At 63.9% G+C, this 115,343-nt stretch carries 95 protein-coding genes and 3 pseudogenes; 30 read left to right on the forward strand and 68 right to left on the reverse strand.

Features of this window, described 5'->3' with window-relative positions; all coding sequences use genetic code 11:
* Positions 1-109: 109 nt before the first annotated feature.
* The 3 genes and pseudogenes from HV744_RS37130 to HV744_RS36765 form a co-directional block, all read right to left on the reverse strand.
* Positions 110-1,102 (reverse strand): annotated as a pseudogene (locus HV744_RS37130) (methyl-accepting chemotaxis protein); the annotation flags it as partial.
* 102 nt (positions 1,103-1,204) lie between these two features.
* A pseudogene (locus tag HV744_RS38215) lies at positions 1,205-1,527 on the reverse strand (Tar ligand binding domain-containing protein); the annotation flags it as partial.
* Between the two features lie 138 nt (positions 1,528-1,665).
* Positions 1,666-1,851, reverse strand: a complete 186-nt coding sequence (locus tag HV744_RS36765; protein ID WP_217469096.1) for a hypothetical protein — start codon at positions 1,849-1,851, stop codon at positions 1,666-1,668.
* On the opposite strand from HV744_RS36765, the gene HV744_RS05335 reads away from it, so the two are divergent.
* Positions 1,850-2,950 (forward strand): MraY family glycosyltransferase, encoded by a 1,101-nt coding sequence (locus HV744_RS05335; protein ID WP_175148496.1) that lies wholly within the window; start codon positions 1,850-1,852, stop codon positions 2,948-2,950. The two genes, HV744_RS36765 and HV744_RS05335, sit on opposite strands and share 2 nt — an antisense overlap.
* 66 nt (positions 2,951-3,016) lie before the next feature.
* Here HV744_RS05335 and HV744_RS05340 read toward each other — a convergent pair whose 3' ends face one another.
* The 3 genes from HV744_RS05340 to HV744_RS05350 are packed head-to-tail and all read right to left on the reverse strand — an operon-like array spanning position 3,017 to position 6,970.
* Positions 3,017-4,897 carry a polysaccharide biosynthesis protein gene (locus tag HV744_RS05340; protein ID WP_175148497.1) on the reverse strand — a complete coding sequence of 627 codons (1,881 nt, stop codon included), beginning with the start codon at positions 4,895-4,897 and terminating at the stop codon, positions 3,017-3,019.
* Between the two features lie 11 nt (positions 4,898-4,908).
* Entirely contained in the window at positions 4,909-5,958 is a 1,050-nt protein-coding gene (locus HV744_RS05345; protein WP_175148498.1) for an MraY family glycosyltransferase, read from the reverse strand.
* Positions 5,959-6,010: 52 nt separating this feature from the next.
* Positions 6,011-6,970, reverse strand: a complete 960-nt coding sequence (locus HV744_RS05350; RefSeq protein ID WP_175148499.1) for a UDP-glucose 4-epimerase family protein — start codon at positions 6,968-6,970, stop codon at positions 6,011-6,013.
* A gap of 765 nt (positions 6,971-7,735) precedes the next feature.
* On the opposite strand from HV744_RS05350, the gene HV744_RS05355 reads away from it, so the two are divergent.
* The 4 genes from HV744_RS05355 to HV744_RS05370 are packed head-to-tail and all read left to right on the forward strand — an operon-like array spanning position 7,736 to position 15,378.
* Positions 7,736-8,707, forward strand: a complete 972-nt coding sequence (locus HV744_RS05355) for a glycosyltransferase (protein ID WP_175148500.1) — start codon at positions 7,736-7,738, stop codon at positions 8,705-8,707.
* Positions 8,704-10,872: a glycosyltransferase family 2 protein gene (locus HV744_RS05360; RefSeq protein ID WP_175148501.1), complete on the forward strand. Its 2,169-nt coding sequence runs from the start codon at positions 8,704-8,706 to the stop codon at positions 10,870-10,872. Before HV744_RS05355 ends, HV744_RS05360 begins: the two co-directional genes overlap by 4 nt.
* Complete coding sequence (locus HV744_RS05365; protein WP_246278949.1) at positions 10,865-14,266, forward strand: glycosyltransferase family 4 protein; 3,402 nt, start codon at positions 10,865-10,867, stop codon at positions 14,264-14,266. The genes HV744_RS05360 and HV744_RS05365 overlap by 8 nt, the downstream gene beginning before the upstream one ends.
* Positions 14,263-15,378: a glycosyltransferase gene (locus HV744_RS05370; RefSeq protein WP_175148502.1), complete on the forward strand. Its 1,116-nt coding sequence runs from the start codon at positions 14,263-14,265 to the stop codon at positions 15,376-15,378. Before HV744_RS05365 ends, HV744_RS05370 begins: the two co-directional genes overlap by 4 nt.
* A gap of 74 nt (positions 15,379-15,452) precedes the next feature.
* Here HV744_RS05370 and HV744_RS05375 read toward each other — a convergent pair whose 3' ends face one another.
* Genes HV744_RS05375 through HV744_RS05390 form a run of 4 tightly spaced genes read right to left on the reverse strand, consistent with a single transcriptional unit; the run spans position 15,453 to position 18,983 of the window.
* On the reverse strand, positions 15,453-16,343 hold the full coding sequence (locus tag HV744_RS05375; RefSeq protein WP_175148503.1) for a hypothetical protein: 891 nt from the start codon (positions 16,341-16,343) through the stop codon (positions 15,453-15,455).
* Positions 16,340-16,930: a histidine phosphatase family protein gene (locus HV744_RS05380; RefSeq protein WP_175148504.1), complete on the reverse strand. Its 591-nt coding sequence runs from the start codon at positions 16,928-16,930 to the stop codon at positions 16,340-16,342. The genes HV744_RS05375 and HV744_RS05380 overlap by 4 nt, the downstream gene beginning before the upstream one ends.
* Positions 16,931-16,936: 6 nt before the next feature.
* Entirely contained in the window at positions 16,937-17,944 is a 1,008-nt protein-coding gene (locus HV744_RS05385) for a glycosyltransferase (RefSeq protein WP_246278950.1), read from the reverse strand.
* A gap of 49 nt (positions 17,945-17,993) precedes the next feature.
* Positions 17,994-18,983, reverse strand: a complete 990-nt coding sequence (locus HV744_RS05390; RefSeq protein ID WP_175148506.1) for a glycosyltransferase — start codon at positions 18,981-18,983, stop codon at positions 17,994-17,996.
* Between the two features lie 537 nt (positions 18,984-19,520).
* On the opposite strand from HV744_RS05390, the gene HV744_RS05395 reads away from it, so the two are divergent.
* On the forward strand, positions 19,521-19,670 hold the full coding sequence (locus HV744_RS05395) for a hypothetical protein (RefSeq protein WP_175148507.1): 150 nt from the start codon (positions 19,521-19,523) through the stop codon (positions 19,668-19,670).
* Positions 19,671-19,747: 77 nt separating this feature from the next.
* Positions 19,748-20,956, forward strand: a complete 1,209-nt coding sequence (locus HV744_RS05400; RefSeq protein WP_175148508.1) for a methyltransferase domain-containing protein — start codon at positions 19,748-19,750, stop codon at positions 20,954-20,956.
* Here HV744_RS05400 and HV744_RS05405 read toward each other — a convergent pair.
* The 20 genes from HV744_RS05405 to HV744_RS05500 form a co-directional block, all read right to left on the reverse strand.
* Positions 20,916-24,101, reverse strand: a complete 3,186-nt coding sequence (locus tag HV744_RS05405) for a hypothetical protein (RefSeq protein WP_175148509.1) — start codon at positions 24,099-24,101, stop codon at positions 20,916-20,918. The genes HV744_RS05400 and HV744_RS05405 overlap by 41 nt on opposite strands.
* A 50-nt stretch (positions 24,102-24,151) precedes the next feature.
* Complete coding sequence (locus tag HV744_RS05410; protein ID WP_246278951.1) at positions 24,152-24,949, reverse strand: glycosyltransferase family 2 protein; 798 nt, start codon at positions 24,947-24,949, stop codon at positions 24,152-24,154.
* A 35-nt stretch (positions 24,950-24,984) separates the two neighbouring features.
* Positions 24,985-25,341 (reverse strand): DMT family transporter, encoded by a 357-nt coding sequence (locus HV744_RS05415; protein ID WP_175148511.1) that lies wholly within the window; start codon positions 25,339-25,341, stop codon positions 24,985-24,987.
* Positions 25,338-26,171 (reverse strand): sugar phosphate isomerase/epimerase family protein, encoded by an 834-nt coding sequence (locus tag HV744_RS05420; RefSeq protein ID WP_175148512.1) that lies wholly within the window; start codon positions 26,169-26,171, stop codon positions 25,338-25,340. The genes HV744_RS05415 and HV744_RS05420 overlap by 4 nt, the downstream gene beginning before the upstream one ends.
* Positions 26,168-26,962: an NAD(P)-dependent oxidoreductase gene (locus tag HV744_RS05425; RefSeq protein ID WP_175148513.1), complete on the reverse strand. Its 795-nt coding sequence runs from the start codon at positions 26,960-26,962 to the stop codon at positions 26,168-26,170. Before HV744_RS05425 ends, HV744_RS05420 begins: the two co-directional genes overlap by 4 nt.
* Complete coding sequence (locus tag HV744_RS05430; RefSeq protein WP_175148514.1) at positions 26,959-28,098, reverse strand: NAD(P)/FAD-dependent oxidoreductase; 1,140 nt, start codon at positions 28,096-28,098, stop codon at positions 26,959-26,961. Before HV744_RS05430 ends, HV744_RS05425 begins: the two co-directional genes overlap by 4 nt.
* Before the next feature lie 20 nt (positions 28,099-28,118).
* Positions 28,119-29,132 carry a glycosyltransferase gene (locus tag HV744_RS05435; protein ID WP_246278964.1) on the reverse strand — a complete coding sequence of 338 codons (1,014 nt, stop codon included), beginning with the start codon at positions 29,130-29,132 and terminating at the stop codon, positions 28,119-28,121.
* Positions 29,133-29,465: 333 nt separating this feature from the next.
* The gene (locus HV744_RS05440; RefSeq protein ID WP_175148516.1) at positions 29,466-30,596 is read right to left on the reverse strand and encodes a glycosyltransferase; all 1,131 of its coding nucleotides are present in this window, start codon (positions 30,594-30,596) and stop codon (positions 29,466-29,468) included.
* An 11-nt stretch (positions 30,597-30,607) separates the two neighbouring features.
* Positions 30,608-31,855 carry a glycosyltransferase gene (locus tag HV744_RS05445; protein WP_175148517.1) on the reverse strand — a complete coding sequence of 416 codons (1,248 nt, stop codon included), beginning with the start codon at positions 31,853-31,855 and terminating at the stop codon, positions 30,608-30,610.
* Positions 31,848-32,969, reverse strand: coding sequence for a non-hydrolyzing UDP-N-acetylglucosamine 2-epimerase (wecB, locus tag HV744_RS05450; protein ID WP_175148518.1), 1,122 nt, complete (start codon positions 32,967-32,969; stop codon positions 31,848-31,850). The genes HV744_RS05445 and wecB overlap by 8 nt, the downstream gene beginning before the upstream one ends.
* Positions 32,966-34,543 carry a polysaccharide deacetylase family protein gene (locus HV744_RS05455; protein ID WP_175148519.1) on the reverse strand — a complete coding sequence of 526 codons (1,578 nt, stop codon included), beginning with the start codon at positions 34,541-34,543 and terminating at the stop codon, positions 32,966-32,968. Before HV744_RS05455 ends, wecB begins: the two co-directional genes overlap by 4 nt.
* Positions 34,540-35,922, reverse strand: coding sequence for a phenylacetate--CoA ligase family protein (locus tag HV744_RS05460; RefSeq protein ID WP_175148520.1), 1,383 nt, complete (start codon positions 35,920-35,922; stop codon positions 34,540-34,542). Before HV744_RS05460 ends, HV744_RS05455 begins: the two co-directional genes overlap by 4 nt.
* A gap of 150 nt (positions 35,923-36,072) precedes the next feature.
* Complete coding sequence (locus HV744_RS05465; RefSeq protein WP_175148521.1) at positions 36,073-36,849, reverse strand: ABC transporter ATP-binding protein; 777 nt, start codon at positions 36,847-36,849, stop codon at positions 36,073-36,075.
* Positions 36,850-36,853: 4 nt separating this feature from the next.
* Entirely contained in the window at positions 36,854-37,672 is an 819-nt protein-coding gene (locus HV744_RS05470; RefSeq protein ID WP_175148522.1) for an ABC transporter permease, read from the reverse strand.
* 1 nt (position 37,673) lies between these two features.
* Positions 37,674-39,089, reverse strand: a complete 1,416-nt coding sequence (locus HV744_RS05475; protein ID WP_175148523.1) for a mannose-1-phosphate guanylyltransferase/mannose-6-phosphate isomerase — start codon at positions 39,087-39,089, stop codon at positions 37,674-37,676.
* A 276-nt stretch (positions 39,090-39,365) separates the two neighbouring features.
* Positions 39,366-40,292, reverse strand: coding sequence for a dTDP-4-dehydrorhamnose reductase (rfbD, locus tag HV744_RS05480; RefSeq protein WP_175148524.1), 927 nt, complete (start codon positions 40,290-40,292; stop codon positions 39,366-39,368).
* Positions 40,293-40,303: 11 nt separating this feature from the next.
* The gene (gene rfbC, locus HV744_RS05485; RefSeq protein WP_175148525.1) at positions 40,304-40,855 is read right to left on the reverse strand and encodes a dTDP-4-dehydrorhamnose 3,5-epimerase; all 552 of its coding nucleotides are present in this window, start codon (positions 40,853-40,855) and stop codon (positions 40,304-40,306) included.
* The gene (rfbA, locus tag HV744_RS05490; RefSeq protein ID WP_175148526.1) at positions 40,840-41,733 is read right to left on the reverse strand and encodes a glucose-1-phosphate thymidylyltransferase RfbA; all 894 of its coding nucleotides are present in this window, start codon (positions 41,731-41,733) and stop codon (positions 40,840-40,842) included. The genes rfbC and rfbA overlap by 16 nt, the downstream gene beginning before the upstream one ends.
* 10 nt (positions 41,734-41,743) lie before the next feature.
* Complete coding sequence (gene rfbB, locus HV744_RS05495; RefSeq protein WP_175148527.1) at positions 41,744-42,805, reverse strand: dTDP-glucose 4,6-dehydratase; 1,062 nt, start codon at positions 42,803-42,805, stop codon at positions 41,744-41,746.
* Positions 42,806-43,240: 435 nt separating this feature from the next.
* Positions 43,241-44,149, reverse strand: coding sequence for a GDP-mannose 4,6-dehydratase (locus HV744_RS05500; protein ID WP_175148528.1), 909 nt, complete (start codon positions 44,147-44,149; stop codon positions 43,241-43,243).
* A 202-nt stretch (positions 44,150-44,351) separates the two neighbouring features.
* Between HV744_RS05500 and HV744_RS05505 the strand changes: the two genes are divergently transcribed.
* On the forward strand, positions 44,352-45,224 hold the full coding sequence (locus HV744_RS05505; protein ID WP_175148529.1) for a symmetrical bis(5'-nucleosyl)-tetraphosphatase: 873 nt from the start codon (positions 44,352-44,354) through the stop codon (positions 45,222-45,224).
* A gap of 28 nt (positions 45,225-45,252) precedes the next feature.
* On the opposite strand, the gene HV744_RS05510 is transcribed toward HV744_RS05505, so the two are convergent.
* The 9 genes from HV744_RS05510 to HV744_RS05550 form a co-directional block, all read right to left on the reverse strand.
* Positions 45,253-46,086, reverse strand: a complete 834-nt coding sequence (locus HV744_RS05510; RefSeq protein ID WP_175148530.1) for a lysophospholipid acyltransferase family protein — start codon at positions 46,084-46,086, stop codon at positions 45,253-45,255.
* A gap of 60 nt (positions 46,087-46,146) precedes the next feature.
* On the reverse strand, positions 46,147-47,427 hold the full coding sequence (locus HV744_RS05515; protein WP_175148531.1) for a dihydroorotase: 1,281 nt from the start codon (positions 47,425-47,427) through the stop codon (positions 46,147-46,149).
* 159 nt (positions 47,428-47,586) lie between these two features.
* The gene (locus HV744_RS05520) at positions 47,587-48,612 is read right to left on the reverse strand and encodes an aspartate carbamoyltransferase catalytic subunit (RefSeq protein ID WP_175148532.1); all 1,026 of its coding nucleotides are present in this window, start codon (positions 48,610-48,612) and stop codon (positions 47,587-47,589) included.
* A gap of 12 nt (positions 48,613-48,624) precedes the next feature.
* Complete coding sequence (locus HV744_RS05525) at positions 48,625-48,804, reverse strand: hypothetical protein (RefSeq protein ID WP_175148533.1); 180 nt, start codon at positions 48,802-48,804, stop codon at positions 48,625-48,627.
* A gap of 2 nt (positions 48,805-48,806) precedes the next feature.
* Complete coding sequence (gene pyrR / locus HV744_RS05530; RefSeq protein WP_175148534.1) at positions 48,807-49,346, reverse strand: bifunctional pyr operon transcriptional regulator/uracil phosphoribosyltransferase PyrR; 540 nt, start codon at positions 49,344-49,346, stop codon at positions 48,807-48,809.
* Positions 49,333-49,773, reverse strand: a complete 441-nt coding sequence (gene ruvX, locus HV744_RS05535; RefSeq protein WP_175148535.1) for a Holliday junction resolvase RuvX — start codon at positions 49,771-49,773, stop codon at positions 49,333-49,335. Before ruvX ends, pyrR begins: the two co-directional genes overlap by 14 nt.
* A complete protein-coding gene (locus HV744_RS05540; RefSeq protein ID WP_175148536.1) occupies positions 49,770-50,348 on the reverse strand; it encodes a YqgE/AlgH family protein in 579 nt (192 codons plus the stop codon). The genes ruvX and HV744_RS05540 overlap by 4 nt, the downstream gene beginning before the upstream one ends.
* 308 nt (positions 50,349-50,656) lie before the next feature.
* Positions 50,657-52,078: a FimL-related protein gene (locus HV744_RS05545; protein ID WP_175148537.1), complete on the reverse strand. Its 1,422-nt coding sequence runs from the start codon at positions 52,076-52,078 to the stop codon at positions 50,657-50,659.
* A gap of 249 nt (positions 52,079-52,327) precedes the next feature.
* On the reverse strand, positions 52,328-52,498 hold the full coding sequence (locus tag HV744_RS05550) for a rubredoxin (RefSeq protein WP_006047743.1): 171 nt from the start codon (positions 52,496-52,498) through the stop codon (positions 52,328-52,330).
* A gap of 289 nt (positions 52,499-52,787) precedes the next feature.
* Between HV744_RS05550 and HV744_RS05555 the strand changes: the two genes are divergently transcribed.
* The 3 genes from HV744_RS05555 to cysC all read left to right on the forward strand — a co-directional run bounded on the left by HV744_RS05555 (position 52,788) and on the right by cysC (position 55,714).
* Entirely contained in the window at positions 52,788-53,648 is an 861-nt protein-coding gene (locus tag HV744_RS05555) for a hydroxymethylpyrimidine/phosphomethylpyrimidine kinase (protein ID WP_175148538.1), read from the forward strand.
* A gap of 203 nt (positions 53,649-53,851) precedes the next feature.
* Positions 53,852-55,063 (forward strand): chondroitin 4-O-sulfotransferase, encoded by a 1,212-nt coding sequence (locus HV744_RS05560; RefSeq protein ID WP_175148539.1) that lies wholly within the window; start codon positions 53,852-53,854, stop codon positions 55,061-55,063.
* 18 nt (positions 55,064-55,081) lie between these two features.
* Positions 55,082-55,714, forward strand: a complete 633-nt coding sequence (gene cysC, locus HV744_RS05565) for an adenylyl-sulfate kinase (protein WP_175148540.1) — start codon at positions 55,082-55,084, stop codon at positions 55,712-55,714.
* A gap of 155 nt (positions 55,715-55,869) precedes the next feature.
* Here the strand turns inward: cysC and groL are convergent, their stop codons facing one another.
* From groL to HV744_RS05585, 4 genes are all read right to left on the reverse strand, one after another.
* Entirely contained in the window at positions 55,870-57,510 is a 1,641-nt protein-coding gene (groL, locus tag HV744_RS05570; protein WP_175148541.1) for a chaperonin GroEL, read from the reverse strand.
* 53 nt (positions 57,511-57,563) lie between these two features.
* Positions 57,564-57,854 carry a co-chaperone GroES gene (gene groES / locus HV744_RS05575; protein WP_008923887.1) on the reverse strand — a complete coding sequence of 97 codons (291 nt, stop codon included), beginning with the start codon at positions 57,852-57,854 and terminating at the stop codon, positions 57,564-57,566.
* 383 nt (positions 57,855-58,237) lie between these two features.
* A complete protein-coding gene (locus HV744_RS05580) occupies positions 58,238-58,468 on the reverse strand; it encodes a hypothetical protein (RefSeq protein ID WP_175148542.1) in 231 nt (76 codons plus the stop codon).
* Between the two features lie 120 nt (positions 58,469-58,588).
* On the reverse strand, positions 58,589-58,981 hold the full coding sequence (locus tag HV744_RS05585; protein ID WP_175148543.1) for a hypothetical protein: 393 nt from the start codon (positions 58,979-58,981) through the stop codon (positions 58,589-58,591).
* Between the two features lie 135 nt (positions 58,982-59,116).
* Here HV744_RS05585 and HV744_RS37135 point away from each other — a divergent pair.
* The 4 genes and pseudogenes from HV744_RS37135 to HV744_RS05600 form a co-directional block, all read left to right on the forward strand.
* Positions 59,117-59,578, forward strand: a pseudogene (locus HV744_RS37135) (O-antigen ligase family protein); the annotation flags it as partial.
* Positions 59,579-59,833: 255 nt separating this feature from the next.
* Positions 59,834-60,979 (forward strand): glycosyltransferase family 9 protein, encoded by a 1,146-nt coding sequence (locus tag HV744_RS37140; RefSeq protein ID WP_246278965.1) that lies wholly within the window; start codon positions 59,834-59,836, stop codon positions 60,977-60,979.
* 587 nt (positions 60,980-61,566) lie between these two features.
* Entirely contained in the window at positions 61,567-62,139 is a 573-nt protein-coding gene (locus HV744_RS37145) for a hypothetical protein (RefSeq protein ID WP_246278952.1), read from the forward strand.
* A gap of 181 nt (positions 62,140-62,320) precedes the next feature.
* Positions 62,321-63,691, forward strand: a complete 1,371-nt coding sequence (locus tag HV744_RS05600) for a hypothetical protein (RefSeq protein ID WP_175148546.1) — start codon at positions 62,321-62,323, stop codon at positions 63,689-63,691.
* Between the two features lie 79 nt (positions 63,692-63,770).
* Here the strand turns inward: HV744_RS05600 and HV744_RS05605 are convergent, their stop codons facing one another.
* Positions 63,771-64,844 carry a glycosyltransferase family 4 protein gene (locus HV744_RS05605; RefSeq protein ID WP_175148725.1) on the reverse strand — a complete coding sequence of 358 codons (1,074 nt, stop codon included), beginning with the start codon at positions 64,842-64,844 and terminating at the stop codon, positions 63,771-63,773.
* Positions 64,844-66,097, reverse strand: coding sequence for an oligosaccharide flippase family protein (locus HV744_RS05610; RefSeq protein WP_175148547.1), 1,254 nt, complete (start codon positions 66,095-66,097; stop codon positions 64,844-64,846). Before HV744_RS05610 ends, HV744_RS05605 begins: the two co-directional genes overlap by 1 nt.
* A gap of 328 nt (positions 66,098-66,425) precedes the next feature.
* Between HV744_RS05610 and HV744_RS05615 the strand changes: the two genes are divergently transcribed.
* A complete protein-coding gene (locus HV744_RS05615; protein ID WP_175148548.1) occupies positions 66,426-67,628 on the forward strand; it encodes a glycosyltransferase in 1,203 nt (400 codons plus the stop codon).
* A 158-nt stretch (positions 67,629-67,786) separates the two neighbouring features.
* Here HV744_RS05615 and HV744_RS05620 read toward each other — a convergent pair whose 3' ends face one another.
* Complete coding sequence (locus HV744_RS05620; protein WP_175148549.1) at positions 67,787-68,938, reverse strand: acyltransferase family protein; 1,152 nt, start codon at positions 68,936-68,938, stop codon at positions 67,787-67,789.
* Between the two features lie 280 nt (positions 68,939-69,218).
* Here HV744_RS05620 and HV744_RS05625 point away from each other — a divergent pair, with 280 nt between their 5' ends.
* The gene (locus HV744_RS05625) at positions 69,219-70,712 is read left to right on the forward strand and encodes a hypothetical protein (protein WP_175148550.1); all 1,494 of its coding nucleotides are present in this window, start codon (positions 69,219-69,221) and stop codon (positions 70,710-70,712) included.
* Entirely contained in the window at positions 70,709-71,923 is a 1,215-nt protein-coding gene (locus tag HV744_RS05630; protein ID WP_175148551.1) for a glycosyltransferase, read from the forward strand. Before HV744_RS05625 ends, HV744_RS05630 begins: the two co-directional genes overlap by 4 nt.
* Before the next feature lie 111 nt (positions 71,924-72,034).
* Here the strand turns inward: HV744_RS05630 and HV744_RS05635 are convergent, their stop codons facing one another.
* Entirely contained in the window at positions 72,035-73,774 is a 1,740-nt protein-coding gene (locus HV744_RS05635; RefSeq protein WP_175148552.1) for an FAD-dependent oxidoreductase, read from the reverse strand.
* A 223-nt stretch (positions 73,775-73,997) separates the two neighbouring features.
* Positions 73,998-74,618, reverse strand: coding sequence for a DapH/DapD/GlmU-related protein (locus HV744_RS05640; RefSeq protein WP_175148553.1), 621 nt, complete (start codon positions 74,616-74,618; stop codon positions 73,998-74,000).
* A 185-nt stretch (positions 74,619-74,803) separates the two neighbouring features.
* On the opposite strand from HV744_RS05640, the gene HV744_RS05645 reads away from it, so the two are divergent.
* Complete coding sequence (locus HV744_RS05645) at positions 74,804-75,280, forward strand: hypothetical protein (protein WP_175148554.1); 477 nt, start codon at positions 74,804-74,806, stop codon at positions 75,278-75,280.
* A 31-nt stretch (positions 75,281-75,311) separates the two neighbouring features.
* Here HV744_RS05645 and HV744_RS05650 read toward each other — a convergent pair whose 3' ends face one another.
* The 9 genes from HV744_RS05650 to HV744_RS05690 form a co-directional block, all read right to left on the reverse strand.
* On the reverse strand, positions 75,312-76,643 hold the full coding sequence (locus HV744_RS05650; protein ID WP_175148555.1) for a glycosyltransferase WbuB: 1,332 nt from the start codon (positions 76,641-76,643) through the stop codon (positions 75,312-75,314).
* A gap of 53 nt (positions 76,644-76,696) precedes the next feature.
* Positions 76,697-77,839 (reverse strand): glycosyltransferase family 4 protein, encoded by a 1,143-nt coding sequence (locus tag HV744_RS05655; RefSeq protein WP_175148556.1) that lies wholly within the window; start codon positions 77,837-77,839, stop codon positions 76,697-76,699.
* Between the two features lie 114 nt (positions 77,840-77,953).
* Positions 77,954-78,907: a GDP-L-fucose synthase family protein gene (locus HV744_RS05660; protein ID WP_175148557.1), complete on the reverse strand. Its 954-nt coding sequence runs from the start codon at positions 78,905-78,907 to the stop codon at positions 77,954-77,956.
* A gap of 5 nt (positions 78,908-78,912) precedes the next feature.
* Entirely contained in the window at positions 78,913-80,031 is a 1,119-nt protein-coding gene (gene gmd / locus HV744_RS05665; RefSeq protein ID WP_175148558.1) for a GDP-mannose 4,6-dehydratase, read from the reverse strand.
* A gap of 94 nt (positions 80,032-80,125) precedes the next feature.
* Entirely contained in the window at positions 80,126-82,360 is a 2,235-nt protein-coding gene (locus HV744_RS05670; protein WP_175148559.1) for a polysaccharide biosynthesis tyrosine autokinase, read from the reverse strand.
* Between the two features lie 51 nt (positions 82,361-82,411).
* Positions 82,412-83,551 carry a polysaccharide biosynthesis/export family protein gene (locus HV744_RS05675; RefSeq protein ID WP_175148560.1) on the reverse strand — a complete coding sequence of 380 codons (1,140 nt, stop codon included), beginning with the start codon at positions 83,549-83,551 and terminating at the stop codon, positions 82,412-82,414.
* Between the two features lie 68 nt (positions 83,552-83,619).
* Complete coding sequence (locus HV744_RS05680) at positions 83,620-85,005, reverse strand: undecaprenyl-phosphate glucose phosphotransferase (protein ID WP_175148561.1); 1,386 nt, start codon at positions 85,003-85,005, stop codon at positions 83,620-83,622.
* A 54-nt stretch (positions 85,006-85,059) separates the two neighbouring features.
* A complete protein-coding gene (locus HV744_RS05685) occupies positions 85,060-86,658 on the reverse strand; it encodes a sugar phosphate nucleotidyltransferase (protein WP_175148562.1) in 1,599 nt (532 codons plus the stop codon).
* A gap of 89 nt (positions 86,659-86,747) precedes the next feature.
* Positions 86,748-87,731 (reverse strand): GlxA family transcriptional regulator, encoded by a 984-nt coding sequence (locus HV744_RS05690; protein WP_175148726.1) that lies wholly within the window; start codon positions 87,729-87,731, stop codon positions 86,748-86,750.
* A gap of 799 nt (positions 87,732-88,530) precedes the next feature.
* Here HV744_RS05690 and HV744_RS05695 point away from each other — a divergent pair.
* From HV744_RS05695 to HV744_RS05710, 4 genes are all read left to right on the forward strand, one after another.
* Positions 88,531-90,831, forward strand: a complete 2,301-nt coding sequence (locus HV744_RS05695) for a hypothetical protein (RefSeq protein ID WP_175148563.1) — start codon at positions 88,531-88,533, stop codon at positions 90,829-90,831.
* A 112-nt stretch (positions 90,832-90,943) separates the two neighbouring features.
* Complete coding sequence (locus HV744_RS05700) at positions 90,944-91,093, forward strand: hypothetical protein (protein WP_175148564.1); 150 nt, start codon at positions 90,944-90,946, stop codon at positions 91,091-91,093.
* A gap of 75 nt (positions 91,094-91,168) precedes the next feature.
* Entirely contained in the window at positions 91,169-91,621 is a 453-nt protein-coding gene (locus HV744_RS05705; protein ID WP_175148565.1) for a GDP-mannose mannosyl hydrolase, read from the forward strand.
* A gap of 131 nt (positions 91,622-91,752) precedes the next feature.
* Positions 91,753-94,140: a PIG-L family deacetylase gene (locus HV744_RS05710; RefSeq protein ID WP_175148566.1), complete on the forward strand. Its 2,388-nt coding sequence runs from the start codon at positions 91,753-91,755 to the stop codon at positions 94,138-94,140.
* 34 nt (positions 94,141-94,174) lie between these two features.
* On the opposite strand, the gene HV744_RS05715 is transcribed toward HV744_RS05710, so the two are convergent.
* Both HV744_RS05715 and HV744_RS37150 read right to left on the reverse strand, forming a co-directional pair.
* Entirely contained in the window at positions 94,175-95,260 is a 1,086-nt protein-coding gene (locus HV744_RS05715; RefSeq protein ID WP_175148567.1) for a glycosyltransferase family 4 protein, read from the reverse strand.
* Positions 95,261-96,094: 834 nt separating this feature from the next.
* Complete coding sequence (locus tag HV744_RS37150) at positions 96,095-96,478, reverse strand: hypothetical protein (protein WP_246278953.1); 384 nt, start codon at positions 96,476-96,478, stop codon at positions 96,095-96,097.
* Between HV744_RS37150 and HV744_RS05720 the strand changes: the two genes are divergently transcribed.
* Both HV744_RS05720 and HV744_RS05725 read left to right on the forward strand, forming a co-directional pair.
* On the forward strand, positions 96,462-98,063 hold the full coding sequence (locus HV744_RS05720) for a hypothetical protein (RefSeq protein ID WP_246278954.1): 1,602 nt from the start codon (positions 96,462-96,464) through the stop codon (positions 98,061-98,063). The two genes, HV744_RS37150 and HV744_RS05720, sit on opposite strands and share 17 nt — an antisense overlap.
* Before the next feature lie 148 nt (positions 98,064-98,211).
* Positions 98,212-98,352 carry a hypothetical protein gene (locus HV744_RS05725; RefSeq protein WP_175148569.1) on the forward strand — a complete coding sequence of 47 codons (141 nt, stop codon included), beginning with the start codon at positions 98,212-98,214 and terminating at the stop codon, positions 98,350-98,352.
* Between the two features lie 70 nt (positions 98,353-98,422).
* Here HV744_RS05725 and HV744_RS05730 read toward each other — a convergent pair whose 3' ends face one another.
* The 4 genes from HV744_RS05730 to HV744_RS05745 all read right to left on the reverse strand — a co-directional run bounded on the left by HV744_RS05730 (position 98,423) and on the right by HV744_RS05745 (position 103,370).
* The gene (locus HV744_RS05730; protein WP_175148570.1) at positions 98,423-99,907 is read right to left on the reverse strand and encodes an MFS transporter; all 1,485 of its coding nucleotides are present in this window, start codon (positions 99,905-99,907) and stop codon (positions 98,423-98,425) included.
* 128 nt (positions 99,908-100,035) lie between these two features.
* Positions 100,036-101,277, reverse strand: a complete 1,242-nt coding sequence (locus HV744_RS05735; protein ID WP_175148571.1) for a CaiB/BaiF CoA transferase family protein — start codon at positions 101,275-101,277, stop codon at positions 100,036-100,038.
* Positions 101,274-102,263, reverse strand: coding sequence for a hydroxymethylglutaryl-CoA lyase (locus HV744_RS05740; RefSeq protein WP_175148572.1), 990 nt, complete (start codon positions 102,261-102,263; stop codon positions 101,274-101,276). The genes HV744_RS05735 and HV744_RS05740 overlap by 4 nt, the downstream gene beginning before the upstream one ends.
* 213 nt (positions 102,264-102,476) lie before the next feature.
* Positions 102,477-103,370, reverse strand: a complete 894-nt coding sequence (locus HV744_RS05745) for a LysR family transcriptional regulator (RefSeq protein WP_175148573.1) — start codon at positions 103,368-103,370, stop codon at positions 102,477-102,479.
* Positions 103,371-103,757: 387 nt separating this feature from the next.
* On the opposite strand from HV744_RS05745, the gene HV744_RS05750 reads away from it, so the two are divergent.
* Positions 103,758-104,399: a LysE family translocator gene (locus HV744_RS05750; protein ID WP_175148727.1), complete on the forward strand. Its 642-nt coding sequence runs from the start codon at positions 103,758-103,760 to the stop codon at positions 104,397-104,399.
* A gap of 250 nt (positions 104,400-104,649) precedes the next feature.
* Positions 104,650-105,438, forward strand: a complete 789-nt coding sequence (locus tag HV744_RS05755) for a sulfite exporter TauE/SafE family protein (protein ID WP_175148574.1) — start codon at positions 104,650-104,652, stop codon at positions 105,436-105,438.
* A 66-nt stretch (positions 105,439-105,504) separates the two neighbouring features.
* On the opposite strand, the gene HV744_RS05760 is transcribed toward HV744_RS05755, so the two are convergent.
* Both HV744_RS05760 and HV744_RS05765 read right to left on the reverse strand, forming a co-directional pair.
* The gene (locus HV744_RS05760) at positions 105,505-105,753 is read right to left on the reverse strand and encodes a hypothetical protein (protein ID WP_175148575.1); all 249 of its coding nucleotides are present in this window, start codon (positions 105,751-105,753) and stop codon (positions 105,505-105,507) included.
* 319 nt (positions 105,754-106,072) lie between these two features.
* Positions 106,073-106,423 (reverse strand): BON domain-containing protein, encoded by a 351-nt coding sequence (locus HV744_RS05765; RefSeq protein ID WP_175148576.1) that lies wholly within the window; start codon positions 106,421-106,423, stop codon positions 106,073-106,075.
* 678 nt (positions 106,424-107,101) lie between these two features.
* Between HV744_RS05765 and HV744_RS05770 the strand changes: the two genes are divergently transcribed.
* From HV744_RS05770 to HV744_RS05780, 3 genes are all read left to right on the forward strand, one after another.
* Positions 107,102-108,628 carry a TAXI family TRAP transporter solute-binding subunit gene (locus tag HV744_RS05770; RefSeq protein ID WP_175148577.1) on the forward strand — a complete coding sequence of 509 codons (1,527 nt, stop codon included), beginning with the start codon at positions 107,102-107,104 and terminating at the stop codon, positions 108,626-108,628.
* A 93-nt stretch (positions 108,629-108,721) separates the two neighbouring features.
* Positions 108,722-109,372, forward strand: a complete 651-nt coding sequence (locus HV744_RS05775; RefSeq protein WP_175148578.1) for a 2-hydroxychromene-2-carboxylate isomerase — start codon at positions 108,722-108,724, stop codon at positions 109,370-109,372.
* A 267-nt stretch (positions 109,373-109,639) separates the two neighbouring features.
* A complete protein-coding gene (locus tag HV744_RS05780; protein ID WP_175148579.1) occupies positions 109,640-110,620 on the forward strand; it encodes a LysR substrate-binding domain-containing protein in 981 nt (326 codons plus the stop codon).
* Between the two features lie 101 nt (positions 110,621-110,721).
* On the opposite strand, the gene xdhC is transcribed toward HV744_RS05780, so the two are convergent.
* The 3 genes from xdhC to xdhA all read right to left on the reverse strand — a co-directional run bounded on the left by xdhC (position 110,722) and on the right by xdhA (position 115,329).
* Positions 110,722-111,288 (reverse strand): xanthine dehydrogenase accessory protein XdhC, encoded by a 567-nt coding sequence (gene xdhC / locus HV744_RS05785; protein WP_175148728.1) that lies wholly within the window; start codon positions 111,286-111,288, stop codon positions 110,722-110,724.
* Between the two features lie 106 nt (positions 111,289-111,394).
* A complete protein-coding gene (gene xdhB, locus HV744_RS05790) occupies positions 111,395-113,761 on the reverse strand; it encodes a xanthine dehydrogenase molybdopterin binding subunit (RefSeq protein WP_175148580.1) in 2,367 nt (788 codons plus the stop codon).
* A gap of 38 nt (positions 113,762-113,799) precedes the next feature.
* Complete coding sequence (gene xdhA / locus HV744_RS05795; protein ID WP_175148581.1) at positions 113,800-115,329, reverse strand: xanthine dehydrogenase small subunit; 1,530 nt, start codon at positions 115,327-115,329, stop codon at positions 113,800-113,802.
* Between the last annotated feature and the right edge of the window lie 14 nt (positions 115,330-115,343).

Genomic DNA, 115,343 nt, shown 5'->3' on the forward strand with positions numbered 1-115,343 from the left:
GAGGGCTGTGTCAGGCGCATCCATTTGCGTGCTCCTTCGGAGAAAACGAGTATGCAAGCCACGTTTTACTCCAGTCGGGCTTACTGCCGCTGCCCTCCCACATAGCATCTACGCCGGTCACGCGTTCGACCGCGCTCATCGCTTCGTGAATCGTCTTCTGCGCGTCGGACACGAGCGCTGCGCCCTCCTCGACCTTGGCCGCGGATTCGCCGATCAGCTCCTTGATCTCCTTGGCCGCCGCGCCCGAGCGCTGCGCGAGACTGCGCACCTCCGAGGCCACCACCGCGAAGCCGCGGCCCTGCTCGCCGGCCCGCGCCGCTTCCACCGCCGCGTTCAACGCGAGAATGTTGGTCTGAAACGCGATCCCTTCGCTCATGCCGATAATCTCCGTCACCTTGCGCGACGATGCGCTGATCCCGTCCATCGTTTCGGTGACGCGCGGCACCACCGTGCCGCCGCGCGTGACCGTATCGAGCGCGCCATGCGCGAGCCGGGTCGCCTGCTTCGCGTTGTCCGCGTTCTGCTTCACCGTCGCCGCCAACTGCTCCATGCTCGCGGCGGTCTGTTGCAGCGCGGCCGCCTGCTGCTCGGTGCGCGCGGACAGATCCGCATTGCCCGACGCGATTTCGTTCGCGCCCTGCGTGATCGCGGTCGTGTTGCCGCGCACCTTCGCGACCGTCTCGACGAGGCCGTCGCGCATCTTTGTCAGCGCGCCGAGCAACTGACCCATCTCATTGCGCGACTTGACCTTGATGACAACCGTCAGATCGCCGGCGGCGATGCGCTCGAAGTGCTTGACGGTTGCGTTGACCGGCTTGATCAGCGCCGCCGACAACGCGATGCGCGCCGCCACGGCGATCACGAGCGCGATCACGCCGACCGCGACGAACAGCAGCGTCGCCAGCTGGAAGCGCTGCGCGGCGGTGACGGCTTGCTGGTGCTGATTGGCGACCTGCGCGTTTTCGAACGCGTCGATGGCCTTCGAATAGGTCGCGTATAAACTGTTCGCGGTGTCGCCCTGGATGTTGCGGAAGGTATTGAAGTCGAAGTCGGTGAGCGCCTTGAACTCCGGCTCGAGCGCCTTGTCGACCAGCGCGGTGCGCGTCTGCGCGTCTGCGCGTCTGCGCGTCTGCGCGTCTGCGCGTCTGCGCGTCTGCGCGTCTGCGCGTCTGCGCGTCTGCGCGTCTGCGCGTCTGCGCGTCTGCGCGTCTGCTCGACGCTCTGCGCGAGCTTGCGCTCGTCGTCGCTCGCAAACGGGCCGGCCATGTAGTTGCGGAAGTCCTTGTTCGATTCGAGCAGCACCTTGTGCGCGGCCGGCAGCAGATCGTCGGTCTGCTTGCCGACGCTGAAGAGCGTCTGGTAGGTGCCCAACGCGAGCTGCACCTGCAACAGCTTCTCGGAGTCATCGAGGCTGCTGTTGGCGAGTTTGAGCGCGCCGTAGCCGACACCGATCACCGTCAGAAGGAAAACGACGAATACGCTGATCACCAGCGTCAGGCCGCCACGAATTGTGATGTTATTTAGCATTGGGTCTCCGGAACGTCTTGCCGATCTGCGGCGAACAGGTTGGCAGGCACACGCGCCGCCGGTTGCGGGTGGTTTGTTGCCGATGGCTTGTTGCGCGTGACTTACACTTCGCTGGGGCCGGCCCTCGCCGCATCCAGGTTAACGACCGCGCGCGCTGCCCGCTGGATAGGTGAAATCCATGACTGGCGCGCCTTTGCGCCCGCTTTGAACCTCACTATCCGGGATCTGCCGCGCATTGCGCGACAATGACGCAAGCGCGCCGCTTTGCGGGCGCCGTGCGTTTCGTTTGTATAATTCGGCGTCTTCGCTCAGGCCCACTTTCATGCTTAGTTTTGCGCTCGGCTTTCTCGTTTCACTGCTGATCACGCTGTTGATCGTGCGCTATGCGCATCTGCATGAAAAACTCTCCACCGATAACGATCTGGCCGGCGTGCAGAAATTCCATGTGCGTCCGGTGCCGCGCATCGGCGGGACCGGGATTCTGCTCGGCTTGATCGTGTCGGCCGTGCAGCTGCATCGTGCGTATCCTGCCGTATCGGGCGGCATCCTCGGGCTGATCGCGTGCGGCATGCCGGCCTTCGGCTCGGGCCTCGTCGAAGATCTGACCAAGCGCGTGTCGCCGCTCGCGCGCCTCATCTGCACGATGGCGGCCGCCGCGCTCGCGTTTTTCCTGCTCGATATCGCGGTCACACGCATCAGCGTGCCGCCGCTCGACTTTCTGCTCTCATACGCGGTGATCTCGTTCGCGGTCACGGTGCTGGCCGTCGCGGCGCTCGCCAACGCGATCAATATCATCGACGGCTTCAACGGCCTCGCGTCGATGGTCGCGTTCATGATGTTCGCGTCGCTCGCCTACGTGGCCTTCCAGGTGTCCGATCCGATCGTGCTGTCCGCGTCGTTCATGATGATGGGCGCGGTGCTGGGCTTCTTCATCTGGAATTTTCCGGCCGGGCTGATCTTTCTCGGCGACGGCGGCGCGTACTTCATCGGCTTCATGCTCGCCGAACTGTCGATCATGCTGGTGATGCGCAATCGCGACGTGTCGGCGTGGTATCCGGTGCTGCTGTTCATGTATCCGATCTTCGAGACCTGCTTCTCGATCTACCGGAAGAAGTTCGTGCGCGGCATGTCGCCGGGCATTCCCGACGGCGTGCATCTGCATATGCTGGTCTACAAGCGGCTGATGCGCTGGGCGGTCGGCGCGCGCACCGCACGCGAGCTGACGCGGCGCAATTCGCTGACCTCGCCGTACCTGTGGCTGCTGTGTCTGATCGCAGTCGTGCCGGCGACGTTGTTCTGGCGGCATACGCTGCATCTGTTCTGCTTCGTGGTGGTGTTCGCGGCGACGTATGTGTGGCTTTACATGAGCATCGTGCGGTTCAAGTCGCCGCGGTGGATGGTGGTGAGGAAGGCGAAGCGGTAATGAAAAAAGGCGCCAATGGCGCCTTTTTTCATTGACCAATGCCGAAGGTTACCGCCGTCGCACGACCTATGACGCCCGCGTCACCGGCGTCACGCTGCGCAGCGCGGTGGCGGTGGCCGGCTGGTATTCGGGCACCCAGCGGCGCAGGTCGCGGCGAACTTCGTCGTCGGACGGCACACGGTGCTGCATCAGCCACGGCAACAGATTATCGATCAGGCTGTCCGGCACTTCACGGGCGCGCGCGATGCGCAACTTCGGATGCGGCGTGCGGGTCGTCGTTTCATCATCCGCCAGCAGTTCTTCGTAGAGTTTTTCGCCAGGCCGCAGCCCGGTGAACACCACGCGAATCTGCTCTTCGGTAAAGCCGTACAGACGGATCAGATCATGCGCGAGATCGGCGATGCGCACCGGCTTGCCCATGTCGAGAATGAAGATCTCGCCGCCGCGTCCCATGCTCGACGCCTGCAACACCAGTTGCGACGCTTCCGGGATCGTCATGAAGAAACGGGTGATCTCCGGGTGCGTGACCGTGACCGGGCCGCCGCGCGCAATCTGCTCCTGGAACTTCGGAATCACGCTGCCGGCGCTGCCGAGCACGTTGCCGAACCGCACGGTTTCGAACTGCGTGCGCCGCGTGCCCTGCGCCTGCAACGCCGAGCAGGCCATCTCCGCGAGGCGCTTGCTCGCGCCCATCACGTTGGTCGGGTTGACGGCCTTGTCGGTGGAAATCAGCACGAAATGGGCGACGTCGTGACGGATCGCCGCGCGCCCCACGCGATACGTGCCGAGCACATTGTTGCGCACGGCCTGCCACGTGTTCACTTCTTCCATCAACGGCACGTGCTTGTAGGCCGCCGCATGAAACACGATATGCGGACAGTAACGCGCCATCACCTGGTCGAGCAGCAGCGAATCCTTCACGTCGCCGATGATCGGCACCACCGACACTTCCGGATACTTGTCGCGCAGCTCTTCGTTCAGGCGATAGATCGAGAACTCGGAGACATCGAACGCCACCAGTTGCACCGGCCCGAAGCGCAGAATCTGCCGGCACAGCTCCGAGCCGATCGAGCCGCCCGCGCCCGTCACCATCACGACGCGGTTCTTCAGCAGCGCTTCGACGTGATCGGTGTCGATCGTCACCGGGTCGCGGCCCAGCAAGTCTTCGAGGTCGATCTGACGCACTCGCGACAGAAACGCCTGGCCCTGGGTCAGCGGTGTGAGCGCCGGCAGCGTCATGGCCCGCACGCCCGCGCGCACGCACAGCGTGGCAATGCGCCGATGCGCTTCCACGGAAGCCGACGGCACCGCAATGATCACGTGCTCGACTTTCAGCTCGGCGGTGATCTTCTGCAGATCGCTGATCGCGCCGAGCACGCGATAGCCGTAGATTTCGCGGCCCTGCTTGACCGGATCGTCGTCGAGCAAGCCCGCGAGGCGCCATTCGCCCGAGCGCTTCAGTTCGCGCACGAGGTTCGCGCCCGCATTGCCCGCGCCCAGCACCAAGACCGGCTTGCCCTGCCCGACCAGACCGCCGTAGCGATAGAACTCCTTGGCCGCGCGATAGAGCGCGCGCGAGCCGCCCATCGAGAGGAACAGCAGCATCGGCGAGACGATCAGCACGGAGCGCGGCACCACCGGCGCCGGTTGCAGCAGCGCCGAGGCAATCACGACGACCAGCGCGCCGACGCCGATCGCCTTGGCGATGCGCACGAGGTCGGGCAGGCTGGCGAACACCCACATGCCTCGATAGAGCCCATAGCTGCGGAACATCACCGCGTAAATCAGCAGCACCCACACCAGCGCGTGCATGCCGCTCGACCAGAACGCACTGGGCACCGGACCGTTGAAACGGATCACGTATGCCAGCATCCAGGCGAGAGCCACCGCGCACAAGTCGAACGCAAACGCACTGAACGAAAGCCATCGGGCTTTAAATCTTTTCATTGCGCAGAACCTCAGGATTGCCCGGAACGGGACGCGTGACGCCGCCAGCGGCGATCAATGCACAGCCCGGCGACCGCCAGCACGGCAGCCCAAACGGCGACAACCAGCCATTGACTCAGGACGGCAAATTGTAATGCCCATATAGCAAGCATTATGCCCGCCACCATGAACAAATACCAAACCCATGCCGTCGATGCGTGTCCCAAACCGGACTGCACCAGTCTTTGATAGTAGTGTTCACGGTGCGCTTGCCAAAATTTTTCGCCGCGCAGCAGGCGTTTGAGGAGCGTCACCGACGCATCGCCGATGAACGGCGCGAAGCACAGCGCCGGAAACCACACCGGCCACACGCCTTCGCGCCAGCCCCAGTAGCCGAGCGCGCCGGCGAGGAAGCCGAGTGGGATCGAACCGGCGTCGCCGAGAAAAATCCGGGCCGGGTGGAAATTGAACAGAAGAAAGCCCGCCGCGGCGCCCGCCACGGTCACGCAAGCCAGCGCCAGCGCGGGGTCCGGATGGGCCGCTTGGGTCGCTTGGGCCGCTTGGGCCGGCAGCGACGCCGCGATCGCATAGCCGCCGAAGCCGAACAGCGCCATGCCCCCCGCGAGACCGTCGGAGCCGTCCATGAAATTGTACAAATTGACCAGCCAGACGAGTAATACCGCCAGCGCCGCCAGCGCCCACCACGGGACATCGGCCGGATAGACGGCGATCAGCGCCGCCACCGCCGCCGCGTGGCCGCCGAAGCGCACGCGCGCGGGCAAGCCGCGGCGGTCGTCGATTTGCGACAACGCGGCCAGCAACGCCGCCAGCAACGCAGGCAGCCAGAGCGCCGGCGCGACGAGCCAGATCAGCACCACGGCCACCGGCACGATGCCCCAGCCGCCGACGCGCGGCGTCGGCCGCGTGTGCAGGGAGCGGTCGTTGGGGATGTCGGTGGCGAGACGCCACGCGAGACCGCTCCTGAGCAGCGCCCACAGAATCGCCGCGCACGCGCCCAGCGCGAGCCCGCCGCACACGAGCAGATGGACAACCGGGTAGGCAGAGAGTGAAGCAGTCGACATCGAGAGTAGGTTCAACAATGCGGGTTAGTGCGTTTCGGCGCGTTCAGTGGGTTCAATGCGTGGAGCGATACCAGGCGGCTGTCTCCAGCAAGCCGTGCTCGACGGTATACGGCGGATACCAGCCAAGACGTTCGCAGATGTGCGAACTGTCGAGACGCAGTTCGCCGATCAGCCGGTCGACCTGCGCCGAGCGGCCGGTCAAACGGCCCGCAAGCCGCAGCACGCCGACCGGCACCGGCACGAGGCGCAACGGCGCGTGCAGCTGCGTCGCCAGCGCTCGCGCCAGTTCCGCCACGCTCAGATCATGGCCGTCGGTGACATGAAAGGTGTGGCCGGCAGCACGCGGATCGGTGGCGCAATGCACTAGCGCGTCCGCGAGGTTGTCGACGAATACCATGCTGCGGCGCGCGGCAATCGCGCCGAGCGGTAGCGGCACACCCTTGGCGATCGCGCCCATCAGTTGCAGGAAGTTCGCGCGCACGCCCGGACCGTAGACCAGCGGCGGTCGAACGATCACGATCTCGAGCCCCGACTCGCGGCCGTAGTCGAGCAACGCGCGCTCGGCTTCGAGCTTCGAGATGCCATATGGATCGGACGGCGCGGGCTCGTCCGTTTCCTTGATGGGCCGGCCAACGCTGCGTTCCGCCACCGCCTTGATGCTGCTGACGAAAACGAACCGGCGCGCGCCCGCGCGACGGGCCGCGGCGGCGACGCGCAATGCGCCGTCGACGTTGGTCGCACGATAGGCGGGCAGCGGATCGGCCACCGTCTCGTGCATCACGTGGACGCGCGCGGCGAGATGGATGACCGCATCGCAATGCAGCGCCACCGGCCAGCGTGGTTCGATGCCCTGGAAGTCGTCCGTATCGAGCAGCCATTCGCGCACGCCGTCCGCGGCCGTGTGTGCACGGCGCACCGCACCGACGACGCTGTCTCCGCGCTGCAGCAACGCTCTCGACACTGCCTTGCCGACGAATCCGTTGGCGCCCGTGATCAACACACACTGTGTCATCGGCAAGCTCCGGCTAACCCGCTCGCGCGGCTCACCGACGCGTCTGCACGGTCACAGGCCGCTTTGCCGCGTCGAACCCGTGCGCCCGCCTGATCCGCGTGACCGGAGGTTGCCCGCGCTCGCGCGGCGGGCCGCCCCGCCCGGGAGCGCGAACGCAGGCCGGCAAGGCCGGCCCGATCCGGATATGACAGGAAAGGCTGATAAGACACGATACAATCTGGCATCGGCGATGCTTGTCAGGAAGTCTGGCTGGGAACGTATTGTATGCGGGCGGCTTCCGCTGCGGCCCGCTCCTCGTAATGGTTAGGCGCTAAAATGTGGCGGCGGCTAACAGATTGAAAGCACGGCGAAGCCCTGGCCGTGATGATAAAACGGACGGGCGACCCTGACGCGCAGTCCGCACACTTCGTAACATCTCAAACATATTCGCGCATGTGGAATTCGTGGTTTCGATCCGACGTGCTCGACGACAGCACAATCAAACTCGCCCCAGAGCGGCGTGAGCGGCCAGCGGCCCGCGCCCCGGTGAGCCAGCGCCTGAGTGCCGCGACAGCGCGCGGCATGCTCCCGTGAGGAGGTCCCGAAACATGCCGGCAGGGGCGCACTCGCGTCTCTCGCGTCTCTCGCGTCTCTCGCGTCTCTCGCCGATTGCCGTTGCACACCGTTCAGGCTCGTCATGTCCGATGCCCTCAACGCGATCGGCACGCGCCGCATGTCGCGCCGATCTGACGAATAGAAAACGTTCGAGCAAATAGAGTCCCACCTATGAAAGTGCTGTTCGCCACTTACCCAATGGCTTTCCACACCCCCGGAGGCGGAGAAATCCAGTTGCTTGCGTATCACAAGCACCTGCCCTCGCATGGCGTGGACGTCACGTTGTTCGATCCATGGAAGCCGCGCTTCCTCAAACACGACGTGGTTCATTTCTTTTCATGCGTCGGCGGCTCGGTCCACTTCTGTAACTTTGTTAAACAGTTGGGCTTGCCGCTGGTGGTTTCGTCTAGTCTCTGGGTGACGGAGGAAACGAAGCACCTCTATCCGATCGGCGAGATTCATCATCAGTTCTCGCTGGCAGACCGGGTGGTGGCGAATTCGGAGATCGAGTGCGACACGCTCGCGCGAATCTTCGACCTGCCCCGGGCAAAATTCATCAGCGTGCTCAATGGCGTCGAACCGGGCTTTTACGAGCCAGTCGCGCCGGAACTGTTCCGCGGCGAATTCAAGATTCAGGATCGCTTCGTCCTCAACGTGGGCAACATCGAGCCGCGCAAGAACCAGTTGGCGCTGATCAAGGCGATGAAGTCGTTTCCCGAGCTCAAGCTCGTGCTGATCGGCCATCAACGCGATCCCGAATACGCGCGAGCATGCTTCGCGCAAGGCGCGGACCAGGTGATCTACGCGGGCACGCTCGCTCACGACTCGCCGGTGCTGCGCTCAGCGTATGCCGCCTGCGAAGCGTTCGTCCTGCCCAGCACGCTGGAAACACCGGGACTCGCCGCGCTCGAAGCGCATGCCGCGGGTGCCCGCATCGCGGTGACGAAAGTTGGCTCTACCGAAGAATACTTCGCGCAGCACGTCGCCTACCTGGATCCGTCCGACGTCGACAGCATCGCCCAGTCGATTCGCGACACGCTCGCACAACCGCGCACCGGCACGGTGGACGCCGCGCGCGACCTGACGTGGCAGGCCGTCCTGTCACCCCTGAAAGACCTCTACGATTCCCTGCTGACAAAATGAACTTCGAACTTCGTCCCCTGAATAACGTCGAGACCTCCTCGAACCCCGAGTTCGCGTGGCTGGCGACCAATGGCGACCCACAGTTCGAACTGACGGGCTGGGAAGCGTTGTCCGGATGTGCGGCGCGTATCTCGTTCGAACTCGCGAAAGAAGACATGCCGGCTTCCCCGTGCATGCTCTACGTCGACGCGGGCGCCGGCATGTCCGAACACACCGCGATCGGTCTCGCGGTCGGCGCTGACGGGACGGTGGATCAGGTCGTGGCGTTTCCGCCGCTGGTCGGGCCGTTGCGCCTCGACCCGATTGCGCGCTCGGGACTGTTCTCGGTGAAGAACTTCAAGCTCGAGCTGCTTTCGGACGCGCAATGTCCGCAGGAACTGCGCGAACGGGCACGCCGGATGGCGTCGTGGCGAGGCGGCGCGCAACCCGCCGCGGCCCCGGCCGTGGGCCACACCTATCAGGAGTGGATCGACGTGCACGAACCGCCCGCGTCGCTCTACCCCGCATTGCGCGCCCGCTCGAAAACGTGGCAACTGCAACCGCTCGTCAGCATTGTCATGCCGACGTACAACACGCCGGAAAAATGGCTGCGCATGGCGATCGATTCGGTCGTCAATCAGGTCTACGAAAACTGGGAATTCTGTATCGCGGACGACTGCTCCAGCAAGCCTGAAGTGAAGGCGGTGCTGGACAGCTACGCCGCCAAAGACCCGCGCATCAAGGTCGCGTACCGCTCCACCAACGGCCATATCAGCGCGTCGAGCAACACCGCGCTGGAACTGGCGGTGGGCGACTTCGTGGGCCTGCTCGACCACGACGACGAACTGCATCCGCTCGCGCTCTACTGCGTCGTCGAACTGATCAACGCGCATCCTGACGCAGCGGTGATCTATAGCGACGAAGACAAGATCTCGATCGATGGCGTGCGCTCGGACCCGTACTTCAAATGCGACTTCAACTACGATCTGTTCCTGAGCCAGAACATGATCTCGCATTTCGGCGTGTACAAGACCTCGATCATGAAAGAGGTCGGCGGCTTCAGAACCGGCTTTGAAGGATCGCAGGACTACGACCTCGCGTTGCGCGTGCTCGATCGCGCCGGTCATCACACGGTGTATCACGTGCCTCGCGCGCTCTACCACTGGCGCATGATTCCCGAAAGCACGGCGGCCGGCCATGAAGCCAAGCCGTATGCGCACATCGCCGCGATGCGCGCGCTCGACGAACACCTCGCGCGCAACCAGATCAACGCGCATACCGTCCACGCGCCCGGCACGGACGCTTTCAACAAGGTCGTGTACGACTTGCCCGAAGTGCTGCCGTCCGTCGAAATCATCATCCCGACGCGCGACTCCGCGGAGCTCGTCGAACAATGCGTGGAATCGGTGCGCCAGAAGTCGAGCTATCCGAACTTCCGCATCACCATCATCGACAACGGCTCGGTCAAACAGGCAACGCATGACCTGTTCGCGCGCCTGCAACAGGACGAGCGGATCAAGGTCGTGCGCGACGACTCGCCGTTCAACTACTCGGCGCTGAACAATCGCGTCGCGCTGGCGAGCACGGCCGACTTTGTCTGTCTGATGAACAACGACATCGAAGTGATCAACGCCGACTGGCTCGAAGAGATGGTGTCGGTGGCGCTGCAGGCGAACGTGGGCGCGGTGGGCGCAAAACTGCTGTACCCGGACGACACCATCCAGCACGGCGGCGTGGTGCTCGGCGTCGGCGGGATTGCGAGCCATGCGCACAAGCACTTCCCGAACACGGTGCCGGGCTATTTCGCGCGGGCGCGCCTGCGCAATGCGATGAGCGCCGTGACCGCGGCGTGCCTGCTGATCCGCCACTCGATCTACAAGGAAGTCGGCGGGCTCGACGAGCAGTTGCACGTCGCCTATAACGACATCGACTTTTGCCTGCGGGTGCGTGAAGCGGGCTATCGCAATGTGTGGACGCCCTACGCCGAGCTCTATCATCACGAGTCGGCTACGCGCGGCGCCGAAGACACGCCGGAAAAAATCAGCCGCTTCAACCAGGAATCCGAGTTGGTCAGGCAGCGCTGGGGCGCTCTGTTGCTGAACGATCCCTCCTACTCGCCCAATCTGACGCTGACCGCCGACGACTTTTCCTTCGCATGGCCTTCAAGGATTGCAAATCTTGGCTAATCTGGGACCGAAAAAGAACAAGACGGGGTGGCTGGCAGAGTACCGGCACCCGTCGCCGACAGAGCTTTTCTGCCTGCCGAGCGCGATCTACTTTCTGATGAAGTTCAGAGCCGATCTCGCGCCCTTCAATTCCAAGGCGCTCGACGATCGGATCACGCTGTACTTCTGGTGGGAAATGACGGCGCGTGAGACGTATCCGGACTTCGACTGGGTACTTCGAGAGGAAGATCTGGAATATCTGCGTCAGCTCGACAACGACACGCTGATCGAGCGGCATCCGGGCGCGCTCACGTACTGGCTGGGCACGACTTTGCCGAGCGTACTCGACACGAAGCAACTCGACGAGACACTGCTCGAACCGCAAACCGTATTCGAAGAAGCCGGCCTGCAATTGCCGAAGCTGATCACCATGATCGTGGCCAACCGCGGCGATCTTTCGCAGGCGTTCAAGCTGGACACGCTGAGCGGCTATCTGAATTGCCTCGACTGGTGGGAAGCGCATGGTCAGGATGCGAGCCCGAGAGTGACGTGGCGCCCGCCCGTTTCGTGGCCCGCACTGCTGGAGCCGATCGACGACCCCAGGTCCGGCACCATGCCCTTTCCGCGCTTTCTCGCGCTCATTACGACCGAGCGGCACGATCTGCGCAGCGCGTTTGACCTGAATACCTTGATTGGCCGGCTCGAATGTCTGAGCTGGTGGGCAGATCACGGCCATCGCGAGTATTTGCGGATCAAATGGTCGCAACCGCCGATCGGCGGCGCCATGGTCGAGCCGGAGCAGCCCCCCGTCGACGATGGCCCGCATGTGCCGCGCTTCCTCTCGCAGATCGTCGACGAACGGCCGGACCTGCAAGCCGCGTTCGGTCCGCTGCAGTCTTTTACCGGACGGCTGAATTGCCTGTCGTGGTGGCTCGAACACGGCCAATTCCAGTATCGGGCGATCAAGTGGGTGCCGCCCACCGTACCCGCGCCGCTGTTCGAGATGGAATGGGGCGAACATCCGGACTGGCTGCCGGTGCCCCGATTCCTGCGCTTGATCCGCGAGGAGTGGCCGGATTTGCAGGCGCTCTGCCCGCTGGACAGTTTCATCGGCCGCCTCAAATGCCTGTCGTGGTGGGTCGAACACGGGGAGCGGCAATTCCCGGTGATTCACTGGGTCGCCCCCGCGTTGGGTGAAGACCTGTTCAGGATGGAAGCCGGCGAGCAATGCGCTCTGCCGCTGCTGCCCCGCTTTCTGACTCTGATCCGCAATGAGCGGCCCGACCTTCAGGCGGACTTCGATCTGGACAGTTTCAGTCAACGCCTGGGTCTCCTTTCGTGGTGGGACAAAGACGGGCACAACGAGTATCACGCGATCAAATGGTCGGCCGCCGGCTTGCCCGGATTGTTGGAGCCGATCGACGACCCCCAGTCCGGCGCCATGCCCTTGCCGCGCTTTCTCGCGCTCATTACGGCCGAGCGGGCCGATCTGCGCGGCGCCTACGATCTGAATACGCTTACCGGCAGGCTCGCGTGCCTCACCTGGTGGGAAGAACATGGCCACCGCGAGTATTCGCTGATCAAGTGGGCGCCGGCGCCGATCGGCAGCGCCATGCTCGAACCCGAGCAGCCCGCCGTCAACGACGGCCCCGACGTACCGCGCTTCATCGCCCAGATCGTCAGGGAGCGGCCGGATTTGCGGACGTTCTGTGCGCAGAACAGTTTTATCGGACGTGTCAACGCCCTGTCGTGGTGGGTCGACCATGGGCAGTTTCAATATCCGGCCATTCACTGGGTCCCGCCGGCGTTGAGCGAAGACCTGCTCAGGATGGAACCCGGCCAGCAATGCACTCTGCCGCTGCTGCCCCGGTTTCTGTTGTTGATCTGGAAGGCGCGGCCCGACCTTCAGGAATCGTTCAATCTGGACAGCTTCAGCCACCGCCTGGGCCTCATTTCGTGGTGGGACAGAGACGGACAGCGCGAGTACCACGCGATCAAATGGTCGGCGACCCGCTTGTCCGAAGTATTGGCCAGCATCGACGACGAGCAGCCGGCCGACGACTCTTTGCTGCCACGCTTTCTCGTTCTGATCGCGAGCGACCGCGCCGATCTGCGCAGCGTGTACGACATCAACACCGAAGCGGGCCGCGACCAGCTCGCGGCGTGGTGGAACGAATGGGGCGAAGCCGAATACCCGTTGCTGGGATCGCTCAAGGTGCGGTGGGTCGACAGCACCGGCGACAGCGATGATGACGAGCGCGAGCCCGCGCGCTATCACGCCCGAGTCGAAGGTGTCGGATACGAACACGGCGTGAACGTGATCGGCTTCCCGCAAGGCGTGCTCGGCCTCGGCGAAGATGCGCGCATGGCCGCGCGCGTGTTCCAGTTGACGTCCACGCCGGTCGCGCTGATCAATGCGCCGATGTCGGGGCCGGCGAAGCTGGACCACTCGGTCGACCACCTGATCCGCGACGAGCTCAAATACCGCATCAGCCTGATCTGCCTGCCGGCGCCGGAGATGGTGCGCCTTGCGCTGGAGGGCGGCCGTAAATTGATCGATGCGCCGACTCACAAGATCGGCGCGTGGCCCTGGGAACTGCCCCACTGGCCGAGCGCGTTCGGCAAGGTGCATCAGATGGTCGACGAGATCTGGGCGCAGAGCCGCTTCGTCCAGAGCGTCTACAGCCGCCTTGGCGACACGCCCGTCTATCACATGCCGATGGCGGTCGAAGTGCCCGCTCCAGTGGACCCGAAACGTGAACGGTTTGGGCTGCCGTCGAACGAGTTTTTGTTCTACCTGATGTTCGACGGCAACTCGTGGCTGAGCCGCAAGAACCCGCTCGCCGGCGTGCAAGCGTTCAAGCAGGCGTTCGGCAAGCACTCGCCGGGCGTCGGGCTCGTCATCAAGGCGATGAACGTGCGTGACGACGACCCTGTCTGGCGTGCCGTCCTCGAACTGGCCGCGGGAGATAGCCGGATTCACATCGTGTCCGAGCGTCTGAGCCGTCAGGACTCGACCGACTTCATGGCCTGCTGCGACGCCTACATTTCACTGCATCGCAGCGAGGGCTTCGGCCGCGTGATCGCCGAAGCGATGGCGTTGGGGCAGCCCGTCGTGGCCACCAACTTCTCCGGCAATGTCGACTTCTGCGAACCCGACACCGCGTTCCTCGTGGATGGCGAGCTCATCCCGCTGCGCCCCGGCGACTATCTGTTCTCCGAAGGCCAGTATTGGTGCGATCCGGACGTCTCGATCGCGGCTGAACAGCTCAAGCGCATGATCGACGATGTGCCGCTGCGCGAGCGCATCGCGCAGGCGGGCAAGGCACGCGTCGAGCGTGACTACTCAGTTGAAGCGGTCGCCCGCGCCTATGCGCGACGGTTGGCCGCCATTGCGGAGGCAAAGGCAAAATGACGCTGCGGGTGTGTGCTCCGGATATCTTCTCGGGCGATGCGGTGGGCAACCACTGCATCGGCTTCGTTCGAATGGCTGAGCGTCTAGGCCTCCAGGCCGAACTCTACGCACAGGGCTTCGATCCAGGAACATCCGGAGTCCAGCCGCTTGAAACGTTGTTCGCCAGCGTAGCTCAGGAAGACATCGTCCTTCTGAGTTACTCGATCTTCGATCCGTATCTCGAACAGATCCTCGCGCTGGACTGCAAGAAGATCTGCTATTTCCACGGGGTGACCGACCCTCAACTGCTGCGTGCGCTCGAACCGCGCACTGCGCAGTTGTGCGAGAAGGCGCTGATGCAACTGCCGTTGCTCGCGGGTTTCGATCTCGTCGTCGCGAATTCTCAAAGCACCGCGGAAAGCCTTTCCGGCATTCTCGATGCGAGCGCGGTGAAAGTCGTCCCGCCGATCTTCGCGGACATGCCGGTCTTCAGGCGCGAGCCGCCACGCAGTGGACGCAAATGGCGCGAGCCGAATCTGCTGATGGTCGGCCGCGTGGTGCCGCACAAGCGTATTGAAGACGGCATCGACATTCTGTCGCTGCTGAAACAGCGTGAACTCGCCGCGACACTGACTATCGTCGGTAGCGCGCCGAACTACGATTATGAGAAGTTCCTGATCAATCACGCGCGACGCCTGGGCGTGCTGGAACAGGTCGATTTCAAGGGCATGCTCGACGACGCCGATCTGTTCGAGTGTTACGAGTCCACCAGTGCGCTACTCGCGATGAGCCGGCATGAAGGGTTCTGCGTGCCGGTGCTCGAGGCCATGCATTTCGGCAAGCCGGTGTTCGTTCGCGGCGGCACGGCCGCCCAGGAGATTTGCCCGCCAGACTGCGTGTTCGACGCCGATACCGCTCTCGCTGCATGGGTGCCGGCCGTGATGGCGCGCTTCAGCCAATCCGCCGGTCGAATTCCGACCGATGCGGCTTATGTGAAACACGCGGACGGCGTGCTGCAACGTGCAAGCGACGGCGTCTGGCGGGACATACTTGCTGGTGTTGGCGTTGGCGCAGCGAAAGCGGCCGCGCGAGCGCGCGCGAGTTCCACAGCCGCGCCTGTCGGCAAGCAATAGCCAGCGAGGCGCGCGCTAGACTGATCGGGGCGCGTAGCCCGAGTCACGCGCCAACACTCATCCGCTGCATGCGGCTACTTGCCCTTCCTTTCGAAATCGATCGGCGCCCCGGTATGCGGGTGCGGATTGAACGAAAAGTGCGCATGCACGTACTTCTGCGACAGCGTGCACAGCAAATCCATCAACGCGATCTGCCCGGACGGAAAGACCTCCTCCCGATCCGCGGCGTCGATCGGCTTTTGCATATACCGCACGATATCTTTTTCGAAATCGCTGACGCAATAGTCGAGAACCTTGTCGCCTTCAATGGGATAGGCGGCCACCTTCACCTCTCGATGCAGCGAAAGATAGGTACTGAACAGACGCTCGGCGACGAACGGAAGAAACGGCGCGTCGTCCGAGTGGATGGTGGGTTCCAGTACCGCACGCGCCGCTTCGCTGTCGCCGCGGGTTTCAAGAAAGGTGGCGATCGGCACCAGCACCTTGCCGACATAGCGCTCCCAGAAAGACTGCGAGCCGACCCAGAAATTGCAATAACACAGGGTGTCCGCTGACTGCCGAGGCGCCTCGCGCAAGTTCCACGGAATCTCGCACGCGTCGAGCAGCAACTGGCTGCGTTCCACCAGCCCAGGGTGGGCATGCTCACCCTGCATCCACGCGTTGAACGAGAAATACACCAGTTGCGGAAAAGGATTGATCAGACAGACATCGGCATCGAGGTTGGCCTGCACGAACTCCAGAAACCGGCTGCCGTCGATCTGCGCCTTCAGCGCAAATTTCGGCGAAAAGAGGCCGGTGAATTCCTGCTGCAAGTGCATGCCCTTCCGGTACATGTCGACCAGAATATAAAATTCGCGCCACGCAGCATGAGCGTTGTCTCGAAGCACGAGCGGATGGAAGGCCTTTTCAGAGAGAACCTGTCCCGGCGCGTAAATCGGCTCATAGATCTTGATGGATGCGCTCATGACAGCCCTGCGATCTGAAGATAGAAATTACCGGTGTGCACGTTGCGCCGGAAGATCGTGATCGATGCGTTCGGCACCAGCACGTTAGGAAATCTGGACAACGGAATGTTCAGCAGGTACTGCGAAATCACCGAAATCGGTCCGGCATGACAGACGGCGGCCATCAAGCCTGGCGTATCGGCCTGCCGCAGAAATTCCTCTTCGACCCAGTTCACGGAACGCGCGGCCAACTCGAGGTGCGACTCGCCCCCTTCATAGCGGTCCGACAGATGTTTGCCCCACTCGGGGAAGGTCTGACGAAAGTCTTCGGCTTTCCACGTCGCGAACCGTCCGGCATTGGTTTCGCCGAGACGCTTGTCGACGGTCCAGTCGCGCTTGTCCTTGAACAGCACTTCGGTGGTTTGCAGCGCACGCAGCCACGGACTGGAAAAGACGCGGTCCGGCACGAGGCCGTGGTTTTCCATCAGCGTGCGTAGCTTCGCGGCCTGCTGCATGCCGTGCTCCGTCAACCCGTCCTGTTCGGTCGAGTTGAGCAGGCCGGCAACGTTGCCGAACGATTGGCCATGGCGAATTAAAAGAAGATCCATAGTGGGCTAGCGGCGTAAAGACGTGGGATCGGGCAAGGCCTTCAGGAACATCGTCGAAATGTGCCGGACGCTGAAACGGTCGAATACGTCGGCATAGGCATTCATGCGAATCGATTGCCGAAGCCCGGCGTCATCAAGCATCTCTTCCAGCGCCTGCGTCCAGCTCTGCGCATTGTTCGACGCGATATACCCCGTCACACGATGCTTCACGTTCTCACGATAAGTTGGGCAGTCGGAATAGATGCTCGGAATGCCGAGGCTTCCATAATCCGCATATTTGATCGGCGACTTGCACGAATTGAAGAACAACGTATCGGGATCTTCTTCCGCACCGAGCGGAACGATCGCGAAGGTATAGCCTTCGTCGCGAATGGCCTGCTTGTATTCGAGGTTGCCCCGGCTGCCACGATGCGTCATGCGGGGAATCGAATTCAGTTCCGGGAACGGGTCACCCCAGAAGTCGATCGACAGGTTCTCGTGGCGCGTGATGAAGCTGCGCAAGGTGGCGAAGAAATCTTTTCTGAAATTGACCAGCTTGATGCCGTCGAGATTGGAGAAGATTATTTTCGGCGGCTGCTTTTCCGTCCAGAGTTCGGGCGAGAGATCGAAAGCCTGATGATCGAATCCGTTGGGAATGATCAGCACGTCCGAGCGCCGCACTTTGCGCATACGCTCCTGCAGCAACTGGTTCGACGCGGTGGCCGCGCTCGCCTCGCGAATCATCGCGAGCACGTTGTAAAGCACGTCCTCGTTCATTTCGAGGACGCTCCACGAAGGCAGATCGAGCAGCCAGTCGTCCAGATCGTAGATCGTATGGAGACCGAGTTCGTTCGCCATCCGCATGATCTTCAGCGAGAGGTTCGATACATGCTTGTTGAACAGCACCACGTCGAAGCGATGCAGGTGACTGACCCCGACTTCCTCCTCCGAAATCTGCTCCCATTCGATAAGCTGACGCCGCTGCATGTAGGTAAGCAAAGGCGCAAACCGCGCGCCGATCGTGCGAGACTTCATTCGCCCATCGGTCATGGATCGCCGCTGAACGACAAGCAGGCGAGGAATCTTAGTAATTTGTGAGGCCGGCATCGATCAGGTGTTTGATTAAGTCAGCTGCTACCGTGCTCGACGAGTGTCGTGCATAAACGCGCTCGTAATTGCTTTCGATCTTTTCGTCCCGGCCCTTGTCGGCGAGAGCGGCCTGAATGGCGGGGGCGATGTCCGATGCGCTGGTGGAGGCGGCGTACCAAACATTGTCGTCAAAGTGTTCGCGTTGCCAATCCCCATCTACCACGACGAGCGGCTTCTTGACGAACGCACCTTCAAGGCACGAGCGCCCCGGCGGATCGAAGCTCGGCTCCGCGACTACCAGCGCGTTGGCCAGCGCGGACCTCAACAGCGCGCTGCATGGCTGGATGAACGGCAGGAAGTGAATGCCGCGATGCGCCTCGCGCATGCACTGCCGGTTGTATTCGTCATCCCTGAACCCGCCCACCATCAGGCCGTTGATTTCAAGCTGGTTGAGCGCCCTGATCAGTTCAAGCTGGTTCTTGACCGGCTCGATCAAGCCGAGACACAGGACGTAATCCGACACGTCGCAGACCGTAGGCAGTAAATCTTTATCGGCGGGCGCAAGGAATCGGTCAGATATGCCGGAACCGACCACGACACACTTGCCGGGATCGGCGGTAATGTACGTATTGAAATGATCCAGCTCGGTCGACGACTTGAACAGCAGCCGGTCGGCACGCCGCGCAATGGCCTCGATCCGGCCGATTTCCGCCGCATCCGGCGGGCTCAGCCACCAGACATTGGGCCAGACAAAAAGCTTCTTGCCGTGGTTCACCGTCTCGCGGATGATCGCCTCGCCGTCCGCATGAACGGAGAAATGCATCACCGCGTCGTAAAAGCGCAGCGGCCGGCTGCGGATGCCGTAGATGTCGGCCTGTACGTCCGAATCGTTGAGGAGTTCGGCGACCTGCACGAGCTCCGACTCACCGCCGCCGCTCGTCATGAACGCGGTGCTGTGAGTGGTCAGGAGAATCTTGAAATGCATATTGCGGGCTCCGTCCCGAATCGTCCAGTGTCGTGGGCGCTGATGCCATGCGCATGGACAGCGCGGCGATAAGTCCGCGTCTGCCAGCGAAACCGGTCCAGGCCGTTTGTCCGTTTGTCGGCAGGGGCTTGATTTTACGCTAAATCGCCGCGCAGACGACTTGCGCGGCGACGCCCCAGACGGCGGGCTCGTGTCTTCGCGGAGCATTCCGCGCCTTACGATACCGAACGCCGCAGCGGCCGCAACCCCGCGCGAGCAGGTGCTGCCGCGTATCGCAGCCCGACGCGGCCCAGGCGGAAGTGCACCTTACCGGGCGCGGCTCCCGTTATGCCACGGTTGACGACAAATATTTTGTAAGCAGGCGTAAATTCTAGCTATCTCAGGCACTCTCAATAATGATACGAGACGATACTTTCGTGCGTCGGCCAGAGTAAGTTAGATTGGGTCGGTCCAGAATAATTGGGACGCGAAGATATTGGTTTTCGGTTCCATCTGCAAGATTCGCCTCGACGATATCCATCAAGCCGGAGACGCAAGATGTCGGCATCGACCGAACTTCTCAATACCCTTGCAGCACAGCATCCTGATATTGCAGACCTCATTTTGAGCCTGCACGACATTCAGGAAGCCTCCCGGCTGGCTTGCGACAAAAGTTCGGAGTCCATCAAGGTTCAGGTTCGTACGTAGCGGAATATCAGGCTCAGCGCAATACTGCGGACAAACGTGAAATCTGAAAGCTGTGCCGTCCATGACGAGGAGGCAACATGGCGAATGAAGAGAATGTCAGCATTGCGGAAATTCGTGACAAGCGGCGCCGTCGTCTATTGAACGGGCTGAACATCCCGGAAATGGTCGGCGTTGAAATAGGCCCGCTTTGTTGGCCACTCGTGCGACGCAGCGACGGCGGCGAAATCATCTACGTCGATCACACGGATACGCCTCACCTTCGTCAGAAATATCAGGACGATCTCCATCTCGACATCAATGAAATTGTCGATGTCGACGCGGTCTGGGGGCTCAACACCCTCCATGAAGCGATCAAAGGCCGTTATGTCGACTATGTCGTGGCCTCTCATGTCGTCGAGCATGTTCCCGATCTGGTGACATGGCTAACGGAACTGGCCGCCGTCCTCAAACCTACCGGTGAAGTGCGTCTCGCCGTTCCCGACAGACGTTTCACCTTCGACTATTTCCGCCCGGAAAGCCGCTTGCCGGAGGTTCTGGCGAGCTATATCGCCCGAGCCCGGGTACCTCAACCCTATTCGATACTGGATTACTGCCTCTTCGCCGCCGACGTCTCCGCCGTGGAAGCATGGCAGAACCGGATCAACCCTGATTCGGCCAAGCGGCATCGCACCTGGCAAGGCGCGCTGCATCTCGCGCGCGACGCATTCGAGAACGGCAACTACCACGACGTCCATTGCTGGGTTTTCACGCCCCGGTCGTTCGCGAGACTCATCGCCGATCTTTGCAAAATGGAATTGCTCGACTTCGCATGCGAAGGTTTCTGCGACACGCTTCACAACGAATTCGAATTTTCTGTCGTGATGAGACGCTCACGCGAGCACAGCTATATCGCCGACAGCTGGCGGCGAATGGAGCAGGCGGCCAGCAATGTGACGCCAGAGATCCCCTTCTGGCGCGCGCGCCGCAAGCTCGAGGAGCTGCGCTCCGGGCAAGATTGCCGCCAGATCACGCCGCGCGTATGCGGACAGCGCAGCGAACTGGATGCCGACGAACCGCTCGCACCGCCGCCCGGCTTCGACCCGCGCGAATATCTCGTTGCCAATCCGGACGTGGCCGAGGCTGGCGTGGATCCCGTCGCTCACTATCAGCACTTCGGGTGGCGCGAAGGGCGTGCGCTGCGCCTGCCGGCTGCGGCTGCGGTTGCAGTTGCAGTTGGAGCAAACGGACAGCCGCACGAGCTGACTTCTACCGGAAGATGTTCCGCTGATACAGCGCTACATTCCTGATGCCGAACGCGCCGCAGGCATTCGGGTCAGCAACGGTTATTTGCAGGCCTCGGATCCGTTCGAGCGTGAGCCATCGAGGATAGGCATCCAGCGGGACAATCAACACGCCGTCGTCAGCAGTAAAGCTCAAATGCGCTGCGTCGGCCGGAACTGACTGCTGGTCGCCCCACCATGCCAGCTTGAATCTCGGCGTAGCGCGACGGTCCACGCAGGAAAACTCGAAGCGGAGCAGGCCCGCGGCATGGCCTGACACGCCGAGCGTGGACAGGTCGAAGCTCAATTGCGGATTGCCGCCCGTCGCCTTGTAGACGCCCGACTGCGGGCTCAGATCGTGCACTGTCGGGGTCAACGCGTCGAACGCCGCGACCCGGGTCATCTTCTTCGACAGCGAGCGGTCCGAACGTCCCCAAGCCACCGGAATCTCGCCCAATTCCGGCGTCGCAAACGCCGCGTCCTGTAGCGCCAACCGGTACTCCGCCTGCAAAGCCGCTTCGAGCGTCACGTCGATGACGTTGGCATAACCGGCCAGCGCAGGATCGAGCGGCCCGCCGTCGAGCCAGATCACATGCTGTTCGGCGGACAACTTCACGACCTTGCGCGTCTCGCCGTTGCGCAAACGAATTTGCGTGCCGGGCGCAAACGCGGACATCGGCGTGCTCGCGTCCAGCGACAACGCGGCTTCGCTGCGGCTTACGCCCCTGTCCCATTTGTCATCCGTCAGGTTTCTGATCCCGACCGTGAGATGTTGCCCCTGCCCGGCGACCATCGCCGACGTGCTCAATCCGAGAATGGTGCCGTCCGCCCATACTGGCGTGTAGTGAGCCATCACGAATCGGTACAGCACCGGATCTCTCAACGCGAGGCCGCCGCCGTCATACGTGATGTTGTCTGCCGCCAGCAACGCGACACTGGGCAAATCGCGCGATAGTCTTTCGACCGCTCGCTGCTGCTGTCGAACCGGCGCCATGTTGTACGCCGCCGTCACCGCCATCGTGACCGGCCGGCCGAAATAGAAAGTCTGCGCGTTGTGCGACGTCAGATCGAGGTAGCCCACGCCCGGTGCCAGCTTGCTATTGAGCAACGTGTTGAGCTTGATGAGCCGTGCCCATTGCTCTTCCTGCACCATCAGCCGCCCGACGTTCGGCATCCCCACATCCACGCCGCTTTTCAGCGGCGCGACCGGCGATGATGAAGCTACCGCAGACACCACGGTGGAAAAGGCGAGCGTCGTGTAATTCAAGGTTGCGCTCATCCCCGCGACGAGCACGACCAACGCGACGCGGTTGAACCTGAGCGTCGAGTGCCACGCAACGATGGGAATCAGTACGGACCAGCCGAAAATTGCCGCGAGGCCCGCGCGCGACATATCGCCTGGATCGATGCGTCCCATCGAGTAAGGCGTCAGCAACAGCGCGAACAGCATCACGACCACCGCCGGCAGGAACGCCGCATTGCTGGTCGCGCGATTCTTGATGCCTGAATAGACCATCATCAAACAGAATGCCGGTGCACCGAGCCACAACATCCTTATCGATTCGTAAACGAGGCCGGATTTCGGACTACCCGGATTCCAGCTGATCGCCCACGGAATGCCGTACGCGACCTGATTGATCGGACCGTTTTCGAGTACGTAGCGGATCGCACCGATCAACATCGCGGCCAATGGCGTCACCAGCGCGAGCACCAGAGATGCCACGCAGACCACGGCGAGCGTTTTCCAACCTTCGCGCTCACCACGTCGCCACATGCGCCACACCGCTTCGAGCGCCAATATGCCGGAGGCGGCGGCGAGCAACAGACCCGACGGCGGCACTCCCAGCACCACGATCGACGCCGTCACGAGCCACACCGCGAGCCAGCGTGCCGGCTTCGCCCGCAGCGCGCCGCTGAACCACAAGCACATGAACGGCGTAAAAAACAGAAAAGCGGTTCTGCCGCCGATGAAGAACGTCGAAACCAGCGCGAGACCCAGGCTTGCGGAATATTCAAAGAGCGCCAAAAAAGCGACGAGTGCCAGCAGCGTCGAAGTCAGCCGGTTTGCATCGAAAACGCTGGCCGCCGTGCCATCATAGAACACGACCGACAGTAGTCCGGGTAAATCGTCCTCCACGAAACCGTGAGGAGAGATATAGCCGACATAGGGCACCACACCGTGGAGGTACGACCACCAGCCGAGCAGGTTCTGCCCGAACTCATAGTCATTCGGCGACATTGACGGGCCGATCGTGTTGCCAAACTTGAAAGCGATCAGCAGCCCGAACAAGGCGAGCGGCGAGAAGAGCACTTTGTAGCTCTGCTGCTCCTCGCGGCAATACCTGACATAGCGTCGAACGACATCGACTACGCCGGCGACGACCAGTGCAACCACCAGCGCCTTCAACGCCCACGTCGTCGAATATTTGGTCAGCGATCCATCAGGAAGCGCGAGCCGTGCCGGATAAAGCGTCAGGAAAAACAGCGGCAGTCCCAACTGGCCGATGGCGATACTCTTTGGCAAGACTCGCAACACCAGCCTGGGCGCGAAGGCCGAAGCCAGCACCACCAGAAACAGCACGCCGATGAGCAGATGCGATATCCTGGCGTAACGCGCAACATCGATGGAACCGGCCAGACCCACCGGTGCGCGGCCCATCACAAGTGCAATTTCGAGCGGCACGAGCGCCAGCAGAAATGCCGCCAACAGACTCAGCCCGGTCACCCACGGCGACACACGCTCTGGCTTATCCGCTTGCCACCACACCGACAGCCCAAGAATCAGCAAGCCTGCCGCGGAGACAAGCTGGATGGTTCTGTCGATCGACGAGCCGGTAATCAATCCCGCGACCATCACCACCGACGGCACCGACCACCACAGCAACTGCTCCGCAAAATCTTGCGCGTACGAAGCCTGCGTAGCGTGGTTCTTCAGGTTCCTGATCTGCGCCGACAGACATGCCAGGCCAACGAGCAACACACCGATAAAAAGCAGCGGCGCGGCGAGATCCTGAAACTTCGTATTGGCGCCCCAGGTGATGCTGCCGACAATGAAATCCGCATACGTCGGCGCCAGCGTCATGCGAAGACCCAGCGCGAGTGCCGCAGCGGCCAGAGAGGCAGACGCCACCACCACGCCCGTTTTTTCTGTGTTTGTTAGTTGGTTTGGCATTGAACATCTCTTTCGTCGCAGATCACGCGCGTGCGAATCGCGCTGTCACATCACGACGGGTTATAAGCGCCGAAGCACGCCTTGAACAGCACCTGCAGCACCGACAGATTGCCTCTCACACTGCTGATCTTCGTGGGCACTTCGCCCTTCGGATAGCGTCGCGTCGTCGCGACTTCGAGACAGCGATAGCCGAGCTTCGGTGCGCGATACGACAGATAGGCCAGCAACTCGTACGTATCGAACACGTCCCTGAACGGAGCGACCCGCGGGTCGAGCAGCATCTTGCGGCTATAGGCCCGAAACCCCTGCGTCGTATCGGTCCAGTGAAAACCGGAAAAGAGACTGAGCATCGGCGCATGAATCAGCCGGATGGCCAGATCGCGTGACTTGGGCGTATTTTCCGCAATGCCGCCGGACAGGTAGCGCGACGCCTGAACAAAATCCACGCCGCCCTGCAACTCTTCAATGAAGCGCGGAATCGCGTCGGGATCGTCCTTGTCGTTGCCGTCGATCGTGACGATGCCCTCGTACCCCTGGTCCAGCGCGAACGCATAAGCGCAGCGCAACTGCGCACTCAACTTGCCGGGCCCGGTCTTGAGCACCAGCGTGTGAACGCCTTTGCTCTTCAGGAACTCGAGATCGAGCGAACCGTCGGTGCTGCCACCGTCGACGATGATCACATCCGCCGTGCCGGGAATGCCCAGCGCCGCGATCCGCTCGAGCAGATTGCGGATGCGGGCGCCTTCGTTGATCACCGGAATCACCACGCACCACGGACTGCGCGGCTCCGAAGTGAGCTGAATCTTGTAAGCGGGAACCTGCCAGGCGGCACGGGCTTCTTGGGGCATGTCGAGTTTCATTGAAGTCTGTGATCTTTTTTATTTCACCCTACGCGGGCCGTGATGAGTGCAACGCCTGCGATGATGAACAGGATCCCCGCACCGACGGTCCAGGGAAAAGGCTCACGAAATATCACCACCGACAGGATCGCGACAGTCGCAATCGCGCCGGCGGTCAGCACCGGTTGAGCAACGTTGAGCGGCAGCCTGCCGAGCGCCGCCGCGTACAGCAGAAAGGCCGCGCCGTACAGCGTGAGGCCGAGCCAGAACGGTCCGTTCTTCAGCGCGCCGACTGGATCGCTGAGACTCGGAAACTGCCGTGGCGGCATCATTGCGATTTTGACCAGTACGCTTGCGGAAGCATTCGATGCGATGCCCAACACCAGAATCAGCCATTTCATGCGGACGCTCCACCGTCCGCCCGATAGCATCGAACGGCCTCGCCGACGGCGCGGCGGACCGCGTCCACGGCCGAGCCTGACTTCGGCGCGAGCATTTCGATCGACACCACCTGCTCGGGCAGCAACTCGGTCAGCACCTCGGCCACCGCGAGGTGATTCGTCCCGCCCTCGCCGAGCGTGACGAGATTCGGTTCACTCGCATGCACGTGGCCGATCAGGTGTGCGTATCGGGTGACGACGTCGCGCGCATTTTCTTCGTTGATCGTGACCGCTCCCGTGTCCAGCTGCATGCGGATCGCCGGATGCGCGACTGCGGACACGACCGTCGCGGTATCGCGGCTGTTGGTCATGAAATTGGCGCCGTAGCACGGCGGATTGGGTTCGAGACAAACGAACACCCCATGCTCGGCGGCGATGTCGCCCACGCGGCGGAAGAACGTCACCGCGATATCGTGTGCGGCGTCGTCGGCGAGGCCGGTGCGGTCACGATTGCGGGGCGAGCCGAAGACGAGCCGTGGCGCGCCCAGACCCGCGCCGATCCGGCACACCGCGCGCAAATGCTCCAGCAGCGCTTGCTGCGACTCGGCCGCGCCGAACACATTCAGCCCGGTGGTCCCGAACAGCAGCGACTGCATCCCCGTGATGGCGATTCCGCGCCCGGACCACCATGCGCGAACGCGCGCGATGTCCGTCGGCTCGGCTGCCTTCGGGTCCGGAAAATACTTGCCGGGGGCCACGTCGATTGCGTCGACGCGATGCTGCTGCAAGATGTCCGCGACCTGTTGATCGTCGGCGACTTCCCACGCAATGTTCGAAATGGCGATTCTCATGCGCGCCCCGCCGCTTCGCCAGCGGCCTTCAGCGGCTCGGACTGCGCATACGACCGGACCGCCTGAATGGTTTCGCGCTTGCTGTACTGATACGAGCCCGTCGCGCCGAACAGCCCGGCATGCACGGTGCGGAAATCGTAACTCGCGGGGTGCGCCGCCGTCGCCTGATCGAATGGTTTGCCGAAGCCCGCTTCTGAAACTTCAGCCACCGTGATCGGCTCGGCAGTCAAATGCAAAAGCTTCAGACCGGCGGCAAGCGCGGTCTGGATGTCGTGCCAGAGGTTCACCATCGGATAGAACTGGAACGAGCCGCGGCTATCGATCGCGTGAAGATTGTTGTCGTTCAGGAAATCGAAAATGACGTTCTTACGCAGTCCCGGTCCGACGAGCCCAGGCAGACGAACGATCAGATGGCTGGGAAAATGCGTCTCGACGAATTTCTCCAGCAGGCGCCGATGCAAGCCATAAGCATGCAGGCCTTCCTCATCCACCGGCGTGTTCTCGTCGACGCCGACGGGATTCCTGAACACGTCGACCGTACTGATCAGCACGAACGTGTCGCACTGAACCGTCGACAGGTGATCGATCAGCCCTTCGATCTTCTCGCGGTCCGCCTCGGGTTGCGCATTGGCGATCCACTTCTGCGCCGGCGCGCCCGCGCCGACCACGAGACCGAACGACGACCCGCGGATCTGCTCGATGTTGGTCGAGCGGAATTGCGCATCGAAATGTTTTTGCTTCAGCAGGGTCGATCCCACAAACCCCGTATATCCAATCAGTGCATCGTTCATTTGCCTGTTCCCAATACCGTTTGTGTTTGCGAAGTGGCAACGAAAGTCTCCGCGTCCAGCTTCTCAAGCACGTCGTAGATGTTGTCGATCTTGCCGCCCAGGATCGAATAGAGACCATTCGATCCTGGGCATTGCTCGAACAATATCGGACGACCGTCGTCTCCTTCGTTTTTCACGAGAACCGTTTTGACCTCGAAGAGCGACTCGACGTAACGCGCATCATAAACCGCAGGAAAGTAGCGCCCCACATCCCGCACCATGCGATCCACGCGGCTGGCGCGTTCGTATTCGTTCAATCGTTTGTACGGATCCTCGCCGGGCGCATCCATCCAGCTCGAATGCGGCGTATAGCGCACATGCGACAGCGTATGAAGGCCGCGGGCCGGAAACGGCATCATCGAGAAAAACGGGCCGTCCATCACGGTCACGCCAAGTCCGCGCAATTCCGGCACGGTCTCGACCAGCGCCATCTCGGTGATCTCGTGCTTCAGTTTCGTTTGCGTGCCGCGAAAGTCGCCGTCGAACTGATTCAGGCCGCTATACGTGCAGTTGAAGACATACCTGGCATGCAGGGCCGAGCGGTTCGCATCGTCGCACTCCAGCACGAAACCTTCGCCTTGCCGATGAATATGCTCGACTCGCGTGTTCAGCCTGACGTCGATATCGAGTTCGGTCAGCTCGCGCCTCGCCCAGTCCGCCAGTTTCGTGGAATCGAACGCATACTCCTCCACCAGAAACACCTGTTCGATCAGGCGCGGTTCGAACAGATCGCGAATCTGTTGCGGAGCCGGTTCGAGACTCGCGCCGATCTCGCGGCAAAAGCGCTCGAACTGCCGCGCCGTCACTTTGGAATTGCGCCGCGCGATCGCGTAAACCTTGGTGAAGTCGCGCTTCACGACCTCAGGGAAATCGCGGACGAAGCGAGGCAGATTGATGCGGCTGCGAAAGGCGGTCGTGAAGCTGCGCGGATAGTGATAGCCATTGTGGACGCGCGCCTGGTTGCTGTATGAAGCGCGCGCGAGCAAGGCCGGCTCGCGCTCGATCAACGTCACCGTTTTCAGGCCTCGTTGCTTCTTGAGGTAGATCGCGATCGCCGTTCCGTAGAAGCCGCCTCCGATGACTACAGCATCTTGCATGAGCAGATCCTCCCGTTCAGTCACGAGGGATGCATCGAGTCGTTGACATCCGCGCGATGTTGCTCAGGCAATCTGACGTCTTCGATATTCAGTTTCTGACGGCGCGTCATCACGCTGCTCGTGAATTCCTGCGCAACATGGTACAGAGGACCTTCGTTGCTGAGCCGCGCCATTTGCAGGATGTACTCGCCGAGCACCAGCAGCACGAGCGAGAGCAGAAAGAACATGCCGGACTGCTGCAGCGACAGCGTCACCCAGCCCGGCGCCACGTTCGACTTCAGCAGACCGACCGCGATCACGTAGATCGAGTAGATCAGGTTCGACACCGCGCCGAACAGCGAAAGCGCGGTCACGAGCCGCATCGGCGCCTTGGTCGTCGATACCAGCAGGCGGATACCGCGATCGATGCTGTGCGACAGACGCTTCGCTTGCGCGGCCTTGGGCGGCGCGCTGTAGGTCAGGTTCGCTCGCGCAAAACCGCCGGTAGCCGGCAAATACCGGTAGGTCATCGCGGGCATCGGATGCTGCAGCATGAAATTGATCACGCGTTTGCTGAGCAGCCGGTACTGGGGTGCATCCTTGGCGAGGTGCACGCCATTGGACCATTTGTACAACGCGTTGAACGCACTCAGGCAGAAACGGTAGGCCCGGCTTTGCACCGGCTTCTGTTCGTTCTCGGCGAACACGACGTCCGCGCCGCTCGCCGCTTGGTCCAGCATGGCCGGCAGGAAGCGGATATCGTCGATCAAGGGGTCGACGACCGCGACGAAATCACCGAGTGCATTTTCCAGCCCCACCCACGAGGCCGTGTCCGAATCGACTTCTTTGGTCAACGCGTACACCTGCAGATTCGGCAAGCCGCGTTCGCCCGCAAGCTGCTTGAGTACGGAGACACTGTCGTCCTCGGACGCGTTGTCCACCACGATCAGCTCATAGTCGCTGACGAGCGTGCCCATGACCGCGGCAGCATCCTTCAGGATTGCTTCGAGATCCCGCGTCTGATTGCGAACGACAAATACAACGGACAAAAACACCGGGAAAAACACTACCTGCCCCCTTGGCAATAACTCGGCCTGCGCGAAACCGCCCTGTGAATCTCGAATGATAAGCGCGCGCAGAACATTGAACCGGCAAGGATCGACTTCTGTACGTGTGTTGCTGAAGAGTGCAAACCCACTATAAGCGGGACTTGCGTCGGCGTCGGCCACGTTGCCCGCCACGCACGATTTCGCGCAAACAGAGCTGAAACATTGCGTCCGGAACCTTGCCAGGCCGGAAAAATGAGCCCAACTATGCCGTCACTTACTGTTTATCGCAAGTTGTTTCAGAGTGTAAGCGTTGCGCGCGAAGCTGCGCCCGCAGGCCCGTTACAGCCCCAATACCTCTTCATAGAGCCCGCGATACGCATTACCCAGCGCCGGCCCGGAAAACAGCCGCTCATACCGTTCACGCGCCGCCGCTCCCATCTTCAACGCAAGCGCCTCATCCCGGACAAGCTGATTCACCGCCGCCGCAAACTCCACCGGCGACTCGGGCGGCACGACGAAACCCGTCACACCGTGCTCGTTCACATACGAAGTGCCGGAGCCCATCTCGCAGCAGACCATCGGCTTGCCGAACATTTCCGCTTCGACGAGGACCATCCCGAACGCCTCCGAGCGCAAGTGCGACGGCATCACCAGCGCACGGCAGCCGTTCAGCAACGCGACCTTCTCTTCGTGCGACACCTGCCCCGCGAACACGACGTTCGACGCGCCCACCTGCTTGGCCAGCTCGCTCAGGCGTTCCATTTCCGGCCCGGAGCCGGCGATGACGATGGTCGAAGCGATCGACGGCGCCGCCTCGATCAACGTGTGCAGCCCCTTGTAGTACCGCAGCACGCCGAGCGCCAGCACGTACGGCGCGTTGCCGAGCTTGAGACGCTCGATGCATTGCGGCGCGAAACGCCCCTGTTGCGGATCGTCGCGGTAATCGATGATGCCCAGCGGAATCGCCTTCAGACGTTGCCTGTCGACGACGCTGGTCAGCACGGCGCTGCTTTGCGCATAGACGGCCGAGGTGGCCACCACCGCCGACATCGAGCGCAGCGTCGAGCGCATCAGCGGTCCGTACACATAGCCGAGCGCGCGCTGGCGCACCACGTCGGAGTGATAGGTCATCACCGCCGGCTTCTTCACGCGCCCCAGCAGATGCAGCACGTCCGCGAACGGCCACGGAAAGTGGAAATGCAGCACGTCCGCCCAGTCGGCCTGGGCACGGTACTGCCGCAGCGACTCGAAGCCGCCGAGGTCGCAGGAAGCCGGCGCGGCCCACGAGCGCGCGCGCGTCACGACGCCCTCGGGAAACTGGATATCGCGCGGCACCGGATTGGGCGACAGTGTGAAAATGCGCGGATCGACACCGCATGCCCGCGTGGACAAGCTGATCTGACGGATCGCTTCCTGGAGCCCGCCGGGCGGATCGGGGAAATACGTGCGATAGATGTGGAGAACTTTCATGCTTGCGCCACTCACGCAACCGCGTCCAGCGAAGCCGGACTGCCGTTGCCCGCAATATGGCCGCGGAACGTGATGCCCAGCATCTTGTCGAGCCGCGCCTCCCACGTATTCTCGCCCACGGCCGCGCGTGCTTCGTCCGCGCTCAGCTTGCCGCGAGCCAGCTGTTTTTCGATCGCCGCGATGAACGCGTCGGGATCGCCGCCCACTTCGAGACCCGCGCGCGGCTCGTTCGCGAAGTCGAGCGGGGTCGACACGACCGGCAAGCCGGCCGCGAGGTATTCGTAGAACTTCATCGGGAACATCGAGCGGGTGTAGTCGTTCAGCAGCGTCGGCAGCACGCCGACCTGCATGCCGCGCAAATACTGCGGCAAGACCTGATAAGGGCGATAGCCGAGCAGATGCACGTTCGGCAGGCGCGCCAGTTGCGCGAGCAGTTCGCTGCGCTGTCCTTCACGCTCCTCGCCGATGATGATCCACTGCCAGTGCGGCCGCGCCTGCGCCGTCTGCAGCAGCAGCGGGAAGTCGACCTTGAAGTCCGACAGCACGCCGTGATAGACGAGCCGCGGCTCGGGGATCGCGGCAAGCTCGGCCGGCACCGGCCCTGCGGCGCGCGCTTCGCCGAAATGCGCGTCGTCCACCACGTTGCCGAAGAAATGCGTGTTGCGGTTGAACGGCAAGCACGTTTCCTTCAACGACGTCGCGGTCGTAAACACCGCCTCGCAGCGGCCGAGCAGCGCCTGCTGCGCGCTGCGGAACGCCTCGACGTCGACGCCCGGAATCTCCGCGATATCGTCGACGCAGTGGTACACGAGCGGCCCGCGCGGCAGCGTCGCAATCGCATCGAGCATGTACGGGTGATAAGTCCAGACGACCGGCTTCCTGAAGCGCCGCGACTTCGCGAAGCGGGTCACGGAAAAGCGCAGCAACGCCTGGTTCAGCGCGCGCACAAACGGCAGGTGGTGGCCGGCCGGCACCATCAGCGGCGACAGCACCCAGACGTTCTGCGCGCGCCGCGGCGGCCCGAGCACGAGCGACTGCACGCCGCGCCACAAACGGCGCCACAGGCGCTGCCAGTCGCGGCCGCTGCCGACCTTCGGCGAGCGGAAGCCGACGCTCTCCACGTACAGAATCCGCCAGCCGCGCGCGGCCAGAATGCTCGCTGTGTGCTGCTTGTTAGTCCAATACGGTTCGTCCCAATCGGCGGTCGAAAACAGCACGCAGTCCTGTGCGGCCAATGCGGTGTCCTTGCCCTCAACCAATGAACACCTCAACCGGCCGGCCCTGCAGACTCTCGACGATGCGCTGCGAAGCCAGCCCGTCACCATACGGATTCGCGCGATTGCGCAGCGCGGCGCGGCGCGCCGGATCGTCGAGCCAGCCGCACACCGCGCTTTCGATATTCGCCGCGGCCTGGCCGGCCAGCGTCGCGAAGCCGGTGTCGACGCCCTCGCGGCGTTCGGTGTGATTGCGCATCACGACCACCGGCACGCCGAAGGTCGGCGCTTCTTCCTGAATGCCGCCGGAGTCGCTGACGACCACCGCGCTGCCGCTGATCAGATACAGGCTGGTCGGATAATCGACCGGCTCGATCAACGCGAGGTTCGCGATGCCGTCCAGTTCGCGATGCACGGGAGCGCGCACGGATGGATTCAGATGCACCGGAAACACCCAGCGGTAATCGCTGTAACGCTGACACAGATCGCGCAGCACGCGGCAGATATCCTGCAATACGTCGCCGAAATTTTCGCGCCGATGGCAGGTGACGAGAATGTGCTGCTTCTGCGCGCCGTGCCATTCGGGCAGCGGACTCTGCGGCGGCGTCGCGCTCCAGCTTTCGCGTACTGCGGCGATCGCATCCACCACCGTATTGCCGGTCACGACGATCTGGTCGGCGGCAACGCCTTCGCTCAACAGATTCCTGCGCGCCAGTTCAGTCGGCGCGAAATGCAGCGTGGCGATGCGGCTCAGCAGACTGCGGTTCGCCTCTTCGGGGAACGGGCTCGTGAGATCGCCGGTGCGCAGTCCCGCTTCGACGTGGCCCACGCGGATGCCGCGATGAAACGCCGCGAACCCGGCGCAGAAGGCCGTCGTGGTATCGCCCTGCACGATCACCCAGTCGGGCCGCACTTCGTCGAGCGCGCGATCGAGCGCGGCGATCAGGCGCGACGACAGCGCGTTCAGCGACTGCCCCGCGCTCATCGTATCGAGCGTGATGTCCGGCTCGATGCCGAAGAACTTGAGCGCCTGCGCGGCCATGTCCTTGTGCTGCCCGCTCGCGCAAACGATCGTGTCGAATTCGCCGCGCAACGCGCGCACGACCGGCGCCAGCTTGATCACCTCGGGCCGCGTGCCCATCACCACCATGACTTTCATTGCAGTGCTTTCCCCGCCTCGACCTGCATGAGTGCGCCCCGGAACTCGACGCCGAGCGTCAAGGGCGTCGTTTGACTGGACGGTGTGACGACGCGGAACGCGCCGTCCACTTCGACGATCTGCGTGAGCGATCTGTACTTGAGAAAGTCGAGCGCGGCTTCTTCGTGCAGGAAGAGCGGCTTGTGCGTCTTGCTTCTGATGTACGCGATGAACAGTTCGTGCGCATCGATCCGCGACGCTTCGTCCTTCCAGCCATACGCATAGCGTTCGGAGAACGGGTGGTCGAGATAGCCGAACAGCGTGTTGGTCGCATACGCGTAGTCGAAGGCCTGCTTGAAAATGGCGAGCCGGTCGCCCTCGTTGAGCATGCATTCGCCATGCAGCATGCACTGCTGGCTGTGTCCGACGAAGCCTGCCGGCAAGCCGGCCAGCGCGCCGCCGCGAGCCGTCAGGAACTCCGGATCGTTGCGGATGATCCCGCCGATGCAGCCGTCGTAGCCCCCGTCGGCAAGGCCTTGCATCGCGTACGGTGGCGACTGGTGAAATGGCGACACCGCGTAACGCACCGGGACGCCCGTCACTGCTTCGAGCAACTCCGCCGATTGACGCCCTTCCGCGAACGCGTTGTCATAGCTGCCACCCCAGTTCGGCGCATGGGTGGCCGTGTGCGACAGCACCGCGCCCTGTTGCCGGTCGGCCAGCAGTTCACGAAGAATGCCGTGATGCTCCGCGCGACTCAGGTATTGCGTGTGAACCGCCAGCGTGAACGGCACGCCCATGCGCTGATAGGCTTGCCACAGCGGCCGCGCCGACTCGACGTCTTCGTCGCAATCGAGCCGCGACGTGATCGCCGCGTCGTAGCCCCATGGCAGTTCGCTCAATACCGGCTGACACGGCAGCGTGTCCGACCGGTAGCCCGACACGAATTGCTCGACCATGCGCCATTCGAACGAATCGCACGGGCCGACCGCGCGGTTGAACCACAACACGCTCGACGCGCCGGCGTCCCACAGTGCGGCGTACGAGAACTGCCGCTCGCCGGCCACGACGACCGCCGCGAGTTCCGCTTCGGCGGGCACCTGAACCGCTTCCCTGACCGACCAGATCGAGCCGTCGCAGCGGATCGCGCCGTAGCCGAGGTTGTTCCACTCGTCGGTGAAGTCGAAACGCTCGAACGGACGACGCCATTGCGCGCCGCCCAGCGCTTGCGCCAACGCGCCATAACGCACCACCGCCGCGCTCTCGCGCGCTTCGCCCGACGGCGCCGGCGCGCTGCGGCTCGCGGCCGCGAGGCCAGCCGGCAAGTCCGCCGCCTGATAGCGCAGATAGTCCGCCAGCGCGACCGGCATGTGGCCGAACACCACCAGCTTGCGGGGCCGCGCGCGCAACCATGCGATGAGATCCGCGCTCCAGCCATCGGGGGTGTCGACGGCGACGAGCAGGTCCGGCGAAGTCTCGCGCACCATGCTGCGCGCGATCGATTGCGCCTGGGTCGCGCTGACCGAGCGCCGCAGCGCCGCCAGCACGTACTGGCCGGCTTCGGCGGAGGCGTTTGGAAACAGAACGCCGATCATGCGGTCACCACGTGACGGAATTTGGCCCGGCTGCCGACCCGCACGAAGTCGTCGTGGCCGACATAGGCGATCGTGAACGCGTCCTGCCAGAAGTGGCGCAGCTTGGCGGTCGTCTCGTCCGCGTTGGCCGACGGTTCGAGCACGATCCGCAAAGTCGGCGGCGTGGTGCGCAGATCGATCTGGAACTCCTGAATCCCGCCGACGCGATGGTCCAGCATGTCCTGGATGTGGTGCGTCGGGTGCGCGACGCCGTTGATCGGCACGACGTCGTGAATCCGGCCGACCACGCCGGTCAGGAAGAAACCTTTTGCCGTTTCCTGCACGCGCGCGAGGTCACCCGTCGCGTAGCGGATCAGCGGCATCAGCTTGTTGCGGAAACCGGTGAAGACGAGTTCATGCGCGCCGTCGGGATTGTCCGCCGCCACGCGGCTTTCCGGCCAGCCTTCGGATTCGAGAATCTGGAAGCCGCCTTCATGGCCGTCGAGTTCGTAGGCCATCACGCCGAGTTCGGCGAGGCCATAGCGATCGATCACCCGGCAACGCAACGCCGACGCGATCATCTCGCGCGCGTGCGGCTCGAGCAATTCGCCGCTCGACTCGAACACCTGGAATGCCTTGCCGCCGCCGTACTTGCGCTGCACGTAGCAGGCGAGCGCGTACATGGTCGACGGATGCGAGTGCGCGAGATACGGCTTGCGGCGCTTGAGCGTGCGCCACATTTCTTCGAGGCCCTGATCGTCGATGCGGTCGAAGAAAATGTTGCTGCGATTCATCGCGAAACATTTGAAGTCTTCGCGCGACGGCCACTCGGGCATCACCTGGTCCGGGAAGCGGCACGCAAAGTGCAGCTCCGAGCGATGGCGCAATTTGCCGATCCGCTCGCGGCAGTAGTTGGTGACCGCCGACGAGTAATCGGCGCCTGCCTGGTCGTAGTAGATCGTGGTGGACAGCCCGGTCGAGCCGCCGGTCTTGCACGCGTGATGCCGGCCTGCTTCGAGCGGCCCCGACAACAGCCGCGGACCCTGCTCGCGGATGATGTCCTTGGTCAGATACGGCAGCTCTTCCAGATAACGCGGGTCCTGCTTGACCTTGGCCGGATCGAACTGCAACGCCTGGAACAGGTCACGGTAATAAGGCACCTGTGCACCGGCGAATTCGAGCATGCCGGCCAGCCGTTCGAGCGCGATGCGGCGGCGCTGCGGCATCGACAGCGAGTAGTGCTCGCGCAGCTCCTGGATTTTCGGGCGCACGGCGCGTTTTTCGCGGTTCTCGGCAATCGGGTACGCGATATAGCCGCCCGCGAAACCCTTCAACGTGCGAAACGGCTGACGCACCAGCAGGGATTCGGAGTAGCGCAGAAATGGGTGGTTAGCTCGCATGAAATTCGAACCTTGTTGCGCCTGTGGCGCGCCTAATGTTGCGCCTCGGGATCGAGCCTCTGAGTTGCGCTTCTGGGTTACGCCTGTCCGGCTATCGCCGAGCGCGTCGCGACGGACTCGCGAGCGCCTTCGGCTGGCCGGCTTGCGCTATCAGTGCGGCAAGTGCGCGGCCTGGCTGACGATCGGCTCGTCGCTCTTTTCCGGCGGGCTCACGGGTTCGTCCGAGATCATCCGGCCGTGCTCCATCGAGATCTTGCGGGTGCACACGCGCGACACCAGCTTCGGATCGTGCGACGCCACCACCAGCAACGCAGCCTTGCCGACCAGGCCCTCGAGACGCTCGGCCGCCTTGATGCTGAACTCGGCGTCGCCCACGCTCAGCCACTCGTCCATGATCAGGATGTCGGCTTCGACGCTGGTCGAGATCGCGAACGCGAGACGCAGCATCATCCCGCTCGAATAGGTGCGCACCGGCAGATTCAGGTAGTCGCCCAATTCGCTGAAGTCGGCGATCTCGTCGATCTTGCTGCGGATGCGCGCCGGCTTCAGGCCGTCGAGAATGCCGCGCAGATAGATGTTCTCGAAGCCGGTGGCGTCGGGGTCGAGGCCCATCGACACGTCCAGTAGCGACGCGATCTTGCCTTGCACCCTCAGCTCGCCGCGCACCGGCGCGTACACGCCCGACAGCGTGCGCAGCAGCGTCGTCTTGCCGGAGCCGTTGTGGCCGATCAGACCCACGCGCTCACCTTCGGTGAAGCTGAAGCTGAGGTCGTCGATCGCTTTGACGATCGCATGGCGGCCTGCATCCTGGCCGATCCGGCCACCCGTCGTGAGATTGAGCACCGCCTTTTTCAACGAGCGGTGGGAGTTCTCGTAAATCGGAAATTCGACGGAGATGTTACGAGCGACAATCGATGAAGAACTCACAATATCAAAGCCAGTAAGGAACGCGATTACGGAAACGTTTCATCAGGAATTGCGAGAACACAAATCCGACGATCAACAAGCCGACCGACCAGGCCCACGATTCCCAATGGGTCGGACGGCCGGTGAGCGGCGCGCGCACCGTTTCGATCAGGTGATACAGCGGGTTGTATTCGGCGACCCACGAGCGGTCCTTCAGAATTTCCGGGGACCACATGACCGGCGTGAAGAAGAACACGACCTGGATCAGATTGGTGACGATCGGCGGAATGTCGCGAAAGCGCGCGCACAGCACGCCGAGCGTCACGCCGAGCCACACGCCGTGCAGCAACAGGATCAGCAGCGCGAACGGCACCAGCACGACCTCCCAGCCGGGCCAGTGGCCGAAGATCAGCAGCAGCACCACGATCACCGGCAGGCTGTGCAGCAGGATCACGAAATTGCGCCACGCGATCCGGCACACATGAACGGTGAGCGGCAGACGGATCTGCTTGATCAGATAAGCGGAACCGATAAAGGCCATACAGCCTTCATTGGCGACCGACGCCAGATAGGCCCACACGACCAGACCCACCGCGAGATACGGCAGATAGTCGGAGATCTCCTGATGCAGCAGCGTGGAGTACAGCGCGCCGAGCACGAAGACCATGATGATCGTGCTCAACGTGAACCAGAACGGCCCGAGCACCGAGCGGCGATAGCGCTGACGGATGTCGTGCCAGCCGAGCGTGCCCCAGACCCGCACCGCTTTCATGCCGACCATCAGGTCGTCGTTCTCGGTGTGACGCGTCAGATCTTCCGAGTTGTTGGTAAAGCTGATATCCATCTCAAGTACGTCCGTAAATGTCTTCAAAGCGAACGATGTCGTCTTCGCCCAGATATTCGCCGCTCTGCACTTCGATCATCACGAGCTCGACTACGCCCGGATTCTCGAGGCGATGTTTGTGACCCGCCGGGATATAGGTCGACTCGTTGGTCGACACGAAGAACTCCCGTTCGCCGTTGACGACCTTGGCCATGCCGCTCACCACCACCCAATGCTCGTTGCGGTGATGATGCATCTGCAAGCTGAGGCTCGCGCCCGGCTTGACCTCGATGCGTTTGATCTTGAAGCGCGGACCCTCTTCAAGTACCGAATACGTACCCCACGGCCGATGCACCGTGCGATGCACCTTGTAGGTTTCATGGCCGCGCGCCTTCAGCTCGGCGAAAATCTGCTTCACGTCCTGGGCGCGGTCCTTGTCCGCGACCAGCAGCGCGTCGGGCGTGTCGATCACGATCAGGTTCTCGACACCCACCGCGCCGATCAGGCGGGCGTCGCCGCGCAGGTAGCAGTTCTTCACGTCGAGCAGCAGCGCTTCGCCTTCCACGCGATTGCCGCTCGCGTCCGCCGGCGAGAGATCGCTCAGCGCGGTCCACGAGCCGACGTCGGTCCAGCCGATATCGCAGCGCACTACCGCCGCGTGTTCGCACTTCTCCATCACCGCGTAGTCGAACGAGACTTCCGGCACCTCGCCGAAGCTGCCCGGCTCGAGCCGCACCTGCGCGCCGTCCTTGCCGGCGGCGGAGGGCGACTTCTCCATGCACTCGGAAGCCGCGCCGAGAATCTCCGGGCAGTGCTGCTGCATCTCCTTCAGGATCGTGCCCGCGGTGAAGCAGAACATACCCGAGTTCCACACGAACTTGCCCGACGCGAGATACTCGCGGGCCTTCTCGAGCGACGGCTTCTCGACGAAACGCACCACCTTCTCGCCGTCCGCCTCGATGTAGCCATAGCCGGTTTCAGGCGTCTCCGGATGCACGCCGAAGGTCACCACCTTGCCCGCTTGCGCGAGCGTCTGCGCTTGTGCCACCGCCGCTGCGAAGGCAGCCTGGTCGGCGATCAGATGATCGGCGGCGAGCACCAGCATGACGGTCTGCTCGCCATGCAGCTTCGCCGTATGCAGCGCCGCCGTGGCGACCGCCGCGGCCGTATTGCGGCCGAACGGTTCGAGAATGAACGAGGTGGCGTAGCCTTTCGCGTTCACCTCGCGGAAATCGTCTTCGGTCTTGAAGAACAGATCGCGATTGGTTACCGTCAGCACTTCCTTCACACCGGGCAACGCCACCGCGCGCAAGAAGGCTTTTTGCAGCAGGCTCTCGCCATCCGCCAGACGGATGAACGGCTTCGGGTGCGATTCGCGCGAGACAGGCCACAGTCTCGACCCGGCCCCGCCACATAGAATGATCGGTAACAAACTCACAGAGTCCTCTCAGTACCGTATTTATTACGCAGCCGCAGCGCCGATGAATAGTCAGCACAACCCATGAAAACAGCGGGTCGTACGGCCATGCGCGCGCCGTGATGGTTCACGCGCCGCAGCCGGTTGACAGACCGGCTCGGGTCTCCTCGTCGAACGACATTCTACCCCGGCACCCTTTCACTTTCGTCAGACAGCTCGAGTGCAGCGCGGTGTTGAGGCGAGCGGCGCGCCGCATCGTAAAGGCCCGCGCCAAAAAACCCGCTGTCAATCCTCGCGTCAGGGGCGGGCGGCGGGCGACTTCGGGAAACCGTCCGTCAGACACAGCTTCAAGGCGTCGCGCCAATGCGGCGCAGCCAGCCCGAACACCCGCGCCAGCTTCTCGTTCGACATCCTTGAATTGGCGGGGCGCCTGGCCGGCGTCGGATAGTCGGCGGCAGGAATCGGCAGCGTGTTCGGCTTGCCCGGCAAGTCCGCGAGTTCGAAGATCGCCGACGCGAAGCCGTGCCACGAAGTCGCGTCGCCGGCGCACAGGTGATAGACGCCCGAGCGCTCGCTCCACCAGTTCGCGCTGTCTTCGGCGGCAAACGCCTGCGCGCTCAGGTGCGCGGTCAACGTGGCGATCGTGTTGCACCAGGTGGGCGCGCCGAACTGATCGGCGACGACCTTCAACTCGGGCCGCTCGGCGCCGAGCCGCAGCATGGTCAGCAAAAAATTCTTGCCGCGTGTGCCGTACACCCAGCTCGTGCGCAGCACCAGATGATTCACGCCGGTCGCCGCGATCGCCTGCTCGCCGGCGAGCTTGGTGCGTCCGTACGCGTTTTGCGGATCGGTCGGATCGTCTTCGACGTACGCGCCTTCCTTGTCGCCGTTGAACACGTAGTCGGTCGAATAGTGAATCAGCGCCGCACCCAGCTTTTTCGCTTCTTCAGCGAGCACGCCCGGCGCTTCGCCGTTGATGCGCATCGCGAGATCGAACTCCTGTTCCGCCTTGTCGACCGCGGTGTAGGCCGCGGGATTGACGATCAGCGCGGGCCGGACGTCCCGAACCACCGCACGGATCTGATCGAGGTTCGACAGATCCAGCGTGGAGCGGTCCACCGCGACCACGGTGCCGAGCCCTTGCAGCGTACGCGCGAGCTCGTAGCCCACCTGACCGTTCACACCGGTGATGAGAATCGTCCGCCTGGCATCATGTGCGCTCATGCGGCAGCCCCTTATGCGTAGACTTCGGCATCGGCAAGACGCTTGCCTGCCGCGTCTTTCGCCGCCAGCAGCGGTTCGAAGTCGATCGGCCACTCGATGCCGACCGCCGGATCGTTCCAGACGATGCTGCGTTCGTGCTCGGGAAACCAGTAGTCGGTGGTCTTGTAGAGGAATTGCGCCGACTCGGACAGCACCACGAAGCCGTGCGCAAAACCGGGCGGCACCCACAGTTGCCGATGGTTCTCGACCGACAGATGCACGCCGACCCACTTACCGAAATTCGGCGAGCTCTTGCGGATGTCGACGGCCACGTCGAACACTTCACCTTCGACCACGCGCACCAGCTTGCCCTGCGCATTCTGGATCTGATAGTGCAGACCGCGCAGCACGCCCTTCGCGGAGCGCGAGTGGTTGTCCTGCACGAACTCGACGCCCGCCTCGACCTTCTCGGCAAACTCGAGCGCATTGAAGCTCTCGAAGAAAAAACCACGCGAGTCGCCGAATACCTTCGGCTCGATGAGCTTGACTTCGGGCAGCGCGGTAGCGGTTACTTGGATGGCCATGCCACTTGGTCCGTAAGAATGTTTTGCAGATACTGCCCGTAGGCATTCTTGGCGAGCGGCCTGGCGAGCGCCAGCAGCTGCTCGTCGCCGATCCAGTTGCGCCGGTACGCGATCTCTTCCGGACACGCGACCACCAGGCCCTGGCGCTTTTGCAGCGTCGCGATGAACGTGGCCGCTTCGATCAGCGAATCGTGCGTGCCCGTGTCGAGCCACGCATAGCCGCGGCCCATGATCTCGACATTGAGCGCGGCATTGGCGAGGTAGCGCGAGTTGACGTCGGTGATTTCAAGCTCGCCGCGCGGCGACGGCTTGATGTCCGCCGCGATATCGCAGACCTGCTTGTCATAGAAGTACAAACCGGTGACCGCGTAATTCGAACGCGGCTTGGCCGGCTTCTCTTCAATCGACAACGCGCGGAACTGCTTGTCGAATTCGACCACGCCGTAGCGCTCCGGATCGTGCACGTGATAGGCGAACACGGTGGCGCCTTCGTCCTGATGATTGGCGTGTTCGAGCTGCTTCGCGAGATCGTGGCCGTAGAAAATGTTGTCGCCGAGAATCAGCGCCGACGGATCGTTGGCCACGAAGTCGCGGCCGATGATGAACGCTTGCGCGAGACCATCCGGCGAAGGCTGAACCGCGTACTGGATGTTCATCCCCCACTGGCTGCCGTCGCCGAGCATCGCCTCGAAGCGCGGCGTGTCTTGCGGCGTGGAGATGATCAACACGTCGCGAATGCCTGCCACCATCAGCGTGGACAGCGGGTAGTAGATCATCGGTTTGTCGTAGACCGGCAGCAGTTGCTTGGATACGACGTGCGTGATCGGATACAGACGGGTGCCCGATCCGCCCGCGAGAATAATGCCTTTGCGCGCCATTGCCGTGCCTTTACGCGCGCTGCGCGTAGTTGGTCTCCACCCACTTCCGATATTCGCCCGAAGCGACTTCGTCGGACCATGCCTGATTGTCCAGATACCACTGAACCGTCTTGGCGAGACCTGTCTCGAACGTCTCCGCCGGCTTCCAGCCGAGTTCGCGTTCGAGCTTGCGGGCGTCGATCGCATAACGGCGGTCGTGACCCGGACGATCCTTCACATACGTGATCTGATCGCGATACGACGCGCCCGCCTTCGGACGCAGTTGATCGAGCAGGTCGCACAGCGTGTGCACCACGTCGAGGTTCTTCTTCTCGTTCCAGCCACCGATGTTGTACGTCTCGCCCGGCGTGCCGCGCGCGAGCACTTCGCGAATCGCGCTGCAATGGTCGCCGACATACAGCCAGTCGCGCACGTTCTGACCGTCGCCATACACCGGCAGCGGCTTGCCGCCGAGCGCGTTGGCGATCATCAGCGGAATCAGCTTTTCGGGGAACTGGCACGGGCCGTAGTTGTTCGAGCAGTTCGTCGTCAACACCGGCAGGCCGTACGTGTGATGGTAGGCGCGCACCAGATGGTCAGAACCCGCCTTGGTCGCCGAGTAAGGACTGTTCGGCGCGTACGGCGTGGTTTCGGAGAATTGCGGATCGGTAGCGGACAGCGAGCCGAACACTTCGTCGGTCGACACGTGCAGGAAACGGAACGCGGCCTTGTCGGCTTCGCCGAGCGTGTTCCAGTAGCTGCGGGTGGCTTCGAGCAACGTGAAGGTGCCGACCACGTTGGTTTGCACGAAGTCGGCCGGGCCGTGAATCGAACGATCCACGTGGCTCTCGGCGGCGAAGTGCAAGACGGCGCGCGGCTTGTGCCCGGCAAACAGCGCGTCGAGCGCGCCGCGATCGCAGATATCCGCGCGCACGAAGACGTGCTTCGGATTGCCCTGTTGCGACTTGAGCGTGCCCAAATTGCCGGCGTAGGTCAGCTTGTCTACGTTGAGCACCGGTTCGTCGGAGGCATTGAGCCAGTCGAGCACGAAATTGGCGCCGATAAAACCGGCACCGCCCGTTACCAGGATCATGAAATTCCCTTCTAGATGTTAGTGGCAGGTCGGAATCGGTTCGCCGACGTGCTCACCCCGCGTGGTGATTTTCCGATTCTGCAGGCGCCAATAGCCCCCACTTACAGCAAGCAGACACTCAGACGCCAATTTTATAATGCCCAGATTATAAAGCCGCCCGGAACAAAAACTAGAACCCTAACAACTTGAAACAGCTTGACAAGTTTGGTTGCCATTGAGCTGGCCAGCGATCTTTTGGCGCGAACGTTGAGACGGGCCGCGTAGAGGCGGCGCACGGAGACATCCCGGTCATCGGGAATGGTGACGAGTCGCGCCGACACGGCCGAGCGACCCGGCGGGGACAGACCGCCGCGCACGCACACATGCCGGATACGACAGGCTGGCAGCGGGCAGCGGCCAGCGCAATTAGCGATAGATAAGCGCAGCTGCCGCGCGTTATGCGACAAGCATCCAGCGCAGCGTGTCGATGAACGGAATCGACTCGACCGTCGGCGCGAGCGAGCGCAGCTTGGCCGGCGAGCCGGCCAGCATCTTCACGTCGGTTTGCCGGACGAAGGCGGGATTGACCTGGATTTCGAGTTCATGCCCCGTCAGATCGCTTGCCGCCGTGAGAATCTCGCGCAATGTGTACGGCGTGCCGGTGCAGACGTTGACCGTCTCGGCGGCGGCGTCGGACTCGAGCAGCGCTTCATACGCGCTCGCGACGTAGCGCACGTCCGAGAAGTCGCGCGCAACGTCGATGTTGCCGAGTTCGATCGACGGCTCGCGGCGCGCGAAATGCTCGACGATCTTCGGCACGAGGAAGTTCGACGCCTGCCCGCGGCCGGTGTAGTTGAACGGCCGCACGATCAGGATCGGCAACCGGTCGAACCAGGTGCGCACCATGGTTTCCATCGCCGCCTTGCTGGCCGCGTAGTGATTAACCGGCGTGAGCGGATAGCTCTCGTCGATCGCGTCGCTGGTCACATTGCCGTAGACGTTCGCGCTGCTCGCAATCAACAGCTTGCGCGGCGTATGGCCGACGGCGGCGCAAGCCTCCAGCAGATTCAGTGTGCCGATCACGTTGACGCGGTAGAAGTCGAGCGGATCGTTATGGCCGACGAAGCTGATCGCGGCCAGATGCACAATGTAATCGGGCCGCGCGAGTTCGATCACGCGCCGGCACGCATCCGGCGACGTGATGTCGAGCCTGAGCCGCGTCGGCGTTTCAGGCTCGTTGCGGCCAACCGTTTCGATCACGGTATGGCCGCGACCGAGCAGGTTTTCGACCAGATAGCGGCCGGTAAAACCGCTCGCACCCGTGACGAGCGTGCGGATAGGTTGCTTCGCATGAAAAGACGACATGCTTTCTCCGTTCGCGAGGGTCATCCTGTTGTGTCGCAATATCGCACATGGCGCACGCGTGGCCGCTGGCTAGCGGCACCCGACGCCGCACGGCGCGATATCAGGACTTCAAACGGGCTATTATGTCACGCTAGCATGCTGCACTGCTCAACGCGGCACGCCTCGTGCGTCACCGCGAGTATCGAACCGCACCGACTCCTTGATGACACCCTCCACCATTTCCAACACCTCCTCACCCTTGGCTCCTCTTGCTTTCGGCGATCTGCAGGGCTGCCGCGAGCCGTTCCAGCAACTGCTCGCCAAGGCCGCGCCGCCGGCCGGCACGCCATTGTGGTTCGCGGGCGACCTGATCAACCGGGGCTCCGAATCGCTCGCCACGCTGCGCGACGTGATCGCGCTCGGTGAGCTTGCAGTGCCGGTGCTGGGCAATCACGATCTGCATCTGCTGTCGGTGTCGGCGGGGATTCGCAAGTCGAAGAAAGGCGACACGATCGACGACATCCTCGCCGCGCCCGACGCCGCCGACCTGCTCGAATGGATCCGTCACCGCCCGCTCGCGCACTTCGACAACGGCATGCTGATGGTGCATGCGGGCATCCTGCCGCAATGGGACGTGAACCTGACGCTCGAACTCGCCGACGAGTTGCAGCGCGCGTTGCGCGCGCCGAACTGGAAGGAAACGCTCGCCGGTTTGTACGGCAATGAGCCCAATCGCTGGAAGCCGGGCCTGAAGGGCATCGACCGCTTGCGTGTGACGTGCAGCGCGTTGACGCGCCTGCGTTTCTGCAATGCCGAGGGCGCGATGGATTTCAGCAGCAGCGGCAGCCTGAACTCCGCGCCGCCCGGCTGCATGCCATGGTTCGATGTGCCGTCGCGCAAGACCGCGGACGTGACCGTGGTATTCGGTCATTGGGCTGCGCTCGGTTTGACCTTGCGCGACAACCTGATCGGACTCGATTCTGGTTGCGTGTGGGGAGAGAAACTGTCCGCTGTGCGGCTTGCGCAAAATCCCGCGGAACGCACGCTGACTCAAGTCGATTGCGAATCCTGCGCCGTGCCTAACGGCGGCAACTAGGGCGAGCCTCAAGTAGTAGCGAGCGCGCTCAAGCCGAACGGCCCGGCCGGTCGACCGGCTCGATCAGCGTTGCCGTCGCGGCGGACGACTCAGCTTCTTCCGCCACCAGCGCACCGGCTTTCGCGGTGCCGCCCTGCATCTCGCGCAATGCGGCGGCAATCGCCTGTTCCGCTTGCGCCGCCAGCGCACGCCGGTCAACGCCCGGCACGAGCGGCGCGCCGACGTACACATGCGCGGTCAGCGGGCCGCCGCGCAGCAGCAGGTTCAGCGAATCGGCGAGCGACAGATCGTCGATATAGGCGGGCGCGGTGGATTGCCGGCCGTGCGCGTCTTCATACATGATGCACAGCGGCTGCACCGGCGCCGCCGCCGACACGGCCGCCTGGAACATATTCGCGTGAAACGGCAGCAGCGCGAGTCCGTTGGACGTGGTGCCTTCAGGAAACACGCACATCAGCTCGCCCGCGCTCAGGCGAGCGGACAGTTCGTGCATGATCCGCTTCGCGTCGCTGCGCTTTTCGCGCTGGATGAACACCGTATCCAGTTGCTGCGCGAGCCAGCCGACCAGCGGCCATTGCCGGATCTCCGCCTTCGACACGAACGGCGTCGGCCGCCACGCGTTGATCACGTAGATATCGATCCACGAGATGTGATTGGCGACCACCAGCGCGCCACGCTCGAGCCGCGCGCTGTCGTTATGCACGACGAGCCGCATGCCGCACAGGCGCAGCATTTTCAACGACCACGCGCGATTGAGCGCGTGACGCCGTTCAGCGCCGGCGCGGGGAAAGCGCGTCGCCACGATCCACATGCCGTGCAGCAGATGCGCGATCAGACGGGCCTTGCGTAACGCGAGCTTCATGGTCAGGGCTTTCCGTAACTTGGCAATGAGTTGGCGATCAGCTTGGCGCTGCCGCGGCGCTTAACGCTGCTCGAACGCGACTTGACCGGACACGATGGTCGCCCGCACGCGCGCCGGCAGTTCGTAACCGAGGAACGGCGTATTGTGCCCCTGGCTCTTCAACGCGCGCGGCTCGACACGCCAATGCGCGTGACGGTCGAACACGCAGAGGTCGGCCACCTTACCCACTGCGAGACGGCCGGCCGCTTCGAGCTTGAGCACGTCGGCCGGCGCCGCCGTGATGCGGTTCAGCGCCTTCGCAAGCGGCACACCGGCTTCGTCGGCCCATTTCACCGTCAGCGACAGGAACAGCTCCAGCCCGGTTGCGCCCGGCGTGGCTTCGGCAAACGGCAGCAGCTTTTCATCGTCGTCGACCGGCGTGTGGTCGGAGCAGATCGCGTCGATCGTGCCATCGGCGAGGCCCGCGCGGATCGCTTCGCGATCGCGCTGCTGACGCAGCGGCGGATCGAGCCGGAACTGCGCGTCGAAGTAGCCGATGTCGAGATCGATCAGATGCACGTGATTCACGGTGACGTCGCACGACACCGGCAAACCCTCGGCCTTCGCCGCGCGCATCAGCGCAATGCCCGCCGCCGACGACACATGCGACAGATGCACCCGCGCGCCGGTCACGCGCACGAGTTCGAAGATGGTGTGCAGCGCGATCGTTTCCGCCGACACCGGCACGCCCGACAGCCCAAGCCTTGACGCCAGCGCGCCGCTCGCGGCCACGCCGCCCTTGCCGAGATAAGCGTCCACGGGACGCAGCCATACGGTGTAGCCGTAGGTCTTCGCGTATTGCAGTGCGCGCATCAGCACCTGGGTGTCGACCACCGGCACGTCGGCCTGCGAAAAGCCGATGCAGCCCGCTTCGGTCAACTCGACCATCTCGGTGATGACCTGCCCGTTGAGGCCGACCGTCAACGCGCCGAGCGGATACACGTGCGCCTGGTTCAGGTTGCGCGCGCGGAACTTGAGCATCTCGACGAGGCCCGGTTCATCGAGCGTCGGGTCGGTGTCCGGCGGACACACGAGGCTCGTCACGCCGCCCGCGAGCGCCGCGGCCATTTCGGATTCGAGCGTCGCCTTGTGTTCGTAGCCCGGCTCGCGCAAGCGCGCGGACAGGTCGACGAGACCCGGCGCGATATGCAGCCCCTTGGCGTCGATCGTCTTCGCCGCGTGGAAGTCGGCCGGCGCGTTGCCGATGGCGACGACCTTGCCCGCCGCGATAAAAATGTCCTGCTGCTGTTCGGTGCCCGCTGCCGGATCGATCAGCGTGCCGCCTTGAATATGAATCTTCATGCGCTGCCTTATGTTCAGCCTGGTGTTCAGCCAGGTTCCGCGTTGCTTGACGCGTGTTCTTCGTACTGTGCTTGTATGCCTCGGTGCCTGGACGGCGCCGTGGCTCGATGGCGCCACGCTGCTTGCGGCGTGGCGCCCGAACCGGTGAACCCGGCAAGGTCAATCGTGATTGCCCGCGACGATGCCCATCACCGCCATGCGCACCGCGATACCGAAAGTCACCTGGTTCAGGATCACCGATTGCGGACCGTCGGCCACCTGCGAATCGATTTCGACGCCGCGATTCATCGGACCCGGGTGCATCACGATCGCATCGGGCGCGGCGAGCGCGAGACGCTCCGGCGTCAAGCCCCAGCTCTTGAAGTATTCCTGCGCCGACGGCAGCAACGCGCCGCTCATCCGCTCGTTCTGCAAGCGCAGCATGATGATCACGTCGACGTCCTTCAGGCCTTCGTCGAGGTTGTGAAACACCCGCACCCCCATCTGTTCGAGACCGCCCGGCAGCAGCGTGCGCGGACCGATCGCGCGCACTTCCGGCACGCCGAGCGTGGTCAGCGCATGGATGTCCGAGCGCGCGACCCGCGAATGCAGAATGTCGCCGACGATCGCCACGCGCAGCTTCGTGAAGTCCTTCTTGTAGTGGCGGATCGTGTACATGTCGAGCAGACCCTGGGTCGGGTGTGCATGACGGCCGTCGCCGGCGTTGATCACGTGCACGTGCGGCGCGCAATGCTGGGCGATCAGGTACGGCGCGCCGCTCGACGCATGGCGCACGACGAACATGTCGGCGTGCATCGCCGACAGATTGTTGATCGTGTCGAGCAGCGATTCGCCCTTGCTGGTCGACGACGCGTTGATGTTCAGATTCAGCACGTCCGCCGACAAACGCGTCGCGGCGATTTCGAAGGTGGTGCGGGTGCGCGTCGAGTTCTCGAAGAACAGGTTGAACACCGACTTGCCGCGCAACAGCGGCACCTTCTTCACTTCACGATCGGTCACGCTGACGAACTGGTCGGCGGTGTCGAGAATGTGATTGACGATCGCCTTCGGCAAGCCTTCGATCGACAACAGATGTTTGAGCTCGCCGTTTTTCGTGAGCTGCGGGTTGCCCTTCAGGAAGCCATAACGGAAGCGCTCGGTGGCGCTATCGGTGCGATCCTGGGGAGCCTGGGTGGCGGTGTTCATGGTGTACCTGCTTCAAATACGGGCTTCAACGTGATCGATGTCGATGCTGACTGCGTGTGACGATTCCAAAAACCGGCCTTCGCGCGCAATGCCGCGAAGATCGGCTTCAAATTCTTTTCTGCGTGGTTGCCCGAATGCGGTGAGCGCAAACGCAAGCTGCCCGATGCGGTCCGGCGCACAGCGTCGCGCCATGTTCAATCGACGCGCGCTTCGGTGTGAAACGTGAAACGCGGGTGGCCTTCGCCAGCTTGTTCGCGGGCCAGCACGAGCGTCGCCTCGGCGGGCACGTTCACCACGCCGCCGACAAAGCGCGCCGCCACCGGCAATTCGCGCCCGCCGCGATCGGCGAGCACCGCCAGTTCGACCGATGCCGGGCGGCCATAGTCGTACAGTTCGTTGAGCGCCGCGCGAATCGTGCGGCCGGTGTACAGCACGTCGTCGACCAGCACGATGCGGGCGCCGTCGACCGAAAACGGCAGCGAGGTCGGGCTCGCCTGCGAGTGCAGGCCTTTTTTCGCGTAGTCGTCGCGATGCAGCGCGACGTTCACCACGCCGAAGCTCGGCAGGTCCAGGTCGCGCGCGAGCCGTTCGGCGAGCCACGCGCCGCCGCTATGAATGCCGGCCAGCACGGCGCCTTCGGCACCCTGCTGCCCTGCGCCAGGCTGGTCGCCATACAGCGCGCGAATCTGGTCGAGCAACGCGCGATAAAGCGCTTCGGCGTCAATGGAACTCATGATCGTCGGAAAGTCCGTCTAGATATTGCTGGAGGATGATGCTGGCGGCTTCGGCGTCGAGCATATCGGCGCGGCCTTTGCCCGCGCGGATTTCCGCTTTCGCCTCGACCGACGAATAGCGCTCGTCGATCCACGTCACCGGCAGATTGAAGCGGCCGTTCAGCTGATTGCCGAAGCGCTTCGCGAGTTGCGTCATTTCGTGCGGCGCGCCGTCCGGGTGCATCGGCAAGCCGACCACCAACGCGTCCGGCTTCCACTCGGCGATCAGCTTGCCGACCGCCTCGAAGCGGTACTCGCGGCTGCGGTTCTGCACGATGACGAGCGGCCGCGCGCGCTTCGTCAGCGAATTGCCGACCGCCACGCCGATGCGCTTTTCACCGTAGTCGAACGCAAGCAGCGTCGCCTCACGTCCGGCCGGCAGGCTCATGCGTGACCCGCCTCGCCCGACAGCATCGACAGCGAAATGCCGAGCAGCGCGAGCGCGGCTTCGAGACGCTCTTCGGCGGGCACGTCGAAGACGATTTTGGGGTCGGCTTCGACCGTCAGCCAGCCGTTCTTCGAGATCTCTTCTTCGAGCTGACCCGCGCCCCAGCCGGCGTGACCGAGCGTGAGCAGGAAACGTTCCGGACCGGTGCCGCTGGCGACGGCTTCGAGCACGTCTTTCGAGGTGGTCATTTCCAGACCGCCCGGTACCGACATCGACGACGTGTACGTGTTGCCGTCTTTCGGATCGTGCAGCACGAAGCCGCGCTCGGTTTGCACCGGGCCGCCGAAATACACGGGCACATGGAGAAGGGGTTCGATCTCGAGCTTGAGGTCGATGCGATTGAAGAGCGCTTCCAGGTCGATGTCGGTCGGCCGGTTGATCACGAGGCCGAGCGCGCCGCGCTCACTGTGATCGCAAAGGTAGACCACCGTTCCTGAAAACGTCGGATCGGCCATGTTCGGCATGGCGATCAGGAACTGGTTGGTCAGATTGATGCGATCGGTACTCTTGGACATAGTTCGGATTTTAGCAAAGACGATGCAGGATGGCGGGCTTTGAGCGTGGAACCGCGATGCGTGCCCTGGTGCATGCCGCGAGCCATCGGCGACGATTCAAGTTGCACTCTATCACGCACGCGGGCCGTGGCCACGGTGCAGATGAACGGTGTGCGGCGGCACGCGGGCTGCGTGGCGCCGGGTTTTGCAATGGCGACTCGTTGCGGCAGGTTCACGCCGCTTGCCGCGGTGTGCTATGGGTTTGCTTCCGGTTGCCGCCGACACGGCAAGCATGCCGGACCTGCCTCGGCGGCGATGGTGGCGATGGCTCACGCGCCGCCCTGCTCGATCGCGCGCGTGAGCGTGGCGAGGGTCGCCTGCGTGACCCCGCCGCCGGGTGGCGCGACGCCCGCAGCGACCTTGTGCAGCGTCGCACGGAGTGCTTCGGCGGCTTGCTCGAGCGTGCTCGCCGCCGGCGCACCGACGATCACATGCGCGCGCACCGCCGGCGTCGACACGCCCGCGTGCGCGCGACGGCGCCACGCGAGCCCCAGCGCGTCGGCCAGCAGCGCCACGTGGCCGAGGCCCAGCGCGCACGCGGCAGAGCCGAGCCGGTAGGCGGCGTCGCCCGCTTGCAGCGCTTCGCTGGGATCGGCTTTCTCAGGCTGGTCGGCCGCGCGGGCGTGCTCGGTCAAGGCGGAGATCGACGCGTCCGCCGTCTGCAGGAAGTCTTCGTAGGCGTTCGCGTTGACGGTCAGCAGGCCTAGATCGCGGGTCAGTGAGCCGCGGGTCGCGCTGATCGACTGCGCCTCGAGCGCGCCCGCTTCCCACAGCATTTCGGACGACTGGGTGCCGGCGACGTGCCAATCGACGGTCAGGCCGTAATCGTGCAGCACCTCGACCTGTTCGGCGTCTTCCGCCGCCGCGCCGAACAACGCGTAGTCGCGCCACAACAGCGCCAGCGTCGCGCGCACCAGCGAGCGCGGCGCGCGCTGGATACCGCGCGCGTGATCGGCCAGCGCCAGATTGCAGCGCGCGTAGAAGCGCCGCGCATCGGTTTCGCTGGTGGCGTGGCCGCCGAGTCGCAAGGCCTTCGCGCAAGCCTTGGCGAGACGCCAGAAGTCATAGGGGTCCGGGCCGGCGAGTTCGGCGAAAACGGCGTCCAGTTCGTCGAGTGCCGCGTTGGTGACGGCCAGCGCGGCCGCGCTGCCGGTCTTGGCCTGCGAGCGCAGCACCGGCAGCAGCGCGCGCTCGTAGCGCATCCGCAAATGAGCGAGCTGATCGGCGGGTTGCGCGTGCAGCGACGCCGGCGGCACCGGGCGCGCGGTCAGCGCGAGATCTTCGAAAGCGACGGTGGAACCGGGCGTGTGCTCGGACAGGTGGGCACAGAGCGTCCGGTAATGATTGAACAGCGTGGGCGAGCAGCACAGCTCGCGCAGATTGTGACGTTCGAGCGCCGCGCGGAACTCGCGCAACGCCGCGCCGAACACCGGCCGGGCGCTGTCGGCGTCAGGCGGATCGCCCGCTGCGAGCGGCGAGAGCCGCACCAGCGCGTCCGCGAAGCGCTGTGCGCTCAGCCAGCCGGCCGCGCGCAACGCGTGCGATGCACGCAGCAGCGCCGAGGTGCTCTCGTGGTTCTGTTCGAATGCCAACAGCGCCTCTGCCAGCGCCAGTTCCGCGGGACGGACAGCGCCCCCGCGCGGATTCGGCAAGGCGTCGAAGGAAACGGGTCCAGCGGATCGATGGGTCATGGGCAGGCGACACGAAGCTGACGGGCCGTCGCTTCGCGCCGCGCGCAGACTGATTGGCTAACGCGCGAACCGGCGACAGGACAATGACAGACTACCGTTGCGACACGGCACAGTCGACGATGTTCCGCGCCGACGCGGTGAGGCAGGATTCCGAGCGCGGGCGGCGCATCGGGCACGTTGGCGGATGCCGCCCGCGTGCAATACGGGCCCCCGGGCTCCAGCCGGCTAATGCCGGCTGCCCAGCGGACTTCAGATCTGGACCATCTCGAAGTCTTCCTTGCGCGCTCCGCACTCCGGGCAGGTCCAGTTAATAGGAACGTCCTCCCAGCGTGTGCCCGGCGCAATGCCTTCGTCCGGCAAACCGGCTTCTTCGTCGTAAATCCAGCCGCAAATCAGGCACATCCAGCTTTGATATTCCATTCTTGTGTCGCGTCGTAGAGTCCGTGGAAACGGGAGCCATGATGGTACCGTGTTGCCGCCCCAATGCCTAGCAATCAGAAACGCGCTATCGTAGCGTACGGCGGTCCCGGACAGGGCCGTTTGCGCCAGCTCGACCGGCCGTCGCGGCGTCATGCCGCTCACGGGCCGCCGCCCGCCTGCGGCAACGAGCCAAAGTGTGCGAAAAAACGCCCCCTCAACGGTTTAGGCCGCATAATTGAGCCGATTGCGCACTCTCTGCGCCAAAATCCAGCTCTTTTTGTCAATCTTCATGCCCAGCGACACGCCTCCGATCGTCCTCACCTTCGGCCTTTCCGACCCCACCGGCGGCTCCGGCCTGCAAGCCGATTTGATGACCCTTGCCAGCATGGGCTGCCATGGCGTTTCCGTGCTCACGGGCTACACCGTGCGCGACTCGGCCAGTTGCGACGAAGTCACCGGGCTCGACCCTGATGTCGTCGCGACCCAGGCGCGGATGCTGCTCGAAGACATGCCGATCGCCGCGTTCAAGGTCGGCGCATGCACGCGCGCGGAAGTGGTGAGCGCGATCGCCGAAGTGGTCGCCGATTACGACGACATTCCGCTGATTCTCGCCCCCGACTTCACGCTCGACGACGAGCACGTGCTCGCCGCCGACGAACTGCGTGAAGCGATCGCCGATCTGCTGGCGCCGCAAACCACCCTGCTGGTCGCCGATTCGGCTACGCTCCTCGCGCTCGCCCAGCCGGACGGCGACGCTGAAGCGCCGAGCCTGGACGCGGCGATCTCGCACCTGCTGTCCCAAGGCTGCGAATACATTCTGTCGACGGAAACCGGTACGCACCGGCTGGTCAATACGCTGTTCAGCGAAGACGGCCAGTTGCGCCAGGACATGTGGGACCGCGGCAGCCATCGGATCATGGGCTTGACGGATACGCTCGGGTCCGCAATCGCGGCGTTGCTGGCCAATGGCCAGGAACCCGCGGAGGCGGTACGCGAGGCGCAGGAGTACCTGTATCAGGCGGTGCGCAACGCGTTTCGGCCGGGCATGGGCGCGTATATGCCGGATCGGTTCTTCTGGGCGCGCAGCAGCGACGACGAGACGCCGCCGACCACTGGCAAGGACGCCGCGCCGGGCGAAGCTCGGCACTGAGCCTCGGCAGCCCAGGCGCCGCACGCATGAAAAAAGCCCGCATTTATGCGGGTTTTTTCATTTGCGAACACGCTTTGCATTGACCTAGCATAAATTCTGCTTCTTTTCCGTTACCAATCGCTCCACGCGTAATTAAACGTTACAGCGTGTGCGTTGCCACCACGCTAGACTTTACGAGTCATGAACTTGTCATATGCCCCCATATGCCTTTTCCGATCTTTTTCATCCATCCTCCGAAAAGCGGTGGATCCACCGTTATTTCGTTTTTTGAGTTGAATAAAGGCAACGACCAGTTCGCCAATTTCGAATGGGATCGGAGCGGCTGGGAAAGCTGCCGCGCCAAACTGCTGACCACCAGCATTGGGGGCGGCCATCACCCCTACGGCATTCATCGAATTCTCAAGCGCCCCGTCAATTACTGCACCATTCTGCGCGATCCCCTTGCACGCCAGATATCGCATTACCGGTATGCGGCAAACGGCAAGAACGGAGACGTTGTGCGTGGCACCAGCGTGTCGATAACCGAGGCTCTCGTGCAGCGCGGCACCCTCTCGCTCGACGAATGGGTTGCTGAATCCCTGGGCGGAAAAAATCTGTTTGTCCAGATGCTAAGCGGTCATTCCGTGCTCAATGAAAGCAGCCTCGATATCGCGCAAACCCATCTTCGTCAACATATCGGCACGGTCGGCGTATGTGAGAACATGAGCGATTTTTTACTCGGGCTCTGCGGCATGAGCGGACTGAAATTGCCGTTTTATTTCGAGACGAACAGGACGCGGGGATCATCGAAAAACAAAGGCCATTTAAGCGAAGCGGCCCGACAAAAGTTTCTCGAAGACAATTGTCTCGACTACGAAATATTTCGCGATGCCAACCGGATGATCGAAAGATATGCGGATGAATCAGGGCGCATCTTTTCGAATGCGCTGGACTTGGTTCGGATCATTCAGGCGGAAATAAATCAGCTTGAAAATCCACACGTCCACAGCTCGATAGTTTTCGGCTTCGACGAAGCGTTCCTCTCAAAAGTGCTTAGCGTAATCCGTCGATTCGACCTCGCACCCATCGACGAATACCTGGAGTTCGCGCAAAGCCGTCAACCCGTTCTCGCCGACCTGTTCGAGGGCTTTGTCGACACGATTCGCGACGGCGTGGTGTCGGGCTGGGCCGTCAATCTCAGCCGGCCGGACCAGAGAGTGCCCATCGAAGTCCGCGTAGACAGGGAAGTCGTCGCGAGTGGTTGGAGCGGCGAGCCTCGACCCGATGTGGCTAACGCGGGATACCCGAGTTCTCACGCTGGATTTTCAATTCCGCTGCCTGCCGGTATTTCGGACGGCTTTCACGTCGCAATCTCAAATTCGCCCGAAAGCCTGCACAATGCAGGAATCTGGCGACAAGGCTGGCACTGCGCCTGAGCGCCGAGGGAACCCACAATGAAGCAGCCTCACGCTTTCCTGCACCGTTGCCACGGCGCGATCAGCACTGAGGACCGGATGCGGATCTTCCGTCAAAAGCCGGTCACGATCTGGCTGACCGGTCTATCCGGAGCGGGCAAGTCGACAGTCGCATTCGAACTCGAAGAGCAACTTGTCGACTTAGGCCATGCGTGCTACGTGCTCGATGGGGACAACATCCGCCACGGCCTGGCTTGCGATCTTGGCTTCGACAGGAACGATCGGCGCGAAAATATACGCCGCGTAGCGCACGTCGCCCAATTGATGAATGACGCGGGCCTCATCGTCATCACAGCGCTGATCTCGCCGATGCGCGAAGACCGGGCGATGGCGCGCGAGATTATCGGGCGAGGCAAATTTATCGAGACCTATCTCTCCGCGCCAGTCGACACATGTGCGCGGCGCGATCCGAAAGGCCTCTATGCGAAAGCCCGGTCCGGCGAAATTGTTTCGTTTACCGGCGTGTCGGCACCCTATGAAGCGCCGCCCGATCCCGAACTTCACATTGATACGGACACACTGACGGCGGAAGAAAGCGTGGCGCGCATCTTCGCCCACTTGCGCGAGAACTCGCTGGCGACGACCGGTCAGGGTCAGGAAGCCAGCGCGTAATCCCGGTTCAGCGCCCTCTTCCACGGTCTGCCCCAAAAGAAAAGGGCCCGCATTTCTGCGGGCTTTTTCTTTTGGGAAGCACGCGTTGCGGCGTACTCCCCATGTGTTCCCAGCTGGGCCTCGTAACGAGGCCCAAGCCGGGACCGGACACGGAATTACATGTCCATGCCCATGCCGCCCATGCCGCCGGGCATGCCGCCAGGCATCGGTGCATCTTCCTTCGGCAGTTCGCAAACAGCTGCGTCGGTCGTCAGCAGGAGACCTGCAACCGATGCTGCGTTTTGCAGCGCCGTACGCGTCACCTTCGTCGGATCCACGACACCTGCGTCAACCAGGTCGACATACTCGCCCGTTGCTGCGTTGTAGCCGAAGTTGCCTTGGCCAGCAGCGACAGCTGCCACCACGACGCTGGCTTCTTCGCCACCGTTCGTGACGATCTGGCGCAGCGGCTCTTCCATCGCGCGCAGCACGATCTTGATACCTGCGTCCTGATCGGCGTTAGCGCCCTTCAGGCCGGCGATTGCCGTACGTGCACGGATCAGCGCGACGCCGCCGCCAGCAACGATGCCTTCTTCCACAGCTGCGCGCGTTGCGTGCAATGCGTCTTCGACACGCGCCTTCTTTTCCTTCATTTCGACTTCGGTCGCGGCGCCGACCTTGATCACTGCAACGCCGCCTGCCAGCTTGGCAACGCGCTCTTGCAGCTTTTCACGGTCGTAGTCCGACGTTGCTTCTTCGATTTGCGTGCGAACCTGCTTCACACGTGCTTCGATGTTTGCAGCTTCGCCAGCGCCATCGATGATCGTCGTGTTTTCCTTGCCCACTTCGATGCGCTTCGCCTGGCCCAGTTCAGCCAGCGTTGCCTTTTCGAGCGTCAGGCCGGTTTCTTCCGCGATGACTTGACCGCCGGTCAGGATCGCGATGTCTTCCAGCATGGCCTTACGACGATCGCCGAAGCCCGGAGCCTTCACAGCAACGGTCTTCAGGATGCCGCGGATGTTGTTCACCACCAGCGTAGCCAGCGCTTCGCCTTCGACGTCTTCTGCGATGATCAGCAGCGGACGGCCAGCCTTCGCGACCTGTTCCAGGACCGGCAGCAGATCACGGATGTTCGACACCTTCTTGTCGTGCAGCAGCACGAACGGGTTATCGAGCACGGCAACTTGCTTGTCCGGGTTGTTGATGAAGTACGGCGACAGGTAGCCGCGGTCGAACTGCATACCTTCGACAACGTCCAGCTCGTCTTGCAGCGACTTGCCGTCTTCGACGGTGATGACGCCTTCCTTGCCGACCTTGTCCATCGCTTCAGCGATACGGTCGCCGATCGACGAATCGCTGTTCGCCGAGATCGCGCCGACTTGAGCGATTTCCTTGTTGGTCGTGCACGGCTTGCTGATCTTGCGCAGTTCTTCGATCGCAGCAGCCACTGCCTTGTCGATACCGCGCTTCAGGTCCATCGGGTTCATGCCCGAGGCAACGTACTTCATGCCTTCGCGGACGATCGATTGTGCGAGCACCGTTGCGGTCGTCGTACCGTCGCCTGCGTTGTCGCTGGTCTTGGAAGCCACTTCCTTGACCATTTGGGCGCCCATGTTCTGGAGCTTGTCTTTCAGTTCGATCTCTTTCGCGACCGACACACCGTCCTTGGTGACCGTCGGGCCGCCGAAGCTGCGTTCCAGCACAACGTTGCGGCCCTTCGGACCCAGCGTGACCTTCACAGCGTTCGCGAGAATGTTCACGCCTTCGACCATCTTGGCACGAGCGGAATCACCGAATACGACGTCTTTAGCTGCCATCTTCTAACTCCTTGAATTCTTTGGATATGACCGGGAAAGTAGCGGCTTTGCGCTTACTTCTGCACCACGGCCATGATGTCTTCTTCGCGCATCACGAGCAGTTCGTTGCCGTCGACCTTGACGGTCTGGCCTGCGTACTTGCCGAACAGGACGCGGTCACCAACCTTCACGTCGAGCGCGATTGCTGCGCCCTTGTCGTCACGCTTGCCCGGGCCGACTGCGAGGATTTCGCCTTGATCCGGCTTTTCCGCTGCGGCTTCGGGGATCACGATGCCCGACGCGGTCTTGGTTTCTTGATCCAGACGTTTGACGATCACGCGATCATGCAAAGGACGAAGGTTCATACATACTCCTCTCTTGATTGAGACTGAAGAACGCTGAGAAAACCCGGCTGGCAGAGCCAACCGGCGAAGTTGTTAGCACTCTCGTGCAGCGAGTGCTAATTATATGGACGGGTGGTGACAAATTCAAGAAGGGGATGGCGCGCAATTGTCGAGATTCACTTAAGTTGGAACTTTGTTCACTTAGGTTTGAATTCCCGACCTGCGTCTGGACACCGCGGGAGGCGCTCACCATCTTTAAAAAACAATGACTTAGAGTTGAAACCGCTAAACGACAGGGTCGCGCGCGCCCCTACGTCCGTTGGCCGTTTCTGGCGACATTGCCTCACAAGACTGGGTGATCGACATGCGGACAAGGGTAAACCCCGGGGAGTCGACCATGCTTCTCAGTCCCGCTCTGGGAGGTCGAAAAACATGATACGGCCCGCAGCTGCGACCGTATCGCTCTCCACCTGCATCCGCTCCGGATTCAATTGCTCGATCAATTCATCACCGGGCAATGCGATAACGACAGCGTAAACGTAGTCGCCGTACAAGCCCGCGACCTCCACCACTTCTTTCATAACGGCTTCGAACAAGTCGCCTGCTGCAACGAGTGCGGCCCACAGATTCAACATGAATTCGGGCCGTGATTGCCGGCGGACCTAGGGCGTTGTAACGTGTGCATGGCACAATCTGCATGGGCTGCTGCTCCCCGCTAGACTTTAGGTTCCGACGTGATGCGTACCAACCAACTATCAGCCTGTGTCGCTACCTTGGCTGTCGTCTTGTCGCCGGCTGTAATGCTGTCGATAAGAGGAGGCACCGGCTACTGCTTTTTCGTTATTTTCGCGCTCGCTCTGGCCTACCTTGTCAAAGCCGAGCATCGGCGTCGAGCGGCGGCGCTGTTTCGCGAGCACCGGCTCTTCGTGCTGGGTCTGATCGCCATGCCGGCGGCCATACTGTTCCAGATAGCCGTTTTTCGAAGCAGCACGTTCCCGGCGCTCGATCCATTCCTGCGGCTGGCTCTCGTTGTCCCGAGTTTTTTCTATCTGGGGTCGCTGGCGTGCCGGCAACTCCGCCTCGTGCAATGGGGATTTGTGGCGGGCGCGCTGGGCGCCGGCACATGGGCCATCTACGCGCACTTTCATCCAGCCGTCTGGGTCGATCCCAATCGCCTCGGCAATTCATTTATCAACCCGATTCCCTTCGGCGACACAGCATTGCTGCTCGGTTTCCTGTCGATTGTGTCGATTACGCGAGGCAAGCCCGCACGCATACTGGAGGTGGCGATCAAGATCGCGGCGTTTCTGCTCGGCGGGTATGCGTCGTATTTGTCGGGCTCGCGCGGGGGCTGGATTGCGGTGCCGCTGCTCGTATGGACAACCGTCGGCGGCCGGCACTGGCTGGCCGGCAGGCGGGCACGCATTACATTGGGCTGTGCGATCGTGGTGTTTTTGGTAGCACTCGGATCCACCAGCATTGTCCGCGAGCGGGTCGACGCGGTCGTGTCCGACGTCACGGAACTGCAGCAAGGCAACATCGACACTTCGGTTGGCCTGCGCCTTGAATTGTGGCGCGCTTCGGCGCTCCTGTACTTGCGCCAACCGGCATTCGGCGTGGGGCGCGGCCGACTGGATGAGGCGCTGAACGAGCTTGCCCAACGCGCCGAGGCGCCGCGGTCGATCGTCAACTCAGGCGCACATAGCGATTTCTTTTCGACGCTTTCCCAAATGGGAACGGTCGGCGTGGCCGCACTGCTGCTTTTGTACGTCGGGACCTTCACGCCGTTCTGGCGGAACAGGCTCAGCGCGGACGGCGAAATCGCTACCGCATCGTATCTGGGACTCGCCGTGGTTGGCAGTACGATCATTTTCGGATTGACGATCGACGCGCTGACGCTTGTGATGAGCGCAGCCTTTTTTGCGCTGAATGTAGCGACGCTGCTGGCGTGGATCGAGGCGCGAAAGCGGGAAATCGGCGCGGTGGACAACTCAAATACGCTGAAGCTGGAACGGCCTCCGCGAACGATTCTCGTTGCCTGCCCACGTCGCATAGGCGATGTGTTGCTGGTGACGCCGCTTGTCCGGTCGATGAAGACGCAATGGCCCGAGGCCATGATCGATATGATCGTGTTTCGAGGCACAGAGGGGGCACTCGAGCACAACCCGGACCTGCGCCGCGTCATTTCTGTCGCTCAGCACGTCCCGCTGCGTGAGCGAATCGCCGACGCGGCGCGGATCTGGAGGCGTTACGATCTTGCCTGCGCAGCCACCGACTCCGATCGCGCACTGATTTACACGTGGCTTGCCGGCCGCAAGCGGATCGGGCTCGTCAATGCCGATCGTGTGAAGTGGTTTGCCCGCGTCATGCTTCACCGTATCGCGCTCGATCGGCAACTACAGGCACACGTGGTGTCGAACACCCTCGAACTGGCGCGGCTAGTGGGTGTGACGCCGCGCGGGGAGGTGGTCGCACCGGGCATCGGTCCCGATCCCGAGCGCAGAGTTCAGTTCGAGGCACGGTTCAATGCGCCGCCCGCCGTGCTGCCGGGGCAGCCCATGGCCGTGCTGCACCTGCGCCCCATGCACAAATATAAACAATGGACCGTCGATGACTGGGCCGCAACGATCCGCTGGCTGCGCGCACACGGCTTTGCCGTCGCGCTGTGCGGAGGACCGGTGCAGGCCGAGCGCGCGTATGCCGGGCAGGTGGTCGTGACGGCTGGCGAGCCGGTCCTGAATCTTGTCGGTGAGCTGACGCTCGGCGAAACGGCGGAAATGATCCGGCGCGCGAAGATCTTCATTGGTCCCGATACGGGTACCACGCACGTTGCTGCCGCATGCGGCACGTTGACGATCGCACTGTTCGGCCCAACGGACCCAGTTCGCTGGGGGCCGTGGCCATGCAACTGGCCGGTGGGTGAGCAACCATGGGCTCGACGCGGCTCAGGCCTGCACGGCAACGTCTACCTGTTGCAGGGGGAGAGCAACTGCGTTCCGTGCCGGCAGGAAGGGTGCGGCCGGCATACGGAAAGCACCAGCGATTGTCTGACCGGCCTGCCGGCAAGCCGCGTGATTGCCGTCGCTGCGCTACTGCTTGGTATTCAGGCGCCGACCCAGGCTAAGATTGTCGACATCAGCCGATAGAGACGCCAGGTGGGCGTTGGCTGAATGGCCCCGCAAATCGCGGCGGCTTCAGCCTTTCCACGGGAAACCCTTAACCTGTTCCGCATGGCGCCTGAGGTCTCATGCGAAAGGCAACCAAACCGAAGTGGCATTTGCCCGCCTCACTTTTGCGCCGGTGTCCGCAGCGAATTATCCGTCATCCACGTGAGCCGTTCGCAATTCACTTTGACCCGCGCCGCGAATTCCGTGGGGTCGCGATCGTGTAACGCGCTCATCTGGCTATTATCTAACGACAAGCACTCTATAGCAGTACTGCTCGTTTTTCATCTTCGCCTCCTGACGGTCCACCAGAGTGCCCAGGGATTCCCCCAAGCTTTTGCGCCGTTCTCCGCGGTCCTGCATTAAAGTGTCTTGATTAGACAGCAGGATGGCGTTTTCGCGCGCTATCCGAGTCCTTGCTTCGACAATACGCGGTGTTACGCTCGGGAAAGCAGCCTTCGCGGCAGTGAGCCGCCGCCGTTCAGCGGCAGAATCAACAGCCAACAGAACATGTCGCGATGCGCAATGGCCAGTGAAAAAGGCGAAACATCGCTGCGGGAGCGACCGCGATGGAATTTAAAAAATATACCGTACTGACGCTATTGGTGTGCAGCAGCGCTGCCCTCGCATGGCAGCCGCTCACCTATCCAATCCGAAGTCAAAGCCCTTACGAGCGCAGCGTCGACACCGCCATGTGCTACGCGGCGGCGAACAAGACAGGGGTTAGCATCACCCGCGAAGCGCAGATTCCGCCGCGCAAACCACCTCCCACCAAAGCCTCGTCGACCGGCGTACCGTCGCGACCGCCATTGCCGCCCAGCACCTTCTCGGCTGTGCCGATGAGCGCGAGCATGCCGGCCGCCGCGACCGAGCCCGGCGCAAGCGCGCCGGTGGCGACCGCGGCCACGGCCACGGGTGCTTCGGCGGCGAAACCGGCGAGCGCGGCCACGGCCGCCACCGCGGCATCGGTGACCAGCGCGGAGCTCGGCGCATCGGGTGCGGAAGTGGCCAACTCGTCACAGACGAGCGCGGCGTCCGGCGTGAAGCTGCCACCGCTGCCGGCGCCCGAGCCGCCGATGACACGGTATTGGGCCGCGTATGGCGCGTGCATGCAGGCGCGGGGTTACGTCGTCGTACAGTAACCCCCGCGCTTGCAAGCCTCATTGCCGTGCCTTGTTCTTTTGATTGTGGCGTCGGCACTCGACGCCCGTTAGCGACCTGGCCATGCTTAGCGACACGACTTCCGATCAGCAAGATTCCCGACGATGCGAACACTGCGGTGCGCCGCTAGCCGGCCGCTTCTCGCCTTGTCCTTCGTGCCGTATGTTCCCAGCCGATACGTTCGGCGCGCGCCCCGCGCCGTCGCGGGGTCTGCCGGTCCCACTGAACAATCTCCAGTCGATGCTGCCCGCCAGACTGCCGGCGCGCAGGATCTGGAGCCCGTCGTCGCGCGCGCTGGTCAATCGCTACGATGTGATCGAAGAGCCCGTGGCCGCGACGAGCGTCTATCAGCGGCTGCGCCGACCCATCGCGCTGGGGGCGTCGGTGCTGGTGGTGGCATCCGTCGTCTATCTCGGCTTCATCCATCGCAACGATTTGCGCGTCGGCACACCTATCGCGGTATCCGGCAAGGTGCAGACGCAGAACGGCAAGCCGTCCATTGCCGTGGTCCAGAAGCCCGCCACGGTCGTCGCACAGCGACCGTCGAGTGTTGTCGTCCAGCGGCCGTCGAACGTCGTTGCGCAGCGGCCGTCGAACGTCGTTGCGCAACAGCCGTCGAACGCCGTCGCCCAGCGGCCGTCGAACATCGTTGCCCAGTTGCCGTCGAGCTTCGTCGCGCAACAGCCGTCGAACGTCGTCGCCCAGCAGCCGTCGAGCGCCGCCGCCCAGCGACCGTCGAACGTCGCCGCGCAGAGACCGTCGAACATCGTTGCCCAGATGCCGTCGAGCTTCGTCGCCCAGCAGCCGTCGAGCGCCGCCGTCCAGCGACCGTCGAACGTCGCCGCACAGCAACCGTCGAACGTCGTCGCGCAGAGACCGTCGAACATCGTTGCCCAGCTGCCGTCGAGCGTCGTCGCCCAGCAACCGTCGAGCGTCGTCGTCCAGAGACCATCGAGCGTCGTCGCCCAGCGACCATCGAACGTCGTCGCCCAGCAGCCGTCGAACGTCCCTGCCCAGCGCCCCACGCCCGTGCGTTCCCCGGCAGTTGCACCGCCGGCCGCAGCGCCACCCGCGCAGGGCCGCGTCGCGCAGGCGGCGCCCGATGCCAGGCGCGCCGCCAGCAGCCGACCAGCCAACCCGGCGGACAAACTGCGCGCGGATGTGTCGAGGCATCTGCGCGCCGCGCGCGCCAACCTGCAAGAGAACAATCTGGCAGCGACGAAAACGCGCCTCGCCGCGGCCATCGCCGTACAGCCGGATAACCGCGACGCACTGCGTATGCGTTCCACGGTGAGCACTCGCGAACAGCAGCGCGACGCGCTACTCAGCCTCGCGCGCGGCTGCGGATATATCGGGCGTTGGACATGCGTGTCGCGCAACGCCAGCACCGCGCTGGAGATCGATGCGAGCAGCAAGGAGGCACAGCGTCTCGTGACACTTGCGACGCGCGAATCCGAACTGCAGATCGCACCGCCGCTAGAGACTCCGTCCGAACCAGTGCCCGACCCGCGCGATGTGATCACGCATCATTGATGGCCCGTCGACCAGTATCGACCATCCGCGCGCGCAACACGCGGCCACACGCTTCGCCGCTCAACGCCCGCCAGATCTGCTATCGCGCCGCGATGGCGAGACTCACCTGATGCGCGATCGCCCGGTAACGGGCAGCGGTGTCCCTGAGCGTGAGACCGGCGAGCGAGCGTTGCGCCCGTGCCTGCCCCAACGCGGCGACCACGGCATCCGCATAGCACTGCACGTTGTCGGTATCGACCAGTTGGACGCCTGGAAATCCGTTCGCGAAAGCAAACGCCGGAATCTTGCTCGCCACGATCGGCACGCCGGAGGCCAGCGCCTCGAGAAACGCCACGCTGTGCGCCTCGGAACGCGACGGCATGACGAACACGTTCGACTCCGACAGCACCGTCGCGACATCGGTGCGCGGGCCGGCCACCTCGACGCGCTCCGCGATTCCCAACTCTTGCGCCAGCGCAATGACCTCGCGCTGATAGTCGGGATCTTCGACCACCCCATACAGCACGAGGCGCGCATCGGTCACCTCCTTGAGCACCTCGCGAAATGCGCGCACCGTCAGCAGCTGATTCTTCACCGCCGCATACCTGCCGATCTGCGCGACCTGCGGAGCGGCGCCGCTGCGCCCGGCGCCGTCGGTAAACGCAAAGCGCGCAAGGTCGACGCCGTTGGGCACGACGGTCATCGAAGGATGCGGGCCGATGGCCTGCACATAGTCCGTCACGCCTTGCTCCGACACGCTGATCACGACCCGCGCGCGGCCCGAGAGGATATGCTCGACGCGCCTGAACAGCGGACGCTCGAAATCGTTGGTCGCCGAATGCATGACGTACACGACCGGCACGTGCAGCGGCAACGCACGCGCATAAAACGACGGAATGGTTGCATGCGCGAAGATCACATCCGGACGGAAGCGCCGCACCACGACGAACAGATTCCACAGCTTGATAGCCGCGCGATGCCGCCGCCGCGGAAACCAGCACTGCACGCCATGGCTTTCCAGCTCGGCTTGCAAGGACATGAAGTCGGCATGCGCGGGCAGCAGCGACGCCACCCCCACCGCCATGCCCTCGGCGCATTGATCGAGCGCGAGGTCCTTCGCGAGAACTTCCGCTCCCGACAAACGCGGCGCGAGGACAAGATGAAAAACGCGCATCATTGCGTCCTTGCAGTGAGCGTCCTGAACAGCATCCACACCGCCGCGCAGCCAAGGCCAAGCGTCATCGACCAGGCAATGCCCGTCACGCCCCACCAGTGCACCGCGGGTGGTGCGCTGGCGAGCAGCACGACGACCTGAATCGCCGACGCATGCACGGTCGCCTTCGCATCGCCCACCGCGCGCAGATAGGCCACGAGTACCGCAATCAGCGCGCCGATCGCCATGTTGATCACGAGGATTCTGAATAGCGGCACCGCGGGCAGCCATGCCGCGCCGAGAATCAACGAGAACAGCGGCTCGGCGATCAGCCTCAGCATCGCGACGAAGACCGTCAGCCCGATCGCGATCAGCAACAGATAGAGCTTGATGATCCGCGACGCCGCCTGCGGACTTCTACGGTGATGCGCGGCGAAAGTGGGGAACAGATATTGCGACATCGCGATCGCGGCGTCGGCGAGCAACATCTGCGCAAGCCGCGACGACATCTGATAGCTGCCCAGTTGCACCGGTCCAAGCAGTTTGCCGACCACCACCTTGTCGAACTGATTCAGCAGCAGGTTGATCACACTGCTCGCCCAGATCCAGCGGCTGAAGCCGACATAGTGACCAATTCCCGACCAGACGGCGCGCATCGGCGGGCGCGGTTTCATGGTCGCCCAGGTCAGCGTGCTCTTCAGGCTCTCGCCGGCCACGAGGCCGATCAGCACCGAGGCCGCGCCAGCGCCGAAATACGCCAGCCCGATCCCGATCGAACAATCGACGAAAGCCGCCGCGACCTCGACCCCGGCAATATGCTGGAAGCGCCGCTCGCGCTGCACCACGTAGTAAGTGGGCGACGCCAGGCCGCGCAACAGCGGCAGCAGCGCGGCGAGCTGGATCAGCACCAGCGAACCGTTCAGGTGGAACTGGCTGCTCAGCAACGGCGCGAGCGCGACCAGCAGCAGCGAAATGAGCACGCCGCGCGCGGTCAGCGTCGTCCACACCGCGCCGAGCTGCGAGCGCGACGGCGGATGTTCGCCCTGAATGACAGCTTGCGCGAGACCGGTGTCGGACAGCGCCTCGGCAATCGCTACCGCGAGCAGCGCTACGCTTACGCTGCCGATCGCCGCCGGTCCCAGCATCCGGCCAATCGCAAGAAACTTGATCGCCACAAGTCCACGCACGGCGAACTGTTGCAGGAGCACCCACGTCGCGGCACTCGCGCCGAAGCTGCCCGCTATCGTGAACGCCGGAAGCCTGATCGCCCGCAAGCTGAATCTCCGTCGAGTCGCCACGCTGCCGGATCGGCTATGCCACAGCGATTTAAAAGGTCGCTGCAAACGCCGCCGGCGCATAATTAGTCAGGTTGCACCAGCAAGCTGGCGAGTTTTTTCATTGCACTGCATGCACGACCTTACCGCGAGAGAATCGGCAACAACCGCCATCAGCTAGGCCAGTTCAGCCGGGGCCATGGCGCACCAGTACGTTGCCCCACAAAGCGGGGCAAATTGGCGATTCCATGCACCTCGGCGATGCTAACGTTGGTTCAGCTAGCGCCGCGGGACGGTCGTCGCCGAGGTCCTTTTCTGCATAACGCACATGGCTGCCGACGCGATGGAACAAGACTACGTCCTGATTGTGGAACCGAATCTCACCGGCCATCGCTGGCGCTATGTCGAGTGGACCATGCAGGCCTGCGCGGAGGCCGGCTATCCATGCATGCTCGTGACTGAGTGCGCCAACGAAGACCACCGGCTGGCCCGGCAAATCAACGCTGCAAACCAGCCCGATCAGCAGATCGCCTTTGTCGATCCTGAAGAGCAGCCCCGCCACCGGCTCGGCTCCAACCAGTACGCAAGCTTTCACCGCTATTTCAAGCGCGTGCATACGATCATCAGCCGCATGCAGTCGATCCGACTCGTGGTCGTGCCGTACGCCGATTATTTCTTCTACGCGCTGCCGTTCCTCGGTTCTCCGTTCGGCACGACGCCATGGATCGGCATCACGATGCGCTCGACGTTCCACCATAACAAGGTCGGCATCAAGGCGCCCGATCGCCCGCTCGTCAATGCGGTCAAGGCGCTGCTGTTCAAGCGCGCGATCCGCACGACCGGACTGCGCACGCTGCTGACGATCGATCCCACCTTGCCGGAATGGTCGGCGCGCCATGCGTCGAAGCACAGCGCGGCCGTCGCCTATGTGGCCGACCCGTTTCCCGACGAGCGTGCCGAAAACCCCGTGCAGGCGCGCGAGCGTCTCGGCCTCGACCCAGAGCAGCGCTATCTGCTGGTGTACGGCTCGATCACGGAACGCAAAGGGATTTACGAACTGGTCCACGCGCTGACGCGCCTCGAACATGCGCCCGCGCTGATCGTCGCCGGCGAGCAGGATACGGGCACGCGCCATTTCATGCGTAATCATGTGCGCAGCCTCAAGCCCGCGCCGCTGGTGCTCGACGCGTTCATTTCCAACGACATCGAACGCGATCTGTTCTCCGCCTGCGACGCGGTCTGGCTGGGCTACAAGGGGCACTACGGGATGAGCGGCGTGCTCGTGCAGGCCTACCGGTTCGGCAAGCCGGTGATTGCGACGGAAGACGGTTTGATCGGCTGGTTCAGCCGGCGCTGCGAACTGGGACCGATTCTGAGCGACCTGAGCTCCGCGTCGATCGGCAAGGCCATCACCGAAACCATGACCTCGTGGCCGCACGCGCCCGAGGCTGTTCCGTCCGCGCGCGAAGACCTGTTGTCACGGCATACGCTCGGACAGTTCAAGCAGACCCTGTTGCAGCAGATGGCCTGAGCCGGTATCGGGTCTTTTGCTTTCGGGAACACACGGCGACGTCCATCGCTCAGCGACCGACGCCGCAGTCGTTGGCGCGGCGGGCGTCGCGCAGGACGGTGGTGCGGCCGGCCGCCCTCGTCGGCAACCGGTCAACGCATGTCGCCCACGTATGTTGTTCAGGACAACTGGCCGCCGGCGGGCACTTCTTTGCGCACCGAACTGCCGCGCTTTTCCGGGAACAGCGCGTTGCGCATCCGCAGGAACGGATACTCGATCGCGCGTGTGGTCACGTAGCCGATTGCGATGGCGAGCGCGAATTGCGCGCTCAGCGCGACAATCCAGACCAGGCTCGGCGGGAAACCGAGCGCGGTCACCTTGCGGATCAGTATGTCGCCGGGCGCGAGCGCAAGCGAATGCCACAGGTAAATACCGTACGAATAAAGCCCGATCCAGGCGATCCCGCGATACACCCACGTCGAGCGCAGCGAGCCGGAATATTCCAGAGTCAGCACGATCAACGCGGCAAACCCGAGCGCCTGAATCGTGTAGCCGATGCTCTGGTCGAGCGCGATATGTGGGGTCGCGAAGGCGAGCCACGCGCAGAGCACGCCGACGCTGCCGATCAGCAGCCATTTGCGCTTCGCGAGCTGATGATAGATACCCGGCTTCATCCAGTAGATCACGGACAGAATCACGCCGAACAGCAAGCTGTCGATACGGTATTGGGTGTACGCGAAAGTCCCCTCCAGATTACCGTTCGCGACGGCGAAGCTGCGCGCGGTGAGCACCACCACGCAGACCGCCGTGAGGATACTGACGATCGTCCACGCGCGCAGACGCCAGCGCGCGAACAGCAACAGCAGCGCCGGCAGCACCAGATAAAAGTGTTCTTCGACCGCGAGGCTCCAGGTCTGGGTGATCGACGTGCCCAGATAGTTCTGCATATGGGTCAGGTTCTGAAACAGGAAGGTATTCCACGGGTGGCGCCCGGCCAGCATATGAAAGACGATCAGCACGTAATACGCGGGCCAGATGCGGAAAATCCGCCTGATAATGAAGCGCCGCGCGTCGATGTGACCTGTTTCGGCGTACTGGCGCAGCAGCAGGCCGCCGACCAGAAAGCCGCTCAGCGTGAAGAACAGGTTCACGCCTTCGCGGCCGAAATTCTTCAGCGGGTATTCAATAATCTGGAGCAGGTAATTGCTGGTATGAACAGTATGAAAGTGATAGCCCATCACCGCGATAATCGCGATACCGCGAATGAAGTCGAGCTCGATCGCCCGGACGGCCATTTTTTTTGCGGGCCCCGGCCCGCGAAATAACTTCATGTTGTTCTCCCCTTCACCTGTCGCGGGCGCATGGCCCTTTTTGCATCTTCGGTGGCGGCACGCTGGCGCGCGCGCCAACTTCAAGGCATTGGCCGACAACATGCTCAAGTGTGCGCGCGTCTTGCAGTGGCCGCCCTTGCCACGGTCGCCAGAACCCAGGCAATCGGCGACGAATGCGGTCCCGGCAACTAACAACCAGGGAGATTCCCCCACAATGGGTCAGTGCGAGACCGTCCGCTAAGACCGACGGCGAATGGACGGCGACGGGGAGGAATCAGCGATGCGCCATCAGTATGCAACGCCATGGATATGGATTTTTCTGTTACCACTAGCACTGGACTATAAGGCGACCGACGCGAATACGGGCCACTTCGCGCAATCCGCGCTCGTCTTGCCCGCGGCCGCAGCGGGTCTTGCGCTGCTGCTGATCGCGCCCCGCTTTCACGAGCGCTCGCGGCTGCGTTCGGTCGTCACCATCAGCATGCTGCTGTGCGTGTTCGGCAGCATCGTCGCCCAACTGGTTCAGGACAACGACACCGGCAACTATCTGCGCACCCTGCTGCCATTCATGCTGTTCATGCTGGGCTACCTCGTCGCCTGCCGCCCGTGGAGCGAATACCGGCTCTCGCAGTTCGAAAAGGCGCTGTTCGTCGCCAACGTGATCAGCCTCGTGTTCACTTTCGTCTACGGAATGGCGACGGGCGGCGGTCTCGAAGACGTGCGCTACCGGATCATCTCCGTGACGCTGCTCGGATTGCAAGGCGTGCTGCTGCACGAATTCGTCGTGGCGCGGCGCTTCTCATTCTTCACCGTCGCGGTGTTCGCGGGCACCATCATCGTCGAATTGCTCAGCGTGACCCGCAGTCTGCTCGTCGGCACGGTGCTGCTGTTCCTGCTCGCGATGGCGCTGAGCGCGCCGACCATCCGCGATATCTGGCGCGCGCTCGCCCGCAGCCTGGTGGTCGGCGCGGTGCTGGCCGGCATGGCCGGCGTCGCGGCCTTGAGCTTTCCGACCGTCGCGGAGCACTGGACGCAGCGCATTTTCGCGTCCGAGGAAACCGCCTCCGGCAAGGACCCGACCACGATCACGCGTCTGGCTGAAATGCGCAATCAGTACGACCAGGTGACCTCGTCGGCGGACGCGCTGCTGTTCGGCGAAGGCTACGGCCATTACTATCGCTACTCGCCCGTCTATCTGCCGGACCTCGCGGGCCAGTTCAGCGAAAAGGACTTCTACGCGATCAACGAATGGGCCGCGGGTCACAACTTCTGGGTCTATCAACTGTTCGCGGGCGGCCTGGTGTTCGGCATCGGCATGCCATTGGCCACGCTGGCCGCGCTGGCGATCTGCTTCTTCTCGTACCGCTACTGGCGCTCGGTCGTGCCCGACGCGCCGCTGCTGCCGGTGCTCGGGCGCGCCATCATGTTGTTTGCCGCGTTGCCGGCCACGTCGATCGGCGGCAATCCGCTCGGCCCGCGTTTCTCGGGCCTGGTCTTCGGCGTCGCCCTCGGCTTGATGATCGCGACCCACGCGCGCCTGCAACGCGCGCTGCCGGCGCGCATCAAGCGCCCCCCACGGCCGCCGCAGCATCATCCGGCCGCGATGCCCGAGTTGCCGGGCCGCATCCAGCCCGGCATGGGACGCGCCGACCTTGCGTCCACGCTCGGCATGTCGCACGCGGAAAGCACCGCGTCCAAGCCGAACCAGATCAGCGCTCTGGTGTCGCGCAGTTCGCCGGCGCGACACTCCAACCGACCGAATATCGTCCGATGAAAATCCTCCACCTGCTTCCAACTGTCGATCCACGCGGCGGCGGCCCGGTTGAAGGCGTGCGCCGCAGCGGCATGGCCATGCGGGAAGCCGGGCACGACATCGAAGTGGCGAGCTGCGACGCCCCGGGCGACGGCTTCCTCGCGGCGTTTCCGTTTCCGGTCCACGCGTGCGGCCCGACCCGCAGCCGCTACAGTTACTGCAAGCGTCTCGCGCCGTGGCTCGCCGCCAACGCGAAGCGCTTCGACGCGGTCATCGTTCACGGCCTGTGGCAATACCACAGCTTCGCGGCATGGAAGGCGCTGCACAACAGCGAGGTGCCGTACTACGTGTACGTGCACGGCATGCTCGACCCGTGGTTCAAGGAGGCTTATCCGCTCAAGCATCTGAAGAAGTGGCTGTACTGGCCGTGGGCCGAATACCGTGTGCTGCGCGATGCCCGCACGGTAATCTTCACGACCGAGGAAGAACGCACGCGCGCGCGTCAATCGTTCTGGCTCTACCGCGCCAATGAGCGAATCGTGCCGTTCGGCACGACGGTGCCGGCGCTCGATCCGGCATCGGTGCGCGAAGCATTCCTGCAAGCGGTGCCCAGCTTGCGCGGCAAACGCATCATGCTGTTTCTCGGCCGCATCCATGCGAAGAAGGGTTGCGATCTGCTGATCGACGCGTTCGCGCGCGTCGCCGGCAACGATCCGGCGCTGCATCTCGTGATCGCCGGTCCGGACGAAACCGGCTGGGTCGCGACGCTGCGCACCCAGGCGCAGGCAGCCGGCATCGCGCATCGCCTGAGCCTGCCCGGCATGCTGCAGGGCGACCTCAAGTGGGGCGCGTTTCATGCTAGCGACGTGTTCGTTCTGCCCTCGCATCAGGAGAATTTCGGCGTGGCAGTGGCCGAGGCGCTCGGTTGCGGGCTGCCGGCGCTGATCTCCGACAAGGTCAACGTGTGGCGCGAGATCGAAGCGGACGGCGCGGGACTGGTGGCCGCCGACACCGTCGACGGCACGGAAAAGAATCTGTTGCGCTGGCTCGAACTCGACCCCGCCGCTCGCGACGCGATGCGCGCGCAAGCCGCCATCACCTTCAATACGCGCTTCCGGGTCGAAACGATGGTCAGCGCGCTGACAGCTCTGCTGGAGACGCAGCGCGGCCCCGGGAACGTCGACGAACATTCGCTCGGCAGGCTGCGCGAGGCGGCTCAGCAAAGCCGCTGAGCGTCGTTGCCGAGGTCACTCCTAAAGCCCCGCCCCGCCCATCATCCGCCCGACTCAAAACGATAACGGCGCGCCCAAGGCGCGCCGTTATCGTTTGCCTTCATCGCCGGTTCACGGCTCCTTCATCAATGGCGTCAAGGTGGATGCCGCGATCGGCAACGTCTCGGTTTGCGACGGCGCCTGAATCGCCATGGTCGAACTGTTCGCAGCTTCGACCCGCGTCCTGCCGACGACCTCCGGCGCATCGAGCTGCCGCACCAGATGGCCGGACAGACGCAGCGCCAGCGCGGCAATCGTAATGGTCGGGAAATTGGCGCCGACAGTCGGAAACACCGAGCTGCCGCCCACATACAGATTGCTGATCCCATGCACCTTGCAATCACGGTCGACCACGCCCTCGCTCGGCGAATCGTGCATGCGCGTGGTGCCCATGTGATGCCAGGTGCCCTCCAGCTCCGCCGGCCACGCCCTGCCTTCGAGCGGCGCGTCGAGTTCGATATCGGCAATATTGGCCATCTGCAATTCCTGTGCGAGCAGCAGGAAGGTTTTGTCGAAGGTGCGCTTCACCTGTTCGCCGAGGCGCCACTCCACCCGCACGCGCGGCATGCCGAAGCGGTCATGCTGGTCGGCCGACAATGTGACCCGGCTATCGGGATCGGGCACCGCTTCGACGATCGCCTGCAACGTCACATCGGTGATCAGCGCGGGCCACTGCAACAGCCGCGTCAGACCGTAGCCCACGGTGTGCAGCGGGTGCGCGATCATCGTCGCGATGTCCGTCTTCAGATTGCGGCGAGGCTGGTCCTTCTGCAACAGCGCTTCCTTGCAGTGGATCAGCGCCTCGGAACCCGCGCTGCCTTCGCCGTACCATTTCGAGTACAGCCACACACGCGAATTCAGCAGCTTCTCGCGTTCCATCAACTCCTGTCGCGGAGCGAACTGCGAAGAGATCTTGGTGCCATGCGCCGACACCGCGGCATTCTGATAGTGGTACTTGATGTCGTACAGCTTGTTGCGCGCAATGCCCGCACGAAAACGCACGTTGCCCGACATCATCCGCGGATGATCCATGAAGTAGCGGCCGACCAGATCGTTGGCGTTGCCGAGTCCCGCCGCCTGCACGTTGTTCGACGCGAGCAGCAGCCGCGCATTCTCGATGCCGCCGGTGGCCAGCACGAACATCCTTGCCTGCACCGAAATCCTGCGGCCGCTAATCGTGCCGACCCGCACGCCGGTGATCGTCGTGCCCTGTGCGTCGGCGTCGATGTTGAGCACGTTTGCGTGGAGGAACACGCGCACCCGCACCGAGCGCGACAGCTCGTCGCGATACGCCTTGCCGAAGCGCACCGGCGGGCTGAACTGCGCGACGGTGTCGCGCATGTCGCCGGTAGCGAGCGGCACGCGGCGCACGTCATGGCGGCCGATCTCGCGCTCCCAGTAAGCGGGGTCGAAATTCTGCGGGCCGAGCTTCAGCAATTCATGCGTGCGTGCGTAATACGGCGCCAGCTCATCGAGGCCGAACGGCCAGCCGCTGTGTGCGATCCAGTCACGTTTCTCGAAGTCCCAGGGATCCAGCGGGCGGCACCAGCCGCCCCAGCAGTTGCTGCTGCCGCCGAAGTAGCGGCTGCGCGAACCGTCCGCGAACGTATAGGGCAGCCCGATGTTCTCGCCGCGATAGAGGTCGCGGGTTTCGTCGTCGGGGCCGAACCCGCCGCTTTCGAGCATGCAGATGTCCACCCCCGCGCGTGACAATTCGAGCGCCAGCGTGATGCCCGCGACTCCGCCCCCGATGATGCAGACCGTCGTTTCAATAACGGTGTCTTGTTCAACAGTTCGAGTATCGATGAACATCCGCTGCTCCCCATCTTCGTCACGCATTTACCGCGTGCGTCGCTGAAGTGGCCGATCAACCGCGGTCACCCGGCAAATATGCACACGACGAGCCCGGACACCTTATGGACCGCCGCTGGCGTCGACAGACGGGTGTCGACAAATCCATGACGGCCACCGACCTTCCGGTGATCACGAGTCTGGTCTCCGCAGCGTATCGACGCTGTGGTTCTTTATCTGTGCTTCAGCTAACGGAAGCAAACCGCTTCCGGATAAAACGGCAAGGATTTCCGCCGTACACGCCCTCCGGTTCCAGCGAGCGATGCACGACCGACAGAGGCGTCACCACCGCCGAACGGCCGATCGTCACACCCATTTGCACCACGCACTTCGAGGTGATCCACACGCCGTCCTCGATGACGATCGGCGCGACGCACAAATCCATCGTGGCGCTCATGTCGTGAGACCCGGCGGTGAGGAACGTGCCCTGCGAAATGCAAACGTTCGAGCCGATGCGAATCGGCGCCTGGTTGTAGATCCACACATCGACGCCGAACCAGCACTTGTCGCCGACCTCGAGATTCCACGGCGCCTTCACGCGCAACGGATGGACGAACCGGCAACCCGTGCCGATCTTCGCGCCGAACAGGCGTAACAGCCCGACGCGCACAAACGAGATCGGCAGCAATTTGTTGTTGATCACACACGCTTCGAGCACAAACCAGATGAACTCGATCAGGACGCTCCGCTTGCTCTGATAGTTTCCCTTTCCCGCCAGACTCAGATCGATCACGCGCCCATCCTCGCGAGCGTCTTCGGTCTGTCGCAGGTGCTCGATCTGCTGATCGCCGGCAATGTTACCCATCAGCTTCCTCCGATGCACGAGCCGTGGTATGCACGTGCAGGCATACCAACCCACTCGCTCACATTATGTTGCGTCTCGTTCCCGCACTTTGCACAGTGGCTGTGCGGGCAAGCGTTTTGGCGGCTACGCGCGCCAAGCCTGGCGCACGATAGCTCTATTGCGACTGCATTTTCATGGGGACCACGATGACCACTTCGATTCGGCACGCTGCTACATGGATGTTGGCCGGCGCCGCAACGTGCGCCATATCGGCCTTCGCGCAGAACAACGCCGCCCCCGCCGCGGCGACGGTCAACGGTTATGGCGCCGCTGCGCCGGCTCCCGTCGACCGGGCCGCAAAAAATCGCAACAACGAACAACTGTTGCTCGGCGCACCACGCGAATACGGCGACGGCGGCATGCAGGACAATACCGACGACGCCCAGCGCGCTGCGCTGCTCGACCAGCAACGCATGACCGTCACGGGCGGTCAGCCGGCGCCCGCCGGCAAAGCTCAACGCAAGGCGCCGGCGGCCGCTAACGGCCAGGTGCGCGTCGCCGGCCAGCCGGGCCCGGGCCGTCAGAATGCCGGCGACGGCTTGCTGCCCGCGGGCGCGGCGAAGAACACCTACGCCGATCCGTACGGCACAAGCAAGCGCTCCGTCTACCGTTCGCCGTGGTGAGGTCGCATTCATCAGATGGCCGCGTGCCGGATCAATCCGGCGCGGCTTTCTCCGCAGTAGCCGGCTTGCGCCGCCGGGCCCCGCCCGTTGAAGGCCGCGGATCGAAATACGCCGCCCTCGTCTTCACCCGCGTCGTGCCCACCTGACGAAACACCGCGGCGAGGCGCTCCTCGAAAATCTGAATGATCGGCTCCGGTGACAGCGCGTGCTCCGCGTAATGGCGTGCAGCCCTGCCGAGCGCGGCGCGCCGTTGCGCGTCGCTGGCCAGCATGCTGAGCGCCGCCGCCAGCGCCTTGACGTTGTCCGGCGGCACCACCACGCCGCGCGACGCGACTGCTTCATGCAGCGCCGTGCCGCGGCGGGCCATCGCCACGGTTGCGCGGCCGCTCGCGAACATGCCGGTGAGTTTGGACGGCATCACCAGATCCGCCGCGTCGGCGCGCTGCGGCAGCACGTGGATGTCGGCGAGGTTGAGCAGTTCGTTCAGGCGTTCAGCCGGTTGCAGCGGAATGAAAATGCAGTTCGTCAGTCCCGTGCAGCGCGCGACCAAGCTCTCTTTCGCGGCGCCGCTGCCGCAGAAAACGAAGCTGATGTCGGTGCGCGCGGCAAGCAGCGCCGCTGCGTCGGCGAGCGTTTCGATGCCCTGCTTCGCGCCCATGTTGCCCGCGTACAGCACCACTTTCTGCTCATCGGGAATGCCAAGTTGTTGCCGGTAATCGCTCGCTCGCGGCAGCGGAAAGATGCTCGACGCGTCGACCCAGTTCGGCAGGCACACGACCCGCGCCGGCTGCACGCCCTTGGCCGTCGCGCGCACACTCATCTGCGGCGTGATCGACGACACCGCATCGAAGCGCCGCAACAGCGCGCTTTCGAACCAGCGCGCCACGCGCGCCGCACGCGAGCTTTTCAGCAGGCCGAGATCGAAAGCGGCGTCGACCTCGTAGTCCTGAATGTGCAGCCATGCGCTCGCGCGCGTGATGCGGGCGAGCAGCAGCGTAGCCGGCGCGCACATCAGGGTCGGCGCGATCAGCATCACCGCGTCGGGGCGCCACAGCGCATGCCGGGCGAGCAGCGGCAGCGAACTCGCCGCGAAGCTCGCCAGATGCAGCATCCGCTTGATGCCGGTCGGCTGCGACGGCACCCACAGCGGCGCGCGCCACAGCGTCACGCCGTCACGCGTCTCGCGCCGGTAGCGCCACGCCGCGTAGCCCGCCGACACGCGCCACTCGGGGTAGTAAGGCGGCGCGCACACCACTCGAACTTCATGTCCGCGGCTGGCCAGCAGCACGGCCATTTCCGCCGTGTACTTACCCACCCCCGTCAGTTCCGGCGCGTAGTTGAGGCCGTAGATCAGGATCTTCATTGTGACTGCCAATGTTTTAGAGCTTCGCGTGGGCGGCACTGCCGCGACTCGTGTCAATCGCCCAACATCAATGCGCAGCCGCGGGCAATATTGGCGGCAGCCGAAGGTGGATCGAAGCGGCGAATCACATCCATGCAGCGATGCGCGGTGCCGCCGGCGTCCGCGAACGCTTCCATCGCTTTGAGCATGGTGCGCTGAAGGCCGGGCACGTCGCCCGCCGTAAACGGATAACCGGTCACCCCGTCGATCACCAGTTCCGGCACGCAGCCGCAACTCTCGCTGACCACCGCCGGGCAGCCATGCGCGAGCGCCTCGTTGACGACCAGCCCCCACGGCTCGCTGTAGCTCGGCAAGACTATGCAGGTCGCGTGGTAATACTCCTGTGTGAGCGGTTCGTCCTGCAAACTGCCGGCGAACGTCACCGAGTCGCCGAGTTCGAGTTCGGTGACCTTCGCCTGCAGCACGTCGCGCATCGGCCCGGTGCCGACAATGCGCAAGCGCGCCGCCGGGATACGCCGCCGCAAGCCGGCGAACGCCTCGATCAGCGTGCCGATGCCCTTCTCTTCCGACAAACGCCCGACGAACAGGAACACCGGCGGATTGCCCGCACGCGCGGCGACTCGCTCGACCAGCGCGCGTTCCGGTGAAAACGACCCCGGCAAAGCGGCGGCCTGACACGGCACGAAGATCTTGTCGCGTTTCGCGCCGAGCGACAGCAGGTACTCGCGGCTGCGCTCGCCGAAGCCGAAGTAGCCGTCGCACAGCGAGAAGAACACCCGCTTCGGAATCGACGTGAGCAGTTTCTTGGGCCGGTCGCGCGCGGTCGAATCGACGAACACCGCGCGCCGCTTGCCGGTCACGATGCAGGCCGCCAGCATCGCCCAGTACTCGGGCCGGTGATAACCGGGCAGCACGATGAGGTCCGACTTCGCCCGCAGCACTTCCCAGGTGAGCCGGGCGATCATCTTGAGCGTCGGTACATCTTCGTAGCAGCCGTCGAACAGCTTTTGCATCGGATAGCGATGGTACGAATAATCGACGTCGGAAAAGCCGACCCGGTCGTACTCCGTATCCGCGATCTGCACCATCGAGTAGCGGATCGCTCCGGAGGCCGAAATGTTATGCAAAGCGGAGAACACAACACCCTTGTGGCGCGACCATACGACGTTATGGAAGATCGTGACTGACGCTGTCATTTTGATGCCGCTCCTCGAAAAATCGTCCCTGCGTGCGTTGCGCGTACTCCGCGCGCACGCCCCCCAAGCGCTCTTTCAGCCCGCTGTCGTGTTCAACGGTTCCGGCTTGCGCGCCTAAGCAGGCATCGCGGCCGCGGTCGAACCGTGCGCTTTGACGAAGTCTTGGTAGGTGGCCGCAATGCCCGCCTCCAGACCGATCGTCGCGCGCCAGCCTATCTGCGTGAGCCGTGAGACGTCGAGCAATTTGCGCGGCGTGCCGTCGGGTTTCGATGCGTCGAACACGAGTTCGCCCTCGAAGCCGACTACTTTGCAGATACATTCGGCCAGCTCGCGGATCGACAGGTCCTCACCCACGCCGACGTTGAACAGGCCATCGGTCAGGTTGTGTTCGAGCACGAACAGCGTGGCCGCGGCGAGATCGTCGACATGCAGAAACTCCCGGCACGGCGTGCCCGAGCCCCACACCGTCAAGGTCGCGGCGCCGCTCATCCTCGCTTCGTGCGCCTTGCGCAGCAGCGCCGGCAACACGTGGCTGCTGTTCAGATCGTAGTTGTCGTTCGGGCCGTACAGATTGGTCGGCATCAACGCGACGTACTGCGTGCCGTACTCGCGGTTGTACGCTTCGCACAGCTTGAGGCCGGCGATCTTCGCAATCGCATAGGCGTCGTTGGTCGGTTCGAGCGGCGAAGTCAGCAGATACTCCTCGCGGATCGGCTGCGGACACTGCTTCGGATAGATGCACGACGAACCGAAAAACACCAGCCGTTCAACCCGCGCGCGATACGCCGCGTGGATCACATTGGTTTCGATCACCAGATTTTCATAGATGAACTCGCCCGGCTGCGACGCGTTCGCGAAAATGCCGCCGACGCGCGCGGCCGCGAGCAGCACCACGTCGATCTGTTCGCTTTCGAAGAAGCGGTTCACGGCCGCCTGATCCGTGAGGTCGAGCTCGGCCCGTGTGCGCGTGACCACGTTCCCGTAACCGTCGGCGACCAGACGCCGAACCAGCGCCGAGCCGACCATGCCGCGGTGGCCCGCAACGAAGATGCGTGCTTGTTTGTTCATCGCCGTTACTCGTGATGTTCCATCGCCGTGAATCCGGCCAGCGTGACGAGCGCGTCACGGCGTGCAATCTGGTAGTCCGCGCGCACCATTTCCTTCACCAGCGAAGCGAACGACGTGGTCGGCTGCCAGCCGAGCTTCGCGTGCGCCTTCGACGGATCGCCGAGCAGCGTTTCGACCTCGGCGGGCCGGAAGTAGCGCGGATCGACACGCACGATCACGTCGCCCGGCGCGATCTTGATCTCGCGCCCGTCCACCTTTTCGACGATGCCGACTTCATCCACGCCGCTGCCTTCGAAGCGCACGGTGACACCGAGTTCAGCGGCCGCATGCTGGACGAACTGGCGCACGCTGTACTGCACACCGGTGGCGATCACGTAATCCTCCGGATGCTCCTGTTGCAGCATGCGCCACTGCATCTCCACGTAGTCGCGCGCATGGCCCCAGTCGCGCAGCGCCGACAGATTGCCGAGATACAGCGTCTTCTGCATGCCCACCGCGATGCGCGCGACAGCGCGCGTAATCTTGCGCGTCACGAAGGTCTCGCCGCGCACCGGCGATTCGTGATTGAACAGAATCCCGTTGCACGCATAGAGTCCGTAAGCCTCGCGATAATTGACCGTGGTCCAGTACGCGAACAGCTTGGCGACCGCATACGGGCTGCGCGGATAGAACGGCGTGGTCTCGGATTGCGGCACCTCCTGCACGAGCCCGTATAGCTCCGAGGTCGATGCCTGATAGAAACGCGTCTTGTGCTGCAAGCCGAGAATCCGGATCGCTTCGAGAATCCGCAACGCACCGAGACCGTCCGCGTTAGCCGTATACTCCGGTTCCTCGAACGACACCGCGACGTGGCTCTGTGCCGCGAGGTTGTAGATTTCGTCAGGCTCGACGCGCTGGATCACGCGCAGGATGCTGGTGGAGTCGGTCAGGTCGGCGTGGTGCAGAAAGAGTCGCTGCTCCGGGTCGTGGGGATCGCGGTAGAGGTGATCGATCCGGTCCGTGTTGAACAGGGACGACCTGCGTTTGATGCCGTGTACGTCATAGTCCTTGGCGAGCAGCAACTCAGCCAGGTACGAACCGTCCTGTCCAGTGACGCCGGTGATCAGTGCGACCTTGCGTTTCATAGAGCCTTCTCCCTCGTTAAGCCATTGAGATGCCAATGCCAATGCCTGCACCGATGCCGCAGCGCGGTCGAGCGGCCGGCCGAAGGCCGCGCCTTCAACCGGCAATGCTGTCGTAGCCGTAATAGCCGCCTTGATAGCCCGAGCCGAGGAACGCGCCTTCCTGCGGCACGTCGGTCAGCAGCACGCCCCGCATCGCCACGCCGCCATTGCGCAAGCGTTTGGCTGTCTCGATGATCTCGTTGAGCGGATGGCGGCCGTGGCGCACCACGAGCAGCGTCGTGCCCGCGTACTTGCCGATCACCGTCGAGTCCGTGACCGCGAGCACCGGCGGCGTGTCGACGATCACGAGGTCGTAGTGCGGCTTCAGTTCGTCGAGCATCGTTTCAAAGCGCTTGCTCATCAGCAGTTCGGACGGGTGCGTGGGCAGCGTGCCCTTGGCGAGTACGTCGAGACCGGGCAGCACGTCGCGCTGGATCATCGCGCTCAGATCGCCGCCGCTCAGCACGTCGGACAGACCCGGCTGATGGGCGATGCCGAAATGCGAATGGACGTCGCCGCGCCGCATGTCGCCGTCGATGATCAGCACGCGCTTGTTCGCCGACGCCACCAGCGCCGACAGGTTCACCGACAGGAACGACTTGCCGGTATCGGGCCGCGAGCCGGTGATCATCACGACGTTGTTCTCGGCGTGATCGAGCGAGAGCTGCAACGAGGTGCGCAGATTGCGCACGCCTTCCACCGCGATGTCTTCCGGCGCCTGCTGCGCGAGCACATGCAGGCCGCGCCGACGCAGCATCACGTCCTCCTGCAGCCGCAACTGGGTCTGGCTGCGCGGCACGACCGCGAACACCGGCACGCCGAGCATCGCTTCGAGTTCGTCCGGACGTTCGACGCCGCCGTACATCGCGCGCTTGAAGAAGGTCAGCAGGATGCCGAGCACGAGGCCGCCGCCGAGCGCGATCAGGATCGCCAGCACGCGCTTCGGGCGCACGGGTTCGTCGGGCGCTTCGGCAAAGTCCACCACGCGCACGCTGCCCACCTGGCCGGCCTTCGCCACGCGCAGTTGCTGCGCGCTGTTGAGCAGATTCGTGTACAGCTCCGTATTGACGTGCACGTCGCGCAACAGGCGCAATGCGGTCTGTTCGGTATCCGGCATCACCGCGACGCTGCGGTTCATGTTGGTCTGCGCGCCCTGCAATGCGGCGATTTGCGCGTCGAGCGCGGCCACCGCCGGGTGACTCGCCGTGAAGCGCTGCGACATCTCCGCGCGTTGCTGCTGCAGGTCCATCAACTTGGTCTTGTTGTCGACGATCTGTTGCAGCAGCAGGCGGCTTTCCTCGCCGAGGTCGACCGTGCCGTGCGTGTTGCGGAACTTGTTGTAGCGTTGCTCGGCTTCGTCGAGTTCCTTGCGCAAGCCCGGCAGTTGCTGATCGAGGAACGCCAGCATGTGCTGGGCTTCGGTCGAGCGGCTCTCGACGTCCTGACGCACGAACTTGCGCGCCATGCTGTTGACGATCGCCGCGGTCAACGCGCTGTCGCCGCCTTCGAGACTCGCGCGAATCACGCCGGACTGCAGCGTGGTTTCCTGCACCAGCAGTGCTTTCTGCAGACGGTCGACCGTGCTCAGCGTCGACGCGCGCGACAATTCGAAACGCGAGCCGGGTGCGCCGACCAGCTTGTCGACGCGCAGCGCGATCGGGCCGTCGGCGGTATCGGTTTCGACGGTCTCGCCGACCCGGCCTGACAGGATCGCAATGCCATTGCGGTCACGCAGCACGTACGTGCCGTCGGCGCCCGCAATCAGCGTGAAGGTCGTGTCGTACATTTCCTTCGACGTATCGAAGCGCGACACCGAAATGCTTTCGCCACCCCACGCGAAGCCGGACAGGTTGACGAACGACGGCAGCCTGAAACCCCATCGGCCGTTCACCAGCCCCGCGATCATCCCGCCGATGAGCGGAAAATAACGCGGCGACGCGGTGATATCGAGGTGCAGATTCCTGACAGTCTCCTCCGTGACGAGACGCGACTTCAGCAACTCGATCTCGGCCGCCGTCGACGGCTTGGTGTCGAACATGCCGGTGAGCGGCGGCAAGGAATCCTTGCCATTCGCATTGGCATTGGCCGTCTTGTCCTCGACGTGGAACAGCACGTCCGCGCGATACGTCGGCGGCGCGAGGAACGCATACGTGCAGCCCAACGCGAGCGCGATCAGCGTCACCACCAGAATGGTGCGCCAACCGCGCACGATCGTGCGAAGGTAGTCCGACAGATGAAGCTCGTCCGGTCCGGACACGTCGGTGTAGCGGTTTTCGAAGTTCATTGCCATATTCGTCACCCAGCAAAGCCCGGCGGTTCAGGTTTCATGTTGCACGCGTTGTCATTTCGCCAGCACGGCGCCCGTCACAGCCGCATTGATCGCCGGCAGCAGCAGGTTCAACACACGGTTGAAGCGGACCAGCCCGCCTTGACCGACATACACGACGTCTTTCGGCTGAAGCTCGAACTGATTGGCGAGCACCATCGACACCGGCGAGGTCGCATCGAGGTGGTAGACCTGCGGCGACTCGCTCGTCGAATTGCGGATCACGAACAACTGCCTGGCCGCGGCCGTGTTCGAGTCGAAGCTGCCGCTCTCGGAGATCGCTTGCGAAAGCGTCAGCGTGCCGTTGCGCATCGGCAGGATGGTCGCGGGCTTGTTGACTTCGCCCATCACATAAACGCCGTTGTCTTCACGCGATGCCACGCGCAGCAAATCGCCCGCCTGCAGATAGATGTCCGACGGGTTGCGGCCGCGCTTGATCAGATCGTCCACGTTGATGTGATAGGTGACGCCGTTGCGGATCAGTTCGAGGCGGCTGCGGTCGGCATTCGGGCTAAAGCCACCGCCCTGGTTGATCGCCATCATCAGCGACATCGGGATATCGTTGAACGATTGGGCGCCAGGCGTGCGCACTTCGCCGTCGATGTAGATCTGCGACGCGCGGAACGACGCCACCCGCACTGTCACTTCGGGCTTCTGGTACACCTTGCTCAGGCGGCTATGCAGTTCCTTCTGGATCGTCGCGGCGTCCTTGCCGGCCACGTGCACCGTGCCCGCGTACGGAAACTGGATGTCGCCGTGTTCGTCGATCAGGAAGCCGGGCATCGCATCCGAAGTACGCGCATTCTGCGGCGGCTGTCCAAGCGCGGCGGCGAGCTCCGGGTGGTCCCACACGACGATCTGCAGCACATCGCCGGGGCCGACCCGGTACGCGGCCGGTTTGCCGAACAGCCCGAGTGTCTGCGGCGAGAGTGCCGAGGACGTCTGCGCCTCATTCATCTTGTGCAGCAGCGACAGGTTGATATCGGTAATCGGTATCTGCTGTTGCTGCGATGCCTCGGTGCTGAAATCGCCACCTGTATCCTGAATCGCGGCTGGCGTGATCATCCGTTGGCCGGGGACGATCCCGCATCCGGCAAGCAATGTTGCAGTAGCGAAAACCAGGAGACTTCCCGTGCGTAAACCAAGTGAGCTCATGATGTTTCCTCCGTGCGCCACGGCGGCTGTTCTCGATGGAGGCAGCGCCAGGCGCGTTTGTTAACTACTTAGTAAGCGTTTCGATGCACCAGTCCAGCGACAATCGTCGCGCCGATAATCCGCATGTCGAGTGCGAACGACCAATGCCCCAGGTAATACAGGTCATGTTCGACTCGACGCTCCATCTTTTCGATGCGGTCAGTCTCGCCACGAAAGCCGTTGATCTGCGCCCAACCCGTAATCCCCGGCTTGATCCGATAGCGATTGATGTAGCCCGCGACCACTTTCTGATAGAGGTCGTCGTGCTCGAGTGCATGGGGACGCGGTCCAACGACCGACATGTCGCCACGCAACACGTTGAAAAATTGCGGCAGCTCGTCGAGGCTCGTGCGGCGCAGGAACGCGCCGACTTTCGTCACACGCTTGTCGTGGCGGGTCGCCTGGCTGAGCGTGCCTTTGGCCTCGGTATGCAGACGCATCGAGCGGAACTTGTAGATCGTGAAGACCCGGCCGTCGGCGCCCTTGCGTTTCTGCTTGAACAGAACCGGCCCGCGCGACGAGAGCTTCACCGCGATCGCAATCGCCAGCAAGATCGGCGCGAGACCGATCAGCGCGGCGGCCGCGAATAGCCGGTCGAAGATTTCCTTCTTCAGCATCGAACTGGCGGACAGCGGCGAGGCGACCAGATTGATCGCCGGCACGCCGAGCAGGTCGATCACGCCGCTGCCTTCGAACAGCGCGTGGCTGCGCACGTCCGGCATGAAGCGGATATTCACCAGGTCGTCGCGGAACTCGCCGATCAGCGCGCAGATCAGCGGCTCCTCGGTCAGCGACAGCATCAGCCAGAGTTCGTGCACATCGTTCGTGCGGATGTATTCCGCCAGCGCGTCGACGGTATCGAAGACCGGCACGCGCGGGTTCATCACGGCCGACACGTCCGACTTCGTGTTGTAGACGGCGGTCGCGCGAAAGCCGGCGGTCGGCGCGGATTCGATGCGCCGAATAATGGCGTCGCATTGCGAGCCGCTGCCGACGATCGCGACCTGATGCAGGTTCATGCCGGCGCCGCGCGCGCGCGCCAGCACCGCGTGCGTGATCAGCCGGTACGAGATCAGCAGGCCGCCCGTCACGGCGGTCCAGTACGAGAACCACAGCCGCGAGACGAAGTCGATGCGATGCAGCGAATACATCATGACCAGCGCACATACCTGCACCATCAGCCACGCGAGCGAGACCTGGCCGGCCAGCGCCAGCTTGGAGCGGCCGCGCCACGATTCGTAGACGCCGAACGCCGGGAAGATCGCCAGCGCGAACGCGGCGGAAAACATCACGAGCGCCCAATAGAACCCCGATTGCGCGAGGTAGTCGAAGCGGATCTGCGACGCCACCGCCGCACCCACCAACACCAAAGCGACATCGAAAACTCGCGCGAGCAAATCCTGAAACTTGCGCATTTTGCTTACCTCGTTCTTGCCGTTCTTGTCCGCAGTTGAGTCCCGGCGTGCTGCTTAGGAGCAGCGGCCGTAGTTGTCGTTGAACCTCACAATGTCGTCTTCGCCCAGATAGGCGCCTGACTGGATTTCAATGATTTCGAGCGGCACTTTCCCCGGGTTTTCAAGCCGGTGGCGAGTGCCGAGCGGGATGTAGGTCGATTCGTTTTCGCTCAGCAGGAACTGCTCTTCGCCGCGCGTGACGAGCGCCGTGCCGCGCACCACCACCCAGTGTTCGGCCCGGTGGTGATGCAGTTGCAGCGACAGCTTCGCGCCCGGTGTGACGACGATGCGCTTGACCTGGAAACGCTCGCCGCGGTCGATCGAATCGTAGAACCCCCAAGGACGGCGCACCTTGCGATGCGCGTCGGCCTCGGGCGCGTGCTGCGCCTTGATGCGCGACACCAGCCCCTTCACGTCCTGCACGTGCGAGCGGTCGACCACCAGCACGGCGTCGGCGGTTTCGACCACCACCACGTCGGTCGTGCCGACGCACGCGACCAGCCGTCCTTCCGAATGCGCGTAGCTCGACACCGCGCCTTCGAACGCGACCCGTCCGCGCCCCGCATTGCCGTTGGCGTCCTTGTCCATCGCGGCCCAGACGGCGTCCCATGAACCGAGGTCGGACCAGCCGGCATCGAGTCTGACGACGACGCCGGCGGGATTCGCATCCGCTGCGCGGCTGAGCGTGCCGTCCGTGCCGTCCGTGCTATCCGTGCTATCCGTGTCGCCGGTCGGCTCCGCGCCGGCGGTGTCGGTCAGACGCTCCATCACCGCGTAGTCGATCGAATCCGCGGACACGCCGAGAAACGCGTCCACGAGCGGACGGAACACCGCGCCATCGGTCCGGCCGCCGGCAAACGCGCGCTCGCAAGCCGTGTGCATATCGGGCTGCAGGCGCTTGAGCGTGTCGAGCCACACGCTCGCACGAACGATGAAGATGCCGCTATTCCACCAATACGTGCCGGCCGCGACGTACTGCGCGGCAATTTCTTCCGCGGGCTTCTCGACGAAACCGTCGATCGCATGGCCGCCGTCGCCCAGTTCGGCGCCGATCCGGATATAGCCGAAGCCCGTGTCTGGACGCGTGGGCGGCACGCCGAGCGTTGCGATCGCGCCCCGCTCCGCGTAGCGCGCCGCGCATTCCAGTGCGCCTTGCAACGCCCGCACATCCGCAATCGAATGGTCGGCCGGCATCACCACCAGAATCGCATCACCGCCGTCCGCACACGCGAGCGATGCCGCCAGCGTCAATGCCGGTGCCGTATCGCGGCGTGCCGGTTCCACAATAAGACGAGCGTCGACGCCGTTTTCATGAAGCTGTTCCGCAATGACGAAGCGATGCTCTTCGCCGCACACGATGATCGGCGCAACGTCCACGTTCCAGCCGGCCGGAAAGCCGTCCATGCGCCGCGCGGTTGCCTGCAGCAGCGAGTCGGAGCCGACCACGTCGATCAGTTGCTTCGGAAAGTTTTCGCGCGACACGGGCCACAGCCGCGTACCCGAGCCGCCAGCAAGAATGACCGGGACGATGTGCGCGCAACGCGCGCCCGCCGCTGCGGCATCCGCGTCGTCCGGTCCGACTGACGCGGCGCTTCCAGCTCCCTGAGTCACCATATTCGGATTCCTTATAATTCTCAAAGTCCAAGGAAATACTTCCCCGCCGCCGCGCTCCTCGCACGGCCGTCAGGCCGGCCCCGTTCGCGCTATTCGCCGACCATCCGGCGGCTTTGAATTCTGAATTCGGTAGGAGAGATTCTCATCCGCTTGCGGAACACTTTCGCAAGGCGGTCGCCGTTGCCCATGCCGGTGCGCCGGGCAATCTTGTCGACCGGTAATTCCGATTCGGTCAACAGGCTGCACGTCACCGCGAGTCGTTCGTGCAGCAGAAAGCTCGACGGCGTGATGCCCATTTCCATCTTGAAGCGGCGCAGAAAGTTGCGCTCGCTCATCGCGGCGAACTGCGCCGCGTCGGCGATCGAAATCGCCTGCTGGCAATTCTCTTGCAGCCAGCGAGCCGCCGCGCGGACCTTGTCGCCGGGGCTCAAGGCACCGTCTTCGCCAAGCAGCGGCGCGAGGTTCGAGCACGAATCGGCGAGCAGGCGTTCGGCCACCGCGCGCGCGGTGGCGCCGCCGAGGTCGCGCTTGATCATTGCGAGCGCGCTGCGCATCGATTCGAGACGGTCGCCCGCATCGGCGGCCGGTTCAGGCTGCCGTGCGCCATTCGTCTGCTGATGGAAATCGCCGCCTTCCTTGCCATCCGGTACGTACGCCGCCTCGAGCAGCACGCGGCCCTCCGCGATCGGCCGGATCATGCCGGTGTTGCGGCGCACGCGGCGCAGCCACGCAATCAGTCGCTCGTCGCCGGCGGCGGCGCATGCGCCCTTGCCGCCCGCAACGTACAACGCATCGAAGCCGCCGTAATGCCGCGCGTCGAGTCCGTCCGTCCACACCCGCAGCGCGGACGACGAAGTCACCATGCCGCCATCGGCCGACAGAAAAGAAACGTCGTACAACCAACCACCGGAGCCGGACGATGCCAGTTCATTCGCTGCCTGGAAGACCTCGGCAACGACGCCGGCACCCTGCAGCGAGCAGTCGTTGAACATCAGTATCGCGATGCGACGCATACCCTTGTTCGGAGCGTGCACCCAGCGCAGCATTGCAGACTCGAGACTCGCGCAGGTCATAGTCATCCTCTCGACAGAAAACGGATCTACTCTTCACCTTATTCCGGCCACAAAGAAAAGCCGACTCTGTGCAGTGCATCATAGCGACGGCCAATCCAGTATTTAGCCGCCATGACCGAAAGCGCAGACATGCTGGCGTATTGGCGACGTCACCGGCCAGTGCAATTCGGAACGCCCCCGGAATCACCCGCCTTTCAATGAATTAGCCGGCGATTCCACATATGAATGAATAGGCGTTTTGCGAATCTTAATGCAAATTAAAAGACCATTGCGTACGCCAGCGCACACTACGCGACCACTCGAAAACGACTAACTTACAATTTGATCCGCCCGTTAATACGTATAATTGAAGTGACCTTTTGCCGCCGGATCATCAGAATGAGTGTGGCCGCCTTTACTGCAGCAGTATTTGCCGGGCCCGCGCCAGTCGAATTTCTTCTGACAATTCATGTAGCGGGGTACAATGAGAGAAACCAGCATCCAATATAAACACTTTAGATGCCGACAAAATTATTTAATTGGTTGTTATTGGTTATCGTGAATATAAAGATGGCGATTAATGTTGCAAACGTGAAACACGGATATAAGACAACTTTAGCCCGCCGGGCAATAGGCGGGCCAATGGCCGATTGTGTCGAGTGAGGACCGGTTAGATTCCGCCAATGAATTGCGGAAATAGACTATGCGGTTTCCGCAACAGATTTGCGCGAGAGGCAGAAGAAGGCCGTTCTGACCTGGTGAACTAGTAGTTCGACGACGCGTCGTCGGAAGAAAATGCCGAGAACGAGACGGGGAACACATGTCGAATGTACGCGAATACCGCGCTCTGCGAACACTCGCTGGGGCACTTGCCGCTCACGAACGAACGCTGCGCGTTGCCGCCTCGGCGGCTGCCTTCATCGTGCTCGGCCTCACAGCGGCTCAATGCGGCGCGGCCAATGCCGAGTCGTCGGAGCCGAAAGGCGTGAGCAATGCCGAGATCACCGCCGACGGCAGAAAGTGGATGCCGTGCGCGGCGGAGTACGGCACCTGCCGCTTCGACGGCACGCGTGACGTGCTGTATGGCACCGTCGAACAGCATGTCGTGAAAACGTTTTCGAATAGCGCCGAATGCAATAACGGCGTGTTTGGCGATCCTGCGCCCGGTGTCGAGAAGCGCTGCGCGGTTGCGCAAACCGCGGCGAATTCAAGCGCGCCGCCCGCGCCGGCAACCGCGGCTGCAGCGCTCAAGGATGCCGCCGCGCAGTCCAGCGCGAGCGCTGCGCCGGTCGATCTGAAGGCACCGCCCGGACAAGGCCTGCGTTGCGCCGTACCGTCGTCGCCAGTGCGCGCGGCGGCGAATGGCGATCTGCTCGAAGCCGACACCCCGAGCGACGGCACACGCCTGTTCGCGGCCAACCAACCGTTCGCACTCGTCTTCACGGCACGCCCGACACAAAACGACACGCTCAACTGGCAGATCCGCGATAGCTGGAACGTCGTGCGGGCGAGCGGGCGCTTCCCGATTGCCGCGGGTCCAACACTGTCGACGCTCAGTTGCGCGTCTACCGTCGCCGGTTACTTCGCGGTCTCCGCCTCGCTGGAACGCGCACACGGGCAACTCGAGTCGCGCGGCACCCGCCCCGCGGGCATCGCCACCTTCGGCGTGCTGCCGGACCTGTCGTCCGCTTTATCCGCAGTGCGCTTTCCCTATGACGATTTGCATCGTTTCGGCGGACAGGGCACCGCCTATCTCGCGCCCGGCCAGCATTGCTGCGACGGCGACGGTTACCGCCCGGTCTACACCGCGCTCGGCCTGTCGTGGGTGAACGACAATCGCAACTGGTATATGGAGGAGCCGAAAAAAGCCGGCGCCTTCGACCCGCAGACGAAGCAGCTCACGCCGTTCTTCCGGCGCGGCGACATCATGCGGCTGATCCAGCTCGACGGCATTCCGTACTGGGTCAGTCCGACCGGCAAGGAAACCCACAGCTATGCGCCGACCTCGCTCGCGCAAATGAAGGACTACATGGCAAAAGTGGGCGCCGAGTCGAACCGCGTCCGCACGACCTACTTCCCCAGGCAGCGCGACAACTACTATCAGGTGACCTGGGAGCCGGACGCGGACGGCGGACTGCCGTGGCGCGACGGCGACGCGAATTTCATCGCGATGTACAAGGCGGTCTGGGAAGGCATCCATCAGACCGATCCGCACGCAGTGGTGATGGGTCTCACCTATTCGTCGGTGCAAGGCAACGTGACGTGGATGCGCCGTCTCGGTCCGCTCGGCATCGGCCGCTATATGGACGGCATGAGCGTGCACGGTTACTACGACGTCGGCACGACGCCTTCGCATCCGCCCGAGCGGGTCGCCGACACTGGCAACCAGGGCACCGTGCCGGGCGCGCTGCCCGCAGCGATGCGCGCGCTGCGCCACGAGCTGCGCCAGTACCTGAAACCAGGCGCGCCGCTGTTCGCCACCGAAACCGGCATCAGTTACGACATCGGCGAATCGTATGGCAAGAACTATCCCGGGGCGAACGTGCTGTACGCGCAGGCCGCGGTCGTCGCGCGCACGCATCTGATCCTGCTCGGCGAAGGCGCGGACATGACCTACGTGTTCTACCTCGCCGATATGCCGGAAACCGCAGCGGGCTACGGGATTTTCTTCGAGCTCGATCAACCGGCCGGCGCCTTCGGTCCGTCCCACATCAGCCCGAAGCCGGCCGCGCTCGCGGTGGCGGCGATGACGCGCATCTTCGACGGCACCGCTACGCTCGGGCCGCTCAAAGGCGTGCCCAAGGGCGTCTACGCGTACGCGTTCCGCCGGCTCGGCGGCGGCAAGATCGTGACCGCGCTATGGATGCACGACAACGACAAATGGAACGCGAAAACTGGCTTCGATGCGAGCCAGAGCGTGGACTACCGCCTGCGGGTCGACGCACCCGGCACGAACGGCGAAGTGACGGCGTTCGACATGATGGGTAACGCGACGAGCGTGCCGTACCACGACGGCTTGGCCGCGCTGAAGCTATCGCCCGCGCCGATTTATGTGGTCTCCAGCAACGCCGACGTGTTCAGGGATGCGGTCACCACACCCGAGGGCTACGTGGCGCGCTAGCGGCGCGATGTGACGATAGTTCGGCGCGATGTGACAGGTTCGGCGCTTGCTGGCGCACATAGCATCCGGGCAGTGCCGGGTTAGCATGCCTGACAACACGCTGGAGCCGCCTATGAACGGCCTTGCATGGATAATGCTGGTGCTCGCCGCGATGGTCGGTGCGCTCCTCTTTGTGACGATCGGCGCAATCGCGCTGGCGCTGCTGCTGGCGAACGCGTCAAACCGGCTCACGCGAAACGACGAGAATCATCGCGACTATTAGTCCGCTGACGAACGCCTCGGCAATCGCCTGACGAACACGGCGGATTCAACCGGCGCCCGACCTGTGGGAGAACGCATGCTGACGCAAATCGATTTCCTGGACGTGGTTCGTCTGACGCCCCTGGTCGCAATCGATCTGATCGTCAGCGACGCCGATGGGCGCATCCTGATCGGCCATCGCCGCAACCGTCCCGCGCGCGGCACGTGGTTCGTTCCGGGCGGCCGCATTCATAAGGACGAAACCCTCGACGCGGCGTTCGCGCGCATTGCCGACGCCGAATTGGGCATCGCGAATCTGACGCGCTCGGCCGCGCGCTTCGAGGGCGTCTTCGAGCATCACTACAGCGATAACTTCGCGGCCGAGCCGGACGTGTCGACTCACTACATCGTGCTCGCCTATGCGCTGTCGCTCGCCAGCACCGCGCCGATCGGCCGGCCCGACCAGCACAGCGAGTACCTCTGGCTCGCGCCCGCGGAACTGCTGGCGCGCGCCGACGTCCACGAGAACACCAAGGCGTATTTCCGCTAACGCAAGTGCACACATGGCCGCCGCGCTGAACCATCGGCGCTGCGCAATGTGCCGCTCATTGTGAGTTCGCCAACATGGCGGGCGATTCCACTGAAGTATGATCGAGCCCACTGTCAGGGGCTCGAATCACCATGCGTTCATCGGTAGCCAGGCTCGTTCGCGATTCATCCGTTGCTTTTCTCGCGCTGGTCTTCTTCGCGGTGCTTTCGGGCCCGGTGCGTGCGGCCGTTTGCAGCGCCGGCACGCTGGTCACCGTGGTCGCGCACCTCGACGACGACCTGCTGTTCGTGGACCCCGCGATCAACGAGCGGCTCGACGCCGGATGGTGCATCACCACCGTGCATCTGATCGGCGGCGCCAACGGTGCGGACTTCGCGTACGTGCAGACGCGCGAGCGGGCCTCGCGGCTCGCGTACGCGCGCATGGCGGGCGTACCCGACGACTGGATCGAATCGAACCTTGCGCTGGCCGGCAAGTTCGTGCACCAGATGGTGTTGAAAGCGAAGCCGCAGGTGCGCCTGCTCGAATTGCGCCTGCCGGGCGGCGGCGTGCGCGGCGGGCGCGTGCCGCTCGGTCTGCTGTGGGAACAGCACGCCACGCTCTTCACCTATCCGATGAACGAGGACGGCACCGGGCGCGTGAAATATGATCGCGATGCGCTGTCGGCGACGCTGAAGGCAATCCTCGCGCAGGCGTCGGAGATCTACACGCTCAATCCGGATACCGTGCCGTTCATCGAGCACCCCGATCACATCTACGCCGCGCGCATCACACGCCACGTCGCGCAGACGCTGGGCAAGAGCGTGCCGATCGTCTATCACGTCACCTACCCGACCGGCGGCTGGCCTGCCAATCTTCCGTCGGCCGAAGTGCAACGCAAGCGCGATATCGTCGCCAGCTACTTCTCGATCGACGGCAGCGAGTCGTCGCATGTGTTCGGCGAGTTTCAATGGGATGGCAACTGGGTGGCGCGCCGCTACGCGTTTGCCGACCGCGCGGATCGGCGCGTGCCGGATTTTCAGGCGCGTCCGGTACCACTGTTCAATGCCGCGGCGAGCCGTTGCGTGAGCTCCGCAGGCGCCGGCGAGGCGCCGACGCTCGCCGCCTGCAACGGGTCAGCCGCGCAGCAATGGCGCTGGGAACCGCTGAGCGTCTATCCTGGCAATACGCGCAACGCCGCGCTCGTCAGCGTCGCGACCTCGCAATGTATTGCCGAACGCGACGGCTATCTGGTCTCCGAGACCTGCGATCAATGGGACATGGCGCAGCGTTGGACGCCGTGGGACTTTGGCCTCGTCTACACGCCGCAGCGGCATTGCCTCGGCGAAAACGACGGCAAGCTCACGATGCGCGGCTGCACGTCGCTCACTGCGCGCTACCGGTGGGCCGCCACGCAACGCAGCCAGGCCAACGACCTGAGGCTCGCCACCGCGATGTATGGCGACCTTGCCGGCGCGGGCGAGCAGTCCGCGGTGTATGTGCAGCGGCAACACGACGGCCCGGGCTTCAACGTGTACGCCGCGTCGCTCGCCAAGGCCGCGCCGCCGGTGCTCTGGTATGCCAGCGCCGTGCGCTTCGATCCGCACGCCACAGCGCCGAGCTGCACCGCCGACTCACTGTGCTTCGACAGCGCGCGCTTCGTGCTCGGCGATTTCGATGGCGACGGCAAGCAGGATCTGATGGTGATCACCGCGCGTCAGGGCGGCACCGCATTCTGGCTGCTGCGCAGTAACGGTGAGCGCTTCGAGACGCCGCGCCTGTGGTTGCAGACCAGCGGGGCGTTCAAGCCCGAACTGACGCAGCAATACGTGGCGGCGGAGTTCGCCGGAACCCGCCGGGCCGGCGTGCTGATCGCGCAAAAACGGCCCGATAGCGGAATCGATCTCTGGTTGGCTTCATCGCAAGGATCGACCGGCTCGGCGCCGACGCTTTTAGCGCAGGCAAAAACCTTGCGGCAGAACGCCCAGTTGCTGCCGCTTCAGACTGCGGGATCGCGCGCGTCGCTGGTCGCGGTGGAGAACGTGGACGGCCGGCTCGCGCTCACGCCGATTGCCGACGACGGCACCCGCATGACCATCGGCGAGCGCAAACTATTGCCGCCGAATTTCGCCCCCGACTTCGTGAAGGTCGCAGTAGGGGCCGTGCACGACAAAGACGGCAACACGCTGATTCTGCTGACCCCGCATCCCGATGAAACGAGCGAGGACGCGAAGATCGACATCGCTACGCTCGACATGAGCAACGCGGCGAGTGCGCCGGTCCAGGCGACGACACTGCACGGCATGTCATGGTCGGATGTCTTTCCGGCTTTCGTGCGCGACAAACGAGGCGCGGCACTCGTGCTGTATCGGCGAAGCGACGCGACGCTCGGGGATTTCTATTTCACCGGCGGCGCACCGGCGCTGTCGCGCTATGCGTATGCGTCAGGAAACGGTTTCGCTTTGCGCGCGGCCCAGGATCTCGGCGAGTTGCCGGGGCTCTTCTCGGAGACCGTGCGAATCGACCGCCTGGCGCAGTAGCGCGGGCCGGTCCGCGCAAGGCCAATCAAGCCAATCAGGCCGATACCCGCAACGGCTGAACGAATTTCCGCGCGATCGACATGTAGCGATCCGCCGTGTCGTGCAGCGTGTAGCCCGCCAGCTGCCGCTTCGCGCGTGGCGTGTCGAGCGCGTGCAGCAGCGCGCGGCCATACGCGTCGGGGTCGGTCGTATCGACCAGACTCACGCCGGCAAACGCGCTCGCAAAACCGAACGACGGAATCCGGCTCGCCACCACAGGAATGCCCGACGCAAGCGCTTCAAGAAAACCGATGCTCTGCGCCTCGAAGCGCGAAGGCATCGCGAACACGCGCGAGGAGCGCAGGATCGCGGCCACATCGGAGCGCGGTCCGCCTACCGTCACCTTGCTCTCCAGACCGAACTGACGCACGAGCGCCAACACCGCCGCGTGATAGTCGAGATCTTCAAGGACCCCGCAAAACAACAGATGCGCGTCCGGTTCGCTTTGCAACACGCGCTGGAATGCGCGGATCGTGTCGAGCTGGCTCTTGCCTTCGATATAGCGGCCGATCTGCACGATCTGCTTCGCGGGCGCGCCAACCTCAAGCGAAGCCACGCTCTTGTCTTCCGCGAATAGCGACGCATCCACGCCATTGGGAATCACGACCATCGACGGATGTCGGCCGATCTCCCGCAGATAGTCGTCGAGATTTTGCTGCGACACGCCGATGACCGCCCTCGCCCGGCGCGACAACAGGCGTTCGGCCCGTTTGAGCGCGCCGTTCTCGAAGTCGTTGACGCCGGAATGCATGACCCACGCGATCGGCGTATGGACAGGCAGAAGCCGCACGTACAGCGCGGCGAGCGTTGCATGAGCGACGATGAAGTCGGGCCGGAACTGCCGCACCACGCGATACAGGTGCAGCAGCTTGCCTACTCTGCCGTAGTGAACCGTGGGGAACATGCAGGTGACGCCCGCAGCCTGAAGTTCGGCGCGAATGTCGGCGAAGTCGTCCTGCTGCGGCAGCAGCGACGCAATGCAGACTTCATGCCCCGCGCGCTGATGGTGAATCGCGACACCTTTGACAAGTACTTCTGCTCCGGACAACCGCGGTGCATGAACCAGTTGAAGAATCCTCACGATTTATCTCTCTGGATAACCGCCTTTTTTGCGCAGCGGATGGACAAGCCGCCCCCGTTAGTTGTCGCCCCCAAGTAACGTCGGCATCGCATCTTCGTTTACGAGGCGCGCTCCTCCGTGCGGAACGCGTCATCGGCTCGGTATTCAGCGACAGGTCCGCTGCGAAGTCAGTGTCGCGAGGAAACCTTACACCGAAGGCCCAGCACTTTTACGCCAACCCCAAGACCTCTTCGGCTATCGAATGAGTGCTAGCGCCCATATCCAGGCTCTTTTGTCTGATCTGGACAGTTAGGCATCCGTTTCAATTGATCCGCCCTGTTCGAATTGGCGGATAAAGACCACTTTCCACCGACCAATTTTTAGTCTGCACAATGCAATTAGTACTTCATCATTGTTCATACGTAACGACTCGTTACTTCTTTTAAGCAGACTAATGCGTATCGTTGCGGTCGATTCTTCCTTTTCATGACTCGCTAGCTTACGGAACAGTAGAAAGTTCGTTGTCTGGCGCCATGAAGTCAAGCGCTGCGATGTGAGTCGCGCTGTTCCGCAAGCCACCGGTTGTTTTCGTCGTACCTGCCCTGGTCGTCCGATTCCGCCAGAACCGCTGCAATCCGCGGCAGGGATTCGTGCGATCTGAATTTCTCCGACGAGAAACTCGTGCGGCGCCGGCAACCCGGGAAGGCATCAGCTTCACGCAACCCGACGGTTGCGTACCCAGGACGCCAGTGCCGAAGCCTTGTCATCGGCTGGCTTGCAGAAGAACCCGAGGTTCGCCTGTCTCCCGACGCGCTGCGCGCGAAGAGATGGACGGATGTTCAGCTAAAGCATTGCTCACAGATTGATGAAATCGCAACTACTCCTACTCTCGACCCTGTCCCTCGCGCTCGCCGGATGCGGCGGCGGTGGTGGCGGCGACAGTGCCGGCAGCACTGCGGCAACCCAGGCCAACGGCAGCAGCAACAGCGCAACCGGCTCGGCAGCTGCGGGCAACAGCAGTAGCAACAGCAGCAACGGTGCCACCGCGCTGAACGCGGCAGGCACCGCAGTCGCAAAGCTGAGCTGCACGTCGCCGGCCACCTCGGCAGGCACGGGCAGCGCGACGCTTGCCGCGGACACCCCCAGCGCGGACGGCACGCGCATCTTCGCGAACGGCAGCACCTTCAACCTCGCCTTCAGCACCAACGTGCCGAGCGCGGACATGTTGAACTGGGCCATCACCGACACACTCGGCAAAGTTGCGGCGAGCGGCAGCACGCCCGTGCCGAGCGGCGCGAAGACCATCACGTTCAATTGCACCTCCACGCTCGCCGGTTATTTCGCGGCGACCGGCACGCTCGCGCAGAACGGCGGCCAGTTGCCGCAAGCCGGCACGCGCCCGGTCGGCATCGCGACCTTCGGCGTGACGCCGAACCTGTCCGGCGTGGTTCCCGCCGTCACCTATGCGCGTCAGGAGCAGCATCGCTTCGGCATGCAGGGCGCCAACGACAACGGTCCGCTGCTGGCGGCACTCGGCATTTCGTCGACCATCGACGACCGCGAGCTCTCGGGCACGGAGCCGAACGGACCGAACACCTTCAACCCGTCGGCCGATAACCTCGATCCGTTCTACAAGTCCGGCAAGGTGATGCGCCTGATCCGTCTCGACGGGATTCCCGCGTGGGCGAGCAGCAGCGGCGCGTACCAGGACGACACCCACGTGCCGGCCGACCTGTCGTACTACCAGACCTACATGAGCCGCGTCGGCACCGAATCGAATGCGATTCGCGCCGCGTACTTCCCGACCCAGTCGGCCAACTACTATCAGGTGACGTGGGAGCCGAACCAGATGTGGGCCGACACCGACGCCAACTTCGTCGCCTTGTACAAGGCGGTCTATCAGGGCATTCATTCGACCGATCCGCACGCGGTGGTGATGGGCCCGGCCGATGCGTTCCCGAGCCTGACCACGTCGCATCTGAAACGCCTCGCGCCGCTCGGCTACGCGCAATACATCGACGCGGTGGCCACGCACGGCTACTACGACGCGGGCACCTCGCCGTCGCATCCGCCCGAGCGCTACGACAGCGACCCGTCGACCGCCGACGGTTCGTTGCGCGGCCAGATGCGCAATCTGCGCGCGGAAATGGCCACCGACTATCGCACGGGCATGAAGCTGTTTTCGACCGAAGCCGGCATCAGCTACGACCTCGGCAGCTCGTATGGTCCGAACTATCCGGGCGCGAACGTGCTGTACGCGCAAGCGGCGGTCGCGGCGCGCATGCACATCATCACGCTCGGCGAAGGCGCGGATCAGACCTACGTGTTCTACGGCGCGGACTATCCGGGCGAAGTCGGCTACGGCACGTTCTTCGATCTGAACGATGCGCAAGGCGCATTCGGCGCGCAGAACCTCAGCCCGAAGCCGGTCGCAATGGCGATCAGCGCGATGACGCACACGCTCGACGGCACCACCACGCTCGGTCCCGTGAACGGCACGCCGAACGGCATCTACGCGTACGCGTTCCAGCAGGTGGGCAACGGCGCGGTGATCACCGCATTGTGGGCGCACAGCAACAATGTGTGGAGCGCGAGCACGGGCTTCAGCTCGACCTATAGCGTGCCGTACAGTCTCGCCGTGGATGCGCCGGGCACGAGCGGCACGGTGAATGTGGTCGACATGATGGGCAATGCGACCAGCGCGAACTACAGCAACGGTACGCTGACGCTGAACCTGACCGAGTCGCCGGTGTATGTGGTGTCGAACAACGCGTCGGTGGCGAAGGCGAACGCGACGGTGCCGGTCGGCTACTTCGGCATGTAAGCCGGGAGCGGGCGGCGCGGCCGAGGTCCGCGCCGCCTGAACCGGCTTTGGACGTCAAAAGACAGAAACTCCAACATCAACGGCAAAATCAGCGCACACTACCTCACTGCTCCTGTGTGGAGCGAAAAACGCCAATTGGGAGTCCATCATGGCAAAAGGTCAGATGCGCAGTAACCGCGAAGTCAAAAAGCCGAAGCAGGAGAAGAAGCCGCAACCCGCCACTTCTCCGTCGGGCGCGCCGCCGATCCGCGTAGCACCGACCGTTTCGGCGACCCATAAGAAGCACTAACAGAGTCGGCCTGTCTCCGTGAGGCGGGCCGAATCGCTCACCCTCTCTCACTCATTGCCGGCAAAAGCGGCTACCTGGAAATATCCTCCAACGCGACGTCACGCGTTTTGGGTCCAAGCGTGCCGATCGCGACCATCACCACCGCCATCGCGCCGGAAATGAACACGAACACCCCGTTCACGCCGAAGCGGCTCAGACACCCGGCGATTACGAACGCCGAGAACATCGCCGAAATCCGGCTCCACGAATAAACGAATCCCACTGCCCGCGCCCGGATGCTGGTCGGGAACAGCTCCGCCTGATACGCGTGGTAGCTGTACGAAATGATGTTGCCCGCCAGCACGAGGCACACGCCGAGACTCACCAGCAGCACCGTCTCGCGCGCCTGGCTGAACGCCAGCCCGCACACCACGTTCACCCCCGCCATCAGGATGATCACCGTCTTGCGCTCGAAGCGGTCGGCAATCAGCAAGCCCAGCAACGGCCCGAGCGGCGCGGCAATCGCGATGAGGCTCGCGTACATCAGGCTCGTCGTGACCGTGATGCCCTGCTTGATCAGCAGCGTCGGAATCCAGTTCGCGAAGCCGTAATAGCCCATCGTCTGGAACACGTGGAAGATGATCAGCATCAGCGTGCGCTTGCGATACGGCGGCACCAGCAGATCGCGAAACGCCGCTCGCGCGCGCACCGGCTCGGGCAACGCGGGCTCCGGCAGCGGGCGTCCGGATTCGCGTTCCACGCGCGCTTCGAGGCGCGTCATCACCGCGTCGGCCTGGTCGATCCGGCCTTTTTGCGCGAGCCAGCGCGGGCTCTCCGGCAAACGCAGGCGGATCCACCACACCACGATCGCGCCGACCACGCCGGTCAGCACGACCAGACGCCAGCCGTCGAGTCCGAAGTAACGATGCGGCACCAGCAGATACGACAGAAACGCGACGATCGGCACCGCGCAGAAGCCGATTGCCTGCGAGCAGGCCGACGCGCGGCCGCGCACATGCTTCGGCACGAGTTCGGAGATGTACGTGCCGATCGTGACGATCTCCACACCGATGCCGATCCCCGCGATGAAACGCCAGAAGTTGAGCCCGAGCGCTGTGTCCTGAAACGCCATGATGATATTGGCCGCCGTGTACCACAGCAGCGACCACGTGAAGATCGCGCGGCGCCCAAACCGGTCGGCGAGAAAGCCGCACGCCGCGGTGCCGATGAACAGCCCCGCGAATAGCGCGGCGATGAAACTCGCGACGCCGCTGGTGCCGAACAGGCCATGCGTGGTCGCGGTGAGAATGCCGCTGCGCACGAGTCCCGGCGCGATATAGCCGGAGAACATCAGGTCGTAGAGTTCGAAGAAGAGGCCGAGGCTGAGCAGCATTACCAGCTTCCAGATCGAACGGGTGGCCGGCAAGCGGTCGAGCCGCGCGGAAATGCGCGCGCCCTCCAGCGCGATCTGCCCGGCGCGCCCGCCCGCCGACGTGTCCGTGCCCGCAGGCAAACCGCCCAGCGCGCCGGCATCGCCGACCGCTGCTGCATACACCGCTTGATTCGACGATTTCATTGTTTGTCTCCGTTGCTGAGTTCCGGTCTGCCGCCGGATGAGATTGAGGACCTGCGTTCAAGGCATCGCACGACGCGCCGCGCGCAAGCGAAGGCGCGCCGCCGCGATGCCTGACCGCGCAACACGCGTCAGGCTGCTTCGCGCGGCGCCGGAGGCGTCGCGCTGCTGCCCAGCTCAGCAATCTGCGCTTCGTCGTAACCGAGACCGCGCAGCACTTCGGCGGTGTGCTCGCCGATCTTCGCGATCGGCTGGCGTGGCTGCAAACGTGCGCCGTCCATGGAAATCGGCAGCAAGGGCATCGCGGTTTCGCTGCCGTCGTCGAGCGTCAGGCGGGCCAGGCCGCCGCTCTCGTTCAGGTGCGGATCGTCGAACAACTCCTCCGGCTTCGTGATCGACGCGAACGGAATGTGGTCGCGTTCGAACAGCGGCACGAGCGCCGCGCCTTCGAATTGGCTCAGCGTCTCGCCGAGCGTTTTCAGCAGCCACTCGCGCGCCAGCACGCGGTCGTTGTTAGTCGTGAGGCGCGGGTCGGCGAGCAGATCGGCACGGCCGAGAATCGCGCACAGCGCGCGCCATTGGCCGTCGCCGGTCGCGGCGATGAACATCTGCTCGTCGTTGGCGAGCGTGAACACGTCATACACCGCCCATGCGCTGATGCGCTCGGGCATCGGCGCGGCGGGCACGCCCGTCGCGGCGAACTGCTGCATGTGCTGCGCGGACAGCAACACGCAGTTCTCGAACAGCGCGCTCTGCACTTCCTTGCCGCGCCCGCTCGTATGCCGCTCGTGCAACGCGGCAAGCACGCCGATCGCGCCGAACATGCCGCCCATGATGTCGTTGACCGAACTGCCCGCGCGCAGCGGACGGCCGACCGGGCCGGTCATGTAGGCGAGGCCGGCCATCATCTGCACGACTTCGTCGAGCGCGAGGCGGTGTTCGTAGGGGCCGTTCAGAAAGCCCTTGTGCGACACGTAGATGAGCTTCGGATTGCGCTCGCGCAGCGTCGCGTAGTCGAGCCCGAGGCTCGCCATGCGGCCCGGCTTGAAGTTCTCGACGAACACGTCGGCGCTATCGACGAGCTTGTGCAGCGCGGCCAGTCCCGCTTCGCTGTCGAGGTCGAGCGCGACACTCTTCTTGTTGCGATTGAAGGTGCGGAAAAAGCCCGCGCCGGTGCCGAGCAGACGACGCGTGCCGTCGCCGCGCGGCGGCTCGACCTTGATCACTTCGGCGCCGAGGTCGCCGAGAATCATCCCGCAGGTCGGCCCCATCACCATATGCGACAACTCGATCACGCGAATGCCCGCGAGCGGCAACGCGCCCTGCCGCGGCGCTGGCGGAGTGGAAGCTGACGTAGAGGAAAGCGGATTCATTGCAGTACCTGCGGTTCGGAAGAGGGTTGGCGAGAGGCGAAACCTTGGCGGGCGGCGCCGAACTGCTTCGGCAAACCGGCGCGCGCCAGATAGCCATACAGTGGTTCGCCGGGCAACGCGTCGGCGAGCACCGCGCGCGACGCGAGCAGTCCGGCGAGGTCGATGCCGGTGTCGTAGCCCATGCTGTCGAGCATGAACACGAGGTCTTCGGTGTTGACGTTGCCGGTCGCGCCCGGCGCATGCGGACAGCCGCCGAGACCGGCCAGCGACGCGTCGAATTCGCGGATGCCGTGTTGCAGCGCGATCAGCGTGTTGGCGAGACCGAGGCCGCGCGTGTCGTGGAAATGCAGCGAGCGCAGCCGGTCGCCCGCGACCTCGCGCACCAGCTCGATGATCTCGCCGACCTGGCGCGGCGTCGCTTCGCCGGTGGTGTCGCCGAGCGCGATCACGTCGGCGCCCGCTTGCACCGCGGCGCGCGCGATCGCGGCGATATCCGCATAGGGCACCGCGCCTTGCAGCGTGCAGCCGAACACCGTCGACAAACCGGCGATCAGTTCGACGCGCCGCACCCCGGCGTTCGACGCGTTATCGATCAACTCGCGGATCGTGGCGAATGCGTCGATCATTTCGGCGGGCGTCTTGCGCACATTGGCAAGGCTATGCGCGGCGCTCACCGAAATCGGCGCGACGATCCGCTGCACGCCGGCTTCGAGCGCGCGTTGCGCGCCCTTCAGATTCGGCACCAGCGCCGTCACGATCAGATCGTCATAGGTGAGCGCGTGGGCGATGACGTCGTCGGCGTCGGCCATTTGCGGCAGCAGCTTCGCGGGCACGAACGACGCGACTTCCATCTGGCGCACGCCGGCGGCATAGGCGGCGTCGATCCAGCGCCGTTTGAACTCGGTGGACATGGTGCGGGCGACGCTTTGCAGACCGTCGCGCATGCCGACTTCGGTCACGACGACGCGCTCCTGGGTGTCACTCATGGTCTTGAATCCCGGTGTTGAGTCCCGCTGGGGATGCGGGGAATGAAGCAACTGGATGACAGCGTGCCCGCGCCCGGGCGCGTGGGGAAGTCTGCGTTGGCGACGCACTCCATCGCCGCTCGCGATGGCCGCTCAGGCAAGCGGGACGGGCGTGCGCGGTCGCAAAGGGGAAACCCTTAAGGGCTTTTCAGAGGGCGAAAACGCGATCCGCGCTCACACCGCCCGCAGCAAATGCTCCAGCAGATGCGACGCCGCGAGCGTCAACGCATTCCGGTCGCGCATGCAGATCACGAAGCGCCGCTCGGCCCATGCTTCGCGCAACGGCACGGCGACGATGCCGTATTCGTCGGCGGCATGGCGGGGCAGCGCCTCACGCGGCAGAATCGCCACCGCGAGGCCAGCCTGGATGAAGCGATAAGCGGCGTCGAACGTCGACACGTAGGTTCGATAGTTGAGTTCGCTGCCCTTCTCGACGGCGATGCGCTGCATCAGCGCATTCACCGACGCATTCGACGCGAGTCCGAGATGATCGAACGCCAGCGTCTGCTCGAAGCCGACTTCGGCCTCGCCCGCGAGCGGATGAGCGCGCGGCACGATCAGCGCAAGATGATCGGCGCGATACGGCACGACGTCGAGACTGCCCATCGGCACGACGTCGCGGCAGATGCCGAGATCGGCGACGCCCTCTTCCAGACCCCGGACGATTTCCGCGCTCACGCGCTCCTCGACGTCGACGCGAATCCGCGGGTTGGCCTTCAGGAAGATCGACAGCGCCTCGGGCAGAAACTCCACCATCGACGACACGTTCGCCAGCACCCGCACGTGGCCGCGCGCGCCGGCCGCGTACTCGCTGAGTTCGGCCTGCAAGCGTTCGTGGCCGCGCATGATGAGCCGCGCATGCCGCAGCAGCGCCTCGCCGGCGGCGGTCGCGCGCACGCCGCGCTGGCTGCGCGACAGCAGCGCGACATCGACCAGCGCCTCGAGATCGGCGAGCCGCTTGCTGACCGCCGACGGCGCGATGAACTCGCGCTCGGCCGCCCGCGCAATCGTGCCTTCCTCGCAAACGGCGATGAACAAGCGCAGCGTCACCTGATCGATCTGCCACATGAGCGGGCGCGCCCCCGGAATTTGAAGTGGCAAAATTATGCCCGAGGAACGCATGGGCCGAGCCGATCCCAGGGTATCCACCGCTCGCGCGCGAGCCGGGCTCCATCGGCCAGCCGGCCAGGTGCGAGGTGGCGTACCTCGACTTTGCGCGAGCATGGCTCCGCTCGAACACGCGCGGTCTTGCCCCCGCTTTCCGGTCTGGCTATGCTGACGGACGCGCTGGCCGCCCGCACTCCTGAAGCGCCGCGCCAACCGGCGAAGCCGCATGAACCCGAACGAACCGGCGCGAACGGCAGCGAACCGCAACCGCACCGCAACCGCAAACCGCAAACCGCAGCGAACCGCAACCCGCGCCACGAACCAGAACAACCGCTCAAGGGCTTCACCATGTCCACCACCAGTCTCTTCTTCACCGCCGCGGGCGTCGGCCTCGCGATTGCCGCGCCGGTCGGCCCGATGGGCATGCTGTGCATCCGCCGCACGTTGACCGGCGGTTCGCGCGCGGGGCTGGCGATCGGCTTCGGCATCGCGACCGGCGACGCGCTCTACGGTCTGATCGCGGCGCTCGGTCTGGTCGGCATCTCGCAGTTCATGCTCGCCTATGACCGCCCGCTGCATCTGCTCGCCGGTCTGTTTCTGCTTTATCTCGGCGTGCGTACGCTGCTGCAGAAGCCGGCCGCCGACCTTGCAAACGGCAACGGCGACGGCAAGCTCGCACAAGCAGGCCGCGCCGGCGCGCTGCGCGCGTACGCCAGCTCCTTGCTGCTCACGCTGACCAATCCGCAAACCGTCATCATGTTCGCCGCGCTGTTCACGACGCTCGCACCGCGCGGCGCGTTTTCATCGACCATCGCGCTGACGACGGTGGCCGGCGTGTTCGCCGGCTCGATCGCGTGGTGGTGCTTTCTGGTGACCGTGGTGTCGCTCGCGCGCCATGCGATCGGCAGCAAGTTGCGCGTCGCCATCGACCGCGTGGTCGGCTTCATGCTGGCGGCGTTCGGCATCGTCGAGATGCGCCGCGCGCTTTGAGCGGGATTCGCCGCGCGATGCGGCGAGCGTTCGCGGCCGGCCGCGTGCCGCACGCAAGCGCGGCAGTTTTGCGACAATAGCGGCTTTCGCCGCGGCCCGTGGCGCGCCTGCGGCGAACTACGGCGAACTACGGCGAACTGCGGCGAACTGCGGCGACCTATGCGCGGCGCTGCGCCGACGCGCGGCAGCACGCACACGCCGGCCTTGCCGCCCAACCCTTCCACCCACCCGACCGTCCGCGGTCCGCTCAATGGCACTTCCCCACATCGATCTGCTGTACTCCGTCTCCGGCCTGTTCGTCGGCTTTCTGGTCGGACTGACGGGTGTCGGCGGCGGCTCGCTGATGACGCCGATCCTGGTCCTGCTGTTCAACGTGCATCCGGCCACCGCGGTCGGCACCGACCTGCTGTACGCGGCCGCCACCAAGGCGACCGGCACCCTCGTGCACGGTCTGAAAGGCTCGGTCGACTGGCAGGTCACGTTGCGCCTCGCCGCCGGCAGCGTGCCGGCCGCGACGCTCACGCTGATCCTGCTGCATCGCCACGGGATGGACACGCCGGGCGCGAGCCGGCTGATCCAGATCGTGCTCGGCGCGGCACTGCTGGTGACGGCGGTGGCGCTGGTGTTCCGCCCGCAACTCGCGGCGCTTGGCGCGCGCGTCAAGCGCCCGCCGAAACAGGGGCGTACGCTGGCGCTGACCATCCTGACCGGCGCGATACTCGGCGCGCTGGTGTCGCTGACTTCGGTGGGCGCGGGCGCAATCGGCGTGACGGTGTTGCTGCTGCTGTATCCGTTGCTGCCGACCGCGCGCATCGTCGGCTCGGACATCGCGCATGCGGTGCCGCTCACGCTGCTGGCGGGCGCCGGTCATTGGCTGCTGGGTTCGGTCGACTGGTCGATGCTGCTGTCGCTGCTGGTGGGGTCGCTGCCGGGCATCGCGATCGGCAGCTACCTGTCGTCGCGCGCGCCGGATGCGCTGCTGCGCAACCTGCTCGCCGCCACGCTGACGCTGGTCGGCGTGCGCCTCGTGCTGGCCTGACGCGCCGGCCCAGGCACTGACACAAGCGCCGGCACAAGCACCGGCGCCGCACCGCTCGGGCCGCGGTTACTTGAAGAACCGGCAGGTCAGATCGGCCTCGAACTGCCTGATCCATTGACCATGACGGTCCTGATAGGACTGCGCCCAGCCGCCGCGCCGCACGGTGACGAGACGCTCGTGCGCGGGCTCGCCCGGCTTCGCGCACGCGCTGATGTCGAAATGCGCCGGCGCGAAGCCGTGCCGCGCGCACACCAGTTCGAAAGCTGCCCGATCGCCGATCGGCAGATCGGTATAGCGCAAAAGCGTGGTTCCCATGGCATTGACTCCGGTTCCCATGTGTCACAGTACGCTTCGCGAGACGTCAACTATGTGTCACAGCGCACGGAGCACTCACCGTGGCGGCGCTGGCATCCAGTGCGCATCGGCGGCAAGCCATCATCACGATTTCAAAAAAGCATCGCGGCGAAACATAAAGGCAAAAAAAGGGCTCCGGCGCTATGCCGAAGCCCTGGTGCAGGCAGGCTTCACGATCGTGCACACAGTGCCGAACCGCTTGCGCCAGCGTGACGCCGCGTGCGCCGGTCAGGTCCGCAGAGCGCCGGCCGCTGCGTGCCGTGCGCTCATGACAGACCGGTTACTGCTGCATAACGGTCAGCTTGTTCGACACCGACTTCACGCCCGCGACGCCCTTCGCGGCTTCGCCGGCAGAATCGATCTGGCGTTGGTCGGGCACCGTACCCGTCAGCGTCACCGCGCCTGCGCGAGCACGCACGGAGATGTTCGACACGTCGAGGCCTTGCGTCTTCGTGAGCGCACCGCGGACCTTGCGGCCCAGCTCGTGATTCGCCCGCTTGCCGGCCTTGACGTTTTCAGCCGCCGTTGCAGTCGCGCCCGTCTGCGCATCGCTTGCCTGAGCGTAGACATTGCACGCCACCACCATTGCCACAACCGAACCCAGCGTTTTCAGATAACCGACCGATTTCATAGTTTCTCTTCTCCTTGGTTTCACATTGGACCGCGTGTACAAGCGGTTTCGTTACGACTACCGGCGGCCACGCGCGAGACGCGTCAAGGTGCGGCTCGGCGCCGGCCGACTAGGGCTGCAACACGGTGTGCGAGAGGCAAGAGAGGCCGGCCGCCGTTGCCGCATGCGATGGCGGCCATGCAGTGCGGTACGGGAACCGGCAAGCCGCGAAGTTCGGCAGCGCGCCCGGTTCTGGTGTGTGGTGCCGGGTCGCGCGGCGCAAACGTCAGTTCGCGGCAGCGATGCTCAATTTAATCTAGCCGGGCCGGAAGCGCAAAGGGTTTAGTCATCCGCGTGGCCCGCGGCGCCTGCATGTGGGCCGGGTGGTATTCGACTGGCATCCGCTCCTCATCGATCGCGCATTCGCGTCAGGTTCATGCTGCGTTCACGCCGGGTTCACGCCGGGTTCACGCCGGGTTCACGATTTGTTACGGGTTTCTCGGCGTCGTGTGCCGTCACGCGTTTCGCCGTCCTGTGAATCTCAGGTACCATCGGCGCGACGCGCGCTGCCGCGCGGCCCGCGCGAAATTCGCCACGGCCGGCGCGGCCTGGCTCGTGCGCTGCGAGTGCCTCGCCCCGGTTCGTGCGCCGCAGAGCGCCGCCCCTGTCCACTTTCGACCGTAGCCGTCACGTCATCCGATGAAGCCAGCCACCGGCCAAAAGCGCCCTCCCCGTCTCGTCGCCCGTTTTGTCGCGATCTCCTGGCGCGATCTGGCGTTCTCGTTCGGACCGCTCCTGCTGCTCGCCGCCGCGGCCATCTGGGTCGCCGTGCGGCTCATCCAGCCCGCGCCGCCCAACACGCTGACCATCACCACCGGCCCCGCAGGCAGCACCTTCTGGAACGCCGCGCAGAAGTACAAGGCGATTCTGGCGCGCAACCGCATCACCTTGAACGTGCTGGCGTCGGAAGGGTCGCTGCAGAATCTCAAGCGGCTCTCGGACCCGAAAGCGGACGTCGACGTCGGCTTCGTGCAGGGCGGCATCGCGCCCGGCGCGGTGGACAAAGGTCTGATGTCGCTCGGCAGCGTGGCGTATGTGCCGCTGGCGGTCTTCTATCATGGCCCGCCGGTGATGTGGCTCTCCGAGTTCAAGGGCCAGCGGCTGGCGGTCGGCGCCGAGGGCAGCGGCACGCGTGAGCTGGCGCTCACGCTGCTCAAGGCCAACGGCATCGTGCCGGGCGGCGCGACCAAACTGCTGCCGCTGTCGGGCGAGGACGCCGCCGACGCGCTCATCTCCGGCAAGGTCGACGCGGCCTTCCTCGCCGGCGATTCGGCGCAGCCGGCGGTGATGGGCAAGCTGTATCGCACGCCGAACGTGCGCTTCTACGATTTCACGCAGGCCGAAGCCTATACGCGCCGCTTTCCGTACCTGACCCAGCTGAAGATGCCGATGGGCGCGTTCGACCTCGGCAAGAATCTGCCGTCGGCGGCGATCAGCATCGTCGCGCCGACCGCCGAGCTGGTGGCGCGCGACTCGCTGCATCCCGCGCTGTCGGATCTGCTGATCGAAGCCGCGCGCGAAGTGCACGGCGGCGCGACCATCATGCAGCGCGCCGGCGAATTCCCCGCGCCGCTCGCGCACGACTTCCCGATCAGCGACGACGCCGCGCGCTACTACAAGTCGGGCAAGAGCTTCCTCTACCGGACGCTGCCGTTCTGGATCGCGAGTCTCGCCGACCGGCTGCTGGTGATCGTGGTGCCGCTGATCGTGCTGCTGATTCCGGCGTTGCGGATCGTGCCGGGGCTGTATGCGTGGCGGGTGAAATCGCGCATCTATCGCTGGTACGGCTCGCTGATCGCGATCGAGCGCAGCGCGCTCAACGACAACTCGCCCGCCGAGCGCGCGTCGTTGATCGAACGGCTCGACGCGATCGAGGAGTCCGTCAACGGGCTGAAGATGCCGCTCGCGTACGCGGATCAGTTTTACGTGCTGCGCGAGCACATCGGTTTCGTGCGCCAGCGGCTCACGCAAAGCCGCGAAGCCCAGTTCGAAGAAGCGGACGACGGGTCGCAAGAGCGGCCGGACGGCGAGCCGGGCCACGGGTCGGACGAGGCCAGCGCCGAACCTGCCGCGCCCGCGGCGCATGAAGCGGCCGCGCTTGGCGAAACGCCCGACAACACCGCCAACCCAACCAACAGCGGCGCCACGGACACCAAATCATATTGACCGGTGCAAGCCGTGGCGGCACCGCGTAAGATCGTTACAATTTTGACGTTGAAGCAGACGCGCCGTCAGAAACAGGCAATCCGGGAGACATCTATGACCGTTGGCATCGACGCCAGGCAACCGCTGTGGTTTTACGACTTTGTCTCGCCGTTCACCTACCTGTTGCTCGAGCAGCACGACAAATGGCCCGGCTTCGACTTCGTGTTCACGCCGGTGGTGCTGAACGACCTGTATGGTCACTGGGGACAGCGGTCGGCCTACAGCGTGCCCTCGAAGCGCACCTTCGTGTACCGGCACGCGCTGTTTCGCGCGGAGCAGCTCGGCATTCCGTACAAGATGCCGCCCGCGCATCCGTTCGATTCGATGAAGCCGCTGCTGCTGGCCACCGCCGCGAACGGGGACATCAACTTCGTGCGCGAGATTTTCCGCTTCATCTGGCGCGACGGCCGCGATCCGTCAAGCGACGCGGGCTTCGCCGAGCTGTGCGCACGCGTCGGCATGCCGGACGGCCCCGAGCTGATCAAGAGCGAAGCAGTGAAGGCGCAATTGCAGCGCAATACGGCGGATGCGATCGGTCTCGGCGTCTATGGCGTGCCGACGTTTCGTCTGAACGACCAATTGTTCTGGGGCGAAGACGCGCTGCCGATGGTGCTGTACTGCGCGCGTACGCCGAACTGGCTCGAATCGACGGAAGTGAAGCGGATCAGTTCGCTGCCGTCGGGTCTCACGGACGAGACGGCGTAGCCGGGGCGTAAGGCGGGGGGCGGGCTTCGCGCGAGGCGGACGGCGGCGCCGTTGGCGTTGGCGTTGGCGTTGGCGTTGGCTTCGGCTGCCACAAGATTGCGTCGAAGATGCCCCGCTGATCCCGGCCATACCGCGCCTGCTATGCCGCTGCACCGCAAACGGGCCTAAGGTAATAACCTTTTGCGCCTGCGCGCGGGCTGTGTCGCGGATCGGCTTCGTCCGACGCTTCATCCGGGCCCGTTCCGCCTGCACAGCCTCGCTTAAACCATGGACGACGACGACACCGCCGCCTCACTCGATATCTGGCTCGTGCGCGTGCTGCGCACGCTGCTGGTCGAGCGCAGCGTCACACAAACCGCGCTGCGTCTGAATCAGACCCAGCCCGCCATCAGCACGGCGCTGCGCAAACTGCGCGAGACGCTGAACGACCCGATCCTCGTGCGCGGCAAGTCGGGCATGGTGCCGACCGAATATGGCGAATCGCTGCTGGCCTCCGCGCAACGCGTGCTGCGCGAAGTCGATTTCGTCGCGACGCCGCACGGCGATTTCGATCCCGGCCGCTCGCGCCGCACCTTCCGTGTCGCCGCGCCGGATTATCTGAACGACTTCTTCATGCCGACCGTGATCGCGCAGTTTCGCGAAGCGGCGCCACATGCGCGGCTCGAAATCGAATCGCTGGGCCCGCTGCTCGATCACTCCGCTGCGCTCGACGCCGGCGAACTCGATCTCGTGATCGGCAACTGGCCGAAGCCCGATCCGCGCTTCGAACGCAGCGACCTGTTCTCCGATACGGTGGTCTGCCTGATGCGCGCCGATCATCCTTTGACCCGCGCGCCGATGACGCGCGAAGCGTATCTGGCGGCGCCGCATCTCGCGCCGACGCCGTATAGCGGCGCGCGCGGCGGCGCGATCGACACGGGTTTCGCGCGCGCGCACGCCGAGCGGCGCATCGTCGCCACGCTGCCCTACTTCGGGCTGGTGCCGCAGACGCTGCTGCAGTCGGATCTGATCTTCACGACGACCCGCCGCTTCGCGATGCACTACGCGGACATTCTGCCGCTCGCGGTGGTCGAGGTGCCGATCGCGTTTCCGCGCATCAAGTGCTATCAGCTATGGCATCCGCAGCCGGATCGGCCGAGCGATGTCGGCTGGCTCAGGGCGTTGATGTCCCAGGTGTCGGATCAACTGGTCGCGCAGAAGGTGCGGCGCGCAAAGCGGCCGCGGAAAAAGGAAGAGTCGGGCGGGTAGGAGTGGCGGCTTTTATTGAGGAGTGGCGACAGACGTTCGGCCTTGAACGCCTGCCGTCTACCGCCTTCCCTTGTCAGGCACTCGTATCGGCGCCACCCATATCAAACACTCGCGCAAAGCTTCTGCGTCGCCATCTGCGCCACCACCTGCCGCGTCCTGATCTGCAGCAATTCCGCACACACCGCCACCGCGATCGCCGACGGCGCCTTATCGACGATGCCGTCCACACCGATCGGGCATGTCATCTCCACCAGACGGTCCAGATCCACGCCCCGCTCGAGCAGACGCCGTTCGAATTTCACGCGCTTGGTCTTCGAACCGATCATGCCGAAATAGGTGAAATCGCGCCGCCGCATGATGCGTGCGGCGAGCGAGAAATCGAGCGCGTGGTTATGCGTCATCACGAGGAAGTAGGCGCCGGGCGGCGCCGTATCGACGATCACATCGGGTGTGTCGGTCGCTTCGATCTGCACGTTGGCGGGTGTTTCGTCGGGGAACAGTTCGTCGCGCTCGTCGACCCACTGGACCACGCACGGCAAGCTGCCAAGCAGCCTGACGAGCGCGTGCCCGACGTGCCCCGCGCCGAACAGCACGATGTGCATCGGCGCCGGACGCGGCACATGCACAGCGCTGCGCCGGCCGATCTGAACGGACGAGAAATCGTTCATGACGGTCATCCCAGTGAGTAGATTGTTCACGCGCGTTGTGCTCCGCATTCCGCCACGCCTTGCGCCGCGCTTGCCGGCACGCTTGCCGCCGCACTAGCCGCCGCACTCATTGCCGCGCCGCCGCCGTCGCGGCCCGCACCGCGCCGACCGCCTTGAGGATTTCTTCGCTGGTTGCGGGCGCGTTCAGCGGCGGATTGACCTTGTGGTCGCCCACCGCCGACACCGCGTCGCGCACGGCAAAGAACACCGAGAACGGCAGCAGCAACGGCGGCTCGCCGGTCGCCTTCGAACGATGGATACTGTCCTCCGCATTGCGGTTCCTGAACAGCCGCACATTAAAGACCGGCGGCGTATCGTTGACAGTCGGAATCTTGTACGTCGACGGCGCATGCGTCATCAGCTTGCCGCCCGTGTTCCACCACAACTCTTCGGTCGTGAGCCAGCCCATCCCCTGGATGAACGCGCCTTCCACCTGGCCGACATCGAGCGCCGGGTTCAACGACGCGCCCACGTCATGCAGCGCGTCCGCGCGCAGCACGCGCATTTCGCCGGTCAGCGTATCGATCACCACTTCCGACACCGCCGCCCCATACGAGTAATAGTAGAACGGCCGGCCTTGCAGGTTCGACTGATCCCAGTAGAGCTTCGGCGTCGCGTAGAAGCCGTCCGACCAGAGCTGGATACGCGCGACATAGGCCTTCGCGATCACCTCTTCGAACGGCACGATCACGTCGCCGACCACCACCCGGTCGTGCACGAAGCGCACGTCCGCGGCATTCACCTGTCCCGCACCGAACCGCTCGGCGGCAAACGCCGCGAGGCGTTCGCGCAACTGGCGCGCGGCATCCTGCGCGGCCTTGCCGTTCAGATCGGAACCCGTCGACGCCGCCGTCGCCGACGTATTGGCGACCTTGCTGGTATCGGTGGCCGTCACGCGAATGCGGTTGAAGCCCACGCCCAGTTCATGCGCGACGACCTGCGCAACCTTGGTGTTCAAGCCCTGGCCCATTTCGGTGCCGCCGTGGTTCACCAGCACCGAGCCGTCGGTGTAGATGTGCACGAGCGCGCCGGCCTGGTTGAAGTGCGTCACGTTGAACGCGATGCCGAACTTGACGGGCGTCAGCGCGAGCCCCTTCTTCAGCACTTCGTTGTTCGCGTTGAATTCGTTGATCGCCGCGCGACGCGCGCGGTATTCGCTGGTCGCCTCGAGTTCGTCGATCAGCTCGTGAATCACGTTGTCTTCGACGATCTGGCCGTACGGCGTCTGGTTGCGCTCGGTCTTGCCGTACAGGTTGCGGCGGCGCACGTCGAGCGCATCGACGCCCACCGAACGCGCGACGTTGTCCATGATGTATTCGATCGCGAACGCGCCTTGCGGTCCGCCGAAGCCACGGAACGCAGTATTCGACTGCGTATTGGTCTTGCCGCAGAAGCCATCGATCGTCACGTCCGACAGCCAGTACGCGTTGTCGAAGTGGCACAGCGCGCGCGTCATCACCGGGCCGGACAGGTCGGCGGAGAAACCGCAGCGCGAAGTCATGTCGACCGTCACGCCGTCGATCACGCCGCGCTCGTCGTAACCCACTTCATACGCGTAGTGAAAATCGTGGCGCTTACCCGTGACCATCATGTCGTCGTCGCGGTCCGGTCGCAGTTTCACCGGGCACAGCAGCTTCCACGCGGCGAGCGCCGCGCAGCACGCGAACAGACCCGATTGCGATTCCTTGCCGCCGAAGCCGCCGCCCATCCGCCGACATTCGATCAGCACGTTGTGCGAAGCAACGCCCAACGCGTGAGCGACCATGTGCTGCATTTCGGTCGGGTGCTGCGTCGAACAGTAGACGTGCATGCCGTCGTCGTCCTTCGGCACCGCGTATGAAATCTGGCCTTCCAGATAGAACTGCTCCTGGCCGCCGAGCAGCATTTCACCGGCCTCGCGATGCGCAGCCCGCGCGATCTTCATACCGGCTTCGCCGCGCACGAGTTTCATCGGCGGCAATACATGCTGGTTCGCGGCGCGCGCCTGCTGCGCGGTCAGAATCGCCGGCAGTTCCTCGTAGACGACTTCAGCGCGGCGCGCGGCCAGACGCGCCGTTTCATGCGACGTCGCGACCACGATGAAGACCGGCTGGCCGATGTATTGGACGAGACCGTCAGCGAGAATCGGATCGTCGCCGTGAATGATCGGGCCGACGTCGTTGACGCCGGGGATGTCGTCGGCGGTGAAGACCGCGACCACGCCGGGCGTGGCGCGCACCTTGTCGAGCGAGATCGATACAATCTTCGCGTGCGCTTTCGACGACAGACCGAGCGCGGCGTGCAGCGTGCCGCCGAGTGTCGGGATGTCGTCGGTGTAAGTGGCGCGGCCGCTCACGTGCAGATGCGCGGACTCGTGCGGACGCGAGATGTGGACCTGGGTGAAGTCGTCGAGATCCTGAAGATCCTTCAGAAACGGCTCGGCTTGCTGATTCATTGTTGTGTTCTCCGTTTTCTTCGTGCGTGCGACGCGTGTCAGGCGCTCGCGCCGGCGGGTGCGCACGCGGCGGCGACCGCGCGCACATCGAGTGCGCTCTTCGGCAGCGGATTGTTCGGACGCGTTTCGAGCCAGAAGCGGTACAGCGTGTTCTTCGCCGCTTCGAGCCGGTAGTTGCTGGTCGCACGCATGTCGGACAGCGGCGCGTAGTCATTGCCGAGCGCGAGCATCGCGGCCTGCGCGCTGGCTTCGTGCCATTCGGCGTCGCGCAGTACTGCTTCGGCGTGCGTCGCGCGTTTGGAAGTGGCGGCCATCCCGCCGAACGCGATGCGCGGCTCGCGAACCAGGTTGCCGTCGGCGACGAACGAGAACGCGGCGCACACCGCCGAGATGTCCGAATCGAAGCGCTTCGAGAGTTTGTAGGTGCGGAATTGCAGGTTCTGACGCGCGCCGCTGCGGGTCGGCACCTTCAGTCCGACGACGAACTCATGCTCCGCCATGTCCTTCTTCTGATACGCGAGGTACAGGTCTTCGAGCGGCATCTCGCGCTCGATCTCGCCGCCGCGCACGATCACGCGCGCGCCGAGAGCGATCAGGCCGGGCATCGAATCGCCGATCGGCGAACCGTTGGCGATGTTGCCGCCGAGCGTGCCGGCATTGCGAATCGGCAGCGACGCGAAGCGTTGCCACATTTCGGTCAGCTCCGGATATTGCTTCGCGATCTCCGCATAGGCCTTTTCGACGCTCACGCCGGCGCCGATCTCGATCCATTCGTCATTGGTTGCGAGCTTCTGCAATTCGCCGATCTGCCCGACATAGACGATGTTGCCCAACTCACGCATCTGCTTGGTGACCCACAGGCCGATGTCGGTGCTACCGGCGAGAATGCGCGCGGCCGGTTCGGCTTCCTTGATCTTCGCGAGCGCGTCGACCGTGCGCGGCGCGGCGAACTGTTGACCGGCGTGCTCGTAGTGGAACGTGTCCTTTCGTTCGAGCGTGGCGAGCGTCGCGGCGAGCGCGTCGACATTCACCGGCGCTTTCGGCGCGGGGGCGTCGAACATGCGCACGGCCGCATCGACGATCGGGCGATAGCCGGTGCAGCGGCACAGGTTGCCGGTCAGCGCGTTGCTGATCGCTTCACGCGAGGGCACCGTACGGTTCGCGCAGCTCTGCTCGTGGCCGTGCTTTTCGTACAGCGACCACATCGACATGATGAAGCCCGGCGTGCAGAAGCCGCACTGCGAGCCATGGCACTCCACCATCGCTTCCTGCACCGGATGCAGCGAGCCGTCCGGCTGGCGCAGGTCTTCGACGGTGAGCAGCACCTTGCCGTCCAGCGTCGGCACGAACTGGATGCAGGCGTTGACCGCCTTGAAGTCGACGCCGCCGGCCTCGTTGCGCTCGCCGAGCACGACCGTGCACGCGCCGCAATCGCCTTCGGCGCAGCCTTCCTTGGTGCCCGTGCAATGCGCGTCCTCGCGCAGATACTGCAGGACCGTGCGGGTGACGGGCGCGTCCTTGATCTCGCGGATCGCGTTGCGGTGGTAGAAGCGAATCGGCTCAGTCATGTCTCGTTACTCTC

This window comes from Paraburkholderia ultramafica, from assembly GCF_902859915.1.
Taxonomy (GTDB): Bacteria; Pseudomonadota; Gammaproteobacteria; order Burkholderiales; family Burkholderiaceae; genus Paraburkholderia; species Paraburkholderia ultramafica.

Bases quoted from the DNA above. Each gene is read 5' to 3' on its own strand.
- HV744_RS05335 (WP_175148496.1), top strand. From the start codon at position 1,850: ATGCTTAGTTTTGCGCTCGGCTTTCTCGTTTCACTGCTGATCACGCTG.
- HV744_RS36765 (WP_217469096.1), bottom strand. From the start codon at position 1,851: ATGAAAGTGGGCCTGAGCGAAGACGCCGAATTATACAAACGAAACGCA.
- HV744_RS05340 (WP_175148497.1), bottom strand. From the start codon at position 4,897: ATGAAAAGATTTAAAGCCCGATGGCTTTCGTTCAGTGCGTTTGCGTTC.
- HV744_RS05345 (WP_175148498.1), bottom strand. From the start codon at position 5,958: ATGTCGACTGCTTCACTCTCTGCCTACCCGGTTGTCCATCTGCTCGTG.
- HV744_RS05350 (WP_175148499.1), bottom strand. From the start codon at position 6,970: ATGACACAGTGTGTGTTGATCACGGGCGCCAACGGATTCGTCGGCAAG.
- HV744_RS05355 (WP_175148500.1), top strand. From the start codon at position 7,736: ATGAAAGTGCTGTTCGCCACTTACCCAATGGCTTTCCACACCCCCGGA.
- HV744_RS05360 (WP_175148501.1), top strand. From the start codon at position 8,704: ATGAACTTCGAACTTCGTCCCCTGAATAACGTCGAGACCTCCTCGAAC.
- HV744_RS05370 (WP_175148502.1), top strand. From the start codon at position 14,263: ATGACGCTGCGGGTGTGTGCTCCGGATATCTTCTCGGGCGATGCGGTG.
- HV744_RS05375 (WP_175148503.1), bottom strand. From the start codon at position 16,343: ATGAGCGCATCCATCAAGATCTATGAGCCGATTTACGCGCCGGGACAG.
- HV744_RS05380 (WP_175148504.1), bottom strand. From the start codon at position 16,930: ATGGATCTTCTTTTAATTCGCCATGGCCAATCGTTCGGCAACGTTGCC.
- HV744_RS05385 (WP_246278950.1), bottom strand. From the start codon at position 17,944: ATGAAGTCTCGCACGATCGGCGCGCGGTTTGCGCCTTTGCTTACCTAC.
- HV744_RS05390 (WP_175148506.1), bottom strand. From the start codon at position 18,983: ATGCATTTCAAGATTCTCCTGACCACTCACAGCACCGCGTTCATGACG.
- HV744_RS05395 (WP_175148507.1), top strand. From the start codon at position 19,521: ATGTCGGCATCGACCGAACTTCTCAATACCCTTGCAGCACAGCATCCT.
- HV744_RS05400 (WP_175148508.1), top strand. From the start codon at position 19,748: ATGGCGAATGAAGAGAATGTCAGCATTGCGGAAATTCGTGACAAGCGG.
- HV744_RS05405 (WP_175148509.1), bottom strand. From the start codon at position 24,101: ATGCCAAACCAACTAACAAACACAGAAAAAACGGGCGTGGTGGTGGCG.
- HV744_RS05410 (WP_246278951.1), bottom strand. From the start codon at position 24,949: ATGCCCCAAGAAGCCCGTGCCGCCTGGCAGGTTCCCGCTTACAAGATT.
- HV744_RS05415 (WP_175148511.1), bottom strand. From the start codon at position 25,341: ATGAAATGGCTGATTCTGGTGTTGGGCATCGCATCGAATGCTTCCGCA.
- HV744_RS05420 (WP_175148512.1), bottom strand. From the start codon at position 26,171: ATGAGAATCGCCATTTCGAACATTGCGTGGGAAGTCGCCGACGATCAA.
- HV744_RS05425 (WP_175148513.1), bottom strand. From the start codon at position 26,962: ATGAACGATGCACTGATTGGATATACGGGGTTTGTGGGATCGACCCTG.
- HV744_RS05430 (WP_175148514.1), bottom strand. From the start codon at position 28,098: ATGCAAGATGCTGTAGTCATCGGAGGCGGCTTCTACGGAACGGCGATC.
- HV744_RS05440 (WP_175148516.1), bottom strand. From the start codon at position 30,596: ATGAAAGTTCTCCACATCTATCGCACGTATTTCCCCGATCCGCCCGGC.
- wecB (WP_175148518.1), bottom strand. From the start codon at position 32,969: ATGAAAGTCATGGTGGTGATGGGCACGCGGCCCGAGGTGATCAAGCTG.
- HV744_RS05455 (WP_175148519.1), bottom strand. From the start codon at position 34,543: ATGATCGGCGTTCTGTTTCCAAACGCCTCCGCCGAAGCCGGCCAGTAC.
- HV744_RS05460 (WP_175148520.1), bottom strand. From the start codon at position 35,922: ATGCGAGCTAACCACCCATTTCTGCGCTACTCCGAATCCCTGCTGGTG.
- HV744_RS05470 (WP_175148522.1), bottom strand. From the start codon at position 37,672: ATGGATATCAGCTTTACCAACAACTCGGAAGATCTGACGCGTCACACC.
- rfbD (WP_175148524.1), bottom strand. From the start codon at position 40,292: ATGAGCGCACATGATGCCAGGCGGACGATTCTCATCACCGGTGTGAAC.
- rfbC (WP_175148525.1), bottom strand. From the start codon at position 40,855: ATGGCCATCCAAGTAACCGCTACCGCGCTGCCCGAAGTCAAGCTCATC.
- rfbA (WP_175148526.1), bottom strand. From the start codon at position 41,733: ATGGCGCGCAAAGGCATTATTCTCGCGGGCGGATCGGGCACCCGTCTG.
- rfbB (WP_175148527.1), bottom strand. From the start codon at position 42,805: ATGATCCTGGTAACGGGCGGTGCCGGTTTTATCGGCGCCAATTTCGTG.
- HV744_RS05500 (WP_175148528.1), bottom strand. From the start codon at position 44,149: ATGTCGTCTTTTCATGCGAAGCAACCTATCCGCACGCTCGTCACGGGT.
- HV744_RS05505 (WP_175148529.1), top strand. From the start codon at position 44,352: ATGACACCCTCCACCATTTCCAACACCTCCTCACCCTTGGCTCCTCTT.
- HV744_RS05510 (WP_175148530.1), bottom strand. From the start codon at position 46,086: ATGAAGCTCGCGTTACGCAAGGCCCGTCTGATCGCGCATCTGCTGCAC.
- HV744_RS05515 (WP_175148531.1), bottom strand. From the start codon at position 47,427: ATGAAGATTCATATTCAAGGCGGCACGCTGATCGATCCGGCAGCGGGC.
- HV744_RS05520 (WP_175148532.1), bottom strand. From the start codon at position 48,612: ATGAACACCGCCACCCAGGCTCCCCAGGATCGCACCGATAGCGCCACC.
- HV744_RS05525 (WP_175148533.1), bottom strand. From the start codon at position 48,804: ATGGCGCGACGCTGTGCGCCGGACCGCATCGGGCAGCTTGCGTTTGCG.
- pyrR (WP_175148534.1), bottom strand. From the start codon at position 49,346: ATGAGTTCCATTGACGCCGAAGCGCTTTATCGCGCGTTGCTCGACCAG.
- ruvX (WP_175148535.1), bottom strand. From the start codon at position 49,773: ATGAGCCTGCCGGCCGGACGTGAGGCGACGCTGCTTGCGTTCGACTAC.
- HV744_RS05540 (WP_175148536.1), bottom strand. From the start codon at position 50,348: ATGTCCAAGAGTACCGATCGCATCAATCTGACCAACCAGTTCCTGATC.
- HV744_RS05545 (WP_175148537.1), bottom strand. From the start codon at position 52,078: ATGACCCATCGATCCGCTGGACCCGTTTCCTTCGACGCCTTGCCGAAT.
- HV744_RS05550 (WP_006047743.1), bottom strand. From the start codon at position 52,498: ATGGAATATCAAAGCTGGATGTGCCTGATTTGCGGCTGGATTTACGAC.
- HV744_RS05555 (WP_175148538.1), top strand. From the start codon at position 52,788: ATGCCCAGCGACACGCCTCCGATCGTCCTCACCTTCGGCCTTTCCGAC.
- HV744_RS05560 (WP_175148539.1), top strand. From the start codon at position 53,852: ATGCCTTTTCCGATCTTTTTCATCCATCCTCCGAAAAGCGGTGGATCC.
- cysC (WP_175148540.1), top strand. From the start codon at position 55,082: ATGAAGCAGCCTCACGCTTTCCTGCACCGTTGCCACGGCGCGATCAGC.
- groL (WP_175148541.1), bottom strand. From the start codon at position 57,510: ATGGCAGCTAAAGACGTCGTATTCGGTGATTCCGCTCGTGCCAAGATG.
- groES (WP_008923887.1), bottom strand. From the start codon at position 57,854: ATGAACCTTCGTCCTTTGCATGATCGCGTGATCGTCAAACGTCTGGAT.
- HV744_RS05580 (WP_175148542.1), bottom strand. From the start codon at position 58,468: ATGTTGAATCTGTGGGCCGCACTCGTTGCAGCAGGCGACTTGTTCGAA.
- HV744_RS05585 (WP_175148543.1), bottom strand. From the start codon at position 58,981: ATGAAAGTGCGCGTAGATGGCCCATGTGCCGGCGCCCAGCGCGCCCGC.
- HV744_RS37145 (WP_246278952.1), top strand. From the start codon at position 61,567: ATGGAATTTAAAAAATATACCGTACTGACGCTATTGGTGTGCAGCAGC.
- HV744_RS05600 (WP_175148546.1), top strand. From the start codon at position 62,321: ATGTTCCCAGCCGATACGTTCGGCGCGCGCCCCGCGCCGTCGCGGGGT.
- HV744_RS05605 (WP_175148725.1), bottom strand. From the start codon at position 64,844: ATGCGCGTTTTTCATCTTGTCCTCGCGCCGCGTTTGTCGGGAGCGGAA.
- HV744_RS05615 (WP_175148548.1), top strand. From the start codon at position 66,426: ATGGCTGCCGACGCGATGGAACAAGACTACGTCCTGATTGTGGAACCG.
- HV744_RS05620 (WP_175148549.1), bottom strand. From the start codon at position 68,938: ATGAAGTTATTTCGCGGGCCGGGGCCCGCAAAAAAAATGGCCGTCCGG.
- HV744_RS05625 (WP_175148550.1), top strand. From the start codon at position 69,219: ATGCGCCATCAGTATGCAACGCCATGGATATGGATTTTTCTGTTACCA.
- HV744_RS05630 (WP_175148551.1), top strand. From the start codon at position 70,709: ATGAAAATCCTCCACCTGCTTCCAACTGTCGATCCACGCGGCGGCGGC.
- HV744_RS05635 (WP_175148552.1), bottom strand. From the start codon at position 73,774: ATGTTCATCGATACTCGAACTGTTGAACAAGACACCGTTATTGAAACG.
- HV744_RS05640 (WP_175148553.1), bottom strand. From the start codon at position 74,618: ATGGGTAACATTGCCGGCGATCAGCAGATCGAGCACCTGCGACAGACC.
- HV744_RS05645 (WP_175148554.1), top strand. From the start codon at position 74,804: ATGACCACTTCGATTCGGCACGCTGCTACATGGATGTTGGCCGGCGCC.
- HV744_RS05650 (WP_175148555.1), bottom strand. From the start codon at position 76,643: ATGAAGATCCTGATCTACGGCCTCAACTACGCGCCGGAACTGACGGGG.
- HV744_RS05655 (WP_175148556.1), bottom strand. From the start codon at position 77,839: ATGACAGCGTCAGTCACGATCTTCCATAACGTCGTATGGTCGCGCCAC.
- HV744_RS05660 (WP_175148557.1), bottom strand. From the start codon at position 78,907: ATGAACAAACAAGCACGCATCTTCGTTGCGGGCCACCGCGGCATGGTC.
- gmd (WP_175148558.1), bottom strand. From the start codon at position 80,031: ATGAAACGCAAGGTCGCACTGATCACCGGCGTCACTGGACAGGACGGT.
- HV744_RS05670 (WP_175148559.1), bottom strand. From the start codon at position 82,360: ATGGCAATGAACTTCGAAAACCGCTACACCGACGTGTCCGGACCGGAC.
- HV744_RS05675 (WP_175148560.1), bottom strand. From the start codon at position 83,551: ATGAGCTCACTTGGTTTACGCACGGGAAGTCTCCTGGTTTTCGCTACT.
- HV744_RS05680 (WP_175148561.1), bottom strand. From the start codon at position 85,005: ATGCGCAAGTTTCAGGATTTGCTCGCGCGAGTTTTCGATGTCGCTTTG.
- HV744_RS05685 (WP_175148562.1), bottom strand. From the start codon at position 86,658: ATGGTGACTCAGGGAGCTGGAAGCGCCGCGTCAGTCGGACCGGACGAC.
- HV744_RS05690 (WP_175148726.1), bottom strand. From the start codon at position 87,731: ATGACCTGCGCGAGTCTCGAGTCTGCAATGCTGCGCTGGGTGCACGCT.
- HV744_RS05695 (WP_175148563.1), top strand. From the start codon at position 88,531: ATGTCGAATGTACGCGAATACCGCGCTCTGCGAACACTCGCTGGGGCA.
- HV744_RS05700 (WP_175148564.1), top strand. From the start codon at position 90,944: ATGAACGGCCTTGCATGGATAATGCTGGTGCTCGCCGCGATGGTCGGT.
- HV744_RS05705 (WP_175148565.1), top strand. From the start codon at position 91,169: ATGCTGACGCAAATCGATTTCCTGGACGTGGTTCGTCTGACGCCCCTG.
- HV744_RS05710 (WP_175148566.1), top strand. From the start codon at position 91,753: ATGCGTTCATCGGTAGCCAGGCTCGTTCGCGATTCATCCGTTGCTTTT.
- HV744_RS05720 (WP_246278954.1), top strand. From the start codon at position 96,462: ATGTTGAACTGGGCCATCACCGACACACTCGGCAAAGTTGCGGCGAGC.
- HV744_RS37150 (WP_246278953.1), bottom strand. From the start codon at position 96,478: ATGGCCCAGTTCAACATGTCCGCGCTCGGCACGTTGGTGCTGAAGGCG.
- HV744_RS05725 (WP_175148569.1), top strand. From the start codon at position 98,212: ATGGCAAAAGGTCAGATGCGCAGTAACCGCGAAGTCAAAAAGCCGAAG.
- HV744_RS05730 (WP_175148570.1), bottom strand. From the start codon at position 99,907: ATGAAATCGTCGAATCAAGCGGTGTATGCAGCAGCGGTCGGCGATGCC.
- HV744_RS05735 (WP_175148571.1), bottom strand. From the start codon at position 101,277: ATGAATCCGCTTTCCTCTACGTCAGCTTCCACTCCGCCAGCGCCGCGG.
- HV744_RS05740 (WP_175148572.1), bottom strand. From the start codon at position 102,263: ATGAGTGACACCCAGGAGCGCGTCGTCGTGACCGAAGTCGGCATGCGC.
- HV744_RS05745 (WP_175148573.1), bottom strand. From the start codon at position 103,370: ATGTGGCAGATCGATCAGGTGACGCTGCGCTTGTTCATCGCCGTTTGC.
- HV744_RS05750 (WP_175148727.1), top strand. From the start codon at position 103,758: ATGTCCACCACCAGTCTCTTCTTCACCGCCGCGGGCGTCGGCCTCGCG.
- HV744_RS05755 (WP_175148574.1), top strand. From the start codon at position 104,650: ATGGCACTTCCCCACATCGATCTGCTGTACTCCGTCTCCGGCCTGTTC.
- HV744_RS05760 (WP_175148575.1), bottom strand. From the start codon at position 105,753: ATGGGAACCACGCTTTTGCGCTATACCGATCTGCCGATCGGCGATCGG.
- HV744_RS05765 (WP_175148576.1), bottom strand. From the start codon at position 106,423: ATGAAATCGGTCGGTTATCTGAAAACGCTGGGTTCGGTTGTGGCAATG.
- HV744_RS05770 (WP_175148577.1), top strand. From the start codon at position 107,102: ATGAAGCCAGCCACCGGCCAAAAGCGCCCTCCCCGTCTCGTCGCCCGT.
- HV744_RS05775 (WP_175148578.1), top strand. From the start codon at position 108,722: ATGACCGTTGGCATCGACGCCAGGCAACCGCTGTGGTTTTACGACTTT.
- HV744_RS05780 (WP_175148579.1), top strand. From the start codon at position 109,640: ATGGACGACGACGACACCGCCGCCTCACTCGATATCTGGCTCGTGCGC.
- xdhC (WP_175148728.1), bottom strand. From the start codon at position 111,288: ATGAACGATTTCTCGTCCGTTCAGATCGGCCGGCGCAGCGCTGTGCAT.
- xdhB (WP_175148580.1), bottom strand. From the start codon at position 113,761: ATGAATCAGCAAGCCGAGCCGTTTCTGAAGGATCTTCAGGATCTCGAC.
- xdhA (WP_175148581.1), bottom strand. From the start codon at position 115,329: ATGACTGAGCCGATTCGCTTCTACCACCGCAACGCGATCCGCGAGATC.